Origin of the sequence: Rahnella inusitata, assembly GCF_003263515.1 — a bacterium.
Classification (GTDB): Bacteria; Pseudomonadota; Gammaproteobacteria; order Enterobacterales; family Enterobacteriaceae; genus Rahnella; species Rahnella inusitata.
On record NZ_JYDE01000014.1, the window covers coordinates 1 to 115,343 of the forward strand.

Here is a 115,343-nt window from a genome sequence, read left to right on the forward strand (position 1 = left end):
ACCATCTTAAAATCCTCATACGATATTGATTTCATAATCTCATCATCATTAGATTGCAGGGTTACGTGATTTTGAGATTCAACAATCCTGAAATCACCAAATCACCAAATCACCAAATCCTGAACTAGTGGGATGACAGAACATCATGATTATAGGATTCTTCTGTGAGTTTAGTGAGAAACTATAAGATGATAGAAGGTTAAAATTCCAAGATTCTGGAATTACAGGATTGAGTCCAAACCTATAAGTTATCCCAGGATAGTAGAATCATTTTAAAAGTTATGATTTCAGGATTCTGTGATTCTACATCGGTTGACGAGGTTTTACCGTATCGGTCACGAAGCAAATCCTGAAGAATCTCAAGATTCTGTGATTATATTAAAGTCCAATAATCCTGAGATTATTGGCGAGCAAGTGATTACAGGATTTTATAATCATTATATTATAATCAATCACTTATGAAAGTAATAAACTTCTGGGATTCTAAGATTCAAGGATTTATAAAGTATCCTGAAATCCCAGGATTTTATTCCATGATCCAAGAATCTCAGAATATAATTTTAAGAATCATAGGATTTTAGTATCTTGAGATTAATATCTTGGGATTATGCCCGTGTCAGGATTAACTAATCCTGACATCCAGTTACAGGAAAAATGTGGATGCTGTGAGTCTTACCCTGTAACGCAAATCCTGAGATTATGGGATTGCAGTGACTTCTGGGAATATGAGATTAGGTGATTGTAAGATTTCAGGATTATGGGATTCAACTAAGATAAAGTTACAGAATCACAGAATCACAGAATCACAGAATCACATAATGTTGAGATGTTGAGATGTTGAGATGTTGAGATGTTGAGATGTTGAGATGTTGAGATGTTGAGATTATAAGAGGCATCGTGATGACACCTCCAGAGATTTTTTACTGCGTCACGATTCTGCGATATTGCACTTTGAGGATATCAGCCTTGGCTTGAGTGAATCCACGATATGTCTAAAAGCCGCTTCGATATCTTCCTCCGCCACACATCCGTAGCCGAGCAATAATCCTCGCCGGGAAGCAGGGCGCAGGTAATAAGCGGAAAGAGGGCGTGTCAGCACATTTTTTTGTTCAAGCTCCGCGCTCAAAGCAACATCGTCAATTGAATCCGGTAAGGAAAGAATCAGATGTAGCCCGGCGTTGCTGTTCTCGCACATATATTCCTGGCCGAGTTCCTGCTCAATCATTCGCGTCAGTGCACTGCGGCGTTTGCCGTAAATCAAGCGCATGCGGCGGATATGCGCGGCGTAATGCCCTTCACGGATAAACTCCGCCAGCGTTAGCTGGGTCAACCCGTTCCCCCCTCGATACAACTCCGAGTGCGCGATTTTCAGCCGCGATGCCAGCTGACGCGGCAGAACGACATAGCTGATACGCATTGCGGGATACAATGTTTTGCTAAACGTCCCGATGTAAATGACCGGTGCATCGCTGGTCAACCCCTGAAGCGCGGGGATCGGGCTGCCGGAATAGCGAAACTCACTGTCGTAATCATCTTCCACCACCCAGCTGCCTTGCTGCGCTGCCAGCGCGAGGATTTTTTGTCGCCGCGCCAGACCCATTACGGAACCCAACGGGTAATGATGTGACGGTGTCACGCATATCAACTTTGGTGTACGAGCCTCTGGTTGATTTTCTGGCGGGTCCATACCGTTATCGTCCACGGCAATGGGATGAATATCTACTCCATTCACCGAAAGAACGTTACGGATCCCCCAGTAACTCGGCTCTTCAATCCATGCTACATCGCCTGGGTCGCAGAGCATTTTTGCCAGCAAATCCAGAGCCTGATGCGTACCTGCGGTGATGAGGATTTGGTCTGGCGTGCAATCTACTGATCGCGCTATGCGCAGATAATCCGCCAATGCCTGTTGCAGTTGCGGGCAACCACCGTGGCGCGAATAAGTGAGGAATTCAGGATGCAGGCGTCGGCTCAGGCGGTTTTGCAGTTTGCGCCAGATATCATGAGGAAATTGAGTGACATCTGGCACGCCAGGCATAAATACGCCCCACTGGTGCGAAGCAACCCCCGTTCGGGTTAGCAACTGCGAGCCGCGTTTGGATAGCGTGACGTGACTGCGCGCTGGTGCGCACTTCGTCAGTGTCTTATCGGCAATAACACCGTCACTGGGTAAATCGGCGGTAACGAAGGTGCCGCTTCCCGTCCGAGTTTGAATATATCCCTCTGCCTGCAATTGTTCATAAGCTGCAAGCACGGTATTACGCGAAATATCCAGTTCTTTGGCGAGATCGCGCGAAGCGGGCAGGCGGCTGCCGGGGCTGATGCTGCCGTCGAAGATAGCCTGTTGTAATACCTGATAAACCCGCTTGTTCAGGGTGCTCTGTGTGGTGCCGGCCATACTGGTCAGCCGCTGCAAAATGAGGTCAGAAAGCAGTGAACGCAAAAGTGGATCCTCGAAATAAACAGAACTGGTTCTGGATTATAGGGCCGCTGACAGGATAAAAAACAAGGGTAGATAACAACTTTCATACTTTATTGACCCCCGAACCTACAAAACATCAGCCTCAGGGCAGGAGAAAAACATGAGTCACAGCGAACTGGAAAAACGCCGTAAAGAAGCGACACCGCGCGGTGTCGGCGTCATGTGCGATTTTTACGCAGCGAAAGCCGAAAATGCCACGTTGTGGGATGAAGAGGGCAAGGAGTACATCGATTTTACAGCGGGAATTGCTGTGCTCAATACCGGCCATCGCCACCCAAAAATTGTCGATGCTGTACGCAAACAACTTGATCAGTTCACGCATACCGCCTTTCAGATTGTCCCTTACGCCAGCTTTGTGACCCTGGCGGAGCGTATCAACGCGATTTCCCCTGTGGCGGGAAAAGCCAAAACGACCTTTTTCTCGACCGGCGCTGAAGCAGTGGAAAACGCGGTAAAAATTGCCCGCGCCGCCACAGGCCGACCGGGCATTATTACCTTCACCGGCGCATTTCACGGACGTACGTTACTGACCATGGCGCTGACCGGCAAAGTGGTGCCGTACAAAGTGGGCTTCGGGCCTTTCCCGGCATCCGTTTACCATGCGCAGTTTCCGAATGCCCGGCATGGCGTCAGTACGGAAATGGCGCTCGACAGCATCGAACGTATTTTCCGCAGTGACATCAGTCCGTCGCAGGTCGCCGCGATTGTCTTCGAGCCCGTTCAGGGGGAGGGCGGTTTCAACATCGCACCGGATGATTTCGTCACGGCCCTGCGTGAAATCTGTGACCGCCACGGCATCGTGCTGATCGCCGATGAAGTGCAGAGCGGCTTTGCGCGTACCGGCAAAATGTTCGCAATGGAGTACTACGGCGATGCTAAACCCGATCTCGTCACCATGGCGAAAAGCCTCGGCGGCGGTCTGCCTATTTCAGGTGTGACTGGCCGCGCTGAATTGATGGATGCGCCAGAGCCGGGTGGTCTCGGCGGCACTTACGCCGGTAACCCGCTGGCCGTAGCCTCTGCATTGGCGGTGCTGGATATTATCGAAGAAGAAAAGCTGTGTGACCGCGCTAACCGTCTGGGTGCAGAACTGGTGGAAGTGCTGGAAACCGCCAAAAGAACCTGCGCTGCGCTGGTGGACGTTCGCGCGCGCGGTTCGATGGTAGCCGCAGAATTTAACGATCCTGCGACGGGTAAGCCTTCGCCAGAGCTGACCAAACAGTATCTGCGCAAGGCGCTGGATGCAGGTTTGCTGATGCTGAGCTGCGGCGTGCACGGCAACGTGATTCGTTTCCTGTATCCGCTGACTATCCCTGACGCCCAGTTTAAAGATGCACTGGCGATTTTATCTCGCGTACTGGCTGACTGAGGGATCTCATGCAACTGAAACATCAAACACTGCTGCGCCAGCAATGCCTGATCAATGGCGAATGGTTGGACAGCGAAAATGGCGAACGCGAAAACGTGATTAATCCGGCGACCGGCAAGGTTCTCGGCAGCGTTCCGCAAATCACCACGGCGCAAGCGGCGCAGGCTATTGTTTATGCAGAACAGGCGCAGGTGGGCTGGCGGGAGAAAACCGCCAAACAACGTGCCGCGCTGATGCAAAAATGGGCACAGCTGATGATCGAACACGCAGACGATCTGGCGGCATTGCTGACCGCAGAACAGGGCAAGCCGCTGGCGGAAGCGCGGGGTGAAATCGTCTATGCCGCCTCTTTTATAGAATGGTTTGCGGAAGAAGCAAAACGCGTCGAAGGCAGCGTGCTGGCGCCGGTTCAGGCGACACAGCGTATGCTGGTGCTAAAACAACCCATCGGCGTGTGCGCGGCGATCACTCCGTGGAATTTCCCGGCGGCGATGATTACCCGCAAGGCCGCACCTGCTCTGGCGGCGGGCTGCTCGATGATCGTCAAACCTGCCGAACAGACGCCGCTAAGCGCGTTAGCCCTCGGGCAATTGGCCATCGAAGCCGGTATTCCCGCGGGCGTATTGCAGGTGATCACCGGTTCCGCCCGTGAAGTTGGTAAAGTCCTTTGCGAAAGCCCGGTGGTTAGGAAACTCAGCTTTACCGGTTCGACCGAAGTGGGACGTATCCTGATGGCGCAAAGTGCGCCAACGGTAAAAAAACTCTCGCTGGAACTCGGCGGCAATGCACCGTTTATTGTCTTTGATGATGCCAATCTGGAACGCGCGGTGGCGGGCATTATGGCGTCGAAATTTCGCAACAGCGGGCAAACCTGCGTCTGCGCCAACCGTATTTATGTCCAGCAAGGCATCTATCCCGCGCTGGTAGAAAGACTGGTGGAAGAAGTGGAAAAACTCATTGTTGGCGAGGGTTCGAAACCAGGTGTGACGCAGGGGCCCCTTATTGACGATGCCGCGATTGCTAAAGTGCGTGAACACATTGCGGATGCGCTGTCTCAAGGCGCAACGCTGTTCACCGGCGGGGAACCGCACGCGCTGGGCGGAACGTTCTTCCAGCCGACTGTAGTGGGGAACGTTACCTCATCAATGAAATTCGCCCGCGAAGAAACCTTCGGGCCGGTCGCGCCCGTCTTCATGTTCACTGACGAAGCCGAAGCCGTGGCGATGGCCAACGACACTGAGTTCGGATTGGCTGCGTACATTTTCACGCGTGACGCCGCGCGCCAGTGGCGTGTGCCGGAAGCGCTGGAGTACGGCATGGTGGGCATTAACACCGGGCTGATTTCCAATGAAGTCGCGCCGTTCGGTGGTATTAAACAGTCCGGGTTGGGCCGTGAGGGATCACGTCACGGTATGGACGATTATCTGGAAATGAAATACCTGTGCATCGAACTGACGGACTAAGCCGTTCATTGTATAAGGACAGGGTCCGTATAATGTGCAGGGATGCACGCACGTAGTGCCAGAATGGGCTGTAAGTCAGAGCGTAAGAATGATTTAGTGCTGTATAGGTGAGCGCCTCTTTAAACATGAACCCCATAACTAAGAACAGGTTATTCCCCTATTTTTTTATAATAGTTATCTGAAGAATGAGTAATATCAATGAACAGGAAAATATAAAGTAAGCTTTGACCGTTTACGTTTATATTCATCTATGTTGATGTTCTCAATCGAAAAGTTTTTAAGAAAGTAGGAATTCCATGGTTTATTTATTCTTATGACTTATTTATGTCGCTAATAAATACACTGCGGGGTAAAGTTTATTCTAAAGGGATGTAAAAATGTCTATTCAGGAGCTCAATCGTTTTCGTAGTCGTCAGTATGAATTACAAACGCAGGGTGGGTTTTGTTGCGGGCTCAGTATCGCGCTAATGGTACATCTCCTTGAATGTGATAAGAGTTTGTCACGTCCAATGAGTCCGGCTCAGGCGTTTAAACATGTACATGAGTATATGGGAGCAGTTCGTGTGTCGGGAAATATTTTAGAAGATACGACCACACCAGGGTTTGAGATATTTCGTAAGAGAATTTTTCATCTTCAGAGCCAATATACCCGAAGTATTTTACCTAAAAAGCCATTTGTGCAAGGTTGCGGTGTGGTCTTGCTGGCTTTATCGGTGGGGGATACCTACAAACGTAAGGATAATTGTGCTTTTTTAAATAGAAATATTTATCCGATGAATCATATGGGAATAGCATTCTACGGTAACGGAGATGAAATATTTATTTTTGATCCTAACGCGGGCGGATTGATTATCCGCTGGAACGAAGATAGCTTTACGCCTACGGCAATTCATGCCGTAGATTGTGCGTTGCAGAGAATGTACAAAATGTACGACCGCATGCAAGGTCGTCGCACGGCGAATGTTGTACTCACGGAAATGATTTCTGAAAATGTTATGCCGTATGGGGATTGTATATAACAGCCACTTCAAATGACGATTATTCTGGTCATCAAAGACAATCTTCAGTGCTGGTTGCTCTTGAAAGCAACGTTCTGAGTTGAAAACAAGAAGGGCGCCGTGTTCTCACCGGCGCCCTTAAGCGTTTTATTGCATTAAAAATCCGTTAGAAATCGACGTTCACGCCCAGCTGGAAGTTACGGCCTGGCATCACGGCCAGCGCTTTGTTGTAAGCATCCTGATTGGTGGTATCGGTCAGGGTACGGCTGCTCAGGTAATCCCAGTATTTACGGTCGGTGAGGTTATAAACGCCGCCGTTGATTTTCACGTTCTTCGCGACCTGCCAGTAAGCGGTGGCATCGACCATACCGTAGCCCGGCACATTCATATAATCCACATTGGAATCTGCGATTGGCGTACCGCTGTTGGTATAGCTCTGACGACTGGTCGCTTCGGCTTTTTTGCCTTTCACGAAGGTGGCGGTGACTGCGGTGCCGTAGACGCCAGAAGGATCGTCCCACGCCACGCCCGCGACCAGTTTCATTGGCGGAACGCTGTCGAGATCGACGTATTTGTCGCCCGCATAGCTGGACTTGGATTGACCCTGCGCGTAACCCAGTGCGAAGGTGGTACTCAAACCGTTCACGTCGCTGAACCATGTACCGTAATCGATTTTGGTGCTCAGCTCGCCGCCGTAGATATACGCTTTATCGCGGTTTTCAGCCTGATAAATCGTATAAATGTTGGAAGGCACATTGGTGAACATGTTGCCGTTCTTCGCGCGGGTGTAACGGGTATTGGCGATGAAGTTTTTGTAGGTGTTGTAGAACACCGACGTTTTGAAGCTCACGCCTTGCGTCGCTTCCCCTTTCAAACCCCACTCGACATTATTGCTGGTTTCAGTTTTCAGATCGGTGTTACCAATCAGCGCGTACTGCGCCGCACCTGCGTAAGAAGAGCCGAGGTTCCATGAGCCGTAAAGCTGGCTGGCATCCGGGAACTGTGCGCCGCGTTTGTATTGCAGGTACGTCATCAGCTTCGGCGTCAGATCATAGGTGAAGGCCAGAGACGGCAGAACCTGCGTATCAGAATTGGCTTTACCGTACAGGGTTGAGACGGAGTCTTCAGAGACGACGCTGTTGGACAGATCGGACAGGTTTTTCGATTTGGTGTTCTGATACGCGACGCGCACCGCCGGGATCACCGAGAAGTTATGGCCGTCGAGGTCAAACTTCATGGTGTCCTGCAGGAAGCCGCCTAACACGTAGGTACGGCTGTTAGCTTCCGGCTGCATCGTGGTGGTGTAAATGCTCTGCGCAGGCGTTTCGCGGAACGGACGCTCGGTGTCAGACACGCGACCGTTGATCCCGGCGCTCAGTTCGTGACGTCCCAACGTTTTCAGCCAGCTGGTTTCCGCGCCGTAGGTGTCAGTATCATAGTTAGAATACACGTTCATCATCTGCTTGCCCGAGTTCGGCATGTAGGTGTTGTCGTGCGCCTGCGTATACTGGTAATAGACTTTGGAAACGACCGCATCGGCAAAATCGTTGAATGGCGTCCATTCGTCTTTCAGGCTTGCGCCCCAGCGACGGGTATTACTTTGCTGCTGCGCCGTGCCGAGCACGCTGCTGCCAGCGCTATCCCACGCATCGTAATGGGTGTGATTCACTTTCTCGTAGTAATCGAGCGTGCCGGTGAACTTGTGTTCATCATTTGGCTGCCAGATCCCTGAAGTCATGATGGCAGTGGAGTGCCAGTTGGCCGGATACGCATCATGCGTGCCGCTGTTGTTACTGGTTTCCTGACCGTCGCGGCGACTGATCGCCACTAACCCACGCAGCTCCTGATCGCCCGCGGCGGCGGTGATGCCGTTATGCCATGAACGGTCTGAGGAACTGTAATCCGACTGGTAACCGAAGTAGGTTTCTTTGCCCGGACGCAGATAATCGTCTGCAGATTTCGGCAGGAAGGAGACGGCACCGCCGATGGAGGTGTTGGCGCGCTCGGCGGAAGTGGCACCGGATTCGATATCTACCTGACCGTACATGTACGGGTCGATGTAATCACGGCCAATGCCGAATGTGCCCAGACCTGCGCGGCTCGCATAGGCGCGGCCTGTGGCACTTGGCTGTGGAATGCCGTCGACGTCAATGCTGACGCGGTTACTTTCCAGACCACGGATGTTGTAGCCGGTATAGCCCGCGCGGTCGAAGCCGCTTTTACCGTTACCGGAACCGCCGCTGGAGCCCGTTGCGCTGATCAGCGGTTCATAACGCATGATCGAACCGAAATCATTGCCGCCTTTTTTCTGCATATCGGCGGCGGAAATTGTGGTTTTTGAGCCCGGTTTTTTATCCGGCAGCGTCTCAGTCACGGTCATCACTTCTTCGTGGCTCTGCGCCAGATCCTGAGCGGTGCGCACCGGCTTCTTCTTGATCACGTCAGAAGGCTTTGTTTGGTTTTGTGCCAGATCGGTACTTTCTTTAACGGCTTCCGCTGCGTTAACGTTAAAAGTGGTGGTGAGAATCGTCCCCATGAAAACGACGTTTTTCACCAAACCCTGCTGTGAAAAGGATTTGAACATGTGTTTTTAGTCCTGCACTAATTTTTTAAGTTCTGCTCAACAAAACTGCCCTGCAAATGCTAAGACGCAAGTTAGGATCTCTTCCTGAGAATGCCTTTGTCCTTATAAAATATGGGTTTATTGGTCTGCGATACCCACACCGGCTTACTGCGAATGATAATGATACTGATAATTGTTATCAACAAATGTTAAGAATAAATGCCTTCCTTAACGAAATCTTTGCACTTTGTCGGCGGATTTGCGTTAAGGCAGGTGTCTTTACAACCCGTAAACCCGCCGTTAGAGTGGTCATAAGAACTGTACCGTACAGTTTAGCGCCCGACAGGTCTCTTCTGCCGGGCCTGAAAGTGAACAGGAGTGAGGATGAAAGTTCGTACCGAAGCCCGCCGGGAGGCGATTGTCGAAGCCGCCGCCACGTTGTTTAAAGAAACGGGCTATGAGCGCGCGTCCATGAATGAGCTGGCCAGACGCCTCGGCGGTTCCAAAGCCACGCTGTACAGTTATTTTCCTTCCAAAGAAGCGCTGCTGGTTGCCGTGGTGAAAGCCTGCACCACCGGGCATCTTTCGGAAGCGGTCAACGGTCTCGCCGCGCCGTTCCCGAGTCTTGATTTAGAAGACGTACTGACGCGCTTTGGCGAAAGAATGCTGCTGGTGCTGACCAACGACGGCGAGGCGCTAGCGGTTTACCGCATGGTAATCGCCGAAGCCGGGCATTCCGATATCGGCATGCTGTTTCACGACTCCGGACCGGGTGAGGCTATTCAGGCGCTGGCCGGATTTATGGCGATAGCGATGGAAAAAGGGCAAATGGCGCAGGCCGACGCACTTCTGCGTGCGCAGCAATTTCTGGCGCTGGTCACAGCGGAAACCAATATGCGGCTTTATCAGCAAAACCCTGCGCCGCTGGAGATCGCCGAGATCCGCCAGCTGGTTCTTAATGCCGTCGATATGTTTTTACGCGGTGGGGTGCGTTAAGAGACTTGCGTAAAATATTCCTAAGATATATCTTTCAAGGCAACTGATTCCCTGAAAGAGAAAACAATATGGAACAACCTCGTCAAGATTCCCCTGCTGCAAACCTGCCGGTTCGTGTAAAAAACGAACTGGCTTTTCGCGCGCTCACCGTCAAACGCAGCGAAAGCGTGGCGGGTTGTTTTAAACGCATCGTCCTCAGCGGTGAAGACCTCAAAGGCTTCAGTTCACGCGGCTTTGACGATCACATCAAACTGTTTTTCCCTGCCACACCGGGCGATGTCATCACCGCGCCGGTCGCGACCGAAGAGGGCATTGTCTGGGGCGAAGGCCCGCGTCCGCTGAACCGGGAATACACGCCGCTGCACTTTGATGCGCAAGCCAACGAGTTGACGCTCGATTTTTATCTGCACGACGGTGGCGTTGCCAGTGAATGGGCTGCTGCCGCGAAGCCTGGCGACCCACTTATCATCGGCGGTCCGCGCGGTTCACTCATCATTCCGACTGACTATCAGTGGCAACTGTATCTTTGCGATGAAACCGGTCTGCCGGCACTGAAACGTCGCCTTGGCGAACTGAAACAGGCGGCAAGTGACGCGAAAATCACCGTGCTGGTGAAAACCAAAGACGCCGGTTGCGAAAACTATCTGCAAGATGAAGCAGATTTTACTATCGAATGGGTTATCGGCGGCGAAGCGCTGGTGCAAAAGGTAAAAAGCCTGACGCTGCCGGACAGCAATTACTATGTCTGGGCGACTGGCGAAGGCAAGCTGGTGAAAGGGCTGAATGATTATTTCACCGTTGAGCAGGGGCTGGATCCGGCATATGTCCGCTGCGTGGCGTACTGGCACGATAAATAATGCTGATGAACAAACAACACCGCCGCGAAAGGATGTTTGAAACCGGAGATATCCGGTTACTGATGCTGCATTTTTTACAGCAGCGTCCGGCACACGGTTATGAACTGATCAAAGCAATAGAAGAATTAGCCAAAGGTGAATACACGCCGAGTGCCAGTATTATTTATCCGAATCTGACGTTTCTGGAAGAGCAGGCGTTAATCACGTCAAGCCAGGAAGAGGGCGGAAAGAAACAATACGCGATCACGGCCGAAGGCGCAGAATCGCTGGCGCAGCAGGGCGAATTGCTGGATTCAGTGACTGAGAAACTGCATTCGCTGGCGATATTATCCAATAACCGCAGTATTCCTGAAATGCAGCGTGCGATTAATAATATCCGCATGGCATTAAACCTGCGGCTGGCCAAAGGTCCGATCGAGCAAGATACGCTGTATAAAATTACCGATGCATTGGATCGCGCGACGAAAGAAATTGAGCGCAGCTGATGCCATAACAGGTGATAAAAAGAAAAAGCCTCCGGTTAATCTGGAGGCTTTTTGCTTTTACAGGGCATTAATTATCTTCAGGCCAGGGCGTCAGGATTTCATATCCGTCTTTAGTCACCGCCACCATATGCTCCCACTGTGCAGACAACGAGTGATCTTTAGTCACGACCGTCCAGCCATCGCCGAGCACTTTATTCTGCTTCTTACCGGCGTTAAGCATCGGTTCGATGGTGAACAGCATGCCTTCCTGCAAGACCAGACCGCGACTTTTCTCACCGTAATGCAGTACCTGCGGATCTTCGTGATAGCCCATACCGATGCCGTGACCGCAATATTCTTCAACGATGGAAAATCCTTCGCGGTGTGCGACGGCGGCAATGGCAAAACCCACATCACCCAAGGTCGCGCCCGGACGCACGACTTCAATCCCGGCCATCATCGCTTCGAGCGTGGTATCCACCAGGCGGCGAGCCATAATGCTCGGTTCACCGGCGTAATACATCCGGCTGGTGTCGCCGTACCAGCCGTCTTTGATCAGTGCGACGTCAATATTGACGATATCGCCTTTTTTTAGCGCTTTGTCCGAAGGGATGCCGTGACAAATCACATGGTTAACGGACGTACAGACGGTTTTTTCGTAGCCGTGGTAGCCAATGTTCGCCGGAATTGCCTGCAATTCGTTGACGATATAATCATGGCAAAGGCGGTCCAGCTCATTGGTGGTCACGCCAGGCACGACGTGCGGTGTGATCATATGCAGAACGCGGGCGGCCAACTGCCCGGCGATGCGGGCTTTCTCAATACCTTCCGGCGTTTTGATCATCCGGTTATTGTTCACAAAGTACTTGCTGTCTAAACCATTATTCATTACTTGCCTTCCTGTGTGTGCCACCCACGTTTAACAGCGTGCGGATACTGCCGGTATTTTCATCAGATTCCATGCTGCACTGCACCAGCAGGCGCGAAATTTCACTGTGCGTCATATCAGGATGCGTCTCCATCAGCATGCCAATTTTCATCCAATGTTCCGCCTGCGCATTCATCGAGCGTGTATAGGCCAGACTGGCGATGCGCAGATTTTCATGCATCAGTTCTGAAATCTTGATGATACCCATCGGGTTACCTCAGCAGTATACGAATTATATATGAACCGTATACTACGCCGAAAGGTGGGGATCCTCAACTCTTGGCGGCCAGGAAAAGTAAAACGCCTCCGGCCAGAAAGGACGGAGGCGTGACAAAAAGGCAGACTGCGCGAAACTTACTGGCTGGACGTGTCTTTTTTCATGGCATCTTTTGACATGGAGTCTTTCGACATCGTGTCTTTTTTCATGTGATCTTTCGACATTTTGTCTTTCGACATACAGTCCTTACTCATACTGTTTTTCGCCATTGAATCTTTGCTCATGCCGTCCTTTTTCATGCAGTCTTTCGACATGCTGTCTTTTTTCATCATCGCATCAGCCGCGTAGGTGGTGCTCACTGCGCCCATCATCAGACAGGCAGACATCATTATTGCGGTTAACTTTTTCATAGTATTTCCTTCTTTAGGGTCTTGATAAGGTAAGAGTATGGGTTTTGGAGGATTTAACTTCCGCCGAACCAGTTGTAGCCCTGATCTTCCCAGTAGCCACCGGTAAACTTATTGGTAATTTCAATCACTTCGATGTGTTTCGGATTCTTGTAGCCAAGCTTGGTAGGCATTCTCAACTTCATCGGGAAACCGTATTTGCGCGGCAAAATCTGCCCGTCATAAGTCAGCGCCAGCAGAGTTTGCGGGTGCAGCGCGGTCGCCATGTCGATACTGGTGTAATACTCATCGGCACATTTGAAACTGACGTATTCCGCGCTGAGATCGGCGCCAATCAGGCGCAGAAAATCTCCGAACGGTACGCCGCCCCATTTACCGATGGCGCTCCAGCCTTCGACGCAAATGTGCCGCGTCACCTGGCTGACCTGCGCCATTTTGTAGAGCGTCGGCAGCGACCACTCGCGTTTGTCCAGCGCCAGACCGGCGACTTTCAGGCGCCAGGCGTTACCATCAATGTCTGGCGCATCGTCTTCGGCGTAAAAAGCGTTAAACGGGAACGGGCGGGTGATCATTGATTCGGCGTACTCCGGCGCGAGGCGCACGGAGCCAAACAGCCAGCCCTGAACGCGGTCGTTAAAACCGGAGATTTTGCCCAGCGCGGTTTCCACGCTGGCGTTATCACTGATGTCACAACCGGTCAGCATCGCTACGCCACCGAGTGTCAGCCCGCGTTGTAAGAACAGGCGGCGCGAGGGCGCATCCAGCTGACGAACAATTTGTTTCTGCGCTTCCTGCACAATCGCTTCGCTGTCGGACGGGCTAAAAATCTGGCTGATGCTTTTCTTGATGATGTTTTTCATGTGTTTTCCTTAACGTCCGCGGATCATGGCGATCAGCGTTTTCGGCACCAGCGCCACCATCACCAGATGCAGCACCACAAACCCCACCAGCGACGCCATCGCCAGAAAATGCACATAGCGCGCCGTGTCGTAACCCCCCATCAGTTCACGCAGCAACGGAAACTGTACCGATTTCCACACCACCAGCCCGGAAAGCACCAGCACGATGCCGTCGAACATCACGAACAGGTAAGCGGCGCGTTGCACCATGTTGTAGTGACGCAGATCGTCATGTTGCAGCTTGCCGCGTAATGCCGCCCGCAGATCGTTGAAAATGCCGCGCGGCGTCAGCGGCCAAAACTTCTGTTTCATTCGGCCTGTGAAAATGTTCATCAGCAGGTAAAACACGCCGTTAAACCCGAACAGCCACATCCCGGCGAAATGCCACTGAATCGCGCCACCCAGCCAGCCGCCGAGCGTCACTGTGGACGGGAAATCAAAATCAAAAAGCGGCGATGCGTTATAAATCTGCCAGCCGCTGGTCACCATGATCAGCACCGCCAGTGCATTCAGCCAGTGAGTCAGGCGCAGCCATAAAGGGTGAACCGTGACCGGTTTGCGTGTCGCGACCGGAGGTAATTCTGTGTGTATCGTCATGATGTCAGCCCGCCATCTTTCCCGTTGATGTAACGAGTATTGGGCGGATTTGTTCCCGAAGACCTCACGCAAAGTTAAATTAAATGTGATAACTCTGTGGCATGCGCTTGTGTAGACTCAGGGAAGGGTTTGGAAGATCGGGTTGAGAAGAAAATGGATAAGACCAGGAAGATTTTGATCGTGGAAGACGACGGCGATATCGCCGATTTACTGAGCCTTCATCTGCGCGATGAAGGCTATGAGATAACCCACGCCGCCGACGGCAATCTGGGCGTGGCGTTGCTGGAAAAGGGCGGCTGGGATGCGTTAATTCTCGATCTGATGTTGCCAGGCGTCGACGGGCTGGAGATCTGCCGTCGCGCCCGTAACATGACGCGGTACACGCCGATCATTATTATCAGCGCCCGTTCCAGCGAAGTGCACCGCGTGCTCGGGCTGGAGCTGGGTGCGGACGACTATCTGGCCAAGCCGTTCTCCATGCTTGAACTGGTGGCGCGGGTCAAAGCGCTGTTTCGCCGTCAGGAAGCGATGAGCCGCAACATGAAGATGGATGCGGGGACGTTGAGTTTCACCGGGCTGGTGATCGATCCGATTGCGCGCGAAGTGATTCTCAACCATCAGCCGGTGGAACTGACGCCGCGCGAGTTTGATCTGCTGTATTTCTTCGCCAAAAATCCCGGCAAAGTCTTTTCACGTCTCAGTTTGCTCAATCAGGTCTGGGGCTATGAACACGAAGGGTATGAGCACACGGTGAACACTCACATCAACCGGCTGCGCATCAAAATAGAAACCAATCCGGCCGAGCCGGAACGTATTCTGACCGTGTGGGGCAAAGGGTATAAATTCGCGTCTTCTGCTGAAGAGGCACAAGGGTAAATCATGAAAAATCTCACGCTGGCACAAAGACTGACACTGGTATTTACGCTGCTGCTGCTCGCCTGCTGCGCACTATCCGGCTACATGCAGGTGCGTTCGAGCAATCAGTACAGTCAGGCGGTGATCCAGCGTTTGTCGGCGAATCTGGCGACGCAGATCGCGGCCAACAATCCGCTGCTGAGCCAGGGCGAATGGGATCCGAAAGCGGTGCATGCGCTGTTCAATCAGCTGATGGCGGTGAATCCCAGCGTCGAGGTTTATCTGCTCGATAACAACGGCAACATCGTCGGTAATGCTGCACCGGCAGGCCGGTTGCAACAGCAAAAAATCGATCTCAAACCGGTGACTGCGCTGTTGCAGGGCGCAAAAATGCCGGTCTATGGCGATAATCCGCGGGATCCGCAAACACGTCAGGTTTTCAGCGCCGCACCGTTGCAAGCGGACGGTGTGACCAAAGGCTACGTCTACATCGTTTTGCTCGGCGATGAATACACCGCGCTGGCCAGTGATGCGCAATATCAGTCGGCGATTTATCTGGCGCTGCGGTCTATGGGGCTGGTGGCGCTGTTTGGCCTGCTGGCCGCCGCGCTGGCATTCCGCTGGGTAACGCGTCCGGTGCGTAAACTGACCGCTCAGATTGCGCAGCTCGACAGCGGCGGGATGGACGCCATTCAGTCGCTGGCGAAAAGTGAACCGCCCGCCGGTGCGCCGCGCGATGAAGTGTCACAGCTGCAACAGGCGTTTATCGCGCTGGCAAAACGTATCGATCAGCAGTGGCAAAGCCTGATGGTGCAGGATCAGCAGCGCCGCGAGTTTATCGCCAATATTTCCCACGATTTGCGCACGCCGCTGACCTCGTTGCACGGCTATCTGGAAACGCTGTCGGTGAAATCTGACCAACTGAGCAACGAAGATCGCCAGCGTTACCTGAACATCGCCCTGACGCAGAGTAAAAAAGTCGGGCGTCTGGCGCAGGAACTTTTCGAACTGGCGCGGCTGGAATACGGCGTCGTGAAGCCGCAAAAAGAGCCGTTCTCGCTGTGCGAACTGGTACAGGATGTGTTTGCGAAATTCGAACTGGCGACCGAAACACGCGGGCAAAAACTGCTGGCGGATATCACTCCCGGCATTCCGCTGGTGAATGCTGATCTCGGCATGATCGAACGTGTGCTGACCAATCTGCTCGACAACGCCATCCGCCACACGCCGGAAGGCGGTACTATCGAAATCAAACTGTGGAAAAGTGAAGGGCAGGTGATGGTGCAACTGAAAGATTCCGGGCCGGGTATCGCGCCGGAGCTGAAAGACAGTCTGTTCGTTCGCCCGTCAATCCTCAGCGCCAATAAACATCGCGCAGGCGGCCTCGGGCTGATGATCGTCCGCCGTATTTTGCAGTTGCACGGCAGCGATATCCGGCTTATCGAAGAACCGAAACGCGGCGCGTGTTTTCAGTTTTCTGTGCCGGTGTAGCAGACTGCATTATAATCAGCCTTAACTCGCTGACTGGACGACCAGAGATTCGGCTTAATTATTCAGGGACGACCCTGGCATTCTTAAAAGGAAACATCATGGCCTGGGTATATCTGTTTTTTGCAGGAATTTTCGAAGTCGTCTGGTCGGTGGCGATGAAAGAGTCCCACGGGTTCAGCCGCCTGGTTCCCAGCATCATCACCATCGTTTTCATGTTACTTAGCTTCGCTCTGCTCTCTATCGCGATGAAAACGCTGCCGCTCGGCACGTCTTACACCGTCTGGGTGGGTATCGGCGCGATCGGCGCATTTATTCTCGGCGTGACGATGTTTGGCGAAAGCCTCAATCCGCTGCGCGTCATCGCCGCGCTACTTATTTTTGCCGGCGTTGTGCTGCTGAAGTTTGCGACGAAGGAATAAGGGCAGGGGAAAAATGCAGGAAGCCGCTCAGAAGAGCGGCTTTTTTGTTTGATAATTATTCTTTAAACATCGCTGACAGCATATGACGAGAAGTGGGTACCAGCCCGACTTGCAAGCCAAAAGGCTTGAAGACTTTATTGATAATGTCAGAGGTATAGTTACCCTTATCATTTTCTACTTCAGATAATGTCTTACGTGAAACGCCGGTCAGTTTGGCGAAAATATCCTGCTTTAGGCCTAACACGTCAACTCTCAGCGTTTTCAGTGCTTCTCCTTGCGTCATTTCTCCTAACAAGAGAGCTTTCATAATCGCAATTCTTGTTTCGTTTCTTTCACTGATGCCTGCTGGCTTCGATAAATGAGATACCCGCTGGCGCGGCTGCGATTTGTAAAGTGAAAAAGAGGATGCATCATTGGATACCGTGCGTTTTTCACTCGAATTTTTTTGCTCAGTGTTCTGCGCTGAACGAATTTTCTCGATTGTGTCCTTCACCGTATCGCCAGTGTAAGGTGCCTTTTTCACAATAAACCCCATCGTTGTAATTTAACGGAGATAAAATTGAAGCCGATCCCTGACATATCAGTAATCTGTGCCGGTACCCCTCTTTCCACAAGCCTGTGTTTCAGTCCGAGCAATTGCTGTGCGGTATCTTTCAGCGCGTGTAGCAATGTATGAGCGGGTACGAGATCGGAGAGCACGTCTGAAATCCCGGCGAAATCATATTCACCGCCAATTTCTAAAGGTTGTGTCCATTTCATGGTTCTGGCAATACCTTCCGGGTCAGCCTTCATTGGTGCGAAATCATAGATGGGTGCAAGACGGATGCTGTTTACATCTTTAATGAAAGAGGTATTACGCCCGTGATTGTCGCTATTACCAAAAATAATATTAAGTAAATCACGGCGCACCCATTCGATCACAAATGCCTGGATATCGAAGTGAAATCCCTGCTCCGTGACCATGTGACTTTGAATAATCTTACTGACCAGCGTTCGAATCGTCTCTTCATGATAAAGCGTGACACCCGGTGCTTTTCTCAGGATTGAATAGACTGATTCCAACCCAAACCGTTTGATTTCAGTGTCACTTTCAAAAGAAATATCGAATCTGGGAAGCCAAAGTGAGGGATAACTGAGCCCCTCTTCAAGGCGCATATCCCGTGTGGATATGGTTTCGAATCCCATTGCTTCCAGTTCATGGTAGTAGTGAAATTCGGCTCTTAATATGTTGCAGTCAATTTCACTTCTTGAACCACGGGGAAATTTCACTAAATAGTGGAGATCGCGGTTGGTGAGATCATTTTGATAGGTATCAATCCATATCTGCTGCTCATTGCTGCAACGGAGCAGAAGTTTGGGGGCTTCCCCGCCAGCACCTGTCGCACCTCCGGCGGCGGCACCGCGCTGTTGTGCGTAATCCAGAAAATCACTGGCTCTGTTTTTTACGTCTTCGAGTGAAAAAAACAGTTTTTCAGCCTGAGCATGGTACTCGGGCAGAGATTCTTTGATCCTCAGATTCCCAACCGGGGACATCGTGCCGTGCTTAAGCAAGACGAAATTTTGTTGGTCCGCCGTCAGCCCTTCCAGATCCAGATAGTTTTCCCAATAACGTCGACTTGACCCACTTGGAATAATGTCATCCAGAAACTTCATCCAACCGCGTTGCCTGTCATCCTCAAAGAACAGAGCGACAGGATGGTTCAGAGAGGCCGCATGGTTATCATCACGCCCAAGGTTTTCAATGGCATAGTCTGAATGGTAGTTCAGCTCAGTAATGCGCAATGCATTGTCACCTGTACCTGAAAATGTGATGGCAGCAATATCAACCCAGTGGTTATTGAGAAAACATTGTAACGTTAAATTTTCCATGTCATGCCCTCGTGATTATGAGTGAAATACTACACCGTAATCGACGATTTCTCAAATACCGTTACCTTTAATACACATTAATGCCTGTTTTTCCATTTAGTGCGTGCTATGCCACTCATTAAAAACCATCGGGTTATTCATACTGCCTGAAAGCTGGCGGGGTGACCTTTGGCCGTTAAAACCGCGTGAGGGAATCAGTATTCAGCGCTTCGCTTTATCCCTTCTCGGCCTCACCGCAATATCTGTAATCTGCGTGTCGTCGCTGGCACTGATGACCAGCCGTACGGCAGCGGCGACGGAATCAGGCGCGCTGTATTCGCGGGGATCGATAGCATCGAAGTTGCCCTGACTCTCGCGGGTTTTACGGTTCATCGGGGTATCGGTCGGGCCGGGTGCGACGGTGGAGACGCGCACGCCGTACTCGCTTTCTTCCTGCCGCAGCGCATGGGCGAGGGCGCTGAGTGCAAATTTAGACGCGCAGTACACCGTGTTACCACCGTCAGCTTTGGTGCCGGATCCGGAGCCGATAAAAATCACCTGACCTTCCTGTTTGCGCAGTGCAGGCAGCGCAAGACGGGTGAATTCAGCAGGGGCAAATACGTTGATGGAAAACTGTTGCTGCCAGTCCTCAGGCCGCGCCTGGTCAAGACGCAGGGGTTTGGAAATCGCGGCAGAGTGAACAAGCACATCAATCTCTGGCAGCGCGTCGACGAACCGTTGTACGGCAGTGAAATCCAGCAAATCGATTTCCACCGCTTCGACATTTTCAATCAGCCGCAATGCCAGCAGGCTGTCTTTATTTCGCCCGAGTGCGAAGACCCGATGGTCCCGCGCCAGATCGTGAACAATCGCCAGCCCGATACCGCTGGTTCCGCCGGTTATCACGGCGACAGGGAGAGTACTCATCATGTTTTCCTTCAGGTTTTTTTATCAACCTAACAGCTGATGGCTGAACGGGCGACCGACTTTATTGGCTTAGCTTGTGTGGAAAAAAGAAAAGCCCCGCATTACGGGGCATCCTGAAAACTGACTTCCGCCGTTAACCTCCCAACTCCACCTCCACCCGATGTGCCACCCCGTCGTCCAGCAGAGGGATCCGGTCATTTTCCAGGACATTGCCGTCGAGCAGAACGCGGTATTCGCCTTCGCTACGGCGGACGATTATCTGGTAATAACTGCTGCCTTGTTGGTAGCTGAGCGTGATTTCCGGCCACGCCGCCGGGAGGTGGCTGTGGATGGAGAGCGCGTCGCCGTGGCGAGTGATGCCGAGCAGGGCTTCAGTAATAAGACGGTACGTCCAGCCCGCTGAGCCGGTGTACCAGCTCCAGCCGCCGCGGCCGCTGTGCGGATCCACCGAGTAAATATCGGCGGAAATAACGTAAGGCTCGGCTTTGTAGCGGTTGACGTCCTCGGCGCTGAGGCTGTGATTAATCGGATTGATCATCGACATCAGCTCCCACGCACGTTCGATATTGCCCTGTTTGGCGAAGGCCATCACCGCCCAAATTGCGCCGTGGGTGTACTGCCCGCCGTTTTCGCGCACGCCCGGCAGATAGCCCCGAATATAGCCTGGGTTCGGGCCGTTGCCGTCGAACGGCGGCGTCAGCAGCTTGATTAAGCCAGCATCGTTATCCACCAGCCGCTGATCGACTGAACGCATGGCGCTGGCGGTGCGCTCCGGCGTACCTGCGCCAGAAAGGACTGACCAGCTCTGGGCGATGGCGTCTATCTGACATTCATCGTTGAGATGCGAGCCGAGGGTTTCACCGCTGTCAAAGTAACCGCGCAGATACCAGTCGCCGTCCCACGCGTGATCGTTGAGATTTTGCCTGAGTAACGCAGACTGCTCACGACACAACGTGGCGGTTTCAGCATCCTGCCGCTCTTCGGCCAGTGCGCCGTAGCGTTGCAAAACGTCGTACAGGAAGAAGCCCAGCCAGACGCTTTCACCGCGCCCGCCGAGGCCGACCAGATTCATGCCATCGTTCCAGTCGCCAGCGCCCATCAGCGGCAGTCCGTGTTCACCCATCTTCAGGCCGTATTTCAGAGCGCGAACGCCGTGCTGCCAGAGTGTTTCCTGCGTCGTGCTGACCACCGGTAATTCGTAGACCGATTCTTCGCCTGCGGCCAGCAAGCGCGCTTCGAGATACGGGACCTGCTGTTCAGCGATGTCATGATCGCCGGTCACCGAGATGTAATGGCTGATGGCCAGCGGCAGCCACAGATAATCATCTGAGCAGCGTGTGCGCACACCATTACCGGTTGGCGGATGCCACCAGTGCTGGACGTCGCCCTCAACAAACTGACGCGAAGCACACAACAGGATTTGCTCGCGCATTCTCTGCGGTGCAGCGTGAGTGAGCGCCAGCGTATCCTGCAACTGATCGCGGAATCCGAACGCGCCGCCGGACTGGTAATAGCCGCTGCGCGCAAGGATCCGGCTGGCCAGGGTTTGATAAATCAGCCAGCCGTTGGCGAGCAGGTTGATGGAGGGATCTGGCGTGGTCACCTGAATTTTATCCAGTACCAGATGCCAGTGCTGATGCACGCGATCCAGTTCGGCCTGCGCTTCGCCCTCCTGTAAGAACTGGCGGATCAGCGTTTCGGCGTCATTAACGTTTTGCCCCAGACCCAGCACGAAGGTGAAAGTGCGCTGATCGCCATCGATGAGGGTGGTCGCCGACTGTACTGCGCCGCAGGGATCCATCGCCGCACCGGTTCTGTCCGACAGCCGCTGATTTTTCAGGGCAGCAGGCGAGGCCGGTGAACCGCCGCGACCCAGGAATTCACGGCGATCGCCGCTGACCGAACAATGCGCGCCCGTCACAGCGAAGAAGGCCGTGCGATCCGCCCCGCTGCTGGTGTAGTGATTGGTCGCCAGCACGCCGCAACCCTGAGACACACGCGCCTGCGAAGTGACGATGTGCATGGCGGATTTGGTGCGCAGATCGGCCATCACCCATTCCACATAACCGGTGACCGAGAGCCTGCGCGGACGGCCTGAAAGGTTGGTCAGGGTCAACATAATGAGTTTGACCGGCGCATGTTCGGCGACCAGCACGGTCATCTCGCTAGCGATCCCGCGTTCGGTGTGTTCGAACACGCTGTAGCCGAAGCCATGGCGCGTCACGTAGCCGCCCGCGCCACGTACCGGCAGCGGAGCCGGTGACCATACGCTGCCGGTCTCTTCGTCGCGCAGATAAAACGCTTCGCCTGAGCTGTCGCTGACCGGATCGTTTTCCCATGGCGTTAAGCGGTATTCATGCGCATTTTCATACCAGGTGTATGCCTGACCGCTTTCAGAAATCACGGTACCGAAATCCGCATTCGCCAGCACATTCGACCAGGGCGCGGGGGTATTTTCCCCGTCATTAAGCAGGATCTGGTATTCGCGGCCATCCGGTGAAAAGCCGCCGGTGCCGTTGAAATAGGTCAGATCGCGCGGTTCGGCGGCAACCGGCGTCAGTGTCTCGTCGCTGCGAACCGGCAACAGCGCTGGCAGCGCGACATGTGGCAACTGCATCCGCTGATTGAGCTGATCTGTGAGCGGGCCGTGACGATCGTCTATCACGACACGCGCCACGCTCATCAGCAGCGTGCGGTCATCCTGCGTGATTTGTTCACCGTTGCGGACAAAAATGCCTCCCGGAATATCGGTCTGGCTGGAGCCTGCGCCCGATGCGACTAATCCCAGGATCTGGTTTTGCAGCGCCTGCTGGTAACCGCCCGGATCGTTAGAGAGCAGCACCAAATCGACTTTCAGCCCTTTCAGCCGCCAGTAGTTGTGGGCGCGGATCAGCAGTTTCACCAGATTAATATTCTCGCTGCTGGAGATGGTCAGCAGCACAATCGGCAGATCGCCGGAGAGCGAAAGCCCCCACAGGCCGGACTGTCCGCGCCGGTTATTGATAATGGTTTGTGCTTCGCCGCGCATTTCCTGACTGGCAAACAGCACGGCACCGGCCAGGCGGTTAAACAGCCCGGCGTCATCTTCGGTGGCGTTGAGCTGGCGCAGCACCACCTGACTATGGGACCAGGCGATTTCGAATACCCGATCAGCAATATGGTGGTCGCGGTATTTTTCCAGCAGCGCCAGGCTTTGCAAACGGGTGTCGCCGATGCCGTACACCATATCGATCACTACCGGGACGCCGGGTTTGAGGCGAATGCGCTGGCGGATAGCGAGCACCGGATCGAGAACAGCACCGGCGCTGTTACTGAGTTTGCCGGGTTGTTGCAGTGCCTGCGGATGGGCGGCGGTATTGCCGCGTCCTATAAAGGCGGCGCGATCGGTTTCGAAAGAGGTTTCCCGTTCGACCGGGCCGTGGATCGCCATCATATGGAACATCCACGGGCACTGTTCATCCGGTTCGCGCGGGCGGCGGTGGCAGAGTATGCCTTCCTGCGCCGGGACCAGTTCGGTTTGCACAAATAAATTACTGAACGCCGGATGGCTGGCATCGTTGGCCGCTGGCGCCAGAACCACTTCGGCATAGGTGGTGATTTCCAGCGTGCGCGGACGGCGGCCGTGGTGAGTGACCGTCATGCGGCGGATTTCGACGTCGTCTTCCGGTGACACCACAATGTGCGTATTCATCGTCAGCGAGCCCTGTGTGCGGGTAAATTCCGCACCGGAGTCGGTCAGCACCGCGTGATAAGACCCTTTTTGCTTACCTGCCGGTTGCCAGCTGTTGCTGGACACTTCGCCGGTCGCCGGATCGCTGATATAACAGAAGATGCCGCGATTATCGCGCGTCGCATCTTCCCGCCAGCGGGTGAGCGTGAGGTCTTTCCAGCGGCTGACGCTGCCCCCCGCCTGCGTCACCATCAGATGATAATTCGTATTGGAAAGCAGCTGAACTTCAGGCGACGGGCTGTCCACGTCGACGAATTCACGCAGTTCGACGTTCACTTTTTGCAGTGTGCTGTCGTGAGACTCGAAGTGACGGCGCGGGCTGTAAAGTTCGACCGCATCCGGCACGCGTTCCTGCAATAACAGCCGCGCGGACTGGAATGCCGCATTAGCCGCAAACCGCGCGGGCATCGGTGAGTCCAGCAGCACATTGGCCAGCGCGATGAATCCCATCCCCTGGTGGTGCGCCATGTAAGAGTGCACGACGATATAAATCTGTCCGCGAACCAGCCGTGACGGGCTGTAATCCAGCGCATCGTAGAAGCCGTATTCGCCGCGCGCGCCGCGATTTTCCAGCTCGACCAGATTCAGACAGGCTTCTTGCGGACGGATCATCAGCGCCATCATGGTGGCGTAGGGTGCGACCACCATGTCTTCGCCGAGCCCGCGTTTCAGCCCGAGGCCGGGCACGCCAAACGCGTGATACTGATAATTCTGGTTGATATCGAATGCGGCATACGCTGATTCCGAAATCCCCCACGGGACATTGTTCTCTTTCCCCCAGGCTATCTGCCGGTCAACGGCGGTCTGGCACATTTGCACCAGCAGCGTGTCCGGATAAGCTGGCATCACCAGTTGCGGCATCAGGTACTCAAACATCGACCCGCTCCACGACATCAGCGACGGCTGTTTGTCGATCACGGTGAATAAGCGTCCCAGCGCGAACCAGCTTTTTTGCGGCAGCTGGTTCGTCGCAATGGTCACGTAGTTGGTCAGGCGGATTTCAGATGGCAGCAGATCGTACTTTCCGCTGTCCATCTTGTGCGCGTCGCAGTTGTAACCGACAGTCAGTAAATGCGTGGTGTTGTCGTACAGGAAGCGGAAATCCATGTGCGCGTGTTCATTCAGACGCTGTTCCAGTTCGCCGATAATATCCAGACGCTGACGCGCCAGCCCGATAGCGCGCGATAAACCCGGCGACGTCAGCGCGTCCTGCTGCGCCAGCCAGAGCAGCGTGGGAAGCGGTTCGTCATGGGCTTGCGGGGACAGCCAGCTATAAAATTCATTCCACTCGGCAAGTCCTGCATCCAGCTGCAACGCGAGCTGTTGCAGCCAGCCTTCTGCGGATGAAGAGATCAGTGCCCGCATCGAGCGCAGGCTATCGAAAATGGCCTCGCCTTTTGCGTCAGCCGCCAGTGTCCAGCTCTCGCGAAGTTTGGCCATCGGCGCCGCGCCGTATTTATTTTCGGCCATGTACAGAGTGTCTTCAATGCCGGTCAGCCACTGCGGAATATTCATCGCAGGCTGACGACGCCACAGGTGCAGGCCGGTGCTGAGGGTCAGCAGATGTCCGGCGAGATTGCCGCTGTCGACGCTGGAAATGTAGCGCGGGTTGAGCGGTTCAAGCGTGCGGGTATCGTACCAGTTATAAAGATGGCCACGATAATGCTCGAGTTTATCCAGCGTATCGAGCGTTTGCCCGGTGCGCAGTAACACCTCGCCCTGCGTGAGATAACCGAAATCCCAGGCGGTAATGTTTGCCAGCAGAGAAAGGCCGATATTGGTCGGCGACGTGCGGTGCGCAATCACCGGGTTTGGAATTTCCTGATAATTATCCGGCGGCAGCCAGTTTTCCTGCGCTGTCACAAACGTCTCAAAGAATGACCACGTCTGACGCGCAGCCTGACGCAGGAATATCCGCTGTTCTGCATCCAGATTGGCTGCCGGAGGCGGGGCGGGCTGGCTCAGCCAGCACAGGATGCGCGGGGCGAGGAACCACAAAACGCCAACGGGAAACACCGCCCAGACCAGCGGCGGATTCGTCAGCGCAGGCAGCATCACGACAGCGATCCCCGCCAGCGGGTTCGCCCACATCCGCAGATAGAAATACTCCGGCGAACGCGCGCGGCTTTTACTGCCGACCTTCACGCTAGACCATTCGTGCAGATGACGGTGGCTGATGCCCAGCCGCCACAGCGTCTGCAAAATTGCCTGTACGGAATACACCGCTTCGTGCGGCAGCGTCATTAACGTCACAAAAATGCGTGAAAGGCGGCTGACGGTGGCGGAGGCCACGCTTTTCAGATGCAGGATAAGTTTGCGGCGCGGGCCTTTATTCATCAAATCCAGCACCAGCGCGACCAGCACCGGGAACAGCAGCATTACGGCGATAAACCCAAGCCAGTAAAGCTTGTTGGGCACCAGGCTCACGGTGCAGAAGATGATCACTAAAAACGCAGGCGCGACCAGACTACGGCGCAGGTTATCAAACAATTTCCAGCGCGAGAGAGGGGTCAGCGGATTTGGGCAGCGCTGGCCGTCTTCCTGCCGCACCCGAAAACGCAGCCAGTTCAGTAATTGCCAGTCACCGCGTATCCAGCGGGTTTTACGGGCCACATCCGCCAGATAATGATCGGGATATTGTTCGTACAGCACCACATCGCTGAGCATTCCCGAACGGGCGTAACAGCCTTCCAGCAGATCGTGGCTGAGCACCAGATTTTCCGGGCATGTGTTTTCGTTGGCGCGGATAAACATATCCACGTCGTAAATACCCTTGCCAACAAACGAGCCTTCGCCGAATAAATCCTGATAAATGTCCGATGACATCGACGAATACGGATCGTTACCCGGTACGCTGCTGCACAGGGCGGCATAGCGTCCCTGACCATGAGCGGGAATTTCTTCTGCCAGACGTGGCTGGAGGATCGCGTAACCGGAAACGACCAGATGGCGCTGTTCGTCGTATACCGGATTATTGAGCGGGTGCGCCATCGCGGCCACCAGCTGATGCGCCGTCGCGCGCGGCAGTACGGTATCACTGTCGAGCGTGATGACGTACTTCACCTGCCGCAAATGTGCCTGTGTGCTGCCTTCGATCAGCGAGAAAGGTTCACCCCTTTCACGCAGCCAGTGGTTGAGCGCATTCAGCTTGCCGCGCTTGCGTTCATAACCCATCCACACGCCCTGCGGTGCATTCATTTCACTGTCGCGATGCAACAGGGTGAAACGTGCTCCTTCGGTGGCAGGATAGCGGCGGTTGAGCAGTTGCGTCTGCTGCGCGGCGTAGGCCAGCAGGTCATCGTTGCCCGGATCATGCTGTTCTTTGCTGTCATGGAAATCACTGAGCAACGCGAAATTCAGATGCGGCATGACGTTGCCGAGATAACACACCTCGAGGCTGTTTATCAGCTCGTCGATATTCTTGCGGCTGCCGAGCAGGCAGGGGATGACCACCAGCGTGCTGGCATTTTCGGGAATTCCGCCGGCAAATTCCAGCCGCGGCAAGGGTTGCGGCATACGGCTGCGGGTAGTGATTTCACTGAGCAGATTGAGGGCGAACTGGCTGGCGACTAACACCACCGGCACCAGCATCGCCCACCACAGCCAGTTACTGGCCGGATGACCGGTACGGAACAGCGCATCGGCAGTCACGGCGGTGGTCAGCAACAGCAGGCTGCCGAGCCACGAGAGAAGCGGTGTCTGGCTGAGTTTGGCGCGGGCGCGGATCTGCAACGAATAGCGCACCCCGAGATCTTTTTCGAGTGCCGCGCGGCCTGGGCCGATCAGATAAAAGCCAACGTGCTGCTGCTGATAAGAATCACCGGGCTGTTGCGCCAGCGCCACCGCACGGGCGGCAACGGCGGCTTCGTCATGCGGGGAATTGCGCGAAAGACGTTCGATCTGATGGCGATAATTATCGCGTGTGTCAAAGTGCATCGTGGCGTAAATATCTGCCGGATCGGTGCGCAGGATTTTCTCCACAATGCTGAGATTCTCGGCGAAATCCGCCCAGTCCATTTCAGTCAGCTGGCGTAATCCCATGATGCTGTTACTGACCGTCAGCTGATTGGCCGCCAGCTGCTGATTAAATTTATCGATGACTTCGCGCTGCGTCAGCCCGACCTCACTGAGACGTTGTTCTACCCAGGTCAGCGGCAGTGCCAGCATCGAGCCATGCCCTTGCAGACGGCGAACCAGTTCGGCGACAAATGCGCTGGTGCGCGGCGGATTAGTACGCGCCATGTCGGCAATCACGATGATCTGACTGGCCGGATCGTTCTCAGCGCTATCCAGCAATTTATTGACCCAAAAATCCGCCAGATTGCGTTCTTTCTGGGCATTCGCCACTTCAATACTGACGCGACGCAGGTTTTCAATCAGCGCCAGGCGCAACATCCCCGGAAACGCCCACAGCTCGCCGAGCGTCAGTGGACGGACGCTCTGATAAGTCGAAAGAAAACGGGTCAGCGTTTTGATGTCCCACAGGCCATCACTGTGGCTGACCACTTCGGTGGCGATATCGTAAATGCGTGGGCAAAAATGCGGAGATCCGAGTAAAGGCAGGCCCTTACCAAAATTCTTTGGCAGCAACTGGCGCACGACGCGGATTTGTTCTTCGATCAGATAGTAGTTATCCAGCAGCCACTCACCGGCAGGCGTGATAGTGGCTTTTTCACCGCTGCTTAAAATCAGGCAGCTGCGCGTTAACACCTTCTCGTTGTCGTCGAGGCGTTTGAGTAAATAGTAGGGAAGTTTCTTTTTGGATAATTTATGAGAAAGGGCCAGTTTTCCGCCGTAGCGTTCCATCTGGTCAGCCGAAAAAAGTTCGGCGCGGATCGGCGAGGACTGTGCAAGCGCGCTGGCGCGGTGACGTCGGGTTGCCGGTGATGCAGGTGGTGCTCCTTTACTTTTGAACCAACTGAAGACAGCATTTTTCACGTCAACATTCCTTATGCGGACCCGAGAAGGCAGTTGCCTGAGCTGCGATAAGAGTTCACATAATAAGAAAAGGGGTCAGGGGCAGGGAGGCATTTCGGACAAGACGCCTGATAGCGAGCGTCTCTCCTGAGCTTAGTCTGTTTATGGCGATCTCGTTGGTTTAATTTCCATCACCTTGATTTATCTAAACTACACTTGCTGGGCACGACCTGTACCACTACAACGTTTATCAAAACAACAATAACGAGAAACTACGATGATTATTTCTGCTTCAACGGACTACCGGGCGGCGGCAAAAAGCAAACTTCCGCCGTTTCTATTCCACTACATCGACGGGGGGGCTTACAACGAGCATACCCTGCGGCGCAACACCGCCGATCTGGCCGATATCGCACTGCGCCAGCGCATCCTGAAAAACATGTCGGAATTAAGCCTTGAGACGGAGCTGTTCGGTGAAAAACTGGCGATGCCGGTTATCCTCGCGCCCGTGGGCCTGACCGGCATGTACGCCCGACGTGGCGAAGTGCAGGCTGCCCGCGCCGCTGCGAAAAAAGGCATTCCCTTCACGTTATCTACGGTTTCGGTTTGCCCGATCGAGGAAGTGGCGCCCGCCATCGACCGGCCAATGTGGTTTCAGCTTTATGTCTTAAAAGATCGCGGATTTATGCGCAATGCGCTGGAACGCGCACAGGCTGCGGGTGTGAAAACGCTGGTCTTTACCGTCGATATGCCGGTACCCGGCGCGCGTTATCGCGACGCGCATTCCGGTATGAGCGGTCCGAACGCCGCCGCCCGCCGCATGTTGCAGGCAGTGACGCATCCGCAATGGGCCTGGGACGTCGGCCTGAACGGCAAGCCACATGATCTCGGCAACGTATCAGCGTATCGCGGTAAACCCACGACTCTGGAAGATTATATCGGCTGGCTGGGCGCGAACTTCGACCCCTCTATCTCATGGAAAGACCTCGAGTGGATCCGCGAGTTCTGGAAAGGCCCGATGATCATCAAAGGCATTCTTGACCCGGAAGATGCCAAAGACGCGGTGAAGTTCGGCGCAGACGGTATCGTGGTTTCCAACCACGGTGGTCGCCAGCTCGACGGCGTACTTTCTACCGCGCACGCCTTACCGGCTATCGCTGACGCAGTGAAAGGGGATATCACGATCCTGGCCGATTCCGGCATTCGTACTGGTCTGGACGTGGTACGCATGATCGCGCTGGGCGCTGACAGCGTGTTGCTGGGCCGCGCATTTGTCTACGCACTGGCTGCGGCGGGAGAAGCGGGCGTGATTAATTTGCTGACGCTTATCGAAAAGGAAATGCGGGTGGCGATGACGCTGACCGGTGCGAAATCTATTTCAGAGATCGGCCCGCAGTCGCTGGTGTATGGGCGCGGCGTAAGGTGAAGATTCAATAATGAAAGCAGCGGTTTGTGGGCAAACCGCTGTCATGATGCCGCTTCAACCGTGCCACTTCCGATAACACCACCACCGCAGTGGATGCTGTCTCTTGACCGAACTGCGCCTGTGTCGGGATGTCAGTTCAGCAAACCAAGATGTTCGACGAGGATCGACGAGCCAATACCGATAAGCACTACACCGCCCAGCACTTCGGCCCATTTGCCGATAGCCGCGCCAAGAAAGCGGCCGAGCAGCATGCCTGAAGTGGCCATGATAGTGGTTGCCGCACCAATGGTCAGCGCCATCACCAGAATATTCACCTGAAGGAAGGCAAGACCCACGCCAACGGCCATGGCATCGAGACTGGTGGCAATTGCCGTGGCTACCAGTAACCAAAACCCGTGGCGAAGCGGGACGTCCACCTCTTCAGATGTATCCTTTCTAAATCCTTCCCAAATCATGCGTAAACCCAGCACTAAAAGAAGGATGAACGCGACCCAGTGATCCCACTCCATGATGAATTGCGTCGCAGCAAGACCGATCGCCCATCCGATCACTGGCGTTATGGCTTCAATCACCCCAAAAATAATCCCGGTGCGTATTGCTTCTTTCAGCGGTGGCCGGTGCAGGGCTGCGCCCTTTCCGATAGCCGCCGCGAAGGCATCCATTGACATACCCAGCGCCAGAATAATGACCGTATAAAATTGCATAAAACAGACCAGTCAGACCCTTTGCAAGGCAAAAGGCGGTTTATTAAATGAGGAGCGCAGTTTGCCATAAAATTTTAAATAAAAAAAGCCATAATATTCAATCAGTTATAGTTGGTGCTAAGAAAGTTAGCACAGGCTATATTTGTATGAAAAGGCTTCAATTCAGCAAGGGTATTAGGAGATAACTAGCACAAATATGAGGGATCATAAGAATTTACGCTTTGCGTGGTTTGCGCATTCACTCTGATTTTCGCCAACGTCGTTCTGACAGGTTTTGTGCCAACGCTGATAGTGATGATTTTCTAAAATAACCCTTATCTGGATTTTAAAAGAGTCCAATTTCGGACATGTTAAAATTTTTTAAACAGGCGTATAGTCTCTTTATAGAATTTATTCTACCTGTTGCTATCTGAATTTTTAATTATGTAAAGGTCTATATATGATCTGCGGTCTCTTATTGCCTAAATAATTAATGTCTCTATATCGAATTCAATTATTCAAACACCTGCTTCCCCGCGGGTGGCATTGTAGTATTGGTGTGAATCTATTTAAAATATGAATACTCTTTCAGGTGATGTAAAGAAGAAAACTGAGCGCAGTCACGCTCAGTTTGCCGTCCTGATTTAAAGCCAGGGGCCCTAAACATGGTCAGTTTCATTAAAAAGTCTGGAGCGTTTTTCTTCCTTTCCGTACTGATAAGTACAGTTTGTTATGCGGATACCCTGACAGGGGTAACCGGAATAATTAATGGTACTGCCCCGGTAATTAATAATGCCAATAAAGAACCCGGTAAAATAAATATCAGTAAAAGGAGTCAGTACGACGCCGCTCACCAACTCGATGTGGGAGATGAGGTGCAATTAGCCTGGTTATTAGTGGACAGTGAAGAGGACATTGATGCCACTTTGCCGTCAACAGTATGGACATGTGATCATCCGGAAAAAGGCAGCCGTGTCATCGCTACCGGTACCCAGAATTACACCATCAAAGCTGAGGACATGGGCTGCAATATTGGGGTGAGTTTACAGCCTAAAACCAGCACCGGGACGCCAAGGGAAAACACACTACTCAATATCAGCAAGATCGGTGCTTATGATGACAGTGATAATATTATCGATGCACCGGTGAATCCACATACGCTCAAAATTACCGATTATATTGTCGCACCGGGTACAGATCAGAGCCGGACCGTTCCTGCCTCTACCATGCTACGTACCGGCTGGGATGGCGCGAAAGTACAGCTTGAAACCGACAATCCTGCTGCTGACGTCGAGTGGAAAAGCAGTGACGAAAATATTGCCAGTGTTTCTTCAACGGGCCTGGTGACATTTAAATCAAAAGGCGATGTCGTCTTTACCGCTGACAACAATCTATACAGCACCACTATCCGTTTTAATCCTGACTTGTTCTTTATTTTTGCAACGTGGAACATGGATTGGTATGACGCGAAAACATGGTGTGAAGGTCAGGGGTATAGCATGCCTTCAATCCACCAACTGTCTACTCAAGGGAGTCGCACCATACCGACAGATTCACTCTGGCAGGAATGGGGGGATGTTGCCAAACAAGGTGCGAAACATTCCGGGGTGGTTTTCTGGTCGGCTGACGAGTCTAGCGATAATCATTACCAGTATATGTACATCAGTGATGGTCATGTATCGTCGAATTTCCGGGACGTCTACGAAGGCGTGGCCTGCGTGGTGCAATAATACTCTCTGACCTGATAGAGAGAGCCACGGTAAAATAATCGCGAAAAGCTTCATGGGGCTGTTTAAGGGATAAATACCCGACAGCATCTATACTGCCAGAGTGGGACGACAAGTGTCGTCCCAAAACATGGCGAAGACTCATGAAACAAATACAAAATAAGTCGTCACTTCTCAGTGCGACAGGTGCCTGCATCGGCGTGGTTTATGGTGATATCGGGACCAGCCCGCTCTATACCCTGCGGGAATGTCTGACCGGACAGGCGGGCATCACCCTGACCCAAAGTTCTCTGTTCGGATTTCTGTCGCTCATTTTCTGGCTGCTGATGCTGGTGGTTTCAGTCAAGTACATCATCTTCGTCATGCGCGCAGATAACGACGGTGAAGGGGGAATTCTCACCCTGATGTCGCTGGCCGTGCGTAACCTGAGTCCGCGTTGGGTGCCTGTTATTATGTTTCTCGGGCTGGTCGGTGGCAGTTTCTTTTACGGCGATGGCGTCATCACGCCCGCTATCTCGGTGCTTTCCGCTATTGAAGGTCTGGAGCTCATCGCACCGTCCTTCGACCGCTTTATCATTCCCGCTTCCATCGCCGTGTTAACGCTGCTGTTTTTCATTCAGAAAAATGGCACCGCCACGGTGGGAAAAATCTTCGCGCCGGTCATGGTGGTGTGGTTTATCACGCTGGGAGTGCTGGGCATAGCCGGTATTGTGCGTAACCCGGATGTACTTCAGGCGCTGAACCCTTACTGGGCGGTGCATTTCTTTGTCGAATTCAAAACCGTGTCATTCTTCGCGCTGGGTATGGTGGTGCTGTCGGTCACCGGCGGTGAGGCCCTGTACGCCGATATGGGGCACTTTGGTAAAAAACCGATCCGCATCGCGTGGTTTGCGCTGGTCGGCCCTGCGCTGGTGATGAACTACTTCGGTCAGGGCGCGTTGTTGCTCAGTCATCCCGAAGCCATTCAGAACCCGTTTTTCCTGCTCGCACCCGGCTGGGCGCTGATCCCGTTGCTGGTACTGGCAACGCTGGCGACCGTGATTGCCTCTCAGGCGGTCATTTCCGGCGTTTTCTCCCTGACCCGTCAGGCCGTCCGCTTAGGCTATTTACCCCCGATGCGCATCATCTATACCTCCGATGTCGAATCCGGGCAGATCTACATTCCAGTGGTCAACTGGCTGCTGTACGTCGCGGTGCTGATCGCCATCCTCAGCTTTAAGCACTCAAGCAATCTGGCGTCGGCGTATGGGATTGTGGTCACCGGTACGATGGTTATCACCTCTTTGCTGATCGGCATTGTCATGGTGAAAAATTGGGGATGGAAAACCTGGCTGGGAGGAGCGGTGATGGCGCTGTTGTTGCTGATTGATGTGCCGCTGTTTGCCGCCAATCTGACCAAACTGTTCTCCGGCGGCTGGCTGCCGGTGGCGATCGGCCTGACCATTCTGGTGGTTATGCTGACGTGGAAAACTGAGCGTTCGCGGCTGCTGCGCCGTTTGCGTCAGGATCCCGAAGCGCTGGAATCTCTTATTGTCTCACTTGAAAAAGCACCGCCTAAACGCGTTCCCGGCACCGCCGTGGTGATGTCCCGGGGTCTGTACGAAGTCCCGCTGGTGCTGTTACACAACCTCAAACATAACAAGATTCTGCATGAACGAGTGATTCTGCTGACCATGATCACCACGGACGTACCCTACGTTCATAACGTCCGGCGAGTGACCATCGAGCAGCTCTCACCCACGTTCTGGCGCGTGGTAGCGAGTTATGGCTGGCGCGAAAAACCGAACGTTGAGGATATTCTTTACCGCTGCGGGCTGGAAGGGCTGAAATGCACGATGAACGAGACATCATTCTTTATGTCGCGCGATACCTTCACACTCGGCGAACCGCGTCCGTGGTATTTAAAAGCCCGTGGCAAGCTGTTCCAGGTGTTACAACGCAACTCGCTACGTGCGCCCGAGCAATTTCATATTCCGCCGAACAGGGTGATTGAGCTTGGGGCGGTGGTGAAGTTTTGAGGAATATTACCGCGGGTTCGTTGTGAACCCGCGGTGAGGATATCGAGAACTACGCCTGCGGAGCCTGCGTCAGGTCAGTGACTTCCGGTGTTTTAGACTCTTGCGATGTTTGCGTGGTCTGCGACTGAGTGGTCGGCGTCACTTCAGTGACTTTTGGTGTCGCCGATGTTTCAGTCTGCGTCGGCGGAGTCGTCACGGGTGCTGCGGTTTGTGCCTGCTGCGTGGTAACCGGCGTCGCAGGTGTTGCTGCCTGCGTCGGCTGAGTCGCGTCAGTTGCCACAGGCGTTTCAGCTTGTGTCTGCCCGTCCGCTGCCGGGGTTTCCATTTCAATCTTCGGCAGGGTAGGGATCGGGTCGAGCGGGATGCTTTCTGCCTTAGGTTTCGGGATTGGGGTTTGCGCGCGAACCAGGAACGTCGGTTTGAGATCCGCCACCGAATAAGTCACGTGGCTGATGGCGTCGTTCGAGGTGGTGACGTCAACAGGTGAAATCGTCACGCGTCCAATCAGTGAACGGGCATAGCCACCCACTTTATGCGAGCCTTCCGGCACACGCACTTCGAGGCTTTCGCCGATCCCCAGCGCGCCGGCATCTTTGCCATCAACGGTCACGTAGAGTTTGGTGCCATCATCGGTTTTCGTCGGGATATGCGTTACGGTCACGCGCGTCGAACCGAAATCGAAAGCCGGTGCCTGGTCTGCGGTTTTCGGTTTTGCACATCCTGTCAGTGCAAAAACGGCTGCAACGGCAGCAAGGGTAAAACGATAACGCATAGTTCGGTATCTTCCTTTGAGGGATTTTTGTGATCTGCGTACCAATATACCCGATCTGGCCTGCGAGATGAATGCAGCGGTGGGGAACTCGGAACAATCTTCTTTGCAGCCTGTAACACGCCACACAACTTTAAGTTGAAGCGCTTCGTCAATTTGTGTATTTTTATGCAAATTATATGCATAAAAACACAATCACACAGGAGTGACCATGCTTAAGTCCTTAATCCTCACCGGGTGTCTGCTTTCGTCTTTAATCACATCCGCCTTCGCGGCGCAAACCACTTATGTGGTCGGTTCCGGCGGCACTTACCGACCTTTCGAATACGAAAACAGCCAGAAACAGCTGGAAGGTTTTGATATCGACATTATCAAGGCCATTGCTAAAGCGGAAAATTTTGACATCAAACTGGTCAATACGCCGTGGGAAGGCATCTTTGCGACGCTGAATTCCGGTGATCGCGACATCATCATTTCCGGCATCACCATTACCGACAAGCGTAAAGCGATGGTCGATTTCTCCGCGCCGTATTTCCCGGCTGAGCAGTCCATCGTGGTACCTGAAGCGTCTACCGTGGATTCCGTGGCAGCGCTGAAAGGCCAGAAAGTTGGCGTGGTGAACTCCAGCACCGGCGACATCGTCGTCTCCGACACGCTGGGCAAAAACAGCACCGACATCAAACGTTTTGATAACACACCGCTGATGTTGCAGGAGCTGGCGGAAGACGGCATCGGCGCGGCAGTCGGCGACGTTGGGGTGGTGAAGTACTACATCAAATCCCATCCTGAGAAAGCCCTGAAACTGGTGCCGGACAGCAAGTTCGAGCGTCAGTACTTCGGGATCGCGGTCGCGAAAGACAACACCGAACTGCTGGGCAAAATCAACGCCGGTCTGAAGAAAATCGTGGCTGACGGTACCTATGCAAAAATCTACGCAACATGGTTCGATAACAACGTTCCCACGCTTCCAGCGCAATAATCATCATGACAAGGGGCTATAAAGCCCCTGAACAAGGACAGGTATGACCGGATTTCGCTGGGAGATAATCTCAGAATATGCGCCGCTGTTTGTGCAGGGCGCGATCATGACCATTCAGTGCACCATCATTTGCGTGATTTTAGGAACGTCGTGGGGGCTGCTGCTCGGCCTGGGTCGTATGGCGCGCGCCGACGATGGCCCGTGGAAACATATTCTGCGTTTTGCCGTGCAATGGCCGGTGCGCGTTTATGTCAGCGCCTTTCGCGGCACCCCCTTGTTTGTGCAGATTATGGTGGTCCACTTCGCGCTGGTGCCGCTGTTTATCAATCCGCGCGACGGCATTCTCGTCGCCAACGGCCTGATGTCTTCGGATTTCGCCCGTATGCTGCGCTCTGACTACGGCGCATTTTTATCTTGCGTGGTGGCAATCACCCTGAACGCCGGCGCTTACGTGTCGGAAATTTTCCGCGCAGGTATTCAGTCGATCGACAGCGGGCAAATGGAAGCCTCGCGCGCGCTGGGCATGGGCTGGGGCAAGACGATGCGCAAAGTGATTTTGCCGCAGGCGTTCCGCCGCATTTTGCCGCCGCTGGGCAACAACGCCATCGCGATCGTGAAAGATTCCTCGCTGGCTTCGGCAATCGGTCTGGCCGATCTGGCCTACGCCGCGCGTACCGTTTCGGGCGCTTACGCCACCTACTGGGAACCCTACCTGACGATTTCACTGGTGTACTGGGTGCTGACTTTCCTGCTCTCGCTGCTCGTTCAGCACATGGAAAAGAGATTTGGCAAGAGTGACGCTCGATAAATAAAGCATGGTAAGTGATTGTATATACGCGGCAAAGTAAAGAGTCTTTGCCGCTTTTTAAAACCTGAACTTCGAGCTCCTGCAAAACCCCTGCAAAACTCTTCTGCAATACCGTTCAAAATTTGTACAGATTAAATAGCCAGGGTAACCCATTCCTTCCCTCTGTCATCATTGTACAAATCAGTCATTTTCTGGTTTTTGTGACCCAGTAACTTTTGTGTATCGATGCCCTGTGCGCGATATAGGCGCTCTGATAATGAGCGTTGCTCATGAAACGATGGTGGTGATCCTTCTGACCAGGTCAGGCCGCTATTATCGCGAACTTTTGCGAATGACTTTGTAATTGATGCTGTTGAAACCGCACCACCTCTTTTAGCTTTTCCTTTGGCATGGTGTATATGCAGTAAATAAGGGCTAATTACCAAGTCGCGACAGCGGTTAATAACCTCACGCAATGTAACTCCAACCTGGTCATTGTGAAGCGATAAAGGGAGGGCGAGCCTCATACCGGTTTTGCTTTGCTCTATATGCAGATGGTCATCCCAAACGTCGGTAAATTTCATCCTCGCCAGATCACCAAGCCTTTGGCCGGTCACGATTGCAAGTAACATTGAGTTTTGAACATATACTTGTTCGTGTTGAGCGGCAGAGTAAATGGTTTTCCATTCTTCAAAATTTAAACGTTCTCGTTGTACTGAATTCTTAGTTTGCCTGGTGGCCGCCGCCGGGTTATATCCCGGATCTACTTCCCCTGCGTGCTGCGCTTCTTTATAGACGTCCATCAAAACCGAGCGGACGACTTGCGCCATTCGTCTATGACCTTTTTCTTTGTGCTGATCGATGATCGCCGCTATGTCTTTTGCTCCTACAGCCTTCAATTCCATGTGGCCACATTCACGTCTAAAAATTTCGACCGGCCCCGACTTGTGTTTCAGTGTTTGCTTTTTTATTTCGCCATCAGCAACACGCTCTACCTGTATCTTTAAATAACGATCGAGCCAACTGGTGACGGTTAAAGACATGCCAAATTTCGGACTGACTTTTTCCCTGATGGTGAACATGTGCTTCATTTTCTGTTCGGCAAGACGAGTATTTGCCTCGATCGCTATTTGACGAGCTTCCTCCTCACTATCGCCTAAACCGTGAAACTTACCGGTAACAGGGTGTTTATAACGCCAGTAAACCTTTTTGGTTCTGGCGTCGGTATAGCAAGAAAGGCCGGGGATATTCACGTTATATTTACGTGGACGAGCCATCTTCGAGAATCCTTTTTAAACGCGGATTATCATCCTTCTTGACCACTGGCTTATCAGCCATGCCAATAAAGCGCGCCGACGCCTCCACGCGCCAGCACCGCCCAGCCTTGAAGGGTGGTGGAGATATCATGCCGCTCTTTGCATACTTCATCAGGGTAGGCCTGCTTGGTATTGGATCGGAGAATTCATCCTGAGCCCATGCATCTAACGTTAATGTTCTCGCCATAAATTACCCCACACGTTTAAGTTATAGCCGGCTGCACACCGGCTTACAGATTTGAAAGTTTCTCGATTGCCTTATCGAAAGTTTCCACCGCAACATCCAAATCAGAGGCACTGACCTTTGCTTTAATGGCGCGGACTTCCTCAGGTGATTTTGCGGCGCGGATCTGAGCCATTAAATCCAGAATAAATGATGGCGCAGATTCAGGCGTAACTGCTGGCGCTTCACACGGTCGCAAAACCAAAAGTTCGCTTGCCATGGCTTCAGCTTCTCCCCAGCGCAGAGAAGGGGAGCGATGCGCGATAATTTCCTTCAGACGTTCGTTGGTTAAATTTTTCATTATTCGTTTTCCTTTTTAACGATGCAGTTGCAGTGATGAGCAAAACAATTAGCGAATGCGTCGCGCTGGCTATCATCGATATCGAAATTATCTTCTAACCAGTCACAGAGTTTTTCTTTGCTGATGACAGGCTTTTGCTGGGTGGTGACTGGATTAAGGAATGGAATATCTGACGCTGCCATGCGTGCATCAATGGCTGCGTCAAAGTGGTCTAATCTCAATTCCATTAAATTTTCGGAACTGATAAGGCCGGTTCTTGTTTCGACGTCCCAGCTGTCGCTGTCTTCACCCCAGGAATCTTCATCGCGCAGAAAGCGATATCTGTTAGCGTCACGGATGATGTCAGCATCGATGGACATCGGCACCTGCTCGCCTTTCAGCGCTGCAATATCAGTTTTGTCAGTCATACAGCCTCCCGCCGAGCTTTGCTTGCGCTGAGCGCCTGTTTGTAACTCGCCTTGGCTTCTTTTTTAGTGGAGCACCAAGCTCCAGTAGCACGGCTAGAAGTCATACGAATCTTCCCGCTGTTTGGATACCAGGAGCCATATTCGACTTTCGGCACATCGATACCCAGCCATTCCGCGAATGACTCGCAGACTTCTGACCGCAAATAATCGTCATAGCGAGTGCGTTTCTTTGGGGCTGGCAGTGCAGCAATTGCCAATTCACGGCCAGCCTCAGTGACGTGATAAACGACATCATCTTCTGCGCAGAAAGACGGCGCGGTGCGTGATGACATCAGACCAGCAGCAACCAGAGATTCCAGATCAGCATTGTCACTGTGGCCGCCGCTGGCGAGGAAATAGTTACGGTATGGTTCACGGCGGTTCTCATTGATGCCCAGTGCATGCTGCATGAGTTCGAGCTGATGTTTGGTTGTATCAGTCATTATCTGTGCCCCTCGCATGCCCAGTCCCGGCAGCCGTCAAAGTCATAAGGGTTTTCCTGCCAGCTGATTTTTCCGCAACATGGGCAGTTCCAGCGGGTCTTTCCTGAAGATTTGCGTCGCTTCTGACGTTTAAACCAGTCAGGCTGGCGCAGGCCCGCACCTTGAATCATGGTTCGCCGGTTGAGCAGGTTGATGTTGAACGTCCTGCGCTTCACTGCGTCAGCAGTAGTAAACGGTAACCAGACCAGATTGCTATGTGTAGTGTCAGGCGATTCAGCAAAAATTCTGGCCTTGCTGAAATCATCGGTAGGCAGTAGATCAGACAACCAATACACATCATTCCCGTTCCACCTGCCTTTCACGAAAGCCACGTAACGTTCGCAACCTTCTTCAAGAACGCTTTCACCAGGAATGTGCTGATGATCAACATGCCAAACAGCAGCGGCGTCGATTGCATCAGCTGAAACAGGCAGGTCGATATCACGGCCACGGTTCCAACTGCTTTGAGCCTCTTCGAGTGTGTAAACATGGGCTTTATTGATATCAGAGGCATAACCCTGCCCGTTATGACAGTGGAACGACATGTTGCTGCCGACAGTCTCGCGTAGGCATGCCATATAGAAACGGTCAGCCATGATTTTCAGCCCTCTGTTCGATTACCTCTAACCCCAACTTCAAGGCCAGGGCATGCTCCGCTCTTGCACCTGCGCTGTTCTGCCAGCCGATTAGCAGGTAGATAGCATCTGCGCGCTGAAGCATTGTCAGGCCGACGGCCATGTAATCAGCTTCTGTCAGGCCGTCCGGCAGGATCGCCGGATTAAGCGGGACATGCTTTTCGAATGACAGATTCAACGCAGCCTGGAGGGAAGCAGGGCGGTTAAATTGCGGTAGGCCGGTCATCGGCCCTGCGATGTACACTTTCATGGCTGCATTCCTAAATAAGTGATTGCCATAACCACGCCGAGGATCAGATAGAAAGCGATATCAGTTTTCATGAAATACCCCTTTGGCTGATTTCGGCGTAAGCGAATCCCTTGCCAGTGATGGCAATTAATTTAATTTACTCAGACATAGACAAGGGCTCGTAGCTTCATACTGGTGGGGCCAGCGAACCCTTGTCTATGTCTGCGAAAAAAATTGGCGGTGGTCATGATCAGAACATTATCTTCGCTCCCCCTTGGGTAGGTTGAAGAGTCATGCCACCGCCGAAAGACAACTACACACAGCAATTATCGAGTTCCACGTCGATCTGATAGGGCGGCGGTAATCGAAACCGCAACCGGGCGGGATAGGCCCGGCCATCACCTGATGCTTGCCACAACGTTAAGAGCACTGATTCTGTGGTTCAGAAGTTGATTGTTAGTGAGACGCTCAACAACCAATGCTCTTATCGTTGTGGCAATCCGGCGAAAATCGAGAAACCTGCTACACTAAAACCTGAATAGGAAAATTCTTAATAATTCTTATTAAGTCCCGCACCTATCCCCCGAGTTGTAAAAATGCCTGACATAAAACTCTCTTGTGAGAAATGTACTTCTGAACGTTTTGTTGCCTCTTCCAATTACCCCAGCTCTGACATGGTTTCATCCCTCATCTGTGCCATTTGCCACCACCCAGTAGATGTGAGCTCAGTAGTCACATTTAGGGACACTCCCTATATCGCCTTCGTTCCGCCTCTGCCAGACCACCTCTTCCACCATGTTGAATCCAGCCGCCAAGGTTAAAATTACTCAGACTCGCAATAAGCTGCAGTGCTCTTAACAATGCGTTCCTTACAGGTACATTATGTATCCCTAAGGTACATTGTCAAGGCGAAAAAAAACCTGCCTAGGCAGGTTTCGCAGATATATTATTTCTAGGCTCTATAACGCCTTGGTTTTCCGGAGAAAACTACAGTTCCTATTATTGAACAATTTCCATCAATTTTGATGTATTGTTCAGGCCAGCCTTTATTGAGGGCCTTTAGGTATTTGTGATTACCATCCTCAACCAACCTTTTAAAGGTTGTCTCACCAGAATCCAAAAGCAAGGCAATAACATCATCCCCATGAACTGGGGCTACTTCCGGATCGATGAAAATCATATCGCCTGGTCGATATTCATCGATCATGGAATCGCCAATGACGCGAAGGATATATGTCATGGGGCCGCACGGCACCGGGCAGGGATACGTTTCGGATAAACTCAAATCGACCTCGGAATAACCAATTTCAGTCCAAGCACCTGCCTGAACCCAAGAAATCACAGGAACCAGCTGAATGGTAAGATTGGTATCAGTGACATCTGGAGCTGAAATTATATTTGTAGCCTGATGTTCCTTATCTAACCAACCATCTGGTAAATCAAAGCACTTTTCAATGTGACGTGCCAAATCATCCCCGATTTTCTTCGTGGGATTCTTTCCGATCACTCGGCTGACCTGTGTTGGCTCTCGCTCAATTATCCCCGCAAAGGAAGAATTCCCCCCAGCGCTGTCCCTGAGCTTTCTGGCGTTATCACGCCGTATTTCATCGTTTGTCTTCATACACTCATTAAACTGCGTGTACCTATAGGGTACAAGTATCTTGCGGGTTCATTTAAATAGTGCATAATGTATCTCGGAGGTACATATGATTAAAAACTATTGGGATGCTTTAACAAAACCAGAGCAAAACGCTCTGGCTAAGAAAGTCGGCAGTAGCAGTGGTTATTTGAGATTGGTCTTCAACGGTTACAAAAAAGCGGGATTTGCTCTCGCTCAACGCCTTGAAGAAGAAACCGCCGGTGTTGTTACCAAGAGTCAATTGCGACCTGACATTTATGGGGATGTTAAACCAGAAATCGCAGCGCCATAACTACCGAAGGAAAAGCGAAATGGTAGACCTGAAATCAACAGTAAAAGCGATGTGTAAAGCATACCCCGGTGGGCGCTCTGCAATGGCTGGCGCTTTGGGCATGACTGAAACGCAATTCAACAACAACCTGTACGAAAAGAATGGCTGTCGCTTCTTCGAGGTTGCAGAGCTTGAAGCGATGGAAGACATCAGCGGTGCCAATCACCTGGCTGAGTACTTCGCTCAGCGCCGCGGCGGCTTTTTCGTTGAAATCCCACATCGTGAAGAACTGGACAACGTTGATCTGTTCATCAAGGGGGTAAAGGTTGCGGCTAAGAGCGGGAAGGTTGATCAGCAGATAAATATTTCGATAGCAGACGACGGGGTAATTGATGAAAGCGAGAAGACAGAAATTATGTCGCTTCATCGTAAGCATTTAGCTGCCCGCGATGAGTATGTGAAGTCAGTAGTGGCTTTGCATGAAAAGGTTGACGCCCAGAGTGTGCAGCTCCAGGCGTCGGGCGCATTAAAAACGTGTGTGGAGTAATTAACGCATGAACAGTTTACTCATAAAAGCCGGAGTTCCGCAAATCCGCTGTGTTGCAACTGGCGGTACCGCTGGCTCTCTTTCGTACGAAGTGATGATAGGCAACCGCTGGATCCCCTGCAACTACCAGTTCGCGGCATGGTGGGTAGGTTACGTCTGTGAGCACAGCCGGAAGGTGAGCGCATGTCTGAAGAAATCCAAAAGCTTGACCGGCATTACAAGGATTGGCGGAGCGTTGTGGTACACGTCGTGGGCTTCGACCGAGCGGGGGATCGCGTCATCTTCATGCGCGCCGGTTATCCGCATGAATGCGCGCAGCCAACTGAACAATTCCGGCGAAAATTCACGAGGGTCTTATGAGCGTTAAGTTATCCGCATACGTCTGGGACGGGCTGGCTCAGGCTGGCGTGAAAGGTACCCAATTGCTGGTAATGCTGCGTCTGGCTGATTTCTCCAGCGATGAAGGCACGTGCTATCCGGGCATTGAGACGATATCCCGCCAGATCGGAGCTGGGCGCAGTACGGTCATAACGGCAATCACTCAGTTGCAGAAAGATGGCTGGTTATCCCGCGAAGAACGCCGCAAGGGCAACCGCAATAAAACCAACCTGTATTACCTGAACGTGAAGAAGCTCCGCGAAGCAGCTGCGGGTTTCTATTCTGATAGTCCAGTTTCTGAACATTCAGATTCTGAACGTTCCAATTCTGAATATTCAAATTCTGAACGTCCAGAAAACGTGAATAAAAGCGGTTTTGACCGTCCAGAATCTGGAGGGGATCCGTTAGTAAATTCAAAACAAGATCCATCAGATATAAAAAACCTTTGTCAGCCTGCTGCGCAGACCGACGCCGAGGTTGAAATTACTGATCAGGCTAAACAGGCACTGAAACACCTGAACCAAATCACCGGGTCACGTTACCAGCCCGCCAAAAGCTCGCTGCAAAACATGCGTGCCCGTCTCCGCGAAGGTCACACCCTGGAAGAACTGCAGCTGGTTATCGAATACAAGCAGGTTCACTGGGGAGACTCTCCAAAAATGGCCGAGTATCTGCGCCCGGCAACCCTGTTCCAGCCAGACAAATTCGAAGGTTACCTGCTCAGCGCGACCAAATGGGCGAAGAGTGGCCGTCCGGTTTGTGTGAACGGTAAGTGGACAGCTGACGGTGAAGTTGCAGTTGATACCGCCGAACGCGACGCGGCATACCGCCGGTTCATCAGCGGTGTAGCGGCAACCAAAGCCCCGAGCAAGTTGGAAAAACTGGTGTGCACCGAGGCCAGCAAGGCCAGCGTCCGCAGCATGCGCAGTGATTTCGCCATCACCACATGGGCCAAGATTTGGAAAGAGTGCGCCCAGCGCCAGCAGGGAGTGAAAGCAGCATGACAAATCCATATTCAAAGGCTCTCACCGAGCAGAAAGCTTTGACTGCCCACAAGTTGAAAGAGGTTGGCGACCAGTGGCGCACGCCAGACGCTCTTTTCTGGGGTATCAATGCCATGTTCGGCCCGCTTGTTCTCGATTTGTTTTCTGATGGAGAAAACAGCAAATGCCTGGCGTTCTATACCGTTGAAGACAATGCACTGACTCACGACTGGTCAGCCAGATTAGGCGAACTTAACGGGGCTGCTTTCGGTAACCCACCATACTCTCGCGCCAGCCAGCACGAAGGCCAACAGGTCACCGGCATGTCACACATCATGAACCACACATTCAAGATGCGTGAGCTCGGCGGCCGGTATGTGTTCCTCATCAAGGCGGCGACCTCAGAAACTTGGTGGCCAGAAGACGCTGACCACGTTTCATTCATCCGTGGACGAATTGGCTTTGACCTCCCTGGATGGTTTGTTCCTGCAGACGAAAAACAGGTCCCCTCTGGCGCTTTCTTTGCTGGCGCTGTTGCCGTTTTCGATAAGAAGTGGCGTGGTCCTGCCTTCAACTACATCGATCGTGAAGAACTGCTGGCGCAAGGCGAGGCATTTCTATTTCAGATCCGCACCATGGCAGCTGGTTTACAACAAACCCAGCAACAAAATATTCCTGAAATTATTCCGGAACCGGAATCCAACAACCGCGTATGGCCAGCCGAAGTGAACCATCTCTTTGACCTGGTCGCCGAGTCTTCAAATCTCGACGCGCACCTGCAGAACAAACTTCGTCACCACATCAACCGCCTGAAAATGGACGGAATGCCGGTAGACCAGATCATTGATACCGCCGGCACACTTGCCCGCAAAATGGGAGCAACAGCGTGAAAGAAATTATCGTAGACAATTTTGCAGGCGGCGGCGGTGCGAGCACCGGTATTGAGATGGCAACTGGCCGTAGCGTTGATATTGCGATCAACCATGACGAGAACGCGATCGCCATGCACAGCACCAATCACCCTGAAACGCTGCATTACTGCGAATCGGTGTTTGACGTTGATCCTATCGCGGCGACCGCTGGGCGTCCTGTCGGTCTGGCGTGGTTCAGCCCGGATTGCCGTCACTTCAGTAAAGCCAAGGGTAGCAAACCGGTGAAAAAAGAAATCCGTGGTCTGGCATGGATTGTGATCCGCTGGGCACTGGCGAAGCGCCCGCGTGTGATGATGCTGGAGAACGTCGAAGAGTTTAAAACGTGGGGTCCGCTGCTGACTGCAGAAGACGGCACAGAACATCCGGATCCGGCGCGCGCTGGCGAAACATTTGCTGCATTCATCGGCATGCTGACCACCGGCATTGCAGCGGATCACCCGGCAATTGCTGAGTGCTGCGAAGTGCTGAACATCGATGTGAACAGCAATGACGTCTACCGTCTGGTTGCCGGGCTGGGGTACGTTGTCGATCACCGCGAGTTACGCGCCTGCGACTTCGGTGCGCCGACTATACGACGCCGGTTCTTTATGGTGATGCGCTGCGACGGCCAGCCGGTTCAATGGCCTGCTGCGAGCCACGGGGATCCTAAATCTCTGGATGTGCAGACCGGGAAGCTGGCGCCGTGGCGTACCGCTGCCGAGTGTATAGACTGGTCAATTCCATGCCCGAGCATTTTCGATCGCAAAAAGCCGCTGGCAGAGAACACCCTGAGACGTATTGCCCGTGGCATCCAGCGCTTTGTAATCGACAACCCAACGCCGTTTATCGTGAAGTGCAATCACACCAGCACCAAAACCGTTTATAACTGCTTCCGTGGTCAGGCGCTGGATGAGCCCCTTCAGACGATCACGAAAACCCACGGTTATGCGGTCGTTACCCCGCACATCACCAAATTCCGCACCGGTGCGACTGGTCAGGAAGTTGATGAGCCATTGCCGACGATCACCGCTGGCAGCTCAGAACGTCCGGGGGGCAATGGACATGCGTTGGGAATGGTTGAGGCGACACTCGCCCCAGCACTTATCCAGATGGGGTATGGCGAACGTGAAGGACAGGCCCCCCGTGCTCTAAATATCGAAAAGCCGATCGGAACAGTAACGGCTGGTGGAAATAAATTTGCAGTGGTAGCGCCGATCATTGCACGAATCGGACAAACCGGTTTCGGCGGCGATCGAATGGCGTATGAAGCTGGCAAGCCACTGACAACCATAACCAGCAAAGCAGAACATTTGTTGGTTGCTCCGGTGATTGCTCGCCAGTTCGGCAACAGTGTCGGTCACGCAGCTGATGAGCCAAACGGCACAATTACGGCGGGCGGTGGCGGTAAAAGTCAGTTATGTACCGCGTTCCTCGCGAAACACTTCGGGGGCAACTACACCGGTGCTGGCGCGGCAATGGATGCACCGGCACATACAGTAACCACAACCGATCATCATGCGCTGGTCATTTCCAATCTGATTAAGCTGCGTGGCACCTGCAAAGACGGTCAGCCAGTCACTCAACCAGCCCCAACCATCACGGCCGGTGGCCTGCATATCGGTGAGGTTCGCGCTTTCCTGCTCAAGTATTACGGCAACGAAAAAGAAGGCGTCAGCCTGGATGAATCCCTGCACACCGTTACCACTAATGACCGGTTTGGCCTGGTCACGGTCGAGGGCATGGATTACCAGATCGTTGATATCGGCATGCGCATGCTGCAACCCCATGAGCTTTACGCTGCTCAGGGTTTCCCGAGCTGGTACATCATCGATCAGGACTACCGAGGCAAGAAATACGCCAAAGATAAGCAGGTCGCGCGTTGCGGGAACGCCGTACCGCCGCCGTTCGCTGAAGCGCTGGTGCGCGCTAATCTGCCGGAAATGTGCGGCGCTGATAAAGAGGTGGCCGCGTGAATCAACTCCAAAATATTTGGCTTGATGCTTATCGCGGTTGGTTAAAAGCAGTCTCCCCGGAGGGGGAGCTGCATCCCACTGATTACACAGCGGCGCGGGAACATGCTGATGCTGTACTGAATAGCCTGGTCAAGGCAGGGGAGGGCGCTGAATGAGAGCTTTATTGAAACCATACCCACAGAAGGATTTGGGGATCGTGCTGTTACGGCCGCCGGCTGACATGCTGCAGCACTTCAGCGGGAAGCGCCTGCTGATCACCGACGAGCCCGCTGATTTGCGTAATGCGCCAGAAGGGCTTGTTCTTCCAGAAGTGCAGCCGATCGCCAAACACCCACTGATAAGCAGTTTTCTTGCGTCAGAGCCCGTTCTTTATGCTGCTGGCGGATGGGAGGAGATGACTAACTGGGTTAAACACAATCGCGGTTGCCACTGCTCCGATCATGCTGGATATCACCACCACGAAATGACGCATGCACGCCGGAAGCGCGGAGTTATATCCCTATGCTGGTATCACGACACTCAGTTACGGAACAAAGAATCAGTCGATCTGGATGACTTAGCTCTGGCGAACACCATGGAATTTGTCACTGAAAGGATCCGCCGCTGGCTGGGCGAGCCTGTTGGTCACAAAATATCACTGGGCGAATTGTGCTGGTGGGCGATCGGAAAGGGCATAGCTGACAAGTTACCGCAGAAAATTATCAGTGAAGCCATGGGAATTCCTTACGACGTACCTGGTGGACAGCGTAAAGAGGCGGACGTGAATCCATGGGCGAAACAGCCTGGTGAAGTGCTGGCGGAAAACATCAAACCGGTACTGGCGCTGGCAATCGATCCGGAGACGCCTGAGTCCTATTTGCTTCGCCCGAAGCGCCGCCGGTATGAGAACACAAAATACACCCAGTGGGTAAAGCGCCAGCCCTGCTGTGCCTGTGGTAACGGATCTGATGATCCGCACCACATCGCCGGAAATGGCTTTGGCGGTATGGCGACAAAAGCGCATGACCTGTTCGTGATCCCGCTGTGCAGACGGTGTCATGACTCACTTCATGCGAATACCCAGGATTGGGAAGCAGAACACGGTACACAGGAACATCTGTTACTGACGACATTAGACCGCGCGCTGGCGATGGGTGTTATCGCTACCGGCAAAGTAAAATAAGAGTGTGGAGAGAATAATGCGTGATATTCAACTGGTACTGGCTCGTTACGGGGTGTGGGCTCGAGATAACTCTGGCGTTAGCTGGTCACCGATTGCCGCTGGTTTCAAAGGCCTGCTTCCCACCGAATCCAGCAAGGTAGAATCTTGCTGTGATAATGATGGCCTGATTGTGGATGCCGCCGTCGGCCGCCTGGCCGCAGTTCGGAAACCGGAAGAAGTGGACCTGATCATGCTTCATTATCGCAGTGGCCTGTCAAAACGAAAAATAGCGAAGATGCGAAAAGTGAGCGAGGGTCTAATTCGACAACAGTTGCAGGTAGCTGAAGGGTTTATCGATGGCTGTCTTGCGATGACCGGCGCGGTACTTGAGATGGACGCTTACACCCAGAAAATCAGGGTAGCGGAAGTCGCTTAAAAAAGTTCTAGTGCGCTACGCAAAAACTCTTGTAACCTGTTAAGAGTGGTCACTTAGTCACAAAGCTTAGACAATCCCAGAACCTCGCTCATGCGGGGTTTTGTCTTTTGTGAGGCATGTGACGAGAGTGTGAATCTTGATCATCGTTCAGTAGCCTGATGCCTGCTATCCTGTTTGTAGACATTGACAAGGGAGCTTGGCATGAAGGTATTGAATACAGAATTTGAATACAGGCAGTGGATGGAGAAGGAGTACTTCCAATTTGATGATAAATTCCCATCAATTTTCGAGCCCGATGAGTTGGAAAGGGAACTTTTAAATCAGATGCCACATCAGTTTCCCTGCATAGTTTTCGCTGTGAAAGGCCCCAGACCTTCTGAGCCTGAGACTTTGCAGTTCATTTACCGTGACCAGGTAGAGAAATGGGCTAAAGTTTTAGGCATTATCAATTAAATCTGAATCAAATTTCACTGGGCTCACTTGGGCCCTTTGATTAATTTTGACAAAAAAAATGATTGTTTTTCTGATTCGTTGCTATCCTTTTTAGAAAAAAAGGAGGTGCTATGAAACTGCTGAAAAACGAATTTGATTATAAAATGTGGATGACATATGACTTTCTGCGATTAGACGATGGTCTGTGTTCATTGTTTGATTATGACCTGCTTGAGCGGGAGCTTATAGCTCAAATGCCTGAGCAGTTTCCCTGTATCGCTTGTATTGTTAAAGGCCCAAGTCTTTTCGAACCTGATGAAGCCAAATTCATTTATCGGCCTCAGTTAGAGGAATGGACACAGCTTATGGGCGCAGTTTAAACATAACTTAAAACCTACTATCTAAAGGCTGCCTTATGGCGGCCTTTTTTACAGTGGTGTTACAACGAGGAAGAGGAACTGAAAAATATTGTTGCTATCACAAAAGATACCACCGTAAGAGTGAATAAAAGACAGTTGCTTGGCGTCAGCAACTTGCCATTACTCTTACTTTTGTAATTTCGAAACAAGATGAAAATCATCACTATTCCGATGAGAATGAATATTGAAGCGCCAGTAAAGCTTGCAGCCGATGTCATCTATCTTTCCTCGTTATAAGCAGTGAATTAATAATAGCTCATATTGAAAACAGTCTAACAAAAGCTGCCAAATCGGCGGCTTTTTCTCGTTTTAGCGGCCAGTCAATCAGCTAACCATATGATTTTCCCAAAGTGACTGAGCCGCTAATCCCTTCTTATATTTCGACTGCGCACCCAACCGGCAAACCGGAGGGGGAGACTATGAAAATGGACGAAAAATACAGTAACGCTACATACGGTGGTGCTGGAATTACGGCCTTCTTTGCAAGCTTATCCCTTCAGGATTGGGGCTTTATCGCTGGCGTGCTGATCGGGGCGCTCTTTACTGCTTTGACGTATTTCCTGAATCGTCGCGAACAGATGAAGCGCACCCGGATACTCCAAGAAATCGCCGATAAGGTTGATGCCAAAAACCCATCAGCAACGGTTCAGCTGGTGAATGATCTCGCACAGAAAACCAACGAGGTCTGATTTGGCAAAGCTTAAGACAAAACTCAGTGCCGCAATGCTGGCGCTGATTGCTGCTGGCGCTTCGGCCCCGGCTTTGATGCATCAGTTTCAGGACGAGAAGGAAGGCACAAGCCTCATTGCCTACCCTGATCAGGGTGGCATCTGGACAATCTGCGGCGGCGTGACGTATGTGAATGGCAAGCCTGTACTTAAAGGCATGAAGCTAACGCGCTCACAGTGCGATGCTATCGACAAAGCCGAGCAGGCAAAAGCGCTGGCGTGGGTTGATAAAAACATTCACGTTCCGCTTACTCCTCCCCAGAAGGTAGGGATCGCCTCGTTCTGCCCTTGGAACATCGGGCCGAGCAAATGCTTCCCTTCTACGTTCTACCGAAAAATTAACGCCGGTGACCGCCTTGGAGCTTGCGCAGAGATTAAACGCTGGGTCTGGGACGGTGGGAAAGATTGCCGAATTCGGGCGAACAACTGCGCGGGTCAGGTCATCAGGCGTGATCAGGAAAGCGAACTGACGTGCTGGGGGCTGGATGAATAACAATTTATCGATCGTGCTGGCTTTCGTGGCCGGCGTGGCGCTGACCTGGTGGATTGAAGGAATACGCTGGGACACTGACGTATCTAAGTTGAATGAATCCCACACCGCAGAGCTGAAGAAAATCAGTGATCAGGCAGTGATTGACCTGACCAACCAGAAGAAGCGCACCGAAGCGGCACAAACCGCGCTGTCGGCACTGGATGCCAAACATACGAAGGAATTAGCCGATGAACAGGCCAAAAATGACCGGTTGCGTGCTGATGTTGCTGACGGCACTCGCCGGGTGCGGATCGCGGCATCAAACCTTGCCACCTGCGAGCTCGTCGGGAACAGCACTACCGGAACCGGCGGCGTGGGCGATGCAGTACAAGTCGAACTCTCTGGCGCTGGTGGACGGGCTGTTCTCGATCTCCGAGCCAGCACCATCAAAGACGACCAAGTGATCCAATACCTTCAGAGCTTCGCCGCTGAAGCCCGGAAGCGATGCAAAATCCAATAGGTAATGCTCAATGAAAACTGATAAGACAAGTGCAGAAATAGACCAGGCTGTTTCTCAATACAGCAGTTCTATGGGCATTGCGGTTCAAGATTCGTTAGCCACCAAGTTAAAACACAGTCCTGAAATGAAAGTCGCAATAACTGAAGTGGTAGAGGAGACGATTAAGCGCGCTTTGCAACCGGGTGGGATTCTTTATCGAAGATAGCTAAGGCATTACAGCAGGCATTCACTGAGTGCCTGTGATAATGATTATCATTTATGAAAGGTACTCCCGACAGGGGGCCTCTCCACGGGGCGGCGGACTCGCGGAAAACGGCTAGTTTTCGCGATCTAGGGTCATCATCATCATCTGCGCAGGCTATTGATTTTGCAGTATGCGAAATTGCAAAGATGTCGAATCGTTTAAAAAGTGTTCACCATCATGGACCAAGAAATCGCCTCGCTCAAACTGAACATCAACCAGCTTGCAGGGATCACCGGTGTGCATCGGCAGACGGTCGCGGCGCGCCTGAAAAACGTCGATCCCGCACCGGGCAGTAACGCGAAACTGAAATTATTTTCCGTCACCGATGTGTTAACCGAATTGATGATCCCGACGGTTTCTGGCGACGTGGCAGAAATGACGCCGTCCGACCGGCTGGCGCACTGGAAAGCCGAGAATGAGCGTCTGACCTTTGAACAAAGCATGGGGCAGCTCATCCCTGCAGAAGATGTGGCAAGAGAGTTTTCAGTGATGGCGAAAGCCGTGGTTCAGGTGCTGGAAACGTTGCCGGACGTACTCGAGCGAGATTGCGCGTTACCGCCGTCCGCCGTGATGCGTATACAAAATATTATTGATGATCTGCGTGACCAGATTGCGCAGAAGGTCACTGATGCAGAACCGGAGGAGGACACGTCTGAGGAGGACTGATGGCAAAGCGGGCTTCAGCGCGTGGCATCCGGAGAGATGTACCAGGCATTCTTCGCGCACCGCGGCGCATGCTGGTTGCCGATGCGGTCAGCCAATATATGCGCGTGCCGATGGGGGCGGGAAACTCCGTTCCCTGGGATCCGAATCTGGCACCGTATGTTGTCGACCCCATGAACTGCCTGGCATCCCGCGAGTACGACGCCGTGATCTTCGTCGGTCCGTCCCGAACAGGTAAAACCATCGGTCTGATCGACGGCTGGATTGTTTACAACGTTGTCTGTGACCCTTCGGATATGTTGCTTATCCAGATGACGGAAGAGAAGGCGCGTGAGCACAGCAAAAAGCGCCTTGACCGGACCTTTCGCAGCAGCCCGGAAGTGGCTAAACGCCTGAGCCCGCGCCGTAATGATAACAACGTATACGACCGGACATTCCGGGCAGGGAACTACCTCAAAATCGGCTGGCCCTCTATTAATATTATGTCCTCGTCCGATTATAAGTGCGTTGCACTGACGGACTATGACCGATTCCCCGAAGATATTGACGGTGAGGGGGATGCTTTTACGCTGGCCTCAAAACGTACGACGACATTTATGTCTTCGGGCATGACGCTGGTCGAGAGCTCACCGGGTCGCGATATTCGTGATACCAAATGGCGTCGCAGTTCACTGCATGAGGCGCCGCCGACCACCGGCATTCTTTCTTTATATAACCGTGGCGATCGCCGACGCTGGTACTGGCCTTGTCCGCACTGCGGCGAACACTTCCAGCCCGCGAAAGACGTGGTGCAGGGTTATCAGAATATTGCCGACCCTGTGGTCGCCAGCGAGGCGGCATTCATAGAGTGTCCGCATTGCCGGGGAAAAATTACAGCAGGGCAGAAACGCGCACTTAATCAGAAAGGTGTCTGGCTTCGCGACGGTGAACAGATTGACCGTCATGGCACTGTCACGGGAACGGCCAGACGATCGCGCATTGCGTCATTCTGGATGGAGGGACCCGCCGCGGCGTACCAAACGCTTTCGCAGCTGGTCTACAAATTGCTGTCCGCTCAGCAGGACTACGAGGCGAACGGCAGTGAAGAAACCCTTAAAGCGGTGATCAATACTGACTGGGGGCTGCCTTATATCCCTCAGTCCAGCGTTGAGCAGCGCAAATCCGAAACCCTGATGGCGCGCGCCTCGACCGTGACCAAGCGCACCGTGCCTGACGGGGTGCGTTTTCTGGTGGCGACCGTTGACGTGCAGGGCGGACGCAACCGGCGGTTCGTTGTGCAGGTGATCGGCTATGGCGCCCACGGTGAGCGCTGGGTCGTTGACCGATACAACATTAAACAGTCGATGCGCACGGGGCCGAACGGCGAAAGCCTGCCGATTGACCCGGCTGGCTATCTGGAAGACTGGGATTTGCTGCGCACGGACGTGCTGGATAAGCAGTGGCCACTCAACAGCAATCCGGGTGTTTCTCTGCCCGTGCTGGCGATGGCCGTCGACTCCGGCGGTGAAGACGGTGTCACCGGCAATGCCTATGAGTTCTGGCGCCAATGCCGCCGCGATGGCGTGCACAAGCGCGTTTATCTCTTCAAAGGCGACAGCACCACCCGCAGCAAGCTGATCACCAAGTCACTGCCGGACAATACCGACCGACCAAACCGCCGGGCGGAGGCACGCGGTGACGTGCCGCTTTACCTTCTGCAGACCAACATGCTCAAAGACCGGATCAGTAACGCCCTTCAGCGCGATACGCCGGGGGCTAACTACGTCCACTTTCCTGACTGGCTGGGGGAGTGGTTCTATGACGAACTGACCTATGAAGAACGGGGCGCTGACGGCAAGTGGACTAAGCCGGGCAAGGGGGCAAACGAGGCGTTCGACCTGATGGTCTATGCCCATGCTCTGGTGATCTTGCGCGGGTATGAGCGAATAAACTGGGTAAAACCGCCTTCGTGGGCGCAGCCCATTGCGCAACCCACATCCGGCACGCAGTCAGAACCGCCAGCCTTGCCAGCCCGCAGTTATCACCCAAAACCGAAAACAACCCGCGCCCGGACAGAGGATAAACCTTCTGCCTGGGCGCCATCGACATCAGGAGGCTGGGTATGAATCAGGCCGATATTGAAGACATGATCCAGCAGTATATGACCGCCGAGCGCGCCGTTCTGCAGGGGAAATCCATCACGTTCAACGGGCAGTCCATGACGATGGAGAATCTGAGCGAGATCCAGAAGGGGCGAAACGTCTGGGAGCGACGTCTCAGCACGCTGCTGGCGTCACAACGCGGGCGACCGCAGTACCGGCTGGCGAGGTTCCCGCGATGAGCCTGATTGATGACGCAATTGGCCTGTTTTCACCCGGCTGGAAGGCATCCCGCCTGCGTTCACGCGTGGCGATAAACGCCTACGAGGCGGCATTACCGACGCGCACGCACCGAGCGAAGCGCGAAAACCGCAATGCCAACCAGCTTACCCAGTTCGCCGGACGTTCGATCCGCGAGCAGGCGCGCTGGCTGGACAATAATCACGACCTGGTGATCGGCCTGTTGGACAAGCTGGAAGAGCGCATCGTCGGCGCGCGGGGCATCGTTGTTGATCCCCAGCCTATCCTGAAAACGGGGCTGGTGGCCGATGACCTGTCCAAACAAATACGTGCTGCGTGGGCGGAGTGGTCTATTTCTCCCGACGTTACCGGGCAGTTTACCCGCCCGGTCCTTGAGCGTCTGATGGCGCGAACCTGGCTGCGCGACGGCGAGGTTTTCGGGCAAATGGTTCGGGGTGCCGCACCCGGACTGACGCCTACGGCCAACATCCCCTTCTGGGTCGAGGCGCTGGAGCCGGATTACATTCCGCTTGATATGAGCGATACCGGCAGGGGGATTTGCCAGGGTATTTATCTCAACAGCTGGGGATGCCCGACAAAGTACGTCGTGTATAAGAATCTGGTGACCTCCGGCGTGGCGCTGGGTAACACCAAAGAAATCGCCGCAGACGGCATGATGCACCTGAAATTCATGCGCCGTCTTCATCAGGTCCGCGGCAACAGCCTGCTCTCCGGCATCCTTATCCGCCTGAGTGCGCTGAAAGAGTACGAGGATTCAGAACTGACCGCCGCCCGGATTGCCGCCGCGCTGGGCATGTACGTGAAAAAAGGCGACGGCCAGACATACGGCGACGAAAGTAATGACAAAGGTCCCCGTGAGCTCAACATCGAACCCGGCATGCTTTTCGATGAGCTGGCGCCGGGTGAAGAGATCGGGATGATTAAATCAGACCGGCCCAATCCTAACCTTGAGACGTTCCGCAACGGTCAGCTCAGGGCGGTGGCCGCCGGCAGCCGCAGCAGCTTTTCCAGCATCTCCCGCAACTATAACGGCACCTACAGCTCCCAGCGTCAGGAGCTGGTCGAGTCCTTTGAAGGGTACGGCATTCTTCAGGATGCGTTTATCGCCGCCGTGACCCGTCCGATGTACCGCAGCTGGTTGCAGATGGCCATCACCGCGGGCGTGATCAACGTGCCCCCCGACGTGGACACGGCGACGCTGTTTAATGCCGTGTACAGCGGACCGGTCATGCCGTGGATTGACCCAATGAAAGAGGCCAATTCGTGGCGCGTGCTTTTGCGCGGCGGGGCGGCAACGGAAGGTGACTGGATCCGGGCGCGCGGCGCTAATCCGGGCGATATAAAACGCCGCCGCAAGGCGGAAGTCGACGAAAATAAAGCGTTAGATCTGGTCTTCGACACGGATCCGGCAAACGATAAAGGGGAAGCCAGTGCGCAAGAATCCAAGAAATAAACTGAGTGTGTCACCCAAAGCCTCGGCGGGCGATAAAAGCTGGTTCCGCATGAAGGCCAGCGGTGATAAGACCGCCGATATTTATATTTACGACGAGATTGGTTACTGGGGCGTGACGGCCCGCCAGTTTGCCAGCAGCATGAAAGCGCTGGGCGACCTCGACCATATCAACCTGCACATCCATTCACCGGGCGGCGACGTCTTTGACGGCATTGCCATTTACAACCTGCTCAACAGCCATACGGCCAGCAAAACCGTGTATATCGACGGCCTTGCCGCCTCGATGGCGTCGGTGATTGCGATGGTGGGGAACCCCATCATCATGCCTGAAAACGCCATGATGATGATCCACAAACCCTGGGGGATCACCGGCGGCGACGCCAACGACATGCGCGACTACGCTGACCTGCTGGATAAGGTCGAGGCCGTGCTGATCCCCTCCTATGCCAAAAAAACCGGTAAAACCTCCGACGAACTTTCCCTGATGCTGGGTGAGGAAACGTGGATGACCGCGCAGGAATGCCTTGAGCACGGTTTTGCCGACCAGATCTCTACCGCGGTGCAGGCTATGGCCCGCATTAATTCAAAACGTATCGAGGAATTCGACGCTATGCCAAACGCACTGAAAAACATGATCACTAAGCCGAAAGCGACCACCCAAAACTCGCCGGCGCCGCAGAATCCGCCCGCTGCCCCGGTTGTTCCTGCCCCCGCCGCGCTGGATGAAGATACCATTCGTAATCAGGTGATTGCGGCGCAGAAACAGCGCGTCACGGGGATCAAAGACCTGTTCGCGATGTTCGGCGGCCGCCATCAGGAATTGCAGGCGACGTGCATCGAAGACATCGACTGCACGGTCGAGCAGGCCAAGGACAAGCTGCTGGTCATGCTGGGCAAAGACGCCAGTCCGTCGAATAAAAACGGCGGCAATGCGCACATCTACGCAGGGAACGGTAACTTTACCGGCGACGGCATCCGTCAGGCGCTGATGGCGCGCGCGGGCTTTGAGGACCGCCAAAACGACAACGTCTATAACGGCATGACGCTGCGCGAATATGCGCGCATGTCGCTGACCGAACGCGGCGTCAGCGTGGGGGCTTTCAACCCGATGCAGATGGTCGGCCTTTCCCTGACCCACAGCACCTCTGACTTCGGCAATATCCTGCTGGACGTGGCGAATAAGTCCCTGCTGCAGGGCTGGGAAGAGTCGGAAGAAACCTTCGAAGCCTGGACGAAGAAAGGGCAGCTCTCCGACTTTAAAACGGCGCACCGCGTCGGCATGGGCGGCTTCCCGTCGTTGCGTAAGGTGCGCGAAGGGGCGGAGTACAAATACGTGACCACCGCAGATAATAGCGAAACCATTGCGCTGGCCACCTACGGTGAAATCTTCTCTATTACCCGTCAGGCCATCATCAATGACGATCTGAACCAGCTGACCGACGTGCCGATGAAGATGGGGCGCGCGGCGAAGGCCACCATCAGCGATCTGGTGTATGCGGTGCTTACCGGCAACCCTAAATTGTCTGACGGTAAGACGTTGTTCAGCAGCGATCACAAAAACCTGGCAACCGGCACCATTGACGTCACAACTCTGGATGCGGCTCGCCAGCTGATGCGCGTGCAGAAAGAGCCGACCACCGGCCGCACCCTGAATATTCGCCCGGCCTTCCTGCTGGTGCCGACCGCGCTTGAGACGGTCGCCAACCAGACGATCAAATCAGCCAGCGTGAAAGGGGCTGACGTGAACGCCGGCATCATCAACCCGATCCAGAACTTTGCGACGGTTATCGGTGAGCCTCGCCTCGATGACAACAGCGCGAAAGCCTGGTATCTGGCGGCGGCGCAGGGCATGGACACCATCGAGGTGGCTTACCTGAACGGGGTCGAGCTGCCGTACATCGACCAGCAGGAAGGCTTCAACACCGACGGCATCGCGACGAAAGTGCGCATCGACGCCGGCGTGGCGCCGCTGGATTACCGCGGCCTGGTCAAGTCCAGCGGCCAGTAACATTTCCCCGCGTTACCTTCACGCCCGTCAGGGCTTTTTTTATATCTAAAATTCGCCCCTTCGCGGGGCGTATGGAGCTTTGTTATGGCTAAGAATTTTGTGCAGGAAGGGCAGACCATTTCCATTACCAATACCGGTCAGGCGGTGATTGAGAGCGGCGCCCCCGTGGTGCTGGGTTCCCTGCTCGTTGTCTCACTGGTGGATATTGCCCCGAATGAAACCGGTACGGGCATGGCGGAAGGGGTATTCCTGCTGCCGAAAGTCTCCGCCGACGCCATTCCGGCGGGGACAACAGTGTATATCGCGGACGGTGAAATCCAGCTGGCGGCGGCGGATGCCGTGGCGGCGGGGATCGCGTGGGAACAGGCCGGTGCAGGTTCGACCGTCGTTGAAGTCAAACTCAATGCCTAACCCGTTCGATGCGCTGGCGGCGCGGATGGATGCCACCACCGTCGCGCGCTTTGGGCGAGACGTGGTGATTAACGGCGCCGTGCTTACCGGCGTTGAAAGCCACTTTTTGCCCGAAATGGGGCCGGTCAGCGGTGACGGCCTGTCCGTGGTGATTTTTTCTGCCGCTTACCGACCTCACCGTAACGATCAGGTGATGTATCAGGGCGAAAGTTACATCGTCACCCGCCATCAGGTGTTTAACGGAAAGCCGCAAATCTGGCTGGAATAAAGGGGAGCACATGACCATCAAAGGGCTTGAACAGGCGATCAGTAATCTGAACAACATCAGTAAGACCGCCGTTCCCCGCGCCTCGGCGCAGGCCGTGAACCGGGTGGCGGGGCGGGCGATCAGCCGGAGCAGTTCGTCGGTATCGAAGGAAACGAAGGTGCCGAGAAAGCTGGTCATGCAGCGCGCAAAGCTGAAAAAGGCCACGATGAACCGGCCTGTCGCCACGTTAAAAATCAATCGGGGCAACTTGCCCGCCATCAAGCTCGGGGCCGCGCAAATGCGTATCTCCCGGCGTAAGGGCAACGTGCGCGGGCAGGGCAGCGTGCTGAAAATCGGGCGGTTCACGTTCCGCGACGCCTTTATTCAGCAGCTTGCCAACGGACGCTGGCACGTTCTCCAGCGCTCGGGGAAAAGCCGGTACCCGATTGACGTGGTGAAAATCCCCCTGACGACGCCGCTGACCAACGCCTATACGGTGGAAACAAACCGCCTGATGCAAAGCGATATGCCCAAAGAGATGGCGGCGGCCCTGAAAAATCAACTGAGGCTGATCGTTAAACGATGATAAAGCACCCGAAAATCCGCAACGCCGTGCTGGACGCGCTCAAGCTTTCGGTGACCGCCCCCTCCGTGACCTGGTATGACGGTCGCCCGAGCTTTTTGACCGCCGAAGACCTGCCCGCCGTCGCCGTCTATCTTTCGGGCGCTGAACCTACCGGGGAAACCCTCGATGAAGACGAATGGCGGGCAACGCTTCACGTCGAGGTTTTTCTCAAGGCGGTGAGCCCCGACACCGAGCTCGACCGGTGGATGGAGCAGCATATTTATCCGGTGGTAGGCGACATCCCGGCACTTTCAGACCTTATCGAAAACATCACGCCGGAGGGCTACGACTACCAGCGTGATGATGAAATGTCGACGTGGGGATCTGCTGACCTGCGTTACACCCTGACTTACTTAATGTGAGGAATCTATGACCACACAACTCGAACCGACCAAAGGCGCGGGCACCACGCTTTGGATTTACACCGGCAGCGGCGATCCCTATGCCAATCCGTTATCGGATCAGGACTGGACGCGGCTGGCAAAAATCAAGGAGCTGACGCCGGGTGAAATGACGGCGGAATCCTACGATGACACCTATCTCGATGACGCCGACGCCGACTGGAACGGCACCGCGCAGGGGGCTAAATCGTCGGGTGACACCTCCTTTACGCTGGCCTGGAAGCCGGGCGAAAGCGGCCAGCAGGATCTGGTTAACTGGTTCTACGACGGCGTGGTGCGTGGGTACAAAATCCGTTACCCCAACACCGCCGTGGACGTTTTCCGGGGCTGGATCAGCAGCCTGGGCAAAGCGGTACCGGTAAAAGAGGTGATCACCCGCACGGTGAAAATCACCAACACCGGCAAGCCGGCGCTGGCGGAGAGCAATCAGGCCGCCGCGGTTCCGGTCTCGGGCGTCACCGTCACCCCGTCCGCCGCGAGCGTCGTGGTCGGGCAGAACAGCGTCATCGGCGTCACGGTCTTGCCTGACGGCGCGACCAACGGTTCTTTCAGCGCGGCGTCATCTGACCCTTCCGTTGCCACCATCACCGTCTCCGGCAAAAACGTGACGGCCAAAGGCGTCAAAGCGGGCACGGCGCAAATCATCATCATGACCAATGAGGGTCAGAAAGTGGCCATCTGTAACCTGACCGTCACGGCGGCCTAACGGAGCGAGCATGTTTTTAAAGTCTGAACTGTTTGAGTTTAACGGGGCGAAAACCACGCTGTATGAGCTCTCGGCGCTGCAGCGCGTTGAGTTGCTGCACTATCTGGCGGCGCAGGAAAAGGCCCTGCCGAAAGATGAGCCTGATGATCAGACTCTGACGTCCGCGCTGGTCGAGCTCAATATCCGCGTCGGCGCGATGATCATTGCCATGTCGCTCTGGCACAGTGAGTCACCAAAGCCGGATATTCACGATCTGCAGCAGCAGGTCATGAGCACCTGGCCGGTCGAGGCCATCGGCAAAGCGGATACGCAGGTCAAAATCCTGTCCGGCATGCTGAACCCGGAGCAGGGCGAGGTCACCACGGAAGCTGCGCCCTCAGAGTCCGTCGCTGAAGAGGAGACGGCGGAAAAGCGCTAACCCGTGAAAAGGGCTTTGTTATGCAGCTGGCGCGCGAGTTGAGACGACCCAACTGGCGCACCATGCTTTCAAACATGTCCTCCAGCGAGCTCGAGGAGTGGCATCAGTTCTATCAGACCCATTACTTCGAAGAGGCGTTACTTGATGCCCACTTTGCCTCGCTTAGCCTCCATATTTTATCGCTGGTGTGCGGGGAAACAGAACTGACCGCGGGCCATTTTAGCCTGCTTAAACCCAAGGTCGTGGAAGAAAATCACGAACCTGATGATGAACAACTAATGGCGATCGCAGAAAGCCTGCCAGGAGGAGTGCGCTATGGCCCAGCCAGTGGGTGATCTGGTCGTTAATCTTGACGTTGACGCCGCGAAATTCAATGAACAGCTCGGCTACGTGCGTAAGCAGTTCACCGGGCTGAGCGCCGCCGCCGTTGAGACGTCCGCACAGGTTCAGCAGTCCTTCTCCCGTCAGGAACTGGTGGCAAAACGGGTGGGGATATCCGTGGGGCAGTACAACAACGCCCTGCGCAACCTCCCCGCACAGTTTACCGATATCGCGACCCAGCTCGCCGGTGGGCAAAGCCCCTTCCTTATCATGCTCCAGCAGGGCGGGCAGGTTAAAGACTCCTTCGGCGGCGTATCGAACCTCTTCCGGGCGATTCAGGCCGCGCTCTTTGGCGTCAGTGATTCGGCTGAAAAGTCTGAAGATTCGTTATCTGAGAATGCCAATGCGCTGGCGGAGAACGCCGAAAATCTGGGGAAGGTGCGTGGCCTGCTCACGCCGGCTACCCTGGGCTTTGTGGCGCTGGCCGTTGCCGTGGTGGCCGTGGCCTATTCGTTTGTAAAGGGTCAGGGGGTGCTCAGCGAATTTAACAAATCGCTGGTGATGACCGGTGACCGCTCGGGGCAAACTGCCAACAACCTGCTGGTAATGGCCGAGGCGATTGCGCAGGGCGGCAACTCCTTTACCGCCGGTACCGCGGCGCTCAATGCGTTAGTCAAAGCGGGGGCCAACCTCGGGGAAAACTTCCTGGGCGTGGCCACCTCCATTTCTACCCTGTCCGACGCCACCGGCACCAAAGTAGAAGATTTGGCGGCGGCGTTTGGCCGCATTACCTCGGATCCGCAAAGCGGGCTGCGGGCGATGGCCGAGCAATATGGTCACGTTACCGCCCAGCAGCTGGACTACGTGAAAAGCCTGCAGGACTCAGGCAAGTACACCGAGGCGCTTAACTACGCCAACACCGCCGCCGCCGCCGGCTTCAAGGACATGGCCGGGAACATTAAAGAGAACATGGGCGCGCTGGAGACCGCGGCGGATTACGTCGGCGACTCTTTTAAATCCATGTGGAACCGCCTGCTGGATATTGGCCGGGCGGACTCACTTCAGAAACAGCTCGCGGACGCCACGGACAGGCTGTATGAGCTGGACAAAGGGCTGAGAAACACTGCCGCGCAGGGGCAGCAGCGGTTTGGGCTGGAAACCGCCCGTGACCAGGCACGCCAGATGGTTTCCTCACTGACCGAGCAGCTTCACGCCGAGCAGCGAAAAACCGACGAAAAACAGAAACAGTCAAACCTTGAGCGCAGCTCGCTTCAGAATCAGCAGCACTTCCAGTCGATTTCTGACGCGGGCCAGAGCAAGGAAGAGCAAAGAACGCAGGAGTACCAGCGTCTAAATCAGTACATCGCCGAACGCCGCCGGCTTAATCAGGCGCTGAGCGACGATGAAATTGCCCAGATTAAAAAGGGTATTGAAGAGAAATATAAAGATCCGAAAACGCCCAAAGCGAAGGCGATCACCACCTCAGCGGGGGACAAGGCGACGGATAATGCGCAGGGTGAGCTGATGACCCTGCAGGCCCAGCTCAAAGTCCTGCAGCAGCACACCAGCGTGAACGACGTTATCAGCCAGCAGCGCAAAGACCTGTGGCAGACGGAGAATCAGTACACGGTGCTGGAGCAGGCGGCCAGCACCCGCCAGCTGTCCGTGCAGGAAAAGTCCCTGCTGGCGCATAAAGAAGAAACGCTGGAGTACAAACGGCAGCTGGCGGCGATAGGGGATAAAGTCGCGGCCCAGCAGCGCCTGAATGCGCTCTCCGATCAGGCGGATAAGTTTGCGCTGCAGCAGTCGGCAAAGCGCGCTGCGCTGGATGCTCAGGCGGATGGCGTTTCATCAAAACAGGCGGAAAGAGCCGCGACGCTGCAGCGTCTGCAGGAAACCTATGCATTCAATCCGGACGCTCAGAAACGGGTATTGCAGGAGCAGCAGGCAACGTATGCGGCAGAGGACGCGCTGCGTTCGAACTGGGTGGCGGGCGCGAAACAGGGCTGGGCCGAATACGCCGAATCTGCAACCGATGTGTTCACTTCGGTGCAACAGGTGGCGCAGGCGGGATTCAACGGCCTTGCTGACAGCCTGACAAGCCTGACGACCACCGGTAAAGCCAGCTTTAAAGAGTTTGGTGTCTCTATTTTAAAAATGATTAGTCAGGTCATCAGCCGGTTAATTGTTGCATATACAATTCAATCTGCTATGGGATGGATAAGTGCAGGAAGTGTCAAATCATCCTCAAACACATCTTTCTCATCGGGAGCCTACAATAATTTGCAGTTGGCTTATAACGGCGGCTATATCCGCGAGTTCGACGTGGGCGGCTACACCGGGCGCGGTGGTAAATATGAGCCCAAAGGCATCGTTCACGGCGGGGAGTTCGTTTTCACCAAGGAGGCGACCAGCCGCTTGGGCGTGGCTAATCTTTATCGCCTGATGAAGGGGTATGCATCGGGCGGCTATGTTGGTAACTCAGGTTTAGGTGAGGGTAGGTTTGGTTCTGCCGGCATTAGCGTTTATGCTCCCGTTACCATTGAAGGACAGTCTTCCAACAGTGCAAGTATCAGTGAAACGACAAGCACAGCGAAACAAGTGCAAGGCATAGTCCAGCAGACAATATCGGATAGACTAAAGAAAGAAATGGCACCGGGTGGGGTTTTGTATAAAAGGTAATTAGATTGGGGATTTTTTTCGCTGACAGATGATATACTTTAAGACATTTGCGACGCACTATAAAAAATGACTTTAGGATATTATATGAAAAAAATCATTCCCCTATCTATTATTTTACTATCTGGATGTATGAGTAGCGTCCAAGATGCGCGTGAATATAATGGTCAGGATAGCAGTTATCATTCCCGCTACTCAGCTGACGTTACTGCAACCTGCATTAAAACAAAATGGCAAGATGTATATGCGGCAGATCCATCTAAAATTTGGCTGACAAAACCAGATAATAATGGGATTTATTCTGTTTATGCTGCGTCATTTTTATATCTGGCAGATGTAAAAGATGATATTAAAGGTTCATCAGTTACTTATTATAATAATGGTGATAGGTTGTGGGGAACTAAAGAAAAGATGATACAAGGTATTAAATCTTGCCTTTAGATAAATAATTGGTATAAGTTTTTTATTCGTCTTGGGGTTCTAATGACAATAGATACTTTTACGTGGCGTACTCAAAAAAGCGCTCAGGGTACCGAGAGTGTTAGTTTAGTACAATCTCAGTTTGGTGATGGCTATAAACAAGTTTCAATAAAAGGCATAAATTCTAATGCCGAAACTTGGAATTTGAATTGGACGGGGAAAAAGACGGAGGCTGCAAACATTCGAACATTCCTCCGGAGCCATACTGCAAATTCGTTTTGGTGGACCAATCCTTGGGGAGAGAAACGGCTCTGGAGAGTTAAGGCAGATTCACTTTCAGTAAGTTTCCCAGCTGGTAATAAAGCGGCACTTAGCTTCACCTTTGAGCAATCCTTTGCACCTTAAAAAAATTAAATTAATCTGGCTACCTTTTGGTGGCCTTTTTTTTTGGAGAAAATATGAGCTTCTCTCAAGATGTTCAGGGGCTTGAACCGGGGCAACTGATCCAATTAATAGAAATAGATGGAACCATTTTTGGCTTTGATAAAATTCTTCGGTTTCATGCTCATAATATAGGCACTAATGGTTGGAATTCTTTTGCCGCAGAAAATCTTCCCTCCATCATTTGGCAGGGGAATGAATATGATCCGCACCCCTATGAGTTAACCGGTCTGGAATTAACAAGTACGGGATCGCAGCCAACCCCGACTCTTTCAATTGGGAACGTGGGCAACTATGTTACGGCGCTGTGTCTGCAATACGACGACATGGTGAAAGCCAAAGTCAAAGTGCACACCACGCTGGCCAAATACCTCGATACAGCGAACTGGACTGCGGGAAACCCTACGGCCAGTCCTGCCGAAGAACGCGTACAGCTTTTCTATATCAACGCAAAAAAAGCCGAGACACGTATTCAAGTCGATTTCGAGTTGTGTTCCCCATTCGACGTTCAAAGCCTGCAACTGCCAACCCGCCAGATAACCCCGGTGTGCACCTGGTGCATGCGTGGATGGTATCGAACGGGGACCGGTTGCGATTACAACGGCACCAATTACTTTCTGAAAGACGGCACGCCGACGAGCAATCCCGCGCTGGATGTGTGCGGCGGCCGGATGTCGGATTGCAAGTTGCGGTTTGGTACCGAAAACCCGCTACCCTTTGGCGGCTTCCCGGCGGCCAATCTGCAGGGGAAATAATTATGCGTGAAAAACTCATCAGCGAAATCCGCGCGCACGTGGCCGCTGAATATCCGAACGAAGCCTGCGGGCTGATCGTCGAAACCGGTACCGGCCAGCGTTTTATTCCCTGTCGCAACATTGCCGAAAACATGGCTGAAACCTTCACGCTGTCGCCGGATGATTATTTGGCGGCGACCGAGGTCGGGGACGTCATCATGGTGATCCACTCGCACCCGGATGTTGTGCAGTTGGTGCCGTCAGAAATGGACCGCGTCCAGTGTGACCACTCCTGCGTTGAGTGGGGGATCATGTCGTGGCCGGACGGTGATTTTTGTACGCTGTCACCGCGGGGCGACCGCGAGCTTGCTGGCCGCCGCTGGGTGCTGGGCCATGCTGACTGCTGGTCGCTCATCATGGACTACTACCGTATGGAGCACGGCATTGCCGTAAATAATTACTCGGTTGACCGTGAGTGGTGGGTCGACGGCAAAGAAAATCTTTATGACGATAACTGGCTGGCGGAAGGGTTTGTAGAGGTCGATGCTAGCAGCATGCAGCCGGGCGACATGATCATGATGCGCGTTCAGGCGCCGGTGACCAATCACGCGGCGATTTATCTCGGTGATAACATCATGGTTCACCACATGTTCGGCAACCTCTCTGCACGCGTTCCTTATGGCAAATATTATCGGGATCGGACGGTTCGCGTCGTCCGGCGGAAGGAGTTAGTTAATGCTTAAGACCATGACCCTTAAAGGTGCAATCGGTAAGAAATTCGGCAGGGTTCACCGGTTCCACGTCGCAGACATCAACGAGTTTCTGCGCGCGATGTGCTCTCAGGTGAAGGGTTTCAAAAAATACGTTTCAAACGCCCATCTCAACGGGATGAAGTTCGCTTTCTACAGTGGTAAGAACAACATCTCGCTCGAGGAGTTCGACATGTCTGCGGCGGCGGCCGAATACATTATGGTGCCGGTGATTGAAGGGGCGAAAAGGGCAGGTACTTTACAAATTGTAGTGGGTGCAATCGCGCTAGTCGCCGCCTTTTTTACCGCAGGTGCCTCTATGGCTGCGTGGGGGGCTGCAGTGTCTGCCACCGCGGCAGGGACTGCTACTGCCTCTATGGCCGCGGCAACTCTTTTGACAGGCGTGGGACTGAGTATGACGTTGGGTGGGGTCGTTCAGATGCTAACGCCTCAGCCCAGTTTTAATATCAGTGCATCTTCTAGTACTGATAATAAAGCCAACTATGCGTTCGGCTCGCCTGTGAATACGGTGGCTATGGGCTACCCCGTACCGCTGCTTTACGGCCAGCGTGAAATCGGTGGTGCAATCATCAGCGCGGGGATTTTCTCCAGCGATCAGCAGTAACCGTAATACAATTTTCAATTAACCCGCCCCGGCGGGTTTTTTTATGGGTGAAATATGCGACTTCTTGACGGTGAAACCATTATTCAGGGTGCTAAAGGCGGCGGCGGGAGTGCTCATACGCCGGTCGAACAGGCCGATGATCTGTTGTCCGAAGCGAAACTTAAGATGGTTCTGGCGCTTTCCGAGGGCGAGATTCAGGGCGACCTTATCGCGCAGCAAATCTTCCTCAACAATACCCCGCTGGCGAACGATGACGGCACCTATAATTTCACCGGCGTGAAGTGGGACTACCGCAAAGGCACACAGGACCAGACTTACCTGCAGGGCATGCCTGAAATTGATAACGAATCCTCGGTGGGCATCGAGGTAAAAGCCTCCACGCCGTGGACCCGGCAATTCTCAAACCTGACGCTCGATGCTATCCGGATCAAGCTGAGCCTGCCGATTCAGTACCAGTACAAAGACAACGGCGACATGGTCGGTACCGTCACGGAATATGCCATCGACCTTTCTGTCGACGGTGCGGCGTATAAAACGGTCGTCAACGGTAAGTTTGACGGAAAATCAACGTCAGAATATCAGCGTGACCATCGCATCGATCTGCCTGACTCGGCGTCAGGCTGGACAATCCGCGTGCGCCGCATCACCCCAGATTCAACCTCAACCAAGCTGATTAACGCCTTCAAGGTGTTTTCTTTTGCTGAGGTCATCGACAGTAAGTTGCGCTATCCGAATACCGCGCTGCTTTATGTCGAGCTCGACTCCAGCCAATTTAACGGCAGCGTGCCGAAAACCACCTGCAAGCCAAAGGGTAAACTGATCCGCGTACCAACCACCTATGATCCGGTGACCAGAACCTACAGCGGCACGTGGGCGGGTGATTTCAAAATTGCCTACAGCAATAACCCCGCGTGGATTTTTTACGACCTGGTGCTCGATGAAATATACGGCATGGGTAACCGCGTTGACGCAACCATGATCGACAAATGGGAGCTGTACAACATCGCCCAATACTGTGACGCTGCAGTGTCCGACGGAGCAGGAGGCACAGAACCACGTTTTACCTGCAACGTGTTCATCCAGAACCAGCAAGACGCCTACACCGTGTTGCGGGATCTGGCCGCCATCTTCCGCGGCATCACCTTCTGGGGAAACGACCAGATTTTCGTGCGCGCCGACGTTCCGCAGGACGATGTGGATTTTACCTACCACAGCTCAAACGTGGTCGACGGCATGTTTACCTACGCCGGGGGCTCCTATAAAAACCGCTTTTCTTCCTGTCAGGTCAGTTGGTCGGATCCGATTAATCATTATTCTGACACGATCGAGAGCGTTTATGAGCCTGAGCTTGTCGCCCGATATAACTGGAATGAGACACAGCTGACGGCCATTGGCTGCACATCTCAGAGCGAGGCGCATCGCCGCGGGCGGTGGGTGATCCTGTCCAATGCGAAAGACGGCACCGTGTCCTTTGGCGTTGGGCTGGACGGTTACATTCCCATGCCAGCAGAAATTATTGGCATCGCTGACCCGTTCAGAGCCGGGAAAGCCAACGGCGGACGCATCAGTGCGGTTAACGGCAACAACATTACCGTTGACCGGGCAGCGGACTACGGCATCGGCGACCGTCTGGTAGTGAATTTGCCCGATGGAACAGCGCAAACCCGGACGATCAGCGGCGTCAGCGCCGATAAGAAAACGTTCACCGTTGCCACTGCCTACCGCATGACGCCGGTGAGCGGCGCCGTGTGGGCCATCGACAGCGATAACTTAGCGATTCAATACTTTCGTATCACGTCAATCTCATCGAATGACGATGGCACGTTCACGATTGCGGGCGTGCAGCACGACCCGAATAAATACCGTTACATCGATGACGGGGTGAAAGTCGATTCAGCACCGATCACTGTCACGCCGACCAACGTGATGAAGGCGCCGGCAAATATCGTGGTCACAGAAGTTGACCATATCGCGCAGGGGCTTACCGTCGCGTCGCTGCAGGCGTCCTGGGACAAAGTGGAAGGGGCGATCAACTACACCGCGCAGTGGCGCAAAGACAACGGCGACTGGGTTAACGTAGGTAAGACCAGCGCGCAGGGTTTTACCGTTCAGGGAATTTATGCGGGCGTGTACGACGTGCGCGTCCGGGCGATCAACGCCGTCGACGTGTCCTCTCCGTGGGGATACGCTGATTCGACCACGCTGAACGGCAAAGTGGGTAAACCCGGCACGCCGACAAATCTGCTCGCCAGCGACAACGTCGTCTGGAATATCAACGTGACCTGGGCATTTCCTGCAGGCAGCGGTGATACCGCCTATACCGAGTTGCAGCAGTCCACCACTGATGACCATCAAAACCCGACATTGCTGGTGACGGTTCCCTATCCGGGTTCGTCGTATCAGCACGGACCGATGGCGGCAGGCGTTCGCCGCTGGTACCGCGCCCGGTTGGTTGACAGGATTGGTAACGTAGGGGAGTGGACTGAATTCGTCATGGGGACGTCATCGGTCGACGTGTCCGAGATACTGGGCGACATCGCCGAAGAAGTGCTGAATTCTGACGTGGGCAAGCAGTTGGTTTCTCGGGTCGATTCTGTAGAGGATAGCGTCAAAGAGCTGGATGACGCCGTCGGGGCTGCCAACGATAAAATTGATGCGGCTAATACCCACATCGATCAGGTGAACACGGATCTGCAGGGCAAGGTTACTGCCGCTAATACTCACATTGACCAGGTGAATACAGACCTGCAGAAGAAGATCACCGATATCACCGGCGGCGACGCTTCATCCATTGCTGACGTCATATCGCAAATCGAGACATTGCAGGACGTTGATTCCTCGATGGCGACGCGAATTGATGCGGTTGTGGCGAAAGCCGACGGCAATACCGCAGCGATTGCCAGTGAAGCCACCGCGCGGGCAAGCGCTGACTCAGCATTGAGCACCCGCGTAGATACAGTCACGGCAACGGCGAACAACAACAAAACCGCAATCACCACGGAAACAACGGCCCGAACTACGGCAGATACCGCGCTCGGTACCCGTATCACGAACCTGACGACCACCGTTGGCGGCAACACCACGGCCATCACCACTGAGCAGAAGGCCAGGGCGGATGCCGACTCTGCACTCGGCACCCGCATTGACTCAGTGAAGGCAACGACCGACGGCAACACCGCTGCGATTGCCAGTGAAACAACAGCCAGAACGAGTGCTGACAGTGCGCTGAGCACCCGAATCGATACCGTGACCGCGTCAGCCGGAAGTAACGCCGCGGCGATAACCGCCGAAGCGAAATCCAGAGCCGATGCGGATGGCGCCCTTAGCACGCGTATTGACTCAGTAAAAGCGACGACTGACAGCAACACGACGGCCATTACGTCGGAGACCACAGCGCGAACTTCTGCTGACAGCGCTCTGGGTACCCGTATCGACGCTGTTAAAACCACGACAGACGGCAACACGACGGCCATTACGTCAGAAGTGTCAGCGCGGACGACCGCTGATAATGCCCTGGGATCAAGGATTGATAGTGTTAAGGCCGCGACTGATTCTAATACAGCGTCCATTTCATCTATTCAAACTGCCCAGACCGATGCCGACCAATCCCTGACAACAGTTATCAACAACAATGAGTCCAGCTATATCGCCAGCATTGAAACGTCGCTGGCGAATGACCGTGACTCGAAGGATCAGAGAAAGGCAACAGGCCAGGTTAAACAGCAGGTTGTTGAGTTCAATGCGCGTATTACTGAAACGCAAAAGACAGTTGCTGACGGTCAGCAGGCGTTCGCTGAATATCAACAAACGGTATCCGCATCAATTCAGGATCTGAACGATGCTAATTCTGAGCTATCAGCGACGGTGCAAACCACGGCGTCCGCAGTGGTCGACCTGAATGGTAAGGCGTCGGCGCAGTGGGGCATTAAGTTAGGGATAAACAGCAACGGCCAGTATTACGCTGCCGGTATGGGGATCGGGCTGGAAAATACGCCTGCCGGCATGCAGTCGACGGTGGCGTTCCTCGCGAATAACTTTGTGGTGATGTCGGACGTGAACGGCGTCCCGAGAGCGTTTTTTGCCATTCGCAATGGGCAGACTTTCATGAATGAAGCATTTATAGGTGAAGGCACCATTGATAACGCCAAGATCGGCAACTTCATTCAGTCAACTAACTACGTGGCTAATGTTTCCGGCTGGCGGCTGGATAAAGCCGGCACCTTTGTGAACTTCGGTACCGGCAGCGGCGGCAAGATGAAAACCACCAACACAACGATCAGCGTTGCAGATGGTAACGGAGTGCTGCGCGTGCAGATCGGCGAACTGACGGGGGTATTTTGATTGGCGAACTTTGGCATTCAAACGTGGAGTGCTTCCGGAGTCCCAAATAACACGGGTTTGGTTAGGATCCTGATATTGGGCTCTATCTATCTTTCAAAAGACCAGGTGTCAGGGGCATGGTCCTATGCCGTGCCCTCTGGTTATAAGGTGGCTGCCATGCAGTCACCGGTCATGGGGGCCGCACTTTCATCGGCCCGGCGAAAAATCACGACGACGACGACCGGCGTATCCCTCTCAAATGCCGGTTCTGATTATTCAACCGGAACGTTCACAGCGGCAGAGGGCTGGCTGATCGTCTACTTAGTGAAGCAATAACATGGCTAATTATGGGGCAATGCTGATCGATGAGTTCGGAATACCGTTCTCTACGCCGGATACGACGCCAATGAGTCTGGTTTCAAAGAATGTATACAACTTTGGTGGAAGCGGCGGCGTGATTAACTTAGCCGTCTCTGTTTCGAGCCCCTTTGTTGTCGCCTTTAAATCTGACGTAACCGGCGTATATGGACGGCTGGATAATAACGGTGGGGCATACACGCTTACGGTAGGAACATTGGCCGGTGGAGGTGTTGGGAATGTCACCGTCTATATATTCGGTATCGTTATCCCTCAGCCAAAACCGGCGTGGGGGATCGCTATCAATAACGCGCAGGGGCAGTGCATACTGACGAATGAAACCAAGGTCATGAATCCGCCCGTTGCAGTTGGAACGCCGGGTAACCCAGCGGGTCTTGGTTATAACATTGATACTACGCTCACCGGTAACTACGCGGTTATGCCGCAGATGACTGGGCTCATGGTAGGCGTGATCCATTCTGGTGGAGCAACGAGACCCTTTCAGTCGCCGATCCAGACGTATGCATATTTTAATGGAACAACTACTCGCGTTTCTTCTTCTCAAACAACCAGCCCAGGCGGTGACCAGCTTGAGAACGTAGGGTATGCGAACTCTAACGATCTGATATACGTGATGGACGTATCTCCTTATTAATCAATTAATTGAATTTAACGATCGTTTTGAACGATCAATTTCGTGAAATTGATCTATTTAACCAATTATCTCTCTCCAAATATCGTTGTTATCGTCCCGATATCCAGTATCGAAGGGACATAAAAATGATAAAGATTTTATTGGCGATTGCATTGGCGGGAATGCTTACGGGGTGCTCAGGCGTGCTTGAGAAGCAGCAGCCCGTCTGTAGCGGTACCGCGCTCATTGGCGGACAGGAAACGTCCGTGCAGATTTATGGCGTTCGCAAGGTTGCCAGTCAGACCCAATATAAAGCCGGAGACCCTTTTGGCTGGCGCTGGGTCAGCAAATCAAACTTCACATCGACGACGTGTGAAAAATAAATTACCCAACCTAAACAGACCCGCTTCGGGGGGTTTTTTTTTATCTGGAGTAACGTAAAAATGGCCTGGTATAAAACAGGCACGGTTGCAGTAGCGGCAACAAAGGTTACCGGCACCGGTACAAACTTTTTGGATGCCAAATTCGGAATCGGACCGGGGCAGGCCTTTCTGCTTCCGGCATCAGGTACCGTTAAAATCTATGAGATTGCCAGCGTAGAGGATGCTACTCACCTTACCCTCACGACATCAGCCGGAACCGTGGCCGCTGGAGCTGCTTACGCGGTCATGAGCTTTTACACGGATTCGATACCTGACTTTTCCAAACGCCTGGCTGCGCAGTTGGGCTACTACCAGTCTCAGATGGACGGCTGGCAAACCATTATGACGGGAACTGGCACAGTCAGCGTGACGGCTCCTGACAACACCGTTGTTAACATCAGCAGCTTTTCCAAACTGACATCTGATATTGCAAAAGCTTACACCGACGGTGGTCTCCTGAATGCTACGGTAACGCCAAACAGCCTGGGGAATGTGACTGATTTCAATATTTACTACCAGACAGCAAACGCCAATGCCATCGTTGCCAACGGATACCCGATTGCAAAAGCAGGTACGCTTTATGTGACTAAATCAGCCTATGGCTGCCAGCAAATGTATATCACATTCCAGGGAGAGGCTTTTGTCCGTGGACTCACCGGTGCTTTCACTCCAGCAGCGCCTAATTGGTCGGACTGGTGGCCGATTTTCACAGGAAAGAGCACTATCCCTGTTGGCAATGGAGGAACCGGGGCCGCTACAGCAGCCGCAGCGCGTACCGCATTAGGCGCAGCTCCTACAGTAGCCCCAGTGTTCACCGGGGGGGTAACTCTGAATGGGACTGTTGCTATTGAAGGGACACAGTTAAACCTTAGGGCTTCCGCATCCTCTGGCGGCTGGCCGTTCTTCGTCACTTTTATGGCTGGTCAGGGTAACAATCTTGCATATTCTCGTATTTACTCAGAGAACAGTGGTGATTTGACAATGGCTACTGCTGTGAATGGTAGCCCCAAATATTTCCAACATACTGCCAGTGGGGATCTTCTGGTTCCGAGGAATATTCAGTGTGTGTCCCTTACCCAAACGTCTGACCGTGATAAGAAAGACTTCATCACGCCGATCCTCAATGCGCTGGATAAAATTAACGCCATTGACGGAGTTACCTTCACATGGAAGACGGACGGCACACCATCAGCGGGTGTGATTGCTCAGGATTTGATGAAAGTGTTGCCTGAAGCCATTGGCTCGACCTTCGATGAGAACGACGAGTACGGCACAGAGGAACAGCAGGTAGAGAAGGAAGTTATGGACGAAGAGGGCAACACGACCAGCGTGACTGAAACGGTCAGCGTGACCAAGCTGGTCCGCAAGCGTGACGAATCAAAACGGTCATACACTGTGGAATACAACGGTGTTATTGCCCTGGCAGTGCAGGCTATCAAAGAGCTTTCAGAAAAGGTTGCAGTAATGGAAGCTTACATCGGGCCTGAAAATCTGGCCGCCATGTCAAAAGAACACACCACATAATTTCTTCCTTTGCCGATCAGCGGCATAACAGAAATGTCTCTGATCGGACTTTCCTCCGCTGGTAACTCATGATTATACTGTATGAATAAACAGTGTTTGAGGGAGGGCTTATGCCGCGGCGATATGAAATAGATGATGCATTTAAGCATGCGATCAAGATTAGTTCTAAAGGCCGCCGAACTGTCACTACTGAGGATTTCGTGGCTGAACTTGCGAAGAGAAACTGGCACTGGGGATTGCGGGAAGCGAATCGATGGATCGAAATTTACGTCAATACGTTTAGCGATGTCTCGACTGTAGAGGGTGACGCCCGGACTTTCTTACTCTTCAACCCAAATGGAGGGCTTTGAAATGGGATTTCCATCCCCTGCAAGCGATTACGTTGAGTCGCGAATCGACCTGAACAAAGTCTGTAACTGCACCGGCCCGGCATCTCGCCTGTACATCGCCGAGCGGTACCACGGGAAGCATATCAACTCCGGCACGATGCTGCTGATAGACCCGGCAATCAAACCGGTCGACGGTAATCTGCTGCTGGCGCAAATCAACGGTGAGATGGATGTGTGGCGGCTGGTGACAATCCTGCGTCGCGGGCTTGAGTCTTTGGCAGACAAAAATGTCTTCATTGAATTTGGGGAAGCATTCACAGATGACGAGCTGGTGATCGAGGGGGTGGTGACGCATATCATCTATGATGCTAGGAATGACGTTTTCGACGATACGCCATGTATATAAATTTCTTCTCTTGCCGATCATTACAGGCTTTCCTAACCTATTAACAAGGTTAAGCCAAATTATAGTAATGAGGTTAACATATGGACGAATCAGAAAAGTACGTCGAGATGTGTGTAATTCTTGGGGATATTGTCTTTGGTTTGCGCCAAAATGGCTACGAAATTAGTCGTGAAAATCTGATAAAAATCTGCGCCAACAAACGCCTCAGCAGTCCTAACGAACTGCAGGCCGATTATTACCAACATATCATTGGAAAGCTTTCCGATGCCTAAAAAAGCCCGCCCGGTGGGCGGGCTAAATATCAAATGTATCAACATTACTTGTACTTCAGGATGGTAGTCACTACATCCACCTTAAAGATTAGTTAAGCTTCTTCTGTCTGGCAATTTCCAGGCAAAAATACCTACCAGAGAGAGGACAAAACCACAAGGTTTCTTAATATTAGGCGCGTGATAAGGAGTAAGCGTGAAACTGCTATTGTTGAATGAAGCACACCGAGTCCTGAAAAAATTGAAGAAACATGGAGTTAACCTGGCAAGCGCAGAGTCGTGCACAGGGGGCGTGATTAGTACGGCACTCAGTGCGGCTTCTGCAGGTGGAGCGTATTACGCCAGCGGGTTTGTCACATATGATGACACGGCAAAAACCGTTATGTTAGGTGTAAAACCCGATTCTATCAGCGCCTATACAGCTGTGAGCGCCGAAGTGGTTGCGCAAATGGCAGAAGGTGCTTGCCGTATGGCCAAAACGCAGGTTGCACTGGCCGTGAGTGGCTACGCGGGCCCTGACGGGGGAAAGGACGGCACGCCGGCGGGAACAATCTGGTTTGCCTGGTATTTAGGGGAAGGAAGAACCTCGGTCGAGAAGCAACACTTTGAAGGTTCGCCCGAGAGCGTCGTGTATCAGGCTGCACATTTCTCACTATCGAGGTTGGTAACCTTACTGAATGACTAAAATAAACGCCCGCTTTCGCGGGCGTTTATCATTCAAAAGCTTCAGGCTGGTTAACGGCTTGCGTCCCTATCAGGTGTGTCCAGCAGAGTAAGATACTTTTCGGTGACCGCCGGTAGGTTTTCTTCTAGCCATTATGCCATCTGTTCTTCCTGAGCTTTGATTTTTTGAAAGACCTTGGCACCCTCAATATCGCCAACGGCTTCCGCGGCCACGATCAGCGCGTTATAACTGGCAATTTCGAAATGTTCAAAGACATAACCGCTGATCCCGCCTTTGACTACTTCATCGCTGGCAAGCATGCCCCCTAGAGCCTGCCCCATGGCGGTCATCTTACCCGCAGCATCTTTCAACACCGAGCGGGACTTATCGAGCCTCTCCAGCACCCCTTCGATCAAACGCTGCTGATCCTGCGTTTCCGTAATGTGCTACATGATACGCTCTTTTAGACGCGGATGATGTTTCAGGCGTTCTGCCATCCCGGTTAACATGGACTCGGCTTGTTTTTCCATTGCATGGGCATCACGCACCCAGTCGACATAATTGTCATACGCCTTTGATTTAGTCATAGACATTTGCCTCTCTTGACGTGGTACTGACACTCCTGGTGAGTATCGATCAACGTGCTTTTTGCGGGGAGGCTGAACCCGCGATGGCGGTGAGTTTCTGATCAGTATTTTTTTCTTCCTGCAGCGTTTCTTCCAACAATTTTGCCGCCTGAGTGTAGCCTAATTTTTTTGCCAGAGCCGCCAGAGTGCCATAGGTTGCAATTTCATAGTGCTCGACTTTTTGCGCCGCACCGATGAGCCCTGCATCCAGCACTTCGCCTTTTTCGACGGAGTCGATCAGTTCCTGCGCTTCTTCAACGAGTCCCTCCATAGCATGGCATTTCATGCGCTTTATCCGGATTTCGTCAGATGTCTCTACTACCTGATCTAACCGTTCAATCTGACCCTGCGTTTCTTCCAGATGAGATTTAAACGCTTCGATAAGTTTAGGATCGGTAGCAGCACGGGCCATTTTTGGCAGTGCTTTAGTTATTTGACGCTCTGCGCTATAAACATCAGATAAATCATGAATAAACAATTCTTTCAAAGTGGAAATAGACATTTTAATTACCTTTGTGAGTGGGTTCGCCTAAACAAGATTAGCCGCATAAAAAAATCCGTATATTATTTAAGACTTTTCTTATCATGTATTTTCCTTGTTTTTTATGCTTTTACCTTTAAAGGTATAACAGTTCATTGAGAAAAAAGAAGAAAGTGTTTTTTTTGACTTTGGCGATATTTATTCTAATAAATGGGGGTGACACAGGTACTGAATATTTTAATCGTAAATTCATGAAGGTTAGTCATTAATAACTAACAGTATTAATCCGGTTAGAGATAAACATGACCATACGTCATTTTATCGATGCGAATTTCCTTCTGCGAAAATCCAATCTATTCATCGGAGTTGGTTCCTTTCCTAAGCGGCGGCTCCATCGTTAATGGCTACTCTGTTATCAACTTATACACCGTTAGCTCTGCAGGCAAAGCAATTGTGTTCGGCGCGACAGGTCGCTGTTTCGACTCCAACACAGTGTACCAACCTATAAGGTTAAAGGCGTTATGATTGCGTCTCAGCAGATCCCTCTCTTTCTTTTGTTTCAGGTTCGATTTGTCAGCGCCAGTACGCTGCCGGCGATCACGTTTAGCGCAAACGGAAAGTCATGCTGACAAATCTCCTTCCCATCGTTAGCATATTGTTTTGGTTGTACTGAGCGCTAATGGCACAGAGCAGACATTGGTTAGAACGACGTGCTGCCTATGGTCTTATCTTTCAATTCATCGCAGCAATTTGCCAAACTTTAAGATTGACAATATCCTGCGAGATTCAGTCCACATCGGAATCCTGTAGACGCTTACCAATCGTCCTACACAAAGTCTGTAATTGTATTGGTCTCGTGTCCCCAAGAATGATGTATTTGACGATACGCCATACATGTGAAAGGTTAAGAAAATTCCGTGTGCTAATATTAGTTAAAAAATACTTGAGGTAGATATGCAAACTGAAGAAGAGAATTTAATAGTAAGAAAAGAAATAGGCGACGCAGTCTTGGCTGTACTTGAGCAAGGGAAAGTGGTGAGTGTAGAAAATATCATTACATATCTCGAAAGGCAGCATCAAGAAGTTACCCATATGCAATACAAGAACAGATATAGGCATGCAGTAGACTTACTGATAAAGAAATCATAAAAAAGCCCGCGACATGCGGGCAATAAACATCAGTTTTTACATTGGAAATTTGTTCGGGTAGAACATGATAAGCATAGCGCGGTAATAATTATTCAATCTATAGGATAACTACTCAAAAGTGGCTGTGTTCGCTCAATGGGGAAGTGTTAGAGCGTAAAAAAGCCCTCGCGAACGAAGGCCAGTGAATTATCACAAAATTTAGTTTCGGAACGAGAGCGATGCTCCCGAAAGCATAATAGTAGCTCTTGAAAATTTGGCTTATGAAATATGGTTTAGTAGTTAAAGAAATCCCAGCGTTTTGATTAGTAAAAAAGAGCCCGCGTTAAAGGCGGGCAAAAATCAAAGGTATCAATATTACGCTTCTAGATGGCGGTTACTCCACCCATTCTAAAGATTAGCTAATGCTTAGAGATTCACCATAACACAGGTAAAAAAAGAGCCCGTGTCTAGGCGGGCTTTTATAAGGGTATGAATAGAACATGGCCTTGATTAGCCTGCTGATCTTGTGTCAGCTGAGTTAAGGGTAGTCTGCGGTGCGCTGATTGCCAGATTTGAATCGAAAAAAAAGCCCGAGTTAACGTCGGGCTATCAGTAGGTAGGTACTCACGGCCTTGGCAGGCTTGCTGATCTTGTGCCAGCTGGTATGAGAATAGTGCAGGGCGGTGATTTTTCCAGATTACAGGCACAAAAAACCGGCTCGGTAGCCGAGTTTCTATTTGCGCTCATTTGCTACTGGCACGAATCAACGGAGAATTGGCGTCTGGTGACAATTCTGCGGCACGGGCTCGAGTCTTTGGCAGACAAAACGTCTTCATTTAGTTCGGGGAAGTATTCACAGATGACGAGCTGGTGCTGACGCATATCATCTACGATGCCAAGAATGATGTGTTTGGCGATAAGCCCTGTATTTAAAAAAGAGCCCGCGTCAACGGCGGGCTATCAGTAGGCATGTACTCATGGCCTTGGCAGGCTTGCTAATCTTGTGTCAGCTAAACTCATCTTAGACGGTTCTAAGAAAAAATTCCTTCTGCAAAACAAAATTTATACTGCAATAAATCAGTAACTTGCAAAGAGGAGTTTTTTCATTGGCTTGCTTACTTATGTATTTATTTTATCATTAAAAATCAATCAATTAAATTATATCCCTCGCGCTGATGCTGCGTCATCTTCAATGCTATTTTCATTTTTTTAATATGTTAAGTCCCAGTCGTAAGCACCTCATTTACGAGTAGAAAAATCACGTAAAGAAAATCCGTTGCCTTCTAAAACCTCTTCTGCAAAACTAATTTAATTCATCGTGAATTCAGAGACTTGCAAACTTCGCCTTTCGCCTGTTTTTACTCAACCAAACTCAAAAATAATTATTTAAAATCATTATGTTACTTAACTTTAAACTGTCTGCTCGTTCAACACATGGAAAAGAGGTTTGGCAAAAGTGATTCACGTTAAGGATTTACAGAAACAGTTCGGTGAAACCCACGTTTTGCGCGGCATCTCGTGTGATATCGCAGAGAAAGAAGTGGTGTGTATCATCGGCCCGTCTGGCTCCGGCAAAAGCACTTTCCTGCGCTGCCTGAATGCGCTGGAAAAGCCCAACGGCGGCGAAGTGGTGGTTAATGGTTATGCGGTTCACGATCCGAAAACCAACCTGAACACGCTGCGTTCCGGCGTCGGGATGGTGTTTCAGCGCTTCAATCTTTTCCCGCACATGACCGTGCTGGAAAACCTGATCATGGCACCCATGTCATTGAAAGGTTTGTCGAAAGCAGAAGCGGTTTCGCGCGCTGAAAAGTTGCTGCAAAAGGTCGGGCTTATCGACAAAATCGACGCCTGGCCCTCCAGTCTTTCCGGCGGTCAACAGCAGCGCGTGGCGATTGCCCGTGCGCTGGCGATGGAACCGTCGATCATTTTGTTCGACGAACCGACCTCTGCGCTCGATCCTGAACTGGTTGGCGAAGTACTGTCCGTCATGAAACAGCTGGCGCTCGAAGGCATGACCATGGTGATCGTTACCCATGAGATGGGGTTTGCCCGCGAAGTGGCGGACCGGGTGGTGTTTATCGATCAGGGTGTGATTCAGGAGCAGGGGCCACCGGTGCAACTGTTTACCGCGCCGACCAATCCGCGTACCAAAGAGTTCTTAAGCAAAGTGTTATGATGTAAGAGCCGGAAGTTTCGTGGGGGAACTTCCGGCTTTTTTATTAACGAAGAAGCGTTTTAAACAGCGCCGGAGAGTTTACCAGCACACCGTCCGCGCCAAGTGATTTCGCTTGTTTATAATCCGCTTCGTCATTTATGCCAATTAAAATGATGTGCGCCTCGCCTTGCGAGCGGAAACAATCCATCGCCTCTTTATCCCATTCCAGCGTGGCTTTTGAACGCGCCTCACCTAATGTGTATTTTTCGACAACTTCCACTTCCCGTTTCATTTCAAGCGCATACCAGCGCGGCTGTTTGTCGGCTTTGATCTGACACTGATGCGCCATCGTGATATTCGCCAGCGCAGTGCGCGTCATATCGCGGCTTTCAAATTTCGGCAACGTGGCGGGAAGTACGCTGAGATAGCGAGAGTCTGTAGAATAAATACGTGTTCTTTGCAGGCTGTGAGTCTCCTGCAAGACCTTGCTCAATGCTGCGGCCATTTGCTGAGGATCTGCATCCGGTGTTTTGATGTCGATATAAAACGTCGTCGTCGGGAAAGTCTTCAGAACAGTGTCCAGCTGCGGAATACCGATATGTTTATCGCGGTACGGATGATCTGTTGCGGTTCCAAATGCCCAGCCAGCGTCCATCTGCGCCAGCTCTTTCGCGGTGTAATGCGAAACGGCGCCTTTCTCCTGGGTCAGACTGCTCAGGTCTGAAGGCCGGTAAAGGACGGGAATGCCATCTCTGGAAAGCTGGACGGTGATCCAGACTGCATCAGCTTTATTCTCAAGCGCCAGTTTGATTGCCGGAACCGTATTTTCCGGAGCATCGGCGGTTCCGCCACGGTGGGCGATGATTTGCGGGGAGAGCGGGAGAGATGCTGCGAAGGTCATGGCAGAAAGCGAAGACAGCGTCAGAGCCAAAATCATTTTTTTATGAAGATGCATTACATATTCCTTTAAAGTAAATCACTCATAACTCATTGTTATATAGCTAATATATTTCATCAGAGGAAATAAGTCCGTGAAATGAACCACGTTTGAAAGATGACACTGTTTGATGACACTTTAGGGTCAAAATCAAAATAATGACCGTTGTAACGGTCTAATCAAATCGGACTCTTATTAGAGACGTCATGAGTAACGCTGACGAGGTGAGAAATTATTATTTTGCGACATGCAGAAAAATAGAGCTTTGCTTCCTGCAAGGCCACGAACGGATTATGTAAAACATATAAAAGCGCCAATACTGATACATTTAATTTAGCGTCAAGGGAAGTATGATATTACTTAACTAAAATTAAGCAATACTCATCATGATAAGGATGATGCGACATGTTTTTCGACTTACAGTAGGGTTTCTATTTAATCGTTCTTAATGGTGACACCAAAAATAACTATCAGATTGAAAAAATAGGAATTTATTTCATTCCGCTATTATTTTTAGGGAATTAACTAACATGAAATCATAAAGTGTTTTCTTTAAAAAAATCTAAAAATATCAGACTAAGAGTTTCCGTTAGAAAATCCCCTGCCTGTTTCAAGAGAGATAGCGATGAGCTCAGAGTTTTTCTTTACTGTCACAACAAAACATTATTTTCTTGAATTCATTAAACCAATTTCATTTATTAGGTGAATGAAGTTATAGGCAACCTCCCCGAGCCCAAGAAAATCTTTTCAAAAATTTTATTTTAAATGGCGGGAGTAAAGTCATCGACTCACTGTGGTAAGATTTTTCATTAGTTTATGAACAATAATACTTTTTCCTCATTTTTTCAGTGGGTGGCAGATATCGATCACCTTCTTCCGTAAGAAAGGCGAGAGAAAGATTGAGAAATATTCACCGCAGTACAGGCGGATAAATTCAGAGACAGTTGTTATACAGTGGGCCCAAAGGGGCAGCAGGTTCTGTTAAAATTATTTTTTGATCGCAATAGTCATATCGTGATGACGACAGACGTTACGCAAAGACCCTCCGGCCTGGCCTCCAAAGAACTCTCTTTGTGGATTGATGGATAAGGTCGCCGGACATACCAGCAAGGCTGTTCAGTAAGTGCGGGTAAATAAACTGCATGAGGTTTTAATGGGGTATTCTCAGCTTTAATCTTATAAGCATTAATCCATAATTTACTATGAACCTGTTTATATTCTCTGGCGTAGGGCTAATGTCATATTAAGCATTCTGATGTGCAGCAGATACGCGCGTAATAATTTCCTCAAGAAAAATATCTCACGAATGAATAAGGGGCGGTAATGCCATCTCCGCCCCTATTTGGGTTTCCCTTAACTTCCCATCCCGTTCAGTTTTTCCATCACGTCATCCGACAGCGTCAGCTGACCGCTGGCCAGATTCTCCTGCAAATGCTGCGGGGATGAAGTGCCGGGGATCAGCAGAATATTAGGGGAGCGTTTGAGCAGCCAGGCGAGCGCGACCTGCATAGGCGTCGCATTAAGTTCAGCGGCCACTTCATTGAGCTGCGTGGACTGCAACGGCGAGAAGCCACCCAGCGGGAAGAACGGTACGTAGGCAATGCCCTGTTCGGCCAGCTGATCGACCAGCGCATCGTCGTGACGATTGGCGAGGTTGTACATGTTCTGCACGCAGACTATCGGCGTCATTTTCCGCGCATCGGCGACCTGTCTGGCGGTCACGTTGCTCAGGCCGATATGGCGAATCAAACCGCGTTCTTTCAGTTTAATCAGCGTTTCCAGCTGAGGCTCCAGCGATCCTTCCTTTGGTTGGTGAATGTCGAGCATGCTGCGCAAATTCACCACTTCCATGCTTTTCAGCCCAAGATTGCGCAGGTTATCTTCGACCGCGCTGGTCAGCTCTTCCGGGCTAAACGCCGGGATCCAACCGCCTTTTTCATCGCGGCGGGCGCTGACTTTGGTGACGATGCACAGATCGTCGGAATAGGGGTGTAGTGCCTTCTTGATCAGCTGGTTAGTGTAGTGCGGGCCGTAAAAGTCGCTGGTGTCGATGTGATTAATGCCGGAGGCGACGGCGTCACGCAATACCTGAATCGCCCGTGCTTCGTCTTTCACCGGGCCGAAAACGCCGGGGCCAGCGAGCTGCATTGCGCCATAGCCTAAGCGCCCAACTTCACGATCGCCGAGACGGTAAGTCATTGTAGGTTTTGACATGGGGTTCTCCTGTAAGTGTGCATTGATTGTATCGGGGAACTGGCTGTGCAACTATCCGGTGAAATCAGGACAAACTGTACGGAGTGACGCACAATGTCGATGGATATCGCACTGCTGCACGCGGTGGTGGAAGTGGCGAAAGCCGGTGGTTTTCGGGAGGCGGCGCGGGTGACGGGCAGTAATGCATCGCGGTTAAGTGACGCGGTGCGCCGCGCGGAACAGCAACTCGGTATCCGGCTGTTTCACCGAACTACGCGCACCGTGGTGTTGACCGAAGCGGGCAGGGCGTTAATCGACCGTCTGTTACCGGCAATGAACGAAGTGGATGCCGCGCTGGATGCCCTTAATCGTTATCGCAACACTCCCGGCGGCACGCTGCGACTTAATGTGCCGGTCAGCGCTGCTCGGCTGGTCTTGCCGGCGCTGGTGCCGGAGTTTTTGCGGCGTTATCCCGATATTCAGCTGGAAATCGTCGCCGAAAGTAACGTGCAGGATGTGTTTCGCGACGGCTGCGATGCCGGGATCCGTTATGACGAACGGCTGGAGCAGGATGTGGTCGCCATTCCCATCGGACCGCGTATTCAGCGCTTTGCCGCTGCGGCGTCCCCGGCGTATCTCGATGTGCATGGACGACCGGCGCATCCCCGTGATCTGATACAGCATCAGTGCCTACGCGGACGCTTCGCCAGCGGCGTTATGCCCCCCTGGGAATTTGAGCGCGAAGGCGAGAGGCTCAGCGTGGAGGTGAAAGGGCCGCTGGTGGTCAGTGTCGGCGGCGCGGTAGATCTGGCGCTGGGAACGGCTATTGCCGGTACCGGAATCATCTATCTTTTCGAAGAGTGGCTGCGGCCCGCTATCGACAGCGGCCAGCTCGAGGCGATATTGCAGCCGTGGTGGCTGTCATTCTCCGGACTGTATCTTTATTACAACGACCGCCGCCTGATCCCTGCGCCTTTGCAGGCGTTTATTGATTTTGTGCGTGAGGCGAATGGGGCTTTATGACCCGTGTTGCCAGCTTTTATACACAAACTCCAGCGTGTAGCCGTCCGGGTCGATAACCCCGGCGGCGTAATAGCGGGGATCGTAATAAAGCCGTACGCCCGGTGCGCCATTATCTTTAGCTCCCGCCCGAATAGCGGCGGCGTAGGCTTCGTCCACTTCCATTTTATTGTTGGCGACAAATCCGACATGTGTCGCATCGCCCGCCGTTTTGCCTTCCCGCAACCAGAAGAATATCCGACCCTTCGCCCCAAAACCGTTGAGGTTGGGATGCCCCGGCGGGCCGTCTTTGCCGTCGTAATCGACGCGGGCGGTAATGCCGAGCGGAGCCAGCGCGGCGGTGTAAAACGCCACCGAGCGGGCGGTATCACTGACTGATATAAAAATGTGATCGAGCATAGAATCTCCTTTAACCTTAAATATGGTAGCCACCGGCGACTTCGATGGATTGCGCATTGATCCAACGGCTGTCGTCTGAAATCAGCCCGGCAATCGCCTTCGCGACATCCTCTGGTTCGCCAACGCGCCCGAGTGCGGTCTGCGAAGCCAGCAAGGCTTCAAACTCATCGTTCAGGCCGCCGCCCAGCCCGGTACGGATTGCTCCCGGTGAAATGGAATTAGCGCGGATACGGCGCGGGCCGAACTCTTTTGCCATATAGCGCGTCAGCACTTCTAGTCCGCCTTTGAATGCGGCATAAGGTGCGACGCCCGCTGTGGCAACGCGTGTCGTTGCGCTGGTGACATTCACGATGTGGCCGCCCCCGGCCAGTAACGGCAACAGCGTCTGCGTCAGGAAAAACGGTCCTTTCAGGTGCACATTGAACAGGCTGTCGAATTCGCTTTCCGTCACGGTTTCAATCGGATTAAACAGTCCAAAACCGGCGTTGTTGATCAGCACGTCAAAATCAGAACGATGCCAGATACGCGGCAACAATGCTTCCAGCTGTGCGCGAAACGCCGGAAAGGTCTCTGAGCGCGAAACGTCAAGTTGTACCGCTACGGCCTGACCGCCCGCTTTTTCGATTTGGCGGACCACCTGCTCAGCCGCTTGTGGATGACGGTGCCATGTGAGGATCACGCCCATGCCGCGCGCTGCGCACTCAAGGGCGGTGCTGGCACCAATGCCGCTGCTGGCGCCTGTGATAAGAATAACTTTCATGATGTTTCCTGCCGGTTTGCTTGTGTGCAGTAAGACTATGGGACTCAGGGCGCAGCGGCTTCCGCGTTCCTGCTCGATTCTTGCCTGTTTCTGCTTTAAGCTCGCCACAACGAAAATGCCGGGGAGGCAGAACATGGATCCAGTATTCCAGCTCGATGAACTGCGCGGCCTGGCCGCCCACGCCGGTAACTGGCGGACAGAGACGGGCATTCCACGCGTGGCAATGGTGCAAGGCAAAATCCCGGCGGCGGCGCTGGCGGCGGTCTACGAGCCGATGATCAATCTGATCCTCACCGGCAGCAAAACTATGACGGTGGGGGAAAAGGTCTTCAACTATGACCCGGCCTCGTACTTTGTGATGTCGGTGGATTTACCGGCGGTGGGTGAAGTCCATCCGGCAGTCACCGGCGAACCTTATCTGGCGGTGAGCCTGACCATTGATCCTCAGCGCGTGGCGACATTGCTGGAGGGGTTATCGCCGTCGATGATGAACAACAGGCCGGAGGGCGGATTCTCGGTGGCGTCTGTAACGCCGGAGCTGCTGGATGCGTGGGTGAGAATGCTGCGTCTGATGAAAACCCCTGATGACATTCCCGCACTTGCGCCGGTCTACGAGCGCGAAATTCTCTATCACGTCCTGAAAGGGCCACATGGCTGGATGCTGCGGGACATCGCTTCACCGGGCACCATGCTGGCGCGGATAAGCAATGCGATCCAGTGGCTGCGACACAATTTTGCCGAAGAGTTTGTGGTGGAATCACTGGCCGGGCGGGAAGCGATGAGCGTCTCAGCGTTTCATCGTCACTTTAAAGCTGTCACCGCCATGAGCCCGTTACAGTATCAAAAACGCGTCCGGCTGTTGCACGCCAGAACGATGTTGTTAGGACGACAGCAAAGCGTTACCTACGTGGCCCAGGAAGTGGGGTATCGCAGCGTGCCGCAGTTTAACCGTGACTACGCCCGCGTCTTCGGCCTGCCGCCGCTGAAAGATGTGGCCCAGTTGCGCAAAGTAATGAATGTCCGGGAAAGTCACTGACAACCTTGCCGGAGACTCACATCACGTCAGCTTCAGCGCTTCCATCACCAGTGAAAACGCCGGAGAGTGCTGTTTTCTGCTGGGGTAATACAGGTAATAACCGGGGAAGGGAATACACCACGCATCCAGAACCCGGATCAGGCGGCCTTCCTCAAGGTGTGGGGCAAACTCTTCTTCCGGTAAAAATGCGATGCCCAGCCCGGCTAAGGCTGCATCCACCATGTGCGCAGAGGTGTTAAACGTCAGCTGGCCGTTAACCCGCACATTCACCGGCCCCTCTTCATTATCAAATTCCCAGACGTAAAGCCCTCCCGACGTGGCCTGCCGCATATTCATGCAGTTGTGATCCAGCAAATCATGCGGCGTGAGCGGAATCGGATGCGAACTGAAATACTCCGGGGAGGCTACTGCCGCCATGCGCAGCTGAGGGCTGATCGGCATGGCGATCATATCTTTATCGATGGTGTCGCCCAGTCGCACACCGGCGTCAAACCTGTCGGCAACAATATTGCGAAAACCGTGGTTGGCATCAAACTCCAGATGGATATCAGGGTAATTACGCAATAACGGCGACAGTTTGGGTAACAGCAAGGTTTTAAGAACATGAGGTCCGCAGGTGATACGCACCGTACCGGCAGGCTTATCACGCATCTCCGTCAGCATATCCAGTTCTGCTTCAATCTCATCAAAGCGGGAACCAATCGCCGCAAGCAAGCGCTCGCCCGCCACCGTCGGTGACACGTTTCGCGTCGTGCGCGTCAGCAGCCGGATCTCCATACGATTCTCCAGAGCGGTGATGGTCTGGCTCAGTGCGGGCTGCGTGACGCCAAGCTGGGCGGCTGCGCGGGTGAAACTGCCCTCACGCGCGACCGTCACAAATGCCATCAGATCGTTGAGATTACGCTTCATTACACCTTCTTAGATTTCTATTTATAAGCAGGGCTTATAACCCCATTAAGGATTCATTACCTAGTCAGAATATACTCTCGCTGTAGAATTCTCAGCAAGCAGAAACCCGAAAAGATCAGAATCGGGAGTTTTGCTTAATTCCGGTAACTTTATGTTATTTAAGTTTTTATTCCCTGAATAAAGACCGCCACCGGCTCGCCCAAAATTTATCAGGCCAAATGAAAAAGGTAATAAAAAGTGACGACTTCCATTGATAACACCCTGCCGGACGATAGCACCAGCGCGCATTGGACCGGGGTGTGGGCGATAACCCTGTGTGTATTTGCGCTGGTCGCCTCGGAGTTTATGCCCGTCAGTCTGCTGTCACCGGTTTCCCGCGATCTGGGCGTCAGCGAAGGGCTGGCCGGACAGGGGATCGCGATATCCGGCGCACTGGCCGTGCTGACCAGTTTGTCGATATCCCGGCTGGCCGGAAACATTGACCGCAAGCTGCTGCTGTTAGGGCTGACGGTACTGATGGCCCTCTCCGGCGCGGTGATCGCGCTCGCCCCCAATTATCTCACCTACATGGCGGGGCGTGCACTGATCGGGGTTGTCATCGGCGGATTTTGGTCGATGTCGGCGGCGCTGGCGCTCCGGCTGGTGCCTGAGGATCAGGTGCCCCGCGCACTGGCGATTTTTAACGGCGGCAATGCGCTGGCGATGGTGATTGCCGCGCCGCTCGGCAGTTATCTGGGCTCGGTGATGGGCTGGCGTGGTGCCTTCTTTTGCCTCGTGCCGGTCGCGCTGGTGGCGTTTATCTGGCAGGGGGTCAGCCTGCCTTCAATGCCCCCTGTGCGGGGTGAAAAATCCTCAGGCAATGTCTTGCGTCTGTTCAAAAATCCTTTGGTCGCTCTCGGCATGGCGGCTTGCGGGTTGTTTTTCATGGGCCAGTTTGCACTGTTCACTTATCTGCGCCCGTTCCTTGAAACGGTGACTCGCGTCAACGTCTCCACGCTGTCACTTATTTTGCTGAGCATCGGCATTGCCGGTTTTATCGGGACGCTGATTATCGGTTTCTTTCTGCGTGCGGGCCATTACCCGACGCTGACTGCCATTCCGCTGGTGATGGCAGTCATTGCCGTGATGCTGATGGTATCCGGCCATACGCTCTGGCTGGTCGTTGTGCTGTTGGGTCTCTGGGGGCTGGTGGCGACGGCGGCACCGGTCGGATGGTGGTCTTGGGTGGCGAAAACCTTCCCTGACAATGCCGAGGCCGGTGGTGGACTGATGGTCGCCGTAGTGCAGCTTTCGATTGCTCTGGGCTCTACCGCAGGCGGACTGGCCTTTGACCACGTGGGCTGGCAGAGCACGTTCGGTCTCAGCGGCGCATTGCTGACACTGGCGGCCATCCTGACCTTTATCACTCACTGCCGTGCACGCTGACGGCGAGCGTATTTTTAACCGGGCGAACGTACGCCCACTGACGAAACCTACTGAGGATATTCTCATGAGAGCTTTAAGTATGTTGTTCGGATTGTTGATCAGCTCGTTTGCGGCCACTGCTGCGGATATGTCGAACGGTGCAGATAATTTTTACCAAAGCGATAAAGTGACGCAGCAAAAGGTGACGTTTAAAAACCAGTACCAGATGAACGTCACCGGGAATCTTTTTATTCCGAAAGATATGAATCAGAGCGCCAAAAATCCCGCCATTGTTATTGGTCATCCAATGGGGGCAGTAAAAGAGCAGAGTTCCAATTTGTATGCACAAAAACTGGCAGAGCAGGGCTTTGTGACACTGGCAATTGATATTTCTTTCTGGGGTGAAAGTGAAGGGAAGCCGCGTAACGCCGTTGCGCCGGATATCTACGCTGAGGATTTTAGCGCCGCAGTGGATTACCTCGGCACACGTTCGTTCATCGACAGAAATCGTATCGGGGTGTTAGGGATCTGCGGAAGCGGCAGTTTCGTGATCAGCGCGGCGAAAATTGATCCGCGCATGAGAGCGATTGCGACCGTCAGCATGTATGACATGGGGTCGGCGAACCGTCACGCGCTAAACAATTCCTTAACGCTGGAGCAGCGCAAGCAAATTATCGCCGAAGCGGCTGAACAACGTTACGCAGAATTCACCGGCGGTGAAATCAAATACACCAGCGGCACGCCGCATAAAATTGATGAAAACTCTCCACCGATAGCCAAAGAGTTCTACGATTTTTACCGTACTCCGCGCGGCGAATTCACGCCAAAGGGGTCTTCCCCACAGCTGACCACGCACCCGACGCTGACCAGCAACGTGAAGTTCATGAACTTCTATCCGTTTAACGATATTGAAACCATTTCGCCGCGTCCGATGCTGTTTATTACTGGCGATCAGGCGCATTCCAAAGAATTCAGTGAAAACGCTTATAAGCTCGCGGGGCAACCGAAAGAGCTGTATATCGTTCCCGGTGCGGGTCATGTAGATCTATACGACCGTACCGATCTGATCCCCTTTGCCAAACTGGCATCGTTCTTCAAAGAGAATCTGAAGTAACTTTTCAAGGCGTACATGGAAGGGAAATAAAGGTAACGCGTGCTGAAATCATTCGCGCGCGTTGCCGCTATTTTGGAAAGTTTTTGCAATTTTGTTATCACAGTCATCTCAGCAGAATGTCAGATATTTATTATTCTGATGGAAGTCGCATTGGTATATTGATATTTGTATCCCGGCGACGTGAAATCCTTCATAATAACAAACTCACATAATGGATTATGAATGACATGCCTATACATGACACAGAATATCAGGATGCGTTAGATTTTTTCTACGAAAGTGATTCGGACGAGGTATATTTTTCCGCTTCAGAAGAACAGCCTGTTACGGCTGAAATACCTTTCTTTAAGAAGAATCGGCTCAGAGACCGCAGAAAAGCATCAAAACGTGTGACTCAGCAAAAACTGGTGCAACATCCATTTTTTTCTGCTGCCAATGTTCTGCCCAGACTGCCTGATTTTATTCCTCCATTTAATGACCGGACTGTCTCGGCGAAATCGATCCCCCCTTCGCCACAGCCTAAACCCGAGAAAAGATGGCGTTCATCGAACCATGTCTTTGCCGAGCCAGAGACGTCGCGGGGAGCAATAAAGAAAGGAGGCAGCGCACCTAAATTCACACAAAATGAACCCCGCTGGACTGTGGATATGAGTGAACTCACGAGCATTGATCTTGATGGTGCGGCGATGAAAAAATATCAAGAATTTGTGCGGGCAGTTAATGAAAGTAATATGTCACCGTTAGATATTAATTTCGAAAAACGCCGATGGGACATTAAATTAACCAATCAAAAAGATAAGTATGAACTTTGGAGTGGACGGTTATCGAAAGATAAACGTATGAAATTCATCGTCCGTCAAAGTGAACATAAAGTGATGATGTTTTCAGTGGGTAAGCATGATAAGTAATATAAAATCCTCATAAGATTGTCACCCTCTCAAAAAGCCAGAGCAAAAACGCTCTGGCTTTTGTGTTATTTATTTGTCAACTGAGTCAACCGGCTATTTAACGCCTCCAGTCGCTGAGAGATCGCGCTGATTTCTGCATTGCTGACCGGCTGTTTGTTATCAAGCTTTTTCTGCACGTCATCAAGCTGCGCCAGAACCGGTTCGCCGCCTTGCTGGAGGGTTTGACGCATCTGATAGATGGCCGTTTTCAGTTCCGAAATCGTCATATAGGATTTGCGCTTTTGCTCGGCGTCCAGCAGTCGCTGTTCCAGCTCGTTCAGCTGTTTATTCACCAATGCCCAGCTGTTGATCTTCGGCAGACTGGCGTTTTGTTCCGCGAAGCGGTTTTGCCAGCGTGCGGATAACGGATTGTCCGGCCAGAACGCGTTTAAACGTAAAGCTGTCGAAGGTTGTACCAGCCAGTGAGCCGCGCTTACCGCGCACAGTGTCAGGGCGATACCGGCCATGCCGCCGGTTATCCAGGCTTTCCACGGGCGCGGCGGGGGCAGCTGCGTCAGCGCTGAGAGAGGTTGCACAGGGAGAGGTTGCGCAGCGGACACGAAAGGCAACGGCGCAGGGACGGGAACAGCGGGTTTTACCGTCAGCGCCCGTTTTTGCAGCGATTGCCGGCTCGACTGAAGGTAATCGAGCAGGTTGCGCAACGCCGCCTGACTGCGCGATTGCAGGTTCAGCGCATGGACGAGCATCATCGACACTGCGGCTTCAAGCTGCGTAAGAGTTTCGATTTCTGCACTGTTTAGCGGCAATCCGTACACACTGGTCGCGGCGTGGGTGGCATACCATTCGATAATCTGTTGGCGCAGATCGGTGGCCGCTAAAGGCGGCCAGCACTGACGCTGTTTTCTGCCAAAGGCTTCGGCCAGCAACAATGTCGCGTTGGCCATACCGGCCCAGCCGTGGCGCTGGCAGCTGATCAGGCAAAACCAGACACCGCTTTGCAGGTCATAGCCGTGGCGCTCAAAAATTTCCAGACACTGGTTTTCCTGCGTCAGCCACCATGAACGGTCGTGAACGTGACCTTTCCACCCGTAAACGCTGTTGCTGAGCAGCAAAAATTCCTGATGATGGCGGGGATCGTGACAGCTGATTTTTACATCGGCTGGCGTCACGGAAGGATTAATCTTTTTCATGGCTTTTCCACGTCACCAGTTTGTCTTTACTGACGCCAAGTTTCAGGCCGCCTTTAATGACCTTTTCTTCCTGCAACAGCTGGTCGGCCAGCAGCGGCAGCGTATGCTGGCTGAGAACCTGATCAATATCGCGGGCACCGCTCTGGTTGACCTGACACAGCCCGGCGACCCAGGTCACCACGCTCTCGCTGTAAGTCAGTTGTACTTCGCCGTTGCTGGCGGCGTGGTAACGCAGGCAGATTTTGTCCAGCTTAAGCCTGATGATTTGCGCCAGCGTTTTAGGATCCAGCGGCAGATACGGGATCAGCGTGACACGGCCCATCAGCGCCGGGCGGAAGACGTGATCGAACTCGGGGCGGATCAGCGCGCAAAGTGCTTCCGGCGAGACGTCGCCTGCGGCGCAGGCCGTGGTTATCTTCGCGCTCGCCAGATTGGAGGTCATGATAATCAACGTGTTACGGAAGTTAATCAGCTGGCCTTCTGCATCTTCGAGCACGCCTTTATCGAACACCTGATAAAACAGCTCCATCACATCCGGGTGGGCTTTTTCTACTTCATCGAGCAGAACAACGCTGTACGGATTGCGTTTCACCGCCTCAGTCAGCACGCCGCCCTGACCGTAACCCACATAGCCCGGCGGGGAACCTTTCAGGCCGGAGACGCTGTGCGCTTCCTGGTATTCCGACATGTTGATGGTCACCAGACTTTGCTCGCCGCCGTACAACAACTCCGCCAGCACCATCGCCGTTTCGGTTTTGCCGATGCCGGATGAGCCCGCCAGCATGTATACGCCGGTCGGTTTCAGCGGATCGTTAAGGTTGGCGCGGCTGATGCGTATTTGCGTCGCGATAGTTGACAGCGCGTGACGCTGGCCGATGACGCGCTGTTCCAGCCGGTGAAGCAACCCGCTCAACTGCTGATGCTCTTTTTCCACCATGCGTCCGAGCGGAACGCCCGTCCAGCCGGAGACCACGTCAGCGATACAGGCCGCGTCAACGCATTCAAATACCAGCGCGTGGGCCTCATGCAACAGCGCCAGTTCATTGCGCCACTGCGTAATCGCGCTTTCATCACGGCTTTCCTGCAATTGTTGCACCAGCGTCTTTTGTTGCTCCCACAGCGGCTGGATATAGGCCAGATCGGCCAGCAGTTCACCTTCCCGAAGCGCCAGTGCGGCCAGCCGTTTCTCGTGCTGACCTTCTTTTTGCAGCGCGCCACGCTCGGTGCGCAGATTGGTGAGCAGCGCGTTAATATCCTCAATTTCTTTCGGATGATGCGACTGGGAAACCGCCACGCGGGCGCAGGCGGTATCGAGCAGGCTGACGGATTTATCCGGCAGTTGTCTTCCTGCGATGTAACGGCTGGAAAGTGAAACCGCCGCATGGATCGCGCTTTCGAGGATCAGCACGCCGTGGTGGCGGGACATCGCCGGGGCAATGGCGCGCAGCATGGCGGTGGCGCTGTCGATACCTGGCTCCGCGACCTGCACCAGCTGGAAGCGGCGGGTCAGCGCGGCATCTTTCTCAAAATATTTTTTGTATTCTGCCCAGGTGGTGGCCGCGACGACGCGCAGCTCACCGCGTGCCAGCGCCGGTTTCAGCAGGTTGGCCGCATCGTTTTGCCCGGCCTGACCGCCTGCACCAATCAGAGTATGGGCTTCGTCGATAAACAGAATGACAGGCGTCGGGGCGCTGGCGATTTCTTTCATCAGCGCCTGAAGGCGGTTCTCAAACTCACCTTTTACGCTGGCACCTGCCTGAAGCAGGCCGAGATCCAGCGTTAGCACTTCCATCGATTTCAGCACGTCCGGCACATTACCGGCGGCGATGCGCAGCGCCAGACCTTCCACCAGCGCGGTTTTGCCGACGCCCGGTTCACCTGTCAGGATCGGGTTGTTCTGACGACGACGCAGAAGGATATCGATCATCTGGCGAATTTCCGCTTCGCGACCCAGCACCGGATCTAACTGGCCGTTACGCGCCTGTTCGCTGAGGTTGCGGGTAAATTTGCCGAGCGCGGTGTGGTGGTTGTGTTCCGAAGACATCGCACTGCCCTCTGCGGGCTGGCAGGCGTCGAGCAGCAGTGCTTCTGCCGCATCCCGATTGCAGTTCAGTGCCTTCTGCACACTATCGCTCAGCTGCGACACGGTATTTGCATCCAGCAGGCACGCCAGCAGCGCCGCCGGTGCCAGCTGCGTGTGTCCCCATCCTGCACTGGCGTGAAGCCAGGCTTTTTCCAGCCACTCAACCAGCCCGGAGGAGAAGACCGGCGCACGACTGTTGCCGCTTCGCAAGGTGCTCAGCGTTTGCTGCGTGGCGCGGAGCAGGGCGTCGGAGGGCAACCCCGCGCCCAGACTGAGGGTTTCCATCAGGCTGCTGTGGCGAATAATGATTGCCAGTAAGAGATGCTCAACGTCCACCTCATGATGGGTGCGCGAAATGGCCTGACTGACGGCAGCATCCAGACAGCCGCGGCTTTCCGGAGTCAGTTTGTCTACGATGCGTTTTAAATAGCTGCTCATAAAAAATCCTTTACGTAAATTACCGGCATTCAGCCGCATTTGCCGGCAAGCCGGAGAGTTGTCCGCGCAGCGCGGCAGAAGGTTCTTCGCTTGGCTGTTGTTCTTCCAGCGCCTGTTTCTGTTCCTGGAGAACCGCGAGCTGGTCGTCCAGCTTTGCCCAGTCCATCCACGCCCTTTGCAGCGTCTTCTGGTCGGAAATCTTAAAGCGCAGCAACACATGTTGGATGTTCAACGCCGTCATGGCCTCCGCGTTATCTTCAAAATCATGGGCGTCGATCAACGCTTCGCCATGGGCAAACGCCTGAAGGAAGTCAGGCCATGCGCTACTGCCGCTATAGCGGTAGCTGGCGGTGAACTCGGGGAATTTGACGTCCAGTTTTACGCTCTGGCATTGTCCCGGCAGCCAGATGAACTGTGCCTCTTCGGCAAAATTCATGTTGTCGAGCACCTGGACACCGCTCTGGCATTCCAGCGTCAGGCGGGAACCAATGGGGATCAGTCGTGCGCCTTCCGGTACGGTCGCTGGCTGGCTGACAATGCCGACGCTGTAAGGTTTGATTTCCAGCGCTTTTTGCTGCCCGGTCAGTTGCATAATCTGATCGTTAAGCACCGTAACTCGGTCGGCGTTTTGTGTGTTCTGGCGCTGCGGCACATCAAGTACGTCTTCCGGGTTCAGCATGTGACGGGCAATGCGCACAAACTCATCGGTCAGCGGGACCGTCTGGCCCTGGAATTCACCGGCCTGCGGCCCCTGATCGCTGACCACCAGCAAACCTTTGGCTGGGCCACGGACGAAGTCAGCCAGATACTGCCAGGTCAGCGCCTGCTGGGCGTCATAATCCTCCTCCTGGGCATTCTTACGCATCGCCCACAGCACCTTGCTTTGCCACTGCTGATTGAGCCAGCAGCCGGAGCGGGACACCGCATGGCCAAGCAGCGCGCTGGCGTCGCTTTTGTACATTGACCAGACCGCTTCCACGCCAATTCCCTGACTGTGCGGTTCCGACATTTTGCGCAACTTTTCAAAACTGGCGAACAGGGTGACCAGCGGATTAATGTTTTTGGCATCCGTCTCCGTGGCGAAAAGCCCGTTGGTGAGCGCCGGACTCAGAGCGGCCTGATTCAGCGCCTCTGATGCTGCCGCATTCAGCGATTCCAGCCACTTCTTCCATGCGCCGGTTTGTGGCGTGGCGAGAGGGGAGGCCGCCGGTAATTTTCCGCCCCGTAACCATTTGGTCAGCCCGCCACGCAATGTGGTGTCAACCTGTTGCACTTTCTTCAGGGTTGGATTTTCTGCCGCCTGCATCGGAAGATTCTGTAACTTTTGCAGTTCTGTCAGCCATGGCTGAGCACTTTGCGCAGGAATATCGTCGAGTTCGAGAGCGATTCGCCGGGCAAAGAGCATGGCGGGACTCTGCCCCTGAACGATGGCAATCAGCTGGTTTTGCGTCAGGGAATGAGCTGCCTGATTTTGCACCAACGGAGTCACGGTAAGCAGCAAATCACGCCAGGCGTTCTGGCGCAGAGCCGGCAGCGACTGCTTAAACTGTTGCAGCGCCGGCTCCGGCTGTGTTTTGCTCCCTGCCTGCGCGATCAGATCCACCCATGCGTTGAGTTGCGCTTCGCCCTGAAGTGTCCAGATCCCAGAGAGCGTAGCGGGCACCTGCGGCCAGTAATCACTGACCTGAAGGGCAGGCAGGCTATTATCCGGCGCGGTCAGCCACGCCAGCGTACGGTCATCATTGATGAGGACTGACAGCAGGCGACGCAGAGCCGCCAGTTGGTTTTCGCCACCCGGTTGTTGCATTTCCCAGCGCTCTATTGCCAGTCGCGCGTGCGGCGATGCGGAAGGATCGATGGCGTTGAGGCGCAGGGCGTGGGGGATAGGCGGTCGCAGGCTCAGCGCCGTCAGCGAGGCACCGTCACGCATCGCCTGACGGGTAATCAGGGTTTGAGCGAGACGGATCACCATCTGGCGCCGGGTTTGCAACGGCGCAGTCAAAAATTGTTGTTCATACGCCGCGAACTGCTGGCTGGTGTTCATAGGCTGAGACGGAAGCCGGGTACGCAAACGTTGTTCAACCCACAGATGTTGATGGTTAAGTACGTGCGCAAAAGGCAGATACACCAGCGGTGCATCGCGATGCGTTTCGTTCTTCATCAGCAATTCCGCCAGCTCTGTCGCGGACAGCGAAGCCGTGTCGTGCTGCATCAGTTTTGTGCTTTTCAGCGCGCTGTAACCCAGCGCAACGACGCAACCCAGTAGCAACAATCCCCCCAGGACCACGCGCAGTCTTTTGTTGTGATTCCACTGCACGTCACGAGTGGCGCTGAACGCCGGAAGATGGTGCGTCAGCAAATCGTGAACAAAGGACGTGGTGCGGCGACTTTTGTTCAAATCCTGTTGCTCACTGGCTGTAAACCACACGCCACCGAGCGTAGCCGGAGTGAAGTAAGCGTTGGGTTCGCATAGCGAGGCGAGGAAAACCCGCAGCGGCTCTTCCTGTCGGGCGAAAGATTCCGGGAACGCGAGCAGCGCGGCCTTTGCCTCTGCCGAAACGGGCGCGCCAGCCATGCTGATGCGGGCAAGATCGAAGCCCTTTTTCAGCGCAGTAAAAAGCGGCAGCAGCGTCGAGACGTCTTTGCCGTCGATTTCCGGCGGCGTCGGCCAGTAATATCCCAGCGCCTGCTGTTGCTGAGCCGGGGAAAGCTGCTTCGTCCAGAGGCTGAAAGCAGGGAATTTATCGCACTGTGTCACCATTATGTAGAGTGGCAATTGGCGCATAAGCTTGCGCGTCAGGGGTTCGATTTGGGCGCGGATTTTACGCGCCTTCTCATGCAGCACGCTGACGTCTTCATTGATGAGATCGGTGACCGACAGACCAATCAGAATGCCTGATGGCGCGGGCGCACGGGCTATCCAACCGACCATTTTCCCCCAGGCCCGGTGGAAAGTGGGTGTCCCGTTGAGGAAGTTACCGGACAGGTCGAGGATGCAAACGTTGCGGAAAAACCACCATCGCAGGGTATGCGTCGGCACCACAGTATTATCATGTTCATCACTTGAGAACATCGGCAGGCCCGATCCGGCGAGCAATGACGTTTTGCCGCAGCGGTCGCCGAGCAACAAATACCAGGGGATCGGCGGACGTTTACGCTGAATACGTTTCACCACCGCTGCGCCAGATTTCCAGTGCTGAAACAGCACGTATTCCCGGCGCGAAAGGCGAAATTTTTCGAAAAAGCGGTGTGCTTTCTTCTCTTTAATCAGCTGTGTCAGCCAGAGCAGTGCGCTCCACAGCACCAAGGCCGCGAACATCACACTTATCCAGACTGCAAAAATCATGACCGTACTCCACTCGCGCCAGAGCCCGAGGGTGCAGCAGAAGAGAAACACCAGACATAGCAGCAGCAGCCATCCTGCGAAAATGAATAATTTTTTCAGCATACGTTCTTATGAAAAATAAAGGGCCTGAAGAAGCACCAGGGTGGCGTAAAACACCGCCAGCCCCAGAAGGGCAAGCACAACGTTGCCCTTTGAGGAGGCGAGCGACGATCGTTTTCTGACGCTAACCGGCGTGAGCGGTGCGTCGTTCGGCCACTGTTGCCAGGCATGAGGCAGGCAATGCTGGCGCTGTTGTCCGATGAGAACGCTCAGAGCATGACCGTCCTGTGCGGCGCTATATTTCCCGTGGAATCCATTTTGCAGACAAAACAGGAACACGCGGCGCACCTGAAGGTGCTCTTCTTTCAGGTCGTTCAGCCTTACAAAGAACATCTCGCCGCCGATGGAGGTCTGGAAGTATTTGCGTTGCAGCAAATCGTAGCGCCAGCGTTGCGCAAAGGGCTGTGCCGAACACAGAACGGTTTCATCGAGCCAGACCACCACGGCAAAGAACGCCTGATCCCGCTCGAAATCGGTCACGTCCTGATACTCGGCGTCCTTCACTGCGCCCTCGATCCGGGAGAGGCAGATCGCGCGGAAGGTGTCGTAATCGGCAAAAAGCGCAGACTGATACGCGAATTCGGCGGCCAGTTTGAATACGGGCAGATAGCAGTCGAGGAGTGTCATTGGTTGGGCACCATAAAGACCAGTTGCACCTGTAAGTCGTCAGGTGCATCAGCCCAGTAAAAAGCGACATTTTTTTGCTGTTCGACGCTTTTCCATCCATCTTCATGCCGGTTCAGCACAAAATAGCAGGAGTCTTTTCGGTCGGGCACACCGCGTGGTGAAGGGTTCGCCCACACCGAGGTGATACCTGGCAGAGCGTGCTGAATAAGGGCGCTGATGGCGTTCTGCGGTGCGATTTTGAATTCCCCGCCCGTCTTAAAGGTTAAGTGCCACGACGCCAGTTTTTCGGACCGCAGCAGCAGCAATACCTGACTGGCCGGCGGGATTTCTCCGGGCATCAGCTCGCCGCGATAAATCCGCTGTTCGTCAGATTTCAGGGTGATGTAGGTGTTGTCTTCCAGCGCCAGCCCGTTGAGCAGGGCGATCAGTGTTTTCCTGACACTGCTGAAGCAGTCGATCAGGTTGTAGTGATCGTAAGGCAACAGCGATGCGCCACCGTCGAGCCATTCGCCGGTGAATGAGCACATGTCGTTAAAGGACGAAATCTCCCCCACCAGCTGCACCAGCAGGCCATAGATTTGCCACGGATGAATGATCGGCGCACGGCAGTAATGCTCAAGCAGCGGCAGCGCACGGTTGAGGGAACGCATTGCCAGCAGCTGCGTGATGTCACCGGCGCTTTTACTGCCGTTGCTCAGCTGATCGGGGCGTTTATATTCTTCGAGTTTGTGGGCACGGCTGCTGAGTTCGGCGCGCAGGCCTTCCAGCAGCGTTTTAAGCGCCGGGGAGCCGGTCAGCGTCACCGCTGGCGGACTGAAACGCGGATCGAAAATCACGCGGTCGTTGTCATAACGCAGTTGCAGCAGCGGCAGGCACTCGCAATCGACGGCGGTTTCTTTCTCTGCCTCGCTCAGGATGCGAACGTTGTAGGCAATCCGCGGCACGGCACTTTCCGGACCTTTGTGATAAACGTCTTTCATCACACCGTCATCGGCCTGGTTGATCCAGCGGCTGCTGGTGCCGGTGCTGACGTTCGGATGATCCGGGTCGAAACGGCGCAGCGCCAGCCACAAGGTGAAAGGCTTCTCGCGCTGTTTCCAGGCGTCACGAAACTGGCGTGGCTCGATCAGGCAATTACCCGGATATTCGAGGTAATAGCCCGAGGGCAGGATCAGGCGCAGATGGTCAATTTTGAGCGAAAAATCGACCAGCGTTTCATGATTGATGTCGCACTCGATCACGCCGACGTTCCACGGCTGTGCCAATTGGCGCTGTTGCGCCAGCATGTAGCTGTGATGGAGATCTACCGACTGAAAATGCTGTGGTTGCAGATACAAACCGGAGTACCAGTAAATCTGCTGCTGTTCTGGGTACATGTTATTTCTCTCCCCCCGCCGGGACGTTGACAGGCGAGTTCTGCACTGGCTGAGAGTCTGCTGGCGACTGAACGTCATGTGGCGATGAATTTTTCGTCAGCTCTGTAATGCTCTGACTGCCAAGCCTGACGTTAAGGACCAGCGGAGAGAGTTGTGCGGACCACTTTGGTGTCCACCAGCCAGTGCTGGTGAGAGTGACCGGGATACTGACCATCGCCATATGCTGTTTTTTCGGGAACGGGTAATAGCCAGCGACGATTGCCACCTTGCGGGTATTCTCGCTGCGGTCGATGTGCAGCGTGATTTGCTGACCGGGCATGGTGGCGTAACGGTCCACTTTCAGGATGTCATTTTCGGCGCCCGCGCCGTTAAACAGGCTTTTCAACTGCGCCGGATTAGACAGGACTTTATTCAACGAACTGGCATTTTGCGCCTGAATCACCAGCAAAGTGCAGCTGTTGGCAATCTCATTCCAGCTGTTCAGGCCGGGATCTGCCGTGATGTTGAGGGCGATCGCGCCCTGAGCAAACGGTGTGGCCACCTGATCGATGGCCTGCTGTTCGGCGGAGACCTTATTACTGGCCTTTTCACCCGCGCAGCCACACAGCAGAGTGCTGGCGATGAAAAGTAATAATGCTGTGCTTAGGGCTTTCACTCTTTTTGTCCTTTTAGTACGTTGTTGATTTCACGCATGCTTCCACTGTCAGTCAGCATTTCGTCAAGCCATTCGGTGAGTGTCATGTTCGCCCAGCGCGCCGCACGCTCCATCAGGAACGGCACCGGGCTGGAGGGTTCGGTCTGGCGGAAAAAGTGGGCGATAGACAGCATCTGACTGATGGCCTGTTCACGCGAAAGCAGCTGATTGCGGCCCGGTGCCTGATAAGCATCCCCCATCTCAAAGGCGACAGGTTCGTCGGTGAGATCGGTGAAATCCAGATTCAGCATTTCACTGCCCGTCGGGATCGCCCGCTGTGCCAGACGTTGCAGAAAATCCGTACTGTCTGACAGGCTTTGGCGTGTTTGAGCAAACAGGGCGTGAGGCTCTTCCTGACTCAGCGAGAAATAACAGGCTTCCAGCCGGTCGAGCTGAGTTTTCAGGCGCTCAAGGCTACCGGCCCGCTGGCTGATTTCGATGGAAGAAAACGTCGCGGCGAGCACATCGAACGTCTCCATGCTCAGATCGCCTTCTTTGGCTATCATGTCGTCGCGTGAATCCGGCCACGTACAGATTTTATGTTCGAAGGCGAGCACCCTGTGCCAGTGCGCCAAAGAAGACTCCGGCTGGCGGATCAGCGGACGGGTGTACAGCAGCTGACTAATATCGCGATCGAGTCGGCTGAGTTTGCTGTAGCGGACCGCCGCGCCCTCGTCATCCAGCGTGGGCCAGCACTGAAACCAGAAGTGCGTGATGAATTCACTCAGGAATTGAAAGCCAGTTTCTGCGCCCTCAATGCCCTGTAAGTGAGTCAGGGACTCAACCAGCCAGCAGCCTACCTGCAAATCTTTGCTTTGCTGGGAAAGCGCGGCAACGCACAGCTTGCGAACTTTGTGCCAGTCAGCGCGGCGCGGCTCAGCCATAGTCCATTCATCTTGCGGAAGATAGTCCGGGTCGCTTTCGCGAGACTGACGGATATCATCATAAATTTGCTCGTATTCCAGATTGAGCCCTGCCGGTTGTTCCGGGCTGATGGGCATCAACATAGCGGCTATTTCTGGTTGCATTACTGACATATCTTTTTCCAATTAAAACAAAACTATCCAATAAGAACTTTCGGGCAGCCCATGACGATAGTGCCGCCGTGCGCGCAGCTGTCACCCATGCGGGCAGCCGGTTTTTTGCCGATCATTACTTTGACGCTGCCCATGACAATGCTGTCCGGAGGGCCCACGCAGACGGCCATTGAGCCGACGGTTGCGGCGGGCATGCCACCAATCAGTACAGTAGGCACGCCGGGCGGCAGGATCGGGCCACCCACGTGAGGGATCGGCGGCAGGCCGGGCGTGACCATCGGGCAAACATGCATATCTGAAACGCGAGCTGCGGGTTGTCCCATCAGGCTTTCTCCTGAGTCCATTGCGCCAGAAGGCGGCGGGTGCCGTCTGCCGGATTGTCGGTGTTGCGCGTCGCCAGCATCAGCAACACGCAGCGGCGCATCTCGCCGCTGAGGTGCGGTTCGGGGTACACCGGTTCCAGCCCTTCCGGGCTCATGCTGCCCTGCGACCAGAACAGTGACAGTGCGAGCGCACCTGCCGGGGTGTCGAAACCCAGGATTTCGGCGTGGTGAAAAATCTGCCAGCGTAATTTTTCATTTGGCTCGGCATACCAGCGCTGCATTTCGTCCAGCACCTGTGCGCTGGCCGGGTGTGCGATGTGGCGCAGGCAGCCGAGCAGCCAGAGGCTCAGCGCGCGCGGGTCGGCCTGCTTCACCCACAGGGTTAGCACCTGTTCCCACTGGTCGTCGGCACTTTGCTGCATATTGCTTTGCCCGTGCGCCGCGGGGGGATAATCGTAATCAGACATGCTGTCTCCTTAAGCTGTGTTCCTTAGCCAATATTGATGATGCCGCCTTTAATCTGCGTCATCCCGCTACCCTGTACGGTGGTCATCGCACTTTTCAGTTCGGCCGTGCCGGAGCCTTCGATTTTGATCATCGTGCCGCTGATGGTGATGCCGCTTGGCGAAATCGCGATTTTGCTGGAGCCGACCTTCAGCTCGATGGACTGCGTGGATTCGATCACACAGGTTTTGTCGGTTTTAATCTTGCCGCTGCCGCCGGTCGCCGTGAGGGAGTAATTACCGTTATTCAGGCGGGTGGTGACGTTGCCGGTGACTTTCTGCTCTATATCGCCTTTATCGAGGGTGATGTGCAGAGATCCCTGTTTGAGCACCAGCGTGTCGTTGCCTTTGGTGATTTCCGTGTCGCGGTTCGCACCGATTTTGCTTTTAACGTCGCGCGTGACCTCACTGGTGACGTCGTTTTTCACGGTCATCAGCAGGTCTTTTTGCGCGACGATTGTCAGCTTCTCTTCGCCTTTTTTATCGTTAAAACTCAGCCGATGGCCGTCTTCCATCCCACCTTTGCTGGTGCTGCGCGTAGCGAAGCCGGATTCCGTTTTTTCGTCGGGGAGAGTGAAGGGCAGTTTGTGTTGGCCGTTGTAAACCGAGCCGGTGACCAGCGGAAAGTCAGGATTTCCCTGAATAAAACTGACCAGCACTTCACTGCCGATGCGCGGGATAAACTGAAAACCGAACTTGCTGCCGGTCCAGGGTTGCGAGACACGCACCCAGCACGAACTGTTGTTGTCATTTTTGTTTTCGGTATCCCACGGAAACTGGATTTTGATGCGGCCGTATTCGTCGGTATGAATTTCTTCAGAAGAAGGACCGACGACTTTGGCGATCAGCACGCCCACAATGTCCGGCGCAGTACGGGTACAAACCGGGCGCCATTTCACACTGTTGCGCAGTGTCTGAATTTCACAGTGGTAGCTGCTGGTGCTGCTTTCGAAATTATTGGTGGCCTCAAAGCTGAGCGCCTGAATGCGGTAACTGTCGTTGTCTGTCGGGTGGTCGGTCAGGCTGAACACTTCGCCGCAGCTGAGCCAGTGGGCGTTAACGGTGACGTCGTACAATTGGGTGTTGGCCTCAAACGCCTCCATGGCGTTCTTAGCTTTGCTGGTGATCTCTGCGCGTTCGGCGAGCGGTGTGACGTCAGTAAAGGTCAGATGGTCGACGCTGTGCGTTTTCGATGTTGAATTATTGCTGTCGGCCACCGCCGCCGCTTTCTGCATGTTATAGCCAGTCATCGCGACTTCGCCGGGAATAAGCGACGAGCTGATAGACCAGGTTTCAATGTTGCCGGGGGTCAGAACTTGCCCCTGATGGTGCCAGGGCAGCGTGCCCGCTTTGGCCGAAGGGTGTCCGGCCGGATGATCGGCCAGTACCATCTGGTGCTGATTTTCCTGATGTTTGAAAAAGTAATAGATACCTTCTTCTTCCAGCAGGCGGCTGATGAAATCGAAATCGGACTCACGGTACTGAATACAATATTCCCGTTTCTGATAGCTATTTCGCAGCTGGAGATCCACCTGGCTGATGTTGTGCTCGCCCAGGAGTTTGCTGACCAGATCCGGCACGGTCATGTTTTGCCAGACGCGCGTCGAGCGCCCTGACTGCAACAGCGCAAAGGCGGGCTCCAGCCGGAAAAGGCATTCCGTCTGGCCGTAGGCATCTCGCTTGCGCTGAATGCGGGTCACAATCCCGTGCAGATAGCGCCGGGGCAGATTATGTATACCGTCGCCAATCTCGCAGGACACCGCTTTGCCATGTAAGGCAGCAATGCCTTTCTCATCAAGCGCCGTCACCGAGCGCAGTTCATAGCAAAAAGGCGTGGAAACCGTCTCGCTGCCGTTGAGTGACAGCAGTAAGAAATCCGAGGCAACGGCGCCGTTCCAGTGCAGGAAGTGATTTTTCTGCATCTCTTTTAGTTGTGCGGTTAATAACATTCTCATCTTCCTTTTGAAGTGCTGCGTGATGGCGGAACAGTCGCGACATCGGGCAATATTGCTGGCTTATGCAGGCAGCGGCAGACAAACGTGGCGCAGGGCGGTGGGGTCGCGCTGGCCGATACAAATATCCAAACCCAGCTGACCGCCACCCAGTGGCACGGGCGGGCTGCTGTCGCTGCTGATGGTGAGATGGACTGAGAAATCCAGCCCCGGCCCGACGTATTCGCCAATGTGCCCCCAGATTTCCTGATAAAACTTGCCCTGCGGCGTGAAGCGTTGCGAATGCGCCTGACTCATCGGCCCGAAGGTGACATCAAAGTTCGACTGAACTTCCCAGCGCACGCGACCAATCATCGGCGCGGTTTCCAGGGTGTGCGTCAGGTTTCCCAGCTGACAATGTTCGGTTTCTTCAACGGTTTTCCAGCCGCCGGTGAACGGCGTGATATGCACCGGCACGCCGTAATATTGGCCGAGCCACACTTCCAGATTGACCAGCGACCGAACCGGCGATGAAAACAAATGGGCATACTTTTCGCCGCCTGAGACTGACTGCGACGTCAGTAAACCGGTCAGCGCCAGCGTTGCCTGTTGTAAGGGCTGCTGAGTTTGTGATTCGGCGAGGGCGTAAAGATGGTTTTTCTGCCATGCGAGGTAATCCAGGCAGTAAAGCCGGTGGCCAAACATATCCAGAAAGGCTTTGGCGCTGCGGTCGCCATAACGATACTGACGTCCGATCATCCATTCCGTGTAGGCCGTGGGTAATGCGCCTTGCGCACCGGTAAGCCCGTTCTGCCAGACGGTGATGCGCAGCGGATCGTCAGGATTTTCCTGCTCGATACCGGCAATCTGACCGGAGGGCGCTTCCAGAGAAAGAGGAGAGACGAGCCGCAGCTTTGCATCCAGCGTGTCAGCTGTGGTGGTGTGTTTGCCACGCAGCTTGTGCAACAACGTGCGCACCTGTTGGTAGAAACTGAACCTGCTGGTGATGCGTGTTAAATCCATGACAGTTTCCCTGCCCGCACCGGCCAGATCCGGCGTGTGTGTTCTTCATTTTCAATCAACGTTGTGACGCGGGTGAAGCTATTGACCGGTGCATACAGCCCGAGAAAGTGATCCAGAAAACAACACAGCAGAAAGTATTCGGGTTCGTTCAATGCGTCATGGGCAAATGTCAGCGTCAGCGCGATACCGCGCGCCATCGTCTGCGGATCGCTGGCCACCAGACGCGTAGTGATCGGCTGCACGTCAAGATGCAGGATCATGTTGATGATGCGCGTGATAGCCGGAAGATCATGAAAGTTGTACAGCATCAGCGTTTCCCGCAATACCTGTACGCCCTGAGTGCCGCTGAGCAACATGTGATTGAGGGACAGCTGGGAAATCAGACGCCAGCGGATAGCACTTTTATCGGGCGGCTGGACAGGCCGCGTCGGACGGTTGAGGGCGCTGATTTTCAAGTCTGCCAGCGGCAAATCTGAGTCAAAATCGCCGTCCGGATGACCGTTTTTCATCTCACACGGAATGGTCTGATTGGTACAGGTTAAGCTCAGCGTGACCATCTCGGCTTGCGGCGCAGCGGCCTGGCTATTGCGGTTGGCAAAAGCGATAAACACTTTACGTTCAGACCCGGCGGCGTTCAGGGTTTCGCGCTGAAAACTCTGCCAGTAAATGCCTGCATCACCCTCAATGCGCGAGTGGTCGATACCAAACAGCGGCTGGACGGGCACCATCGTCCTGTCCTTATCTTCGCCGCCCTGAATAAAGACATGGTTAATCGCCCAGACGTCAATCTGTTGCTGGCGACGGATATCAGGAATGACCGGGTATTCAGCAGTGTTTTCCGTCAGCGTGATCGGTTCTGCACGCTGGGCAAACAGGTTGATGGCTGGCGTGCAGTTAAGGCGGAAAAAGGAAGTGTCGATAATCTTCGCCAGCTTTTCCAGATGATGATTCAGATGCGTGCGGTTAAATACCACTTCAAAACTGAACACAGAATTGGCGGCGGCGTGAAAAGTCTCCGGCAGGCGGATATCCAGAAAATAGAACTTCTGCGGGAAGAAAAAATAATCCTGTAGAAGCGCATGAATCGGCGCCACACGGGGATCCTGCCCCAGCAGGCCCTCTTCGTGACTAAAACCTGCCGGGGTTACCGCCGTACTTTTCAACGGATAAGATGCGTCGCCCTGATGAACACTCAGCTGGTTAATTTCAGAGCACAGCAGGGTATAGAGAATGTTGACCGCGTTACCCGGACCATGCAAAAACAACCGCAGGGATTCGCCCGCCACCGTCGCACCGGACCACACCTGAAAACTAAGGTGCAGATGCCAGCTAAGATCTTCCTCGTCAAAATGCAAACGGGTCTGATCCACCGACAGTGGCAACAGAACCACGGGGTACACGGTCTGAAACTGGCACGCCGCGTCCTTGATGTGCCGGGTAAACAGCGAGGCACCGGCGGCGATGGTGTTTTTATCGGTAATACCGCTGGTCAGCCGGTGGGGTTCAATGGAGACGATGCACGTAGAGGGCATCACCCGTAAAAACTGCGGGGCAATGGTGGTGAGCAGCGCTTCAGTGAGCTCCGGCATATCGTCATCCAGGCGCTGATGGATACGCGATGTTAATAACGCAAAAGATTCAATGATGCGTTCAACGTGCGGATCTTCGGATTCGCCTTCGATCATGCCCAGACGGCGGGCAATCTTAGGGAAACGGCTGGCAAAGGCTATGCCATGCTGTTTCAAAAAGGCCAGCTCTTTCTGGTAATACGACAGCAGCTTATTCATCGAAATAAAACTTACCGGTACAGTCATCCCACACCAGGTCAAATTTCACCGGCAATGTGTTGTGCAAAGCATTTATTTCAAAAATGACGTGAGAGGGATTATTTGTTTTAGTGATGATCGTCACGCCGGATAAACGTGGTTCGAAGCGCTGAAATGTATTTTTAATACGTTCTTCGATGATTGTTTTTCGTCTGTCTGTGTCATGAATTTGTGAAACCGATTCATTGATACCGTAATTTAAAATCGACGCATTCACTAACGGCAGGGTTTCAAGATATGCAAAACTCGAACGTGAAGAAAAAAGCATCTTAAGCTCATCGAGCAACCAGGTGCTTTTGTCTTCATTCCGGTAATTATCCTTTTCTACGTAAGGCGTATTATCACTCAGGCGAAGTAATAAGGATGGCATGGTAATATCTCTTTACAGTAAAGCAGTGCAAATGCACTGCTTTATTTTTCTAAGGTTATACGAGCGCTTTTTTAGGAATGTCGTATTTGATTGGTCCAATTTGATCCAGCGCAGTTTCGTCGGCATTTGGTGCATAGAAGGTGACTTCCACTGCGCCTTCAAAACTGAAGGACATATTCAAAAACAGCTGATCACGTTTTTCGAAGTTCATCGTGCTGATTTTACAGTTATGGTAAACAGTGCGTTGACATTCATAATCTTCTTTGTAGTGGTCAGAACTACGATGAACGATTGTGATCGTGAGATCTTTATAGCCACGTTGTAAATATTTCTCGTACAGGTTGCTGGTTTCTTTCGTTACCTGAAGAGAGATATGACAGCTGTCAAACATCGCGCCGTCCTGACCTGAATAAGTCGATAAACCGGAAGGAGCAAAACCTTCCATCCATTCTTTATACCCGGCCTCTTCAGATGACCCTTTAACAGCTTTACCGTCGATACTGATTTGTACGAACTGACACTCTTGGAGCTTTGCCATTTTTTATTTCCTTACTGTTGTTTATTAATAATAATTAATTACTGGCTGTGCCAGGTAAATCGGCGACGAGTCGTAACGACATGCTCAGTCCTTCCAATTGGAAGTGAGGCTTTAAATACGCAATCGCACGATACATACCAGGGCAACCAGGTACTTCTACAACTTCAACACTGGCTTCGCGCAGGGGGTAACGGGCTTTGGTTTCAGGGCCCGCGTTATCTGAAGCCACCACGTATCGCATGATCCATTTTTGTAAATAGTTTTCGCAGTCGGTGCGTGACATAAAGCTACCGACTTTGTCGCGTGCGATAGATTTCAGGTAATGAGCAAAGCGCGAAGTCGCGAGCAGATACTGTAACTGGCTTGACAGACGTGCGTTGGCGTTGGCCTGATCAGACTTATAAAGGCGTGGTTTATTAACAGATTGCACAGCAAAGAAAGCCGCATAATCCGTGCCTTTACAGTGAACCAGTGGAATAAAACCGAGTTCAGAAAGCTCTTTCTCACGGCGATCGGAAATGGTGACTTGCGTCGGGCATTGCATCAGGCGCTCACCGCTTTCGGAGACGTAGTTATACGCCGGCAGGGCTTTAACCAGACCACCACCTTCTACACCACGAATCGTTGCACACCAGCCGGTTTCTTCGAAGGAATCAACAATACGACCCGCCAGTTCAAAGGCGGAGTTGATCCACAGGTAATCAGAGCCGACTTCATTTTCCCGAATTGTTTCTTCAAAACCGAAAGTTTCAACTGCAATAGTTTTGGCCCCGTAAGGCATACGGCCAAGCACCCTTGGCAGGGTCAGACCGACATAGCGGCTGTCTTCCGTCTGGCGGAATGAGCGCCAGCGGGCGTAATCGGTGGTCTCGAACATTTTCGCCATATCTCGCGGGCGAGGCATGTCGGCAAAATCACTCATCGACAGCATGCCGGGGGCGATAGCGCTCAGGAAAGGTGCATGGGCCGCCGCCGCAACATGGGAGATTTGTTCCAGTAAATCAATATCCTGTGGAGTATTATCGAACTGGAAGTCCCCGACAAAAACAGAGAAAGGCACGCCACCAAAAGTACCGTATTCACTTTCGTAAACGGTTTTGAAAAGCATCGACTGGTCGAAATCCGACGCTGATTTAAAGTCTTTGATTAATTCCTGTTTGGTGCATTGCAGTAAACGAATCTGAGTATTTTCAGTCACACTCGATGCAACCAGCTTTTGCAGACCACGCCACGAGGATTCCCTTTTTTGGAATTCAGGTGCATGCATGATCAGGCTAACCTGACTGGAAAGCAGTTCATCAATGGCATGAATGCGATTCTCGATACTGCCAATCAGATCGCTTGATACAACCATTGCGCCAGAAACAACTTCCGCAAGAAAGTTATTCAGCTGCGATTTCATACGGTCACGATCGGATTCCCGACGAATTGCCTGAGTGTTATCAATGATTTTATCGAGATAATCTTCGCTCAGCGCTTGTCCGGCGGGAGCATTCAGAGTTTGTTCAACACTCATTCTTCGTCTCCCTGGTTTTTGGTTACGCTGGAAGACGCTAAGTTTTGCTGCTGCAATAACTCTGAAAGCTGTTCTTTCAGGCGTTCGTTACTGGCGGCACGGTTACGTAGATCGCAAAGTTGTTCGCGCAGCTCAATCAGCTTGCGCAGAGGCTCCACCTGACGGGCAATATTGTCCGGTGAGAAATCTTCCATCGTGTTGAAGGTCAGTGAAACCGCCAGATTTCCTTCCTTTTCCGGTAATGTGCTTTCAACCAGAAACTCAGCCTGTGGCTGCATTGAAGACATGATCCCGCTGAAATTGTCTTTATCGATGTTGAGGAATTTTCGCTCACGCAGGCTATCTTCACTTTGTGTGAAGTCGCCCATGACACCGATAACAAGAGGTAATTCTTTTACCGTTTGAGCATCCCCAATTTCCACGTCATAGGTGATTTGTACGCGGGGAGGTCTGTTTTTATCTAATTTATGCTGTGTATTACTCATAGATTTATCCGGCATTATTTGGGTAGTATGATGAGTTAATTTTTAAGCGTAATTTACGAGCGAATAAATTTACTATCTTAAAAGCCGTGATTTTCACAAAAAACTTTAGATGATAATATTTTTTATTTCGCCAAATAAAATATAATACTTTATTTTTTGTCGTCGGCCTTGAGATTAGTACGCTATTTATCCACTCGTCGATAATGAAAACTAATCACCAAAGTAATATGGTTGCGTTATCGGGAGTGCTCAGTGAGGAGCAAAGGCTACCATAAAATGATTTTCAATCTAGTTTTTTTTGTTTTTTGTTGTGTCCAGTATCGGACTGTTGTTATTAAGTTAATGGATAATATTGATGGCTAATTGAATCATGTATTGATAGGTTGAATATGAATTAAGGGTTAAGTTTGTTTTCTAAATAACTTAATAAAAACTAATGTTTTGATTGCCTGCCATTATCAAAAAGAGGCGAGAAGGAAATAGCGAATTAGTAAATGTATTAATTTACATCATAGAAACTCTCCTATTATTGAAAATAAAAAAGCCGCATTCCTGCGGCTTTTTGCATCGGTTTTTGTCAAAAACCAACAGATCTTCTACGTTTTATACGCTGCGCTGTGAAAGTCAATTTCCCATTGCAGTACGTGGCCGTAAAGCACTGACAGCGAGGTCTGTTCACCCGGTGTCAGTTCCTCTGCACAGCGGTCCAGTTCCGCTTTTAGCCAGCACGCCTGCTGATAGAATTCGTCTTCTGCGTGCATTTCTATCCATCGGCGTATGTCCTGGTCGCGCTGACTTTTTTCGCTCACCCGACGGCACCAGGCGTAATACATCCACTCTGCGCCAAACATCAGCGTGATGATTTCGGCATAGCTGCCGAGTTGTGCCACCTTCAGCATGTTGTCGCTAAAATTTCTGACGCCGGGAAGACAGTCCGGATAGTCCGCCGGATTGACCTGCCGCTTCGCCAGTACGTCTTCAAACCAGGCGATCTGTGTATCCACCAGTGCATTCAGCACGCCTATCAGCCAGCGTTGTTGCTGGATAGCCGGTGCCTTGCTGACAGCCAGCGCAAAAATGGCAATCGCCGTCGCGACGAACTGGCCTTCAAAGACCAGATAGCGATTAAATACATCGGCTGGCAACGTATCGCGCTCAATGTCGCAGACAAACGGATGCTGCTGCATCCTTTGCCAGACATCCTGATGCTCGCGCAAAAGCCGGTCGGTGAACGCTTCCATCACTCCGCCTCCAGCACGGTACGCGCGGCTTCCATGAAGTGTTTCACCCGCGCCAGCTCGACGTCGTTCCACCACACGCCATTTACTTTTAATGCACTGGCGACAATCACACCCTGCGTGCGCGAGAGGATTTCGCCGACGTTCTCCGGCGTGACGCCCGAACCCACCAGCAAAGGCAGCTCGGTGGCGCTGCGGATTTCGTCGATCTCGCTCAGAGTTGCGCTGTCGCCGGTGCGCTGACCGGTAGCGATCACTGCATCTGCTTCGAAGAAATCGACATCGCGCGTCAGCTCTTTAATCGAACGGTCAGCGACAATTGCGTGGCTGCCGTGTTTAACGTGGCTGTCTGCGAAAACGCGGATGTGTTCGGCGCGTAACAGGCTGCGGTAGCGCAATGCTTTGGCCGCTGCGCCTTCGATGAAACCTTCATTAGCGATGTAGGCATTCGCCCACTGGTTGACGCGTACAAAATCCGCGCCGCCGGAAAGGGCAGTCGCCAGCGCCGGAATGGCGGCATTCGCCAGTACATTAATGCCGAGCGGCACATCAAAGCGGGTGCGGATCCGGTCGGTAATCACCGCCATCAGCGCGGAGGTCTCCGGGCCGATGTCTTCGGGTTTGGAAAAGGGGATATCGCCATGATTTTCAATAATCAGGCCGTGAACGCCGCCGGAAATATAATTATCGGCATCGCGAAGTGCACGCTCGATAATATCATTGATTGATTTTCCGTTGTATTTTGGCGCACCAGGGAAAGGATCACAATGAATAACGCCAATGACCGCTTTCTTTCGTGAAAAAATAGCTTGTATTGCATTGATTTTTTCTGCTGATATAGAAACCATCTTCTTCATCCTGTTCAAGGAAACACTATGCGTGTTTATGTTGTCGGTAATATTACTGTCGATGAAAACTGGGCAATTGCCGATATTCCGACAAAAGGTTCATCCGTTCATGGAAATAAAGTCTCACAGGACATTGGCGGAAAGGGCGCCAATCAGGCAATTCTGCTTTCCCGCTGTGGAATAGACACCACGTTAATCGCCGCCATTGGGCATGATGTGAATGGCCAATGGATAACGAAAAAAATGCGTGACGAAACCCTGCGCGTTTTACCTGCCGCGTTATTCTCCGGTAACAGCGATACGTCGCTGATTTTTAACTGTGCCGATGGCGATAACGCCATTATTACTACCACCACTGCGGCCGATTCCTTAAGCCTCGAGACGCTCACTCAGGCGCTGAAAGATGCCGTGCCCGGCGATGTAATGCTGATGCAGGGCAACTTTACGTTCGACAAAACCCGCAGCCTGTTTCAGCTGGCGAAATCACGCGGCATGACCACGGTGTTTAACCCCTCTCCGGTCAAACCGGAATTCGCCCTCCTGTGGCCGTGGGTGGATATCGCCGTGCTTAACCAGCTGGAAGCGGAAGAACTGCAACCTGTCGGCGTCAAAAATCTGGTGATCACCCAGGGTGCAAAGGGTGCGACGCTGGCGACGCAAACGGATCAAGCCTTTTGCCCGGCTGTCGCCGCTCAGGCGGTGGATACCACCGGTGCGGGCGACACTTTTCTGGCGGTGATGCTGGCTTCCTCGCTGCTGCGAGGTACCGGCATTGACCCGTTATCCCTCGCGCACGCCAGTCAGGCTGCGGCGATTACCGTCGGGCGTCCCGGTACCTACAGCGCATTTCCTGTCGCGGCAGAGCTGAAATCCTTACTAAAGCGCACCACCTGAAACATCAAAAACCGGCTCGCATAATGCGGGCCGGTTTGCCGGTTTATTTAAACAGCGGGCGGTAGGTATCGACGTTAGTTTTCGTGACCACGGTGGCCGGAACCAGAATTTTCTTCGGCACGGTTTTACCGGCGGTGATGTCGTTCAATGCCTTCAGCGCCTGTACGCCCATCTGCTCCGGATCCTGTTGCAACACAGCGGCGACGTAACCGCCGTCAATGCCGGTGATGGCTTTCGCCGTCAAATCCCAGCCAAAGACTTTGATGTCTTTCTGGCGTCCCTGGTTCTCCACGGCGGCAATGGCACCGAGCAGCGCGGGTTCGCCGGTCGCGTAAATCGCCGTGAGATTCGGGTTGGCGGTGATCAGGTTTTCCGCCGCCGTCATCGCGCTGTCCTGCACGTTACGTCCGTCCACCACGTCGGCCACGGTTATCTTCTTGTTGGCTTTAATTGTGTCGGTGAAACCTTTCTGACGATCGTTCTGAATGGCAGAGTTAAGTGCGCCGACGATGCCGACGTCCGCTTTGTCATTCATGTTTTTCTTCACGTATTCAAGGAAGTATTTGCCGAGGATTTTACCGCCTTCAATATTATCCACGCCGACCTGCGCCGCCTGCGGCCCGTCCGGCAACACTGCATCAATGGCGATCACCGGGATGTGTGCCGCTGCCGCTTCTTTAATCGCGGGCATAATGCCGTTGACGTCGATGGCATCGACCAGAATGCCTTTCACACCCTGCTGAATATAGTTTTCGATGGCGTCATTCTGAGCTACCGGATTATCGGTGGCATTAAAAATCACCAGATTTTTGCCGCTGGCTTTGGCTGCGTCCGTGGCCCCTTTATTCATGAGGTTAAAGAACAACGCCTGCTGGTTAATTTGCACCAGTGCATAAGTGGGCTCTGCGGCTATTGCGCCAGACATATAAGTTCCTGACGCAAATATTGCGCTGGCCAGTGCTAAAACACGAAATTTTCCGGTGTTGAATATCATTGTTTTTGTCCTCATGGGAATTGAGATATAACCAGCATTGCCCTGGCGAATAATCGCTGAGCACAGAATGTGTTGGCAGGACAAATAGCAGAGTGATCGTCGTAAAACCTGTTCAAAAAAAACAGGCTGACCGCAGAGGCCGTCAAAAAACATTTTCGCGACCGGTCCGTTTCGGTGCGTGGATAAAATGCTTCAGGTCGGTTGGGAATTGCTTCCCGGGTGGTGCAGGTAAACTGGCTATTACAATTCTCTGCTTAGGATTTTTTGTCAAGCGCTATTTTTAAGCGGCGCGCAGGCGGTGGAAAATGCTATAACTCTTGCGCGTAGTTATGTTACTGATACCTTTTATCCAACGTGGTCTGATGATGAAAAAACGTGTGCTGTTATCCGATGTAGCAAACCTGGCAGGCCTCTCCAAGGCTACGGTGTCGCGCTATATGAATCACAGCATCGTTCTGCCGCAGGCCACCGTCACCCGGATTGAATCGGCCATTGCCGAGCTCGATTATCGTGGTAACAGCCTCGCGCGCCGCCTGAGCAAAGGCGGCAGCGAAACACTCGGGCTGGTCCTGTCGGATATCACCAACCCCTTCTTTGCCGAACTGGCGGACGCCGCCGAAGAAGCTGCGTTCGAAAACGGCTACAGCCTGGTGCTGTGCATCACCCGCAATAATCCCGAGAAGGAAAGCCAGTTTATTCACTGGCTGGATACCTGCCAGGTCGACGGTTTGCTGTTCGCCACCAACCGGCCAGATAATGGTTCGCTGCGCAAAGAAATTCAGCGTCATCAGCGAATTGTCTTGCTCGATGAAGACATTCCCGGCAGCTGCGCGCCGAAAGTTTTTGCTGACAACGAGCAGGGCGGCAGGCTCGCGACTGAACAACTGATCGCCGCCGGGCACCGCGAGATCGCGTTTATCGGCGGGCCGGATGCGCTGATGAGCGTGCGTGAACGCTATCAGGGCTTTTGCACCGCGCTGGCGCAGGCCGGGCTGAGCTGCCGCCGGAATGGGTGATGTACGGCGATTACCGCCGCGAATTCGGCCAGCGCGCGCTTCACCAGCTGTTCAGCCGACCGCAACGCCCGACCGCCGTCTTTGCCGCCAGCGACTTTCTGGTGCTCGGTTTACTCGACGGTCTGCGCGACTTTGGACTGCGCGCACCGCAGGCGTTGTCGTTGGTGG

General features: G+C 53.2%; 107 protein-coding genes and 4 pseudogenes (1 of these 111 running past the window's edge). 64 read left to right on the forward strand and 47 right to left on the reverse strand.

Annotated elements, in window-relative coordinates:
* Positions 1–928: 928 nt before the first annotated feature.
* Positions 929–2,443, reverse strand: coding sequence for a MocR-like pyridoxine biosynthesis transcription factor PdxR (gene pdxR / locus TU92_RS07935; protein WP_112165978.1), 1,515 nt, complete (start codon positions 2,441–2,443; stop codon positions 929–931).
* 139 nt (positions 2,444–2,582) lie between these two features.
* Here pdxR and TU92_RS07940 point away from each other — a divergent pair, with 139 nt between their 5' ends.
* The 3 genes from TU92_RS07940 (at position 2,583) to TU92_RS07950 (ending at position 6,333) form a co-directional block, all read left to right on the forward strand.
* Positions 2,583–3,851 carry a 4-aminobutyrate--2-oxoglutarate transaminase gene (locus tag TU92_RS07940; RefSeq protein ID WP_112165981.1) on the forward strand — a complete coding sequence of 423 codons (1,269 nt, stop codon included), beginning with the start codon at positions 2,583–2,585 and terminating at the stop codon, positions 3,849–3,851.
* An 8-nt stretch (positions 3,852–3,859) separates the two neighbouring features.
* Positions 3,860–5,314 carry an NAD-dependent succinate-semialdehyde dehydrogenase gene (locus TU92_RS07945; RefSeq protein WP_112165983.1) on the forward strand — a complete coding sequence of 485 codons (1,455 nt, stop codon included), beginning with the start codon at positions 3,860–3,862 and terminating at the stop codon, positions 5,312–5,314.
* Positions 5,315–5,691: 377 nt separating this feature from the next.
* Complete coding sequence (locus tag TU92_RS07950) at positions 5,692–6,333, forward strand: hypothetical protein (protein WP_112165985.1); 642 nt, start codon at positions 5,692–5,694, stop codon at positions 6,331–6,333.
* 145 nt (positions 6,334–6,478) lie between these two features.
* On the opposite strand, the gene TU92_RS07955 is transcribed toward TU92_RS07950, so the two are convergent.
* Entirely contained in the window at positions 6,479–8,896 is a 2,418-nt protein-coding gene (locus tag TU92_RS07955) for a TonB-dependent receptor domain-containing protein (RefSeq protein ID WP_244207779.1), read from the reverse strand.
* Between the two features lie 363 nt (positions 8,897–9,259).
* On the opposite strand from TU92_RS07955, the gene TU92_RS07960 reads away from it, so the two are divergent.
* The 3 genes from TU92_RS07960 to TU92_RS07970 all read left to right on the forward strand — a co-directional run bounded on the left by TU92_RS07960 (position 9,260) and on the right by TU92_RS07970 (position 11,213).
* Positions 9,260–9,871, forward strand: a complete 612-nt coding sequence (locus tag TU92_RS07960) for a TetR/AcrR family transcriptional regulator (RefSeq protein WP_112165987.1) — start codon at positions 9,260–9,262, stop codon at positions 9,869–9,871.
* A gap of 68 nt (positions 9,872–9,939) precedes the next feature.
* Complete coding sequence (locus TU92_RS07965; RefSeq protein ID WP_112165989.1) at positions 9,940–10,728, forward strand: siderophore-interacting protein; 789 nt, start codon at positions 9,940–9,942, stop codon at positions 10,726–10,728.
* Positions 10,729–10,733: 5 nt separating this feature from the next.
* Positions 10,734–11,213: a PadR family transcriptional regulator gene (locus TU92_RS07970; protein WP_112166244.1), complete on the forward strand. Its 480-nt coding sequence runs from the start codon at positions 10,734–10,736 to the stop codon at positions 11,211–11,213.
* Positions 11,214–11,280: 67 nt separating this feature from the next.
* Here TU92_RS07970 and map read toward each other — a convergent pair whose 3' ends face one another.
* The 5 genes from map to TU92_RS07995 form a co-directional block, all read right to left on the reverse strand.
* Positions 11,281–12,081: a type I methionyl aminopeptidase gene (gene map / locus TU92_RS07975; RefSeq protein ID WP_112165991.1), complete on the reverse strand. Its 801-nt coding sequence runs from the start codon at positions 12,079–12,081 to the stop codon at positions 11,281–11,283.
* Positions 12,074–12,328 carry a ParD-like family protein gene (locus tag TU92_RS07980; RefSeq protein ID WP_112165993.1) on the reverse strand — a complete coding sequence of 85 codons (255 nt, stop codon included), beginning with the start codon at positions 12,326–12,328 and terminating at the stop codon, positions 12,074–12,076. Before TU92_RS07980 ends, map begins: the two co-directional genes overlap by 8 nt.
* Positions 12,329–12,474: 146 nt before the next feature.
* Complete coding sequence (locus TU92_RS07985; RefSeq protein WP_112165995.1) at positions 12,475–12,747, reverse strand: pentapeptide MXKDX repeat protein; 273 nt, start codon at positions 12,745–12,747, stop codon at positions 12,475–12,477.
* A gap of 53 nt (positions 12,748–12,800) precedes the next feature.
* A complete protein-coding gene (locus TU92_RS07990) occupies positions 12,801–13,604 on the reverse strand; it encodes a molybdopterin-dependent oxidoreductase (RefSeq protein ID WP_112165997.1) in 804 nt (267 codons plus the stop codon).
* Between the two features lie 9 nt (positions 13,605–13,613).
* On the reverse strand, positions 13,614–14,240 hold the full coding sequence (locus tag TU92_RS07995) for a cytochrome b/b6 domain-containing protein (RefSeq protein WP_112165999.1): 627 nt from the start codon (positions 14,238–14,240) through the stop codon (positions 13,614–13,616).
* Positions 14,241–14,393: 153 nt separating this feature from the next.
* Here TU92_RS07995 and TU92_RS08000 point away from each other — a divergent pair, with 153 nt between their 5' ends.
* From TU92_RS08000 to TU92_RS08010, 3 genes are all read left to right on the forward strand, one after another.
* Positions 14,394–15,116 carry a response regulator transcription factor gene (locus TU92_RS08000; protein WP_112166002.1) on the forward strand — a complete coding sequence of 241 codons (723 nt, stop codon included), beginning with the start codon at positions 14,394–14,396 and terminating at the stop codon, positions 15,114–15,116.
* Between the two features lie 3 nt (positions 15,117–15,119).
* A complete protein-coding gene (locus tag TU92_RS08005; protein ID WP_112166004.1) occupies positions 15,120–16,586 on the forward strand; it encodes a HAMP domain-containing sensor histidine kinase in 1,467 nt (488 codons plus the stop codon).
* Positions 16,587–16,684: 98 nt separating this feature from the next.
* Positions 16,685–17,005, forward strand: a complete 321-nt coding sequence (locus tag TU92_RS08010) for a DMT family transporter (protein ID WP_112166006.1) — start codon at positions 16,685–16,687, stop codon at positions 17,003–17,005.
* Positions 17,006–17,060: 55 nt separating this feature from the next.
* Here the strand turns inward: TU92_RS08010 and TU92_RS08015 are convergent, their stop codons facing one another.
* The 4 genes from TU92_RS08015 to TU92_RS08030 form a co-directional block, all read right to left on the reverse strand.
* Positions 17,061–17,528: a helix-turn-helix transcriptional regulator gene (locus TU92_RS08015; protein WP_244207778.1), complete on the reverse strand. Its 468-nt coding sequence runs from the start codon at positions 17,526–17,528 to the stop codon at positions 17,061–17,063.
* Positions 17,525–18,874, reverse strand: a complete 1,350-nt coding sequence (locus TU92_RS08020) for a type II toxin-antitoxin system HipA family toxin (RefSeq protein ID WP_112166010.1) — start codon at positions 18,872–18,874, stop codon at positions 17,525–17,527. Before TU92_RS08020 ends, TU92_RS08015 begins: the two co-directional genes overlap by 4 nt.
* Positions 18,875–19,075: 201 nt before the next feature.
* Positions 19,076–19,780, reverse strand: a complete 705-nt coding sequence (locus TU92_RS08025; RefSeq protein ID WP_112166012.1) for an SDR family oxidoreductase — start codon at positions 19,778–19,780, stop codon at positions 19,076–19,078.
* A 133-nt stretch (positions 19,781–19,913) separates the two neighbouring features.
* Positions 19,914–28,448, reverse strand: a complete 8,535-nt coding sequence (locus TU92_RS08030) for a glycoside hydrolase family 94 protein (RefSeq protein WP_112166014.1) — start codon at positions 28,446–28,448, stop codon at positions 19,914–19,916.
* A 256-nt stretch (positions 28,449–28,704) separates the two neighbouring features.
* On the opposite strand from TU92_RS08030, the gene lldD reads away from it, so the two are divergent.
* The gene (gene lldD / locus TU92_RS08035; protein ID WP_112166016.1) at positions 28,705–29,853 is read left to right on the forward strand and encodes an FMN-dependent L-lactate dehydrogenase LldD; all 1,149 of its coding nucleotides are present in this window, start codon (positions 28,705–28,707) and stop codon (positions 29,851–29,853) included.
* 131 nt (positions 29,854–29,984) lie between these two features.
* Here the strand turns inward: lldD and mntP are convergent, their stop codons facing one another.
* The gene (mntP, locus tag TU92_RS08040) at positions 29,985–30,557 is read right to left on the reverse strand and encodes a manganese efflux pump MntP (protein WP_112166018.1); all 573 of its coding nucleotides are present in this window, start codon (positions 30,555–30,557) and stop codon (positions 29,985–29,987) included.
* A gap of 644 nt (positions 30,558–31,201) precedes the next feature.
* On the opposite strand from mntP, the gene TU92_RS08045 reads away from it, so the two are divergent.
* Both TU92_RS08045 and kup read left to right on the forward strand, forming a co-directional pair.
* Positions 31,202–32,266, forward strand: a complete 1,065-nt coding sequence (locus tag TU92_RS08045) for an Ig-like domain-containing protein (protein ID WP_112166020.1) — start codon at positions 31,202–31,204, stop codon at positions 32,264–32,266.
* Between the two features lie 140 nt (positions 32,267–32,406).
* On the forward strand, positions 32,407–34,281 hold the full coding sequence (gene kup, locus TU92_RS08050) for a low affinity potassium transporter Kup (RefSeq protein WP_112166022.1): 1,875 nt from the start codon (positions 32,407–32,409) through the stop codon (positions 34,279–34,281).
* A 49-nt stretch (positions 34,282–34,330) separates the two neighbouring features.
* Here the strand turns inward: kup and TU92_RS08055 are convergent, their stop codons facing one another.
* Positions 34,331–35,053 carry a hypothetical protein gene (locus tag TU92_RS08055; protein WP_112166024.1) on the reverse strand — a complete coding sequence of 241 codons (723 nt, stop codon included), beginning with the start codon at positions 35,051–35,053 and terminating at the stop codon, positions 34,331–34,333.
* 208 nt (positions 35,054–35,261) lie between these two features.
* Between TU92_RS08055 and TU92_RS08060 the strand changes: the two genes are divergently transcribed.
* Positions 35,262–36,029: a basic amino acid ABC transporter substrate-binding protein gene (locus TU92_RS08060; protein WP_112166026.1), complete on the forward strand. Its 768-nt coding sequence runs from the start codon at positions 35,262–35,264 to the stop codon at positions 36,027–36,029.
* Between the two features lie 43 nt (positions 36,030–36,072).
* A complete protein-coding gene (locus TU92_RS08065; RefSeq protein WP_112166028.1) occupies positions 36,073–36,837 on the forward strand; it encodes an amino acid ABC transporter permease in 765 nt (254 codons plus the stop codon).
* Positions 36,838–36,968: 131 nt separating this feature from the next.
* Here the strand turns inward: TU92_RS08065 and TU92_RS08070 are convergent, their stop codons facing one another.
* From TU92_RS08070 to TU92_RS08110, 8 genes are all read right to left on the reverse strand, one after another.
* Complete coding sequence (locus tag TU92_RS08070) at positions 36,969–38,093, reverse strand: phage integrase Arm DNA-binding domain-containing protein (protein WP_112166029.1); 1,125 nt, start codon at positions 38,091–38,093, stop codon at positions 36,969–36,971.
* Complete coding sequence (locus TU92_RS08075; protein WP_112166031.1) at positions 38,077–38,319, reverse strand: excisionase; 243 nt, start codon at positions 38,317–38,319, stop codon at positions 38,077–38,079. The genes TU92_RS08070 and TU92_RS08075 overlap by 17 nt, the downstream gene beginning before the upstream one ends.
* A gap of 43 nt (positions 38,320–38,362) precedes the next feature.
* Entirely contained in the window at positions 38,363–38,656 is a 294-nt protein-coding gene (locus TU92_RS08080; RefSeq protein WP_112166033.1) for a hypothetical protein, read from the reverse strand.
* The gene (locus TU92_RS08085) at positions 38,656–39,063 is read right to left on the reverse strand and encodes a hypothetical protein (protein ID WP_112166035.1); all 408 of its coding nucleotides are present in this window, start codon (positions 39,061–39,063) and stop codon (positions 38,656–38,658) included. The genes TU92_RS08080 and TU92_RS08085 overlap by 1 nt, the downstream gene beginning before the upstream one ends.
* On the reverse strand, positions 39,060–39,545 hold the full coding sequence (locus TU92_RS08090) for a hypothetical protein (RefSeq protein WP_112166037.1): 486 nt from the start codon (positions 39,543–39,545) through the stop codon (positions 39,060–39,062). Before TU92_RS08090 ends, TU92_RS08085 begins: the two co-directional genes overlap by 4 nt.
* Positions 39,545–40,180, reverse strand: a complete 636-nt coding sequence (locus TU92_RS08095; RefSeq protein ID WP_112166039.1) for a hypothetical protein — start codon at positions 40,178–40,180, stop codon at positions 39,545–39,547. Before TU92_RS08095 ends, TU92_RS08090 begins: the two co-directional genes overlap by 1 nt.
* Positions 40,173–40,469, reverse strand: a complete 297-nt coding sequence (locus TU92_RS08100; RefSeq protein WP_112166041.1) for a DUF4406 domain-containing protein — start codon at positions 40,467–40,469, stop codon at positions 40,173–40,175. The genes TU92_RS08095 and TU92_RS08100 overlap by 8 nt, the downstream gene beginning before the upstream one ends.
* Before the next feature lie 931 nt (positions 40,470–41,400).
* The gene (locus tag TU92_RS08110) at positions 41,401–42,069 is read right to left on the reverse strand and encodes a LexA family protein (RefSeq protein WP_112166045.1); all 669 of its coding nucleotides are present in this window, start codon (positions 42,067–42,069) and stop codon (positions 41,401–41,403) included.
* A gap of 88 nt (positions 42,070–42,157) precedes the next feature.
* Between TU92_RS08110 and TU92_RS08115 the strand changes: the two genes are divergently transcribed.
* The 41 genes and pseudogenes from TU92_RS08115 to TU92_RS08320 all read left to right on the forward strand — a co-directional run bounded on the left by TU92_RS08115 (position 42,158) and on the right by TU92_RS08320 (position 75,728).
* Complete coding sequence (locus tag TU92_RS08115) at positions 42,158–42,379, forward strand: helix-turn-helix domain-containing protein (RefSeq protein ID WP_167457499.1); 222 nt, start codon at positions 42,158–42,160, stop codon at positions 42,377–42,379.
* A gap of 19 nt (positions 42,380–42,398) precedes the next feature.
* Positions 42,399–42,905, forward strand: a complete 507-nt coding sequence (locus tag TU92_RS08120; RefSeq protein WP_112166048.1) for a YmfL family putative regulatory protein — start codon at positions 42,399–42,401, stop codon at positions 42,903–42,905.
* 183 nt (positions 42,906–43,088) lie between these two features.
* Positions 43,089–43,265 carry a DUF4222 domain-containing protein gene (locus TU92_RS08125; protein WP_112166050.1) on the forward strand — a complete coding sequence of 59 codons (177 nt, stop codon included), beginning with the start codon at positions 43,089–43,091 and terminating at the stop codon, positions 43,263–43,265.
* Positions 43,262–44,287 (forward strand): conserved phage C-terminal domain-containing protein, encoded by a 1,026-nt coding sequence (locus TU92_RS08130; RefSeq protein ID WP_112166052.1) that lies wholly within the window; start codon positions 43,262–43,264, stop codon positions 44,285–44,287. The genes TU92_RS08125 and TU92_RS08130 overlap by 4 nt, the downstream gene beginning before the upstream one ends.
* Positions 44,284–45,156, forward strand: coding sequence for a phage N-6-adenine-methyltransferase (locus TU92_RS08135; RefSeq protein WP_112166054.1), 873 nt, complete (start codon positions 44,284–44,286; stop codon positions 45,154–45,156). The genes TU92_RS08130 and TU92_RS08135 overlap by 4 nt, the downstream gene beginning before the upstream one ends.
* The gene (locus tag TU92_RS08140) at positions 45,153–47,150 is read left to right on the forward strand and encodes a DNA cytosine methyltransferase (RefSeq protein WP_112166056.1); all 1,998 of its coding nucleotides are present in this window, start codon (positions 45,153–45,155) and stop codon (positions 47,148–47,150) included. Before TU92_RS08135 ends, TU92_RS08140 begins: the two co-directional genes overlap by 4 nt.
* A 196-nt stretch (positions 47,151–47,346) precedes the next feature.
* The gene (locus tag TU92_RS08145; RefSeq protein WP_244207777.1) at positions 47,347–48,312 is read left to right on the forward strand and encodes a DUF968 domain-containing protein; all 966 of its coding nucleotides are present in this window, start codon (positions 47,347–47,349) and stop codon (positions 48,310–48,312) included.
* A gap of 16 nt (positions 48,313–48,328) precedes the next feature.
* A complete protein-coding gene (locus TU92_RS08150) occupies positions 48,329–48,727 on the forward strand; it encodes an antiterminator Q family protein (RefSeq protein WP_112166060.1) in 399 nt (132 codons plus the stop codon).
* A gap of 201 nt (positions 48,728–48,928) precedes the next feature.
* A complete protein-coding gene (locus TU92_RS08155; protein ID WP_112166062.1) occupies positions 48,929–49,180 on the forward strand; it encodes a hypothetical protein in 252 nt (83 codons plus the stop codon).
* 110 nt (positions 49,181–49,290) lie between these two features.
* Complete coding sequence (locus tag TU92_RS08160; protein WP_112166063.1) at positions 49,291–49,539, forward strand: hypothetical protein; 249 nt, start codon at positions 49,291–49,293, stop codon at positions 49,537–49,539.
* Between the two features lie 458 nt (positions 49,540–49,997).
* On the forward strand, positions 49,998–50,267 hold the full coding sequence (locus tag TU92_RS08170; RefSeq protein WP_112166068.1) for a phage holin family protein: 270 nt from the start codon (positions 49,998–50,000) through the stop codon (positions 50,265–50,267).
* Entirely contained in the window at positions 50,236–50,799 is a 564-nt protein-coding gene (locus TU92_RS08175) for a lysozyme (RefSeq protein ID WP_486659967.1), read from the forward strand. The genes TU92_RS08170 and TU92_RS08175 overlap by 32 nt, the downstream gene beginning before the upstream one ends.
* Positions 50,792–51,298: a lysis system i-spanin subunit Rz gene (locus tag TU92_RS08180; protein WP_112166072.1), complete on the forward strand. Its 507-nt coding sequence runs from the start codon at positions 50,792–50,794 to the stop codon at positions 51,296–51,298. Before TU92_RS08175 ends, TU92_RS08180 begins: the two co-directional genes overlap by 8 nt.
* 10 nt (positions 51,299–51,308) lie before the next feature.
* Entirely contained in the window at positions 51,309–51,503 is a 195-nt protein-coding gene (locus TU92_RS08185) for a hypothetical protein (protein WP_112166074.1), read from the forward strand.
* 216 nt (positions 51,504–51,719) lie between these two features.
* Complete coding sequence (locus TU92_RS08190) at positions 51,720–52,208, forward strand: DUF1441 family protein (protein WP_112166076.1); 489 nt, start codon at positions 51,720–51,722, stop codon at positions 52,206–52,208.
* Positions 52,208–54,310 carry a phage terminase large subunit family protein gene (locus tag TU92_RS08195; RefSeq protein WP_112166078.1) on the forward strand — a complete coding sequence of 701 codons (2,103 nt, stop codon included), beginning with the start codon at positions 52,208–52,210 and terminating at the stop codon, positions 54,308–54,310. Before TU92_RS08190 ends, TU92_RS08195 begins: the two co-directional genes overlap by 1 nt.
* The gene (locus TU92_RS08200; protein WP_112166080.1) at positions 54,307–54,525 is read left to right on the forward strand and encodes a hypothetical protein; all 219 of its coding nucleotides are present in this window, start codon (positions 54,307–54,309) and stop codon (positions 54,523–54,525) included. Before TU92_RS08195 ends, TU92_RS08200 begins: the two co-directional genes overlap by 4 nt.
* Positions 54,522–55,997, forward strand: a complete 1,476-nt coding sequence (locus TU92_RS08205) for a phage portal protein (protein ID WP_112166082.1) — start codon at positions 54,522–54,524, stop codon at positions 55,995–55,997. The genes TU92_RS08200 and TU92_RS08205 overlap by 4 nt, the downstream gene beginning before the upstream one ends.
* A gap of 49 nt (positions 55,998–56,046) precedes the next feature.
* Positions 56,047–58,005 carry a ClpP-like prohead protease/major capsid protein fusion protein gene (locus TU92_RS08210; RefSeq protein WP_112166246.1) on the forward strand — a complete coding sequence of 653 codons (1,959 nt, stop codon included), beginning with the start codon at positions 56,047–56,049 and terminating at the stop codon, positions 58,003–58,005.
* A gap of 84 nt (positions 58,006–58,089) precedes the next feature.
* Positions 58,090–58,416 carry a DUF2190 family protein gene (locus TU92_RS08215; protein WP_112166083.1) on the forward strand — a complete coding sequence of 109 codons (327 nt, stop codon included), beginning with the start codon at positions 58,090–58,092 and terminating at the stop codon, positions 58,414–58,416.
* The gene (locus tag TU92_RS08220; protein WP_112166085.1) at positions 58,409–58,684 is read left to right on the forward strand and encodes a DNA breaking-rejoining protein; all 276 of its coding nucleotides are present in this window, start codon (positions 58,409–58,411) and stop codon (positions 58,682–58,684) included. Before TU92_RS08215 ends, TU92_RS08220 begins: the two co-directional genes overlap by 8 nt.
* 10 nt (positions 58,685–58,694) lie before the next feature.
* Positions 58,695–59,249 (forward strand): phage tail protein, encoded by a 555-nt coding sequence (locus TU92_RS08225; protein WP_112166087.1) that lies wholly within the window; start codon positions 58,695–58,697, stop codon positions 59,247–59,249.
* Positions 59,246–59,650: a phage minor tail U family protein gene (locus TU92_RS08230; RefSeq protein WP_112166089.1), complete on the forward strand. Its 405-nt coding sequence runs from the start codon at positions 59,246–59,248 to the stop codon at positions 59,648–59,650. Before TU92_RS08225 ends, TU92_RS08230 begins: the two co-directional genes overlap by 4 nt.
* A 7-nt stretch (positions 59,651–59,657) precedes the next feature.
* A complete protein-coding gene (locus TU92_RS08235; protein ID WP_112166091.1) occupies positions 59,658–60,395 on the forward strand; it encodes a phage tail protein in 738 nt (245 codons plus the stop codon).
* A 10-nt stretch (positions 60,396–60,405) separates the two neighbouring features.
* Positions 60,406–60,813, forward strand: coding sequence for a phage tail assembly chaperone G (gpG, locus tag TU92_RS08240; protein ID WP_112166092.1), 408 nt, complete (start codon positions 60,406–60,408; stop codon positions 60,811–60,813).
* A gap of 20 nt (positions 60,814–60,833) precedes the next feature.
* Entirely contained in the window at positions 60,834–61,148 is a 315-nt protein-coding gene (locus TU92_RS08245; RefSeq protein WP_112166094.1) for a phage tail assembly protein T, read from the forward strand.
* Positions 61,129–63,816: a phage tail tape measure protein gene (locus TU92_RS08250; RefSeq protein WP_112166096.1), complete on the forward strand. Its 2,688-nt coding sequence runs from the start codon at positions 61,129–61,131 to the stop codon at positions 63,814–63,816. Before TU92_RS08245 ends, TU92_RS08250 begins: the two co-directional genes overlap by 20 nt.
* Before the next feature lie 84 nt (positions 63,817–63,900).
* Positions 63,901–64,254, forward strand: a complete 354-nt coding sequence (locus tag TU92_RS22240; protein ID WP_136627583.1) for a hypothetical protein — start codon at positions 63,901–63,903, stop codon at positions 64,252–64,254.
* 42 nt (positions 64,255–64,296) lie between these two features.
* Positions 64,297–64,638: a phage tail protein gene (locus tag TU92_RS08255; protein ID WP_112166098.1), complete on the forward strand. Its 342-nt coding sequence runs from the start codon at positions 64,297–64,299 to the stop codon at positions 64,636–64,638.
* A 53-nt stretch (positions 64,639–64,691) separates the two neighbouring features.
* Complete coding sequence (locus TU92_RS08260; protein ID WP_112166100.1) at positions 64,692–65,429, forward strand: phage minor tail protein L; 738 nt, start codon at positions 64,692–64,694, stop codon at positions 65,427–65,429.
* 2 nt (positions 65,430–65,431) lie between these two features.
* Positions 65,432–66,151: a C40 family peptidase gene (locus TU92_RS08265; RefSeq protein ID WP_112166101.1), complete on the forward strand. Its 720-nt coding sequence runs from the start codon at positions 65,432–65,434 to the stop codon at positions 66,149–66,151.
* Positions 66,144–66,782 (forward strand): tail assembly protein, encoded by a 639-nt coding sequence (locus TU92_RS08270; RefSeq protein ID WP_112166103.1) that lies wholly within the window; start codon positions 66,144–66,146, stop codon positions 66,780–66,782. Before TU92_RS08265 ends, TU92_RS08270 begins: the two co-directional genes overlap by 8 nt.
* Before the next feature lie 54 nt (positions 66,783–66,836).
* Positions 66,837–69,360: pseudogene (locus tag TU92_RS22605) on the forward strand (TipJ family phage tail tip protein); the annotation flags it as partial.
* Positions 69,361–70,658: 1,298 nt separating this feature from the next.
* A pseudogene (locus TU92_RS22610) lies at positions 70,659–71,123 on the forward strand (phage tail tip fiber protein); the annotation flags it as partial.
* Positions 71,124–71,279: 156 nt separating this feature from the next.
* Positions 71,280–71,438 carry a hypothetical protein gene (locus TU92_RS22300; protein ID WP_153376473.1) on the forward strand — a complete coding sequence of 53 codons (159 nt, stop codon included), beginning with the start codon at positions 71,280–71,282 and terminating at the stop codon, positions 71,436–71,438.
* Between the two features lies 1 nt (position 71,439).
* Entirely contained in the window at positions 71,440–72,114 is a 675-nt protein-coding gene (locus TU92_RS08290; protein WP_112166107.1) for a hypothetical protein, read from the forward strand.
* A gap of 125 nt (positions 72,115–72,239) precedes the next feature.
* Complete coding sequence (cor, locus tag TU92_RS08295; protein WP_112166109.1) at positions 72,240–72,476, forward strand: phage exclusion lipoprotein Cor; 237 nt, start codon at positions 72,240–72,242, stop codon at positions 72,474–72,476.
* 60 nt (positions 72,477–72,536) lie between these two features.
* Positions 72,537–74,039, forward strand: a complete 1,503-nt coding sequence (locus TU92_RS08300) for a pyocin knob domain-containing S74 family peptidase (protein WP_112166111.1) — start codon at positions 72,537–72,539, stop codon at positions 74,037–74,039.
* 351 nt (positions 74,040–74,390) lie between these two features.
* Positions 74,391–74,774: a S24/S26 family peptidase gene (locus TU92_RS08310; RefSeq protein ID WP_112166115.1), complete on the forward strand. Its 384-nt coding sequence runs from the start codon at positions 74,391–74,393 to the stop codon at positions 74,772–74,774.
* Positions 74,775–74,854: 80 nt separating this feature from the next.
* Positions 74,855–75,046, forward strand: a complete 192-nt coding sequence (locus TU92_RS08315; protein WP_112166117.1) for a DUF2767 family protein — start codon at positions 74,855–74,857, stop codon at positions 75,044–75,046.
* Between the two features lie 193 nt (positions 75,047–75,239).
* Complete coding sequence (locus TU92_RS08320; protein ID WP_112166119.1) at positions 75,240–75,728, forward strand: CinA family protein; 489 nt, start codon at positions 75,240–75,242, stop codon at positions 75,726–75,728.
* A 50-nt stretch (positions 75,729–75,778) separates the two neighbouring features.
* Here TU92_RS08320 and TU92_RS08325 read toward each other — a convergent pair.
* A pseudogene (locus TU92_RS08325) lies at positions 75,779–76,294 on the reverse strand (ferritin-like domain-containing protein).
* A gap of 49 nt (positions 76,295–76,343) precedes the next feature.
* Complete coding sequence (locus tag TU92_RS08330) at positions 76,344–76,835, reverse strand: YciE/YciF ferroxidase family protein (protein WP_112166121.1); 492 nt, start codon at positions 76,833–76,835, stop codon at positions 76,344–76,346.
* A 933-nt stretch (positions 76,836–77,768) separates the two neighbouring features.
* On the opposite strand from TU92_RS08330, the gene TU92_RS08335 reads away from it, so the two are divergent.
* Together TU92_RS08335 and TU92_RS08340 are read left to right on the forward strand one after the other, a co-directional pair.
* Positions 77,769–77,963, forward strand: a complete 195-nt coding sequence (locus TU92_RS08335) for a hypothetical protein (protein ID WP_112166123.1) — start codon at positions 77,769–77,771, stop codon at positions 77,961–77,963.
* Between the two features lie 1,435 nt (positions 77,964–79,398).
* Positions 79,399–80,121: an amino acid ABC transporter ATP-binding protein gene (locus TU92_RS08340; RefSeq protein WP_112166249.1), complete on the forward strand. Its 723-nt coding sequence runs from the start codon at positions 79,399–79,401 to the stop codon at positions 80,119–80,121.
* A gap of 43 nt (positions 80,122–80,164) precedes the next feature.
* On the opposite strand, the gene TU92_RS08345 is transcribed toward TU92_RS08340, so the two are convergent.
* Together TU92_RS08345 and TU92_RS08350 are read right to left on the reverse strand one after the other, a co-directional pair.
* A complete protein-coding gene (locus tag TU92_RS08345) occupies positions 80,165–81,055 on the reverse strand; it encodes a glycerophosphodiester phosphodiesterase family protein (protein WP_112166125.1) in 891 nt (296 codons plus the stop codon).
* Between the two features lie 1,335 nt (positions 81,056–82,390).
* Positions 82,391–83,251: an aldo/keto reductase family oxidoreductase gene (locus TU92_RS08350; RefSeq protein ID WP_112166127.1), complete on the reverse strand. Its 861-nt coding sequence runs from the start codon at positions 83,249–83,251 to the stop codon at positions 82,391–82,393.
* Between the two features lie 93 nt (positions 83,252–83,344).
* Between TU92_RS08350 and TU92_RS08355 the strand changes: the two genes are divergently transcribed.
* On the forward strand, positions 83,345–84,253 hold the full coding sequence (locus tag TU92_RS08355) for a LysR family transcriptional regulator (protein WP_112166129.1): 909 nt from the start codon (positions 83,345–83,347) through the stop codon (positions 84,251–84,253).
* Here TU92_RS08355 and TU92_RS08360 read toward each other — a convergent pair.
* Both TU92_RS08360 and TU92_RS08365 read right to left on the reverse strand, forming a co-directional pair.
* On the reverse strand, positions 84,248–84,649 hold the full coding sequence (locus TU92_RS08360; RefSeq protein WP_112166130.1) for a VOC family protein: 402 nt from the start codon (positions 84,647–84,649) through the stop codon (positions 84,248–84,250). The two genes, TU92_RS08355 and TU92_RS08360, sit on opposite strands and share 6 nt — an antisense overlap.
* Before the next feature lie 16 nt (positions 84,650–84,665).
* Positions 84,666–85,409, reverse strand: coding sequence for an SDR family NAD(P)-dependent oxidoreductase (locus tag TU92_RS08365; RefSeq protein WP_112166132.1), 744 nt, complete (start codon positions 85,407–85,409; stop codon positions 84,666–84,668).
* A 133-nt stretch (positions 85,410–85,542) separates the two neighbouring features.
* Between TU92_RS08365 and TU92_RS08370 the strand changes: the two genes are divergently transcribed.
* Positions 85,543–86,445 carry an AraC family transcriptional regulator gene (locus TU92_RS08370; RefSeq protein ID WP_213052728.1) on the forward strand — a complete coding sequence of 301 codons (903 nt, stop codon included), beginning with the start codon at positions 85,543–85,545 and terminating at the stop codon, positions 86,443–86,445.
* A 21-nt stretch (positions 86,446–86,466) separates the two neighbouring features.
* Here TU92_RS08370 and TU92_RS08375 read toward each other — a convergent pair whose 3' ends face one another.
* A complete protein-coding gene (locus TU92_RS08375; protein ID WP_112166134.1) occupies positions 86,467–87,354 on the reverse strand; it encodes a LysR family transcriptional regulator in 888 nt (295 codons plus the stop codon).
* A 237-nt stretch (positions 87,355–87,591) separates the two neighbouring features.
* Between TU92_RS08375 and TU92_RS08380 the strand changes: the two genes are divergently transcribed.
* From TU92_RS08380 to TU92_RS08390, 3 genes are all read left to right on the forward strand, one after another.
* On the forward strand, positions 87,592–88,779 hold the full coding sequence (locus TU92_RS08380; protein ID WP_244207776.1) for an MFS transporter: 1,188 nt from the start codon (positions 87,592–87,594) through the stop codon (positions 88,777–88,779).
* 64 nt (positions 88,780–88,843) lie between these two features.
* Positions 88,844–89,872, forward strand: coding sequence for an alpha/beta hydrolase (locus TU92_RS08385; RefSeq protein ID WP_112166136.1), 1,029 nt, complete (start codon positions 88,844–88,846; stop codon positions 89,870–89,872).
* A 227-nt stretch (positions 89,873–90,099) separates the two neighbouring features.
* Positions 90,100–90,780: a hypothetical protein gene (locus tag TU92_RS08390; protein ID WP_112166138.1), complete on the forward strand. Its 681-nt coding sequence runs from the start codon at positions 90,100–90,102 to the stop codon at positions 90,778–90,780.
* 65 nt (positions 90,781–90,845) lie between these two features.
* Here the strand turns inward: TU92_RS08390 and TU92_RS08395 are convergent, their stop codons facing one another.
* From TU92_RS08395 to TU92_RS08480, 18 genes are all read right to left on the reverse strand, one after another.
* Positions 90,846–91,970 carry a VasL domain-containing protein gene (locus TU92_RS08395; RefSeq protein WP_112166140.1) on the reverse strand — a complete coding sequence of 375 codons (1,125 nt, stop codon included), beginning with the start codon at positions 91,968–91,970 and terminating at the stop codon, positions 90,846–90,848.
* Positions 91,957–94,491: a type VI secretion system ATPase TssH gene (gene tssH / locus TU92_RS08400; protein ID WP_112166255.1), complete on the reverse strand. Its 2,535-nt coding sequence runs from the start codon at positions 94,489–94,491 to the stop codon at positions 91,957–91,959. The genes TU92_RS08395 and tssH overlap by 14 nt, the downstream gene beginning before the upstream one ends.
* A 19-nt stretch (positions 94,492–94,510) precedes the next feature.
* Complete coding sequence (locus tag TU92_RS08405) at positions 94,511–97,939, reverse strand: type VI secretion protein IcmF/TssM N-terminal domain-containing protein (RefSeq protein ID WP_112166142.1); 3,429 nt, start codon at positions 97,937–97,939, stop codon at positions 94,511–94,513.
* A gap of 6 nt (positions 97,940–97,945) precedes the next feature.
* Positions 97,946–98,563 carry a DotU family type IV/VI secretion system protein gene (locus TU92_RS08410; protein ID WP_112166144.1) on the reverse strand — a complete coding sequence of 206 codons (618 nt, stop codon included), beginning with the start codon at positions 98,561–98,563 and terminating at the stop codon, positions 97,946–97,948.
* Positions 98,560–99,939 carry a type VI secretion system baseplate subunit TssK gene (tssK, locus tag TU92_RS08415; RefSeq protein WP_112166146.1) on the reverse strand — a complete coding sequence of 460 codons (1,380 nt, stop codon included), beginning with the start codon at positions 99,937–99,939 and terminating at the stop codon, positions 98,560–98,562. The genes TU92_RS08410 and tssK overlap by 4 nt, the downstream gene beginning before the upstream one ends.
* Position 99,940: 1 nt before the next feature.
* The gene (locus TU92_RS08420) at positions 99,941–100,594 is read right to left on the reverse strand and encodes a type VI secretion lipoprotein TssJ (protein ID WP_112166147.1); all 654 of its coding nucleotides are present in this window, start codon (positions 100,592–100,594) and stop codon (positions 99,941–99,943) included.
* A complete protein-coding gene (gene tssA / locus TU92_RS08425) occupies positions 100,591–101,640 on the reverse strand; it encodes a type VI secretion system protein TssA (RefSeq protein ID WP_248291964.1) in 1,050 nt (349 codons plus the stop codon). Before tssA ends, TU92_RS08420 begins: the two co-directional genes overlap by 4 nt.
* 53 nt (positions 101,641–101,693) lie before the next feature.
* Positions 101,694–101,993 (reverse strand): PAAR domain-containing protein, encoded by a 300-nt coding sequence (locus TU92_RS08430; protein WP_112166152.1) that lies wholly within the window; start codon positions 101,991–101,993, stop codon positions 101,694–101,696.
* Positions 101,993–102,460 (reverse strand): DUF6931 family protein, encoded by a 468-nt coding sequence (locus TU92_RS08435; RefSeq protein WP_112166154.1) that lies wholly within the window; start codon positions 102,458–102,460, stop codon positions 101,993–101,995. Before TU92_RS08435 ends, TU92_RS08430 begins: the two co-directional genes overlap by 1 nt.
* A gap of 23 nt (positions 102,461–102,483) precedes the next feature.
* A complete protein-coding gene (locus TU92_RS08440) occupies positions 102,484–104,445 on the reverse strand; it encodes a type VI secretion system Vgr family protein (protein ID WP_112166156.1) in 1,962 nt (653 codons plus the stop codon).
* A 66-nt stretch (positions 104,446–104,511) separates the two neighbouring features.
* Positions 104,512–105,450 carry a type VI secretion system baseplate subunit TssG gene (tssG, locus tag TU92_RS08445; RefSeq protein WP_112166158.1) on the reverse strand — a complete coding sequence of 313 codons (939 nt, stop codon included), beginning with the start codon at positions 105,448–105,450 and terminating at the stop codon, positions 104,512–104,514.
* Positions 105,441–107,264: a type VI secretion system baseplate subunit TssF gene (tssF, locus tag TU92_RS08450; RefSeq protein WP_244207775.1), complete on the reverse strand. Its 1,824-nt coding sequence runs from the start codon at positions 107,262–107,264 to the stop codon at positions 105,441–105,443. The genes tssG and tssF overlap by 10 nt, the downstream gene beginning before the upstream one ends.
* Complete coding sequence (locus tag TU92_RS08455; protein ID WP_112166162.1) at positions 107,230–107,646, reverse strand: type VI secretion system baseplate subunit TssE; 417 nt, start codon at positions 107,644–107,646, stop codon at positions 107,230–107,232. Before TU92_RS08455 ends, tssF begins: the two co-directional genes overlap by 35 nt.
* 55 nt (positions 107,647–107,701) lie before the next feature.
* Positions 107,702–108,184 (reverse strand): hypothetical protein, encoded by a 483-nt coding sequence (locus TU92_RS08460; protein ID WP_112166164.1) that lies wholly within the window; start codon positions 108,182–108,184, stop codon positions 107,702–107,704.
* 34 nt (positions 108,185–108,218) lie between these two features.
* Positions 108,219–109,700, reverse strand: coding sequence for a type VI secretion system contractile sheath large subunit (gene tssC, locus TU92_RS08465; protein ID WP_112166166.1), 1,482 nt, complete (start codon positions 109,698–109,700; stop codon positions 108,219–108,221).
* Positions 109,697–110,185 (reverse strand): type VI secretion system contractile sheath small subunit, encoded by a 489-nt coding sequence (tssB, locus tag TU92_RS08470; protein ID WP_112166168.1) that lies wholly within the window; start codon positions 110,183–110,185, stop codon positions 109,697–109,699. The genes tssC and tssB overlap by 4 nt, the downstream gene beginning before the upstream one ends.
* 596 nt (positions 110,186–110,781) lie before the next feature.
* Complete coding sequence (locus tag TU92_RS08475) at positions 110,782–111,426, reverse strand: TenA family protein (protein WP_112166170.1); 645 nt, start codon at positions 111,424–111,426, stop codon at positions 110,782–110,784.
* On the reverse strand, positions 111,426–112,271 hold the full coding sequence (locus tag TU92_RS08480; RefSeq protein WP_112166172.1) for a BtpA/SgcQ family protein: 846 nt from the start codon (positions 112,269–112,271) through the stop codon (positions 111,426–111,428). The genes TU92_RS08475 and TU92_RS08480 overlap by 1 nt, the downstream gene beginning before the upstream one ends.
* 27 nt (positions 112,272–112,298) lie before the next feature.
* Between TU92_RS08480 and TU92_RS08485 the strand changes: the two genes are divergently transcribed.
* Positions 112,299–113,165 (forward strand): PfkB family carbohydrate kinase, encoded by an 867-nt coding sequence (locus TU92_RS08485; RefSeq protein WP_112166174.1) that lies wholly within the window; start codon positions 112,299–112,301, stop codon positions 113,163–113,165.
* A 43-nt stretch (positions 113,166–113,208) separates the two neighbouring features.
* Here TU92_RS08485 and TU92_RS08490 read toward each other — a convergent pair whose 3' ends face one another.
* The gene (locus TU92_RS08490; RefSeq protein WP_112166176.1) at positions 113,209–114,159 is read right to left on the reverse strand and encodes an ABC transporter substrate-binding protein; all 951 of its coding nucleotides are present in this window, start codon (positions 114,157–114,159) and stop codon (positions 113,209–113,211) included.
* Positions 114,160–114,596: 437 nt separating this feature from the next.
* Between TU92_RS08490 and TU92_RS08495 the strand changes: the two are divergent.
* Positions 114,597–115,343 (forward strand): annotated as a pseudogene (locus TU92_RS08495) (LacI family DNA-binding transcriptional regulator); it runs 203 nt beyond the window's last position.

Coding starts and splice junctions, on each gene's coding strand:
- TU92_RS08265 (WP_112166101.1), top strand. CDS start 65,432: ATGCGTGAAAAACTCATCAGCGAAATCCGCGCGCACGTGGCCGCTGAA.
- TU92_RS07980 (WP_112165993.1), bottom strand. CDS start 12,328: ATGGGTATCATCAAGATTTCAGAACTGATGCATGAAAATCTGCGCATC.
- TU92_RS08290 (WP_112166107.1), top strand. CDS start 71,440: ATGGCTAATTATGGGGCAATGCTGATCGATGAGTTCGGAATACCGTTC.
- TU92_RS22240 (WP_136627583.1), top strand. CDS start 63,901: ATGAAAAAAATCATTCCCCTATCTATTATTTTACTATCTGGATGTATG.
- TU92_RS07960 (WP_112165987.1), top strand. CDS start 9,260: ATGAAAGTTCGTACCGAAGCCCGCCGGGAGGCGATTGTCGAAGCCGCC.
- tssG (WP_112166158.1), bottom strand. CDS start 105,450: ATGGATTTAACACGCATCACCAGCAGGTTCAGTTTCTACCAACAGGTG.
- TU92_RS08100 (WP_112166041.1), bottom strand. CDS start 40,469: ATGAAAGTGTACATCGCAGGGCCGATGACCGGCCTACCGCAATTTAAC.
- TU92_RS08065 (WP_112166028.1), top strand. CDS start 36,073: ATGACCGGATTTCGCTGGGAGATAATCTCAGAATATGCGCCGCTGTTT.
- TU92_RS22300 (WP_153376473.1), top strand. CDS start 71,280: ATGCAGTCACCGGTCATGGGGGCCGCACTTTCATCGGCCCGGCGAAAA.
- TU92_RS08235 (WP_112166091.1), top strand. CDS start 59,658: ATGACCACACAACTCGAACCGACCAAAGGCGCGGGCACCACGCTTTGG.
- TU92_RS08345 (WP_112166125.1), bottom strand. CDS start 81,055: ATGCATCTTCATAAAAAAATGATTTTGGCTCTGACGCTGTCTTCGCTT.
- TU92_RS08270 (WP_112166103.1), top strand. CDS start 66,144: ATGCTTAAGACCATGACCCTTAAAGGTGCAATCGGTAAGAAATTCGGC.
- TU92_RS08245 (WP_112166094.1), top strand. CDS start 60,834: ATGCAGCTGGCGCGCGAGTTGAGACGACCCAACTGGCGCACCATGCTT.
- TU92_RS08200 (WP_112166080.1), top strand. CDS start 54,307: ATGAATCAGGCCGATATTGAAGACATGATCCAGCAGTATATGACCGCC.
- TU92_RS08335 (WP_112166123.1), top strand. CDS start 77,769: ATGCAAACTGAAGAAGAGAATTTAATAGTAAGAAAAGAAATAGGCGAC.
- TU92_RS08370 (WP_213052728.1), top strand. CDS start 85,543: ATGGATCCAGTATTCCAGCTCGATGAACTGCGCGGCCTGGCCGCCCAC.
- TU92_RS08205 (WP_112166082.1), top strand. CDS start 54,522: ATGAGCCTGATTGATGACGCAATTGGCCTGTTTTCACCCGGCTGGAAG.
- TU92_RS07950 (WP_112165985.1), top strand. CDS start 5,692: ATGTCTATTCAGGAGCTCAATCGTTTTCGTAGTCGTCAGTATGAATTA.
- tssF (WP_244207775.1), bottom strand. CDS start 107,264: ATGACTGTACCGGTAAGTTTTATTTCGATGAATAAGCTGCTGTCGTAT.
- TU92_RS08475 (WP_112166170.1), bottom strand. CDS start 111,426: ATGGAAGCGTTCACCGACCGGCTTTTGCGCGAGCATCAGGATGTCTGG.
- TU92_RS08150 (WP_112166060.1), top strand. CDS start 48,329: ATGCGTGATATTCAACTGGTACTGGCTCGTTACGGGGTGTGGGCTCGA.
- TU92_RS07995 (WP_112165999.1), bottom strand. CDS start 14,240: ATGACGATACACACAGAATTACCTCCGGTCGCGACACGCAAACCGGTC.
- TU92_RS08220 (WP_112166085.1), top strand. CDS start 58,409: ATGCCTAACCCGTTCGATGCGCTGGCGGCGCGGATGGATGCCACCACC.
- TU92_RS08095 (WP_112166039.1), bottom strand. CDS start 40,180: ATGGCTGACCGTTTCTATATGGCATGCCTACGCGAGACTGTCGGCAGC.
- mntP (WP_112166018.1), bottom strand. CDS start 30,557: ATGCAATTTTATACGGTCATTATTCTGGCGCTGGGTATGTCAATGGAT.
- lldD (WP_112166016.1), top strand. CDS start 28,705: ATGATTATTTCTGCTTCAACGGACTACCGGGCGGCGGCAAAAAGCAAA.
- TU92_RS08490 (WP_112166176.1), bottom strand. CDS start 114,159: ATGATATTCAACACCGGAAAATTTCGTGTTTTAGCACTGGCCAGCGCA.
- TU92_RS08045 (WP_112166020.1), top strand. CDS start 31,202: ATGGTCAGTTTCATTAAAAAGTCTGGAGCGTTTTTCTTCCTTTCCGTA.
- TU92_RS08005 (WP_112166004.1), top strand. CDS start 15,120: ATGAAAAATCTCACGCTGGCACAAAGACTGACACTGGTATTTACGCTG.
- TU92_RS08110 (WP_112166045.1), bottom strand. CDS start 42,069: ATGAAGACAAACGATGAAATACGGCGTGATAACGCCAGAAAGCTCAGG.
- TU92_RS08125 (WP_112166050.1), top strand. CDS start 43,089: ATGTCTGAAGAAATCCAAAAGCTTGACCGGCATTACAAGGATTGGCGG.
- TU92_RS08170 (WP_112166068.1), top strand. CDS start 49,998: ATGAAAATGGACGAAAAATACAGTAACGCTACATACGGTGGTGCTGGA.
- tssC (WP_112166166.1), bottom strand. CDS start 109,700: ATGAGTGTTGAACAAACTCTGAATGCTCCCGCCGGACAAGCGCTGAGC.
- kup (WP_112166022.1), top strand. CDS start 32,407: ATGAAACAAATACAAAATAAGTCGTCACTTCTCAGTGCGACAGGTGCC.
- TU92_RS08480 (WP_112166172.1), bottom strand. CDS start 112,271: ATGGTTTCTATATCAGCAGAAAAAATCAATGCAATACAAGCTATTTTT.
- gpG (WP_112166092.1), top strand. CDS start 60,406: ATGTTTTTAAAGTCTGAACTGTTTGAGTTTAACGGGGCGAAAACCACG.
- TU92_RS08070 (WP_112166029.1), bottom strand. CDS start 38,093: ATGGCTCGTCCACGTAAATATAACGTGAATATCCCCGGCCTTTCTTGC.
- tssH (WP_112166255.1), bottom strand. CDS start 94,491: ATGAGCAGCTATTTAAAACGCATCGTAGACAAACTGACTCCGGAAAGC.
- TU92_RS07990 (WP_112165997.1), bottom strand. CDS start 13,604: ATGAAAAACATCATCAAGAAAAGCATCAGCCAGATTTTTAGCCCGTCC.
- tssB (WP_112166168.1), bottom strand. CDS start 110,185: ATGAGTAATACACAGCATAAATTAGATAAAAACAGACCTCCCCGCGTA.
- TU92_RS08060 (WP_112166026.1), top strand. CDS start 35,262: ATGCTTAAGTCCTTAATCCTCACCGGGTGTCTGCTTTCGTCTTTAATC.
- TU92_RS08120 (WP_112166048.1), top strand. CDS start 42,399: ATGGTAGACCTGAAATCAACAGTAAAAGCGATGTGTAAAGCATACCCC.
- TU92_RS08130 (WP_112166052.1), top strand. CDS start 43,262: ATGAGCGTTAAGTTATCCGCATACGTCTGGGACGGGCTGGCTCAGGCT.
- TU92_RS08405 (WP_112166142.1), bottom strand. CDS start 97,939: ATGCTGAAAAAATTATTCATTTTCGCAGGATGGCTGCTGCTGCTATGT.
- TU92_RS08300 (WP_112166111.1), top strand. CDS start 72,537: ATGGCCTGGTATAAAACAGGCACGGTTGCAGTAGCGGCAACAAAGGTT.
- TU92_RS08025 (WP_112166012.1), bottom strand. CDS start 19,780: ATGAGTACTCTCCCTGTCGCCGTGATAACCGGCGGAACCAGCGGTATC.
- TU92_RS08075 (WP_112166031.1), bottom strand. CDS start 38,319: ATGGCGAGAACATTAACGTTAGATGCATGGGCTCAGGATGAATTCTCC.
- TU92_RS08020 (WP_112166010.1), bottom strand. CDS start 18,874: ATGGAAAATTTAACGTTACAATGTTTTCTCAATAACCACTGGGTTGAT.
- TU92_RS08225 (WP_112166087.1), top strand. CDS start 58,695: ATGACCATCAAAGGGCTTGAACAGGCGATCAGTAATCTGAACAACATC.
- TU92_RS08185 (WP_112166074.1), top strand. CDS start 51,309: ATGAAAACTGATAAGACAAGTGCAGAAATAGACCAGGCTGTTTCTCAA.
- TU92_RS08435 (WP_112166154.1), bottom strand. CDS start 102,460: ATGTCTGATTACGATTATCCCCCCGCGGCGCACGGGCAAAGCAATATG.
- TU92_RS08260 (WP_112166100.1), top strand. CDS start 64,692: ATGAGCTTCTCTCAAGATGTTCAGGGGCTTGAACCGGGGCAACTGATC.
- TU92_RS08135 (WP_112166054.1), top strand. CDS start 44,284: ATGACAAATCCATATTCAAAGGCTCTCACCGAGCAGAAAGCTTTGACT.
- TU92_RS08460 (WP_112166164.1), bottom strand. CDS start 108,184: ATGGCAAAGCTCCAAGAGTGTCAGTTCGTACAAATCAGTATCGACGGT.
- TU92_RS08360 (WP_112166130.1), bottom strand. CDS start 84,649: ATGCTCGATCACATTTTTATATCAGTCAGTGATACCGCCCGCTCGGTG.
- TU92_RS08160 (WP_112166063.1), top strand. CDS start 49,291: ATGAAACTGCTGAAAAACGAATTTGATTATAAAATGTGGATGACATAT.
- TU92_RS08430 (WP_112166152.1), bottom strand. CDS start 101,993: ATGGGACAACCCGCAGCTCGCGTTTCAGATATGCATGTTTGCCCGATG.
- TU92_RS08215 (WP_112166083.1), top strand. CDS start 58,090: ATGGCTAAGAATTTTGTGCAGGAAGGGCAGACCATTTCCATTACCAAT.
- TU92_RS08310 (WP_112166115.1), top strand. CDS start 74,391: ATGGGATTTCCATCCCCTGCAAGCGATTACGTTGAGTCGCGAATCGAC.
- TU92_RS08375 (WP_112166134.1), bottom strand. CDS start 87,354: ATGAAGCGTAATCTCAACGATCTGATGGCATTTGTGACGGTCGCGCGT.
- TU92_RS07955 (WP_244207779.1), bottom strand. CDS start 8,896: ATGTTCAAATCCTTTTCACAGCAGGGTTTGGTGAAAAACGTCGTTTTC.
- TU92_RS08090 (WP_112166037.1), bottom strand. CDS start 39,545: ATGACTGATACAACCAAACATCAGCTCGAACTCATGCAGCATGCACTG.
- TU92_RS08395 (WP_112166140.1), bottom strand. CDS start 91,970: ATGAAAAAGATTAATCCTTCCGTGACGCCAGCCGATGTAAAAATCAGC.
- TU92_RS08330 (WP_112166121.1), bottom strand. CDS start 76,835: ATGTCTATTTCCACTTTGAAAGAATTGTTTATTCATGATTTATCTGAT.
- map (WP_112165991.1), bottom strand. CDS start 12,081: ATGAATAATGGTTTAGACAGCAAGTACTTTGTGAACAATAACCGGATG.
- TU92_RS08365 (WP_112166132.1), bottom strand. CDS start 85,409: ATGAAAGTTATTCTTATCACAGGCGCCAGCAGCGGCATTGGTGCCAGC.
- TU92_RS08250 (WP_112166096.1), top strand. CDS start 61,129: ATGGCCCAGCCAGTGGGTGATCTGGTCGTTAATCTTGACGTTGACGCC.
- TU92_RS08080 (WP_112166033.1), bottom strand. CDS start 38,656: ATGAAAAATTTAACCAACGAACGTCTGAAGGAAATTATCGCGCATCGC.
- TU92_RS08410 (WP_112166144.1), bottom strand. CDS start 98,563: ATGACACTCCTCGACTGCTATCTGCCCGTATTCAAACTGGCCGCCGAA.
- TU92_RS07940 (WP_112165981.1), top strand. CDS start 2,583: ATGAGTCACAGCGAACTGGAAAAACGCCGTAAAGAAGCGACACCGCGC.
- TU92_RS08485 (WP_112166174.1), top strand. CDS start 112,299: ATGCGTGTTTATGTTGTCGGTAATATTACTGTCGATGAAAACTGGGCA.
- tssA (WP_248291964.1), bottom strand. CDS start 101,640: ATGTTGATGCCCATCAGCCCGGAACAACCGGCAGGGCTCAATCTGGAA.
- TU92_RS08455 (WP_112166162.1), bottom strand. CDS start 107,646: ATGCCATCCTTATTACTTCGCCTGAGTGATAATACGCCTTACGTAGAA.
- TU92_RS08085 (WP_112166035.1), bottom strand. CDS start 39,063: ATGACTGACAAAACTGATATTGCAGCGCTGAAAGGCGAGCAGGTGCCG.
- TU92_RS08000 (WP_112166002.1), top strand. CDS start 14,394: ATGGATAAGACCAGGAAGATTTTGATCGTGGAAGACGACGGCGATATC.
- TU92_RS08390 (WP_112166138.1), top strand. CDS start 90,100: ATGCCTATACATGACACAGAATATCAGGATGCGTTAGATTTTTTCTAC.
- tssK (WP_112166146.1), bottom strand. CDS start 99,939: ATGTACCCAGAACAGCAGCAGATTTACTGGTACTCCGGTTTGTATCTG.
- TU92_RS08180 (WP_112166072.1), top strand. CDS start 50,792: ATGAATAACAATTTATCGATCGTGCTGGCTTTCGTGGCCGGCGTGGCG.
- TU92_RS08440 (WP_112166156.1), bottom strand. CDS start 104,445: ATGTTATTAACCGCACAACTAAAAGAGATGCAGAAAAATCACTTCCTG.
- TU92_RS07985 (WP_112165995.1), bottom strand. CDS start 12,747: ATGAAAAAGTTAACCGCAATAATGATGTCTGCCTGTCTGATGATGGGC.
- TU92_RS08230 (WP_112166089.1), top strand. CDS start 59,246: ATGATAAAGCACCCGAAAATCCGCAACGCCGTGCTGGACGCGCTCAAG.
- TU92_RS08385 (WP_112166136.1), top strand. CDS start 88,844: ATGAGAGCTTTAAGTATGTTGTTCGGATTGTTGATCAGCTCGTTTGCG.
- TU92_RS08255 (WP_112166098.1), top strand. CDS start 64,297: ATGACAATAGATACTTTTACGTGGCGTACTCAAAAAAGCGCTCAGGGT.
- TU92_RS08190 (WP_112166076.1), top strand. CDS start 51,720: ATGGACCAAGAAATCGCCTCGCTCAAACTGAACATCAACCAGCTTGCA.
- TU92_RS08355 (WP_112166129.1), top strand. CDS start 83,345: ATGTCGATGGATATCGCACTGCTGCACGCGGTGGTGGAAGTGGCGAAA.
- TU92_RS07970 (WP_112166244.1), top strand. CDS start 10,734: ATGAACAAACAACACCGCCGCGAAAGGATGTTTGAAACCGGAGATATC.
- TU92_RS08210 (WP_112166246.1), top strand. CDS start 56,047: ATGAAGGCCAGCGGTGATAAGACCGCCGATATTTATATTTACGACGAG.
- cor (WP_112166109.1), top strand. CDS start 72,240: ATGATAAAGATTTTATTGGCGATTGCATTGGCGGGAATGCTTACGGGG.
- TU92_RS08175 (WP_486659967.1), top strand. CDS start 50,236: ATGATCTCGCACAGAAAACCAACGAGGTCTGATTTGGCAAAGCTTAAG.
- TU92_RS08010 (WP_112166006.1), top strand. CDS start 16,685: ATGGCCTGGGTATATCTGTTTTTTGCAGGAATTTTCGAAGTCGTCTGG.
- TU92_RS08155 (WP_112166062.1), top strand. CDS start 48,929: ATGAAGGTATTGAATACAGAATTTGAATACAGGCAGTGGATGGAGAAG.
- TU92_RS07965 (WP_112165989.1), top strand. CDS start 9,940: ATGGAACAACCTCGTCAAGATTCCCCTGCTGCAAACCTGCCGGTTCGT.
- TU92_RS08315 (WP_112166117.1), top strand. CDS start 74,855: ATGGACGAATCAGAAAAGTACGTCGAGATGTGTGTAATTCTTGGGGAT.
- TU92_RS08350 (WP_112166127.1), bottom strand. CDS start 83,251: ATGTCAAAACCTACAATGACTTACCGTCTCGGCGATCGTGAAGTTGGG.
- TU92_RS08195 (WP_112166078.1), top strand. CDS start 52,208: ATGGCAAAGCGGGCTTCAGCGCGTGGCATCCGGAGAGATGTACCAGGC.
- TU92_RS07945 (WP_112165983.1), top strand. CDS start 3,860: ATGCAACTGAAACATCAAACACTGCTGCGCCAGCAATGCCTGATCAAT.
- TU92_RS08055 (WP_112166024.1), bottom strand. CDS start 35,053: ATGCGTTATCGTTTTACCCTTGCTGCCGTTGCAGCCGTTTTTGCACTG.